The organism is Haloarcula quadrata (assembly GCF_003634715.1).
GTDB lineage: Archaea > Halobacteriota > Halobacteria > Halobacteriales > Haloarculaceae > Haloarcula > Haloarcula marismortui.
The window spans coordinates 2345086-2458228 of sequence record NZ_RBWW01000001.1 but is presented as its reverse complement, the minus strand read 5'-3'; the positions used below and the strand labels follow the sequence as shown (position 1 = coordinate 2458228).

Here is a 113143-nt window from a genome sequence, read left to right as displayed (position 1 = left end):
CGCCAGCTTCGAACGAGATCGGCAGCGTCCTCGAGGTCTTCTACGACCGCGGGTACATCGACGGATTCAGTTTCGTCGACGACGGCAAAGCCGGTGAGTTCGAAGTTGAACTGAAAGGAGCCATCAACGAGTGTGGCCCGGTCAAGCCCCGCTACTCTGCGGGCGCAGACGAGTTCGAGAAATGGGAAAAGCGGTTCCTCCCCGCCCGTGACTACGGGACCCTCGTCGTTACGACCAGCCACGGCATCATGAGCCACTACGAGGCTCGTGAGCAGGGCGTTGGTGGCCAAGTCATCGCGTACGTATACTAACAATGCCACGAGTAGAACTGGAGATTCCGGAGGACGTGGACGCCGAGCAGGACCACCTTGACATCACCGTCGAGGGGGACAACGGCAGCGTCACGCGTCGGCTCTGGTACCCTGACATCGACGTGTCTGTCGACGGCGACACGGTCGTCATCGAATCCGATGAGGACAACGCCAAGACGATGTCGACGATCGGTACCTTCCAGAGCCACATCGAGAATATGTTCCACGGCGTGACTGAGGGCTGGGAGTACGGTATGGAGGTCTTTTACTCTCACTTCCCGATGCAGGTCGACGTCGAGGGTGACGAAGTCGTCATCGAGAATTTCCTGGGCGAGAAGGCCCCCCGCCGCACGACGATCCACGGCGACACGGACGTCGAGATCGACGGCGAAGAGCTGACTGTCAGCGGCCCCGACATCGAAGCTGTCGGCCAGACCGCCGCGGACATCGAGCAGCTCACGCGTATCAACGACAAGGACGTGCGTGTGTTTCAGGACGGGGTGTACATCACCCGCAAACCGAACCGAGGTGACGCCTGATGGCGGACAACGAGGAAGACGTCGAGGCAGAGGAAGAGTACACCGAACTGACCGACATCAGCGGCGTCGGCCCGTCCAAGGCGGAGTCACTCCGCGAGGCCGGCTTCGAGTCGGTCGAGGACGTTCGCGGTGCTGACCAGTCCGCGCTCGCCGATGTCAGCGGTATCGGGAACGCGCTGGCGGCCCGAATCAAGGCCGACGTCGGTGGACTCGAAGTCGAGTCCGAGACCGAAGCCGAAGTTGAAGAGGAAGGCGGCGAGGAAGCGCCCGACGAGGACGTGGAGACGGAACTCCAGGCTCGCGGGCTCACCGAGAAGACGCCGGACCTCTCCGACGAGGACGCGCGGCTCCTGACCCAGCGACACCGGGTCGGCAAGCCGCAGTTCAACCGCCAGGACCACCACAAGAAAAAGCGCGTCTCGACCTCGTGGCGCAAGCCCCGCGGCCAGCTCTCGAAGCAGCGCCGCGGTATCAAGGGCAAGGGCGACACGGTTGAGGCGGGCTTCCGCTCGCCGACCGCGGTTCGCGGCAAGCACCCGTCCGGCTTCGAGGAGGTTCGCGTGCACAACGTGGACGACCTCGAAGGCGTCGACGGCGACACAGAGGCTGTCCGGATCGCCTCGAAGGTCGGTGCTCGCAAGCGCGAGCGAATCGAAGAGGAAGCCGAGGACGCGGGCATCCGCGTGCTCAACCCCACCTACGTCGAAGTCGAGGTGAGTGAGTGATGACTGATCTCTCCGCACAGAAGCGACTCGCGGCTGACGTTCTCGATGTCGGGAAGAACCGCGTCTGGTTCAACCCCGAGCGACAGGGCGACATCGCCGACGCGATTACCCGCGAGGACGTTCGCGAGCTGGTCGATGAGGGCGCCATTCAGGCGAAAGACAAGAAAGGCAACTCCCGTGGACGCGCCCGGGAGCGCCAGAAGAAGCGTGCGTACGGCCACCAGAAGGGAGCCGGTTCCCGGAAAGGGAAGGCAGGCGCACGGCAGAACTCCAAGGAGGACTGGGAGTCACGCATCCGCGCACAGCGGACGAAGCTGCGCGAACTGCGTGACGAGGGAACGCTTTCGAGTTCGCAGTACCGCGACCTGTACGACAAGGCCGGCGGTGGCGAGTTCGACAGCGTTGCCGATCTCGAACGTTACATCGACGCAAACCACGGTGACGCATAATGGCGACAGGACCACGATATAAAGTACCGATGCGGCGACGCCGCGAGGCCAGAACCGATTACCATCAGCGGTTGCGCCTGTTGAAATCCGGTAAGCCACGTCTCGTTGCTCGAAAGAGCAATAAACACGTCAGGGCGCAGCTGGTGACGCTTGGCCCCAACGGCGATGACACCCTCGCGTCCGCTCACTCGAGCGATCTCGCCGAGTACGGCTGGGAGGCCCCGACGGGCAACATGCCCTCGGCATACCTCACCGGTCTGCTCGCCGGGCTTCGCGCGCAGGAAGCGGGCGTCGAGGAGGCAGTGCTTGACATCGGACTCAACAGCCCGACCCCCGGAAGCAAAGTATTCGCAATACAGGAAGGCGCAATCGACGCCGGCCTGGACATTCCGCACAACGACGACGTACTCGCCGACTGGCAGCGCACGCGCGGTGCCCACATCGCCGAGTACGACGAGCAGCTCGAGGAGCCGCTGTACAGCGGCGACTTCGACGCTGCAGACCTCCCGGAGCACTTCGACGAGCTCCGAGAGACCCTACTGGACGGTGACATCGAACTATGAGTGCTAACAACGGATGGGAGCCGCGGACACGCCTCGGCAAGCAGGTTGTCGAGGGCGAAATCGACTCCATGCAGGAGGCGCTGAACTCCGGGCTCCCGCTGAAAGAATCGGAAGTCGTCGACCAGCTCGTTCCCGATCTGGAAGACGAAGTGCTGGACATCAACATGGTCCAGCGGATGACAGACTCCGGCCGCCGCGTGAAGTTCCGCTGCGTGGTCGCCGTTGGCAACCGCGACGGCCTCATCGGCTACGCCGAAGGGCGTGACGACCAGGTCGGCGGTGCCATCCAGAAAGCCATCGACATCGCGAAGCTGAACATCATCGACGTCTCCCGCGGCTGCGGGTCCTGGGAGTGTGGCTGTGGCCGTCCGCACACGGTCGCGCTGCGCACCGAGGGCAAGGCCGGGAGCGTCGAGGTTGAGCTGCAGCCGGCCCCGCGAGGGCTGGGCCTCGCGGGCGGAGAGACCGTCCGCAAGGTGCTCGAACTCGCCGGTATCGAGGATATCTGGACACGCAGTAGCGGGAACACGCGCACGACGGTCAACTTCGCAAAGGCGACGTTCAACGCCCTGCAGAACACGGCCGAGGCGCGCGTCCCCGAACGAACCTTCGAGAAACGAGAGGTGATCGAGTGATGCACGCACTCGTCCAGCTCCGTGGCGAAGTCAATATGCACACTGACATTCAGGACACGCTGGAGATGCTCAACATCCACCACGTGAACCACTGCACGCTCGTCCCTGAGACGGACGCCTACCGCGGCATGGTGGCGAAGGTCAACGACTTCGTCGCCTTTGGTGAGCCGAGCCAGGAGACGCTGGAGACAGTCCTGGCGACGCGCGCTGAGCCGCTCGAAGGCGACGCCGACGTCGACGACGAGTGGGTCGCCGAGCACACGGACTACGACGACATCTCCGGGCTCGCGTTCGCGCTCCTCTCCGAGGAGACGACGCTACGCGAGCAGGGTCTCTCTCCGACGCTCCGTCTGCACCCGCCTCGCGGTGGCCACGACGGCGTCAAACACCCCGTCAAGGAGGGCGGGCAGCTCGGGAAACACGACACCGAGGGTATCGACGAACTCCTGGAGGCGATGCGATAATGACGAGTAAAAAGAAACGACAGCGCGGCTCGCGCACACACGGCGGCGGCTCGCACAAGAACCGACGTGGTGCCGGCCACCGCGGTGGTCGCGGTGCCGCAGGCCGTGACAAGCACGAGTTCCACAACCACGAACCGCTCGGCAAGAGCGGCTTCAAGCGCCCGCAGAAGGTGCAGGAAGAGGCCGCAACTATCGACGTTCGCGAGATCGACGAAAACGTCACGCTGCTGGCCGCAGATGACGTCGCCGAAGTCGAAGACGGTGGCTTCCGCGTCGATGTCCGTGATGTAGTCGAAGAGGCCGACGACGCCGATTACGTGAAAGTACTCGGTGCCGGCCAGGTTCGCCACGAACTCACGCTCATCGCCGACGACTTCTCCGAGGGCGCTCGCGAGAAGGTCGAAGCCGCAGGCGGGAGCGTCGAACTGACCGACCTCGGCGAGGAGCGCCAGGCCGAGGCCGAGACAGACGAAGACGCGGACGCGGACGAGGAATAACGAACGATGAGCTGGAAAGACACCGCCGAACCACTGCTTGTCCGGATGCCCGCAGTCCAGCGGCCGGAAGGACACGTCCCGTTCAAGCGCAAGCTCACCTGGACAGGGGGCGTGCTCTTGCTGTATTTCTTCCTGACGAACGTGAAGCTGTTCGGGCTGGACATCGACGCCAGCCAACAGGTGTTCGGGCGCTTCTCCTCGATTCTGGCCTCCGGCCAGGGGAGCATCTTGCAGCTGGGTATCGGTCCGATCGTTACGGCGTCCATCGTGTTACAGCTCCTCGGTGGGGCGGACCTGCTCGGGCTAAACACCCAGGACGACCCACGTGACCAGATCCTCTATCAGGGGCTCCAGAAGCTGCTGGTACTCGTGATGATCTGTCTCACCGGGCTCCCGATGGTGTTCGCTGGTGGGTTCCTGCCGGCTGACACGGCGGTCGCGAACTCACTGGGTATCGGCACGGCCGGTGTCCAGTGGCTCATCTTCGCCCAGATGTTCGTCGGCGGTGTCCTCATCCTGTTCATGGACGAGGTCATCTCCAAATGGGGCGTTGGCTCCGGTATCGGCCTGTTCATTGTCGCCGGCGTGAGCCAACGGCTTGTCGGTGGCCTCTTGACGGCCCCGTTCCTCGGGAACAGCGAGGGCATCATCTACACCTGGTACCTGTTCATCACCGGCGAGCGCGGCACCGGGCCAGTGTTGGCCGCTGATGGCCTCCAGACCGTGTTGCTCCAAGGCGAACTGCTGGGGCTGTTCACGACGGTCCTCATCTTCGCAGTGGTCGTCTACGCCGAGTCGGTCCGCGTCGAGATCCCGCTGTCGAACGCCCGCGTCAAAGGTGCCCGCGGCCGGTTCCCGGTCAAGCTCATCTATGCGAGCGTCCTGCCGATGATCCTCGTCCGGGCGCTGCAGGCGAACATCCAGTTCCTGGGCCGGATCCTGAACGCCCAGCTGGGTTCGATGCCGGCGTTCCTCGGCACGTACGCCAACGGCCAGCCGACCGGCGGCCTGTTCTACTTCCTTGCCCCAATTCAGAGCCGTGGCGACTGGATGTGGTGGCTCGAAGGCACGGCCCAGCCAGTCTGGCAGATCCTGACCCGAGTCGGCATCGACCTGTTCGTCATGCTGGTCGGTGGCGCAGTCTTCGCTGTGTTCTGGGTCGAAACCACTGACATGGGTCCGGAAGCGACGGCCAAGCAGATCCACAACTCCGGGATGCAGATCCCCGGCTTCCGACAGAACGTCGGCGTCATCGAGAAGGTCCTTGAGCGGTACATCCCGCAAGTGACTGTTATCGGTGGTGCCTTGGTCGGGCTGCTCGCAGTGATGGCCAACATGCTGGGTACCATCGGCGGCGTCTCCGGGACCGGGCTGCTGCTGACGGTCTCCATCACATACAAACTGTACGAGGAGATCGCCGAAGAACAGCTTATGGAGATGCATCCGATGATGCGACAGATGTTCGGATAGTCCCTGAATATCATATTCTTTAATTTCTCAACGACCTCCGAGCCGCTGCTTTGGCCTCAATCTTCCCTGGCCAAGAGGTGGTCCGCTGATAGAGATACGAGCGCATACCCCCGCCTTCCCGTGAGTGACGAGTGTTCCGACGCTCTGTCGGACCGAGGAGCGAACAGGCGGGGGTCGAGCGGACAGCATAGTGTGACACTCCACCGTTTTATTGAGGGCTGGATTTCCCACCGTTTCCGCAAGACATTTGCCATGACAGGACTATAGTGTGTAGCACGGGTGAAGACCACACGGCACGCAACCTACAACCTCAACTACCACATAGTGTGGCTCCCGAAGTCTCGCAGAACCGACGGTTCTGCGGATATCGCGGAACGCAGTTCCGCTCAATACCGCAAGGCGGTACTGACCGGAGAGGTTGCCGACCGTGTGGAATCCATCCTCCACGAAATTGCCGACGAGAAGGGCTTGGACATTCAAAACCTGACTGTTCAGCCCGACCACGTTCATTTGTTCGTCAGTAGCCCGCCCAAACACAGCCCATCACTGCTCGCCAACTGGTTCAAGCGCATTTCCTCACGGAAGTACAATCACCGCCACACCGACCACGACGGCGAGAAAATCCGGTGGGCACGCGGCTACTACGCCGGCACAGCTGGGCACGTCTCCAGCGAAACTGTCGAGAACTACATCGACCGACACAAGGAGGTCCAAGCGTGACCGAACTCACGAAAACGCTCGAACTGAAGCTTGTGGACCCGAACACCCACAAGCGACAGAAGCTTCTTGAGACACAGGACGCGTACCAGCAGGCACTTCAAGCCGCTTTCGCCGCTGGCTGTGACACACAGTCAGCGGCCAACGACGTGGTTGTTGAGTACGACCTGAGCGGCTACGCCAAAAACGCCCTCAAGCAGTACGTCCCACAACTCTGTGGGAACAGCTATGACGCCGACGAGCTTCACGACAACCACCCGGTGCGGTTCACCAATGAGGGATTGCAACTTGACCACCAGCCACAGAACGCCATCGAGTGGTACGTCAAAATCCCGCACCACGAAGATTACCACCTCTGGATTCCAGCACGCACTAATCCCGAACAGCGGGAGTGGCTCGAAGCGTTAGACGCAGACGACGCCGAGATGGGTGAAAGTCGGCTGTTTGAGCGGGACGGAACGTGGTATCTCCACATCACCGTTACCCGCGACGTGGAGGACCAATCTGAGGCGTCCGCCGACGAGCGGACACCGCCAGATGAGTCTGGCGAGCCCTGTCTCGCTGGACTCGACAGGACGCCGATAGGCGTGGACATTGGAGAAGCGAGTCTCGTCACGGTGTGTCACCGCGACGGCTCTGGTTCTCCGGTTCGCCCCCGCCTGTGGGCCGACGACGGTAAAGCCGTTCGTCGGCTCCGCAAAACCTACTTCACCGCCAAGCGACGGCTTCAGCAGCGCGGCAGTGAGCGAATCGCGGAGTCCTACGGCGACTCGCTGTGGGACCAGATTGACGACGTGTTCCACCGTGTAACCCGTGAGGTCGTGGAGTACGCCGAGTCTGTCGAGAACCCAGTGTTGGTGCTGGAAGACCTGACGTACATCCGCGAGAACATGGACTACGGCGAGTACATGAACCGCCGGTTGCACGGATGGGGGTTTGCCAAGCTCCACGCACAGATTCGCTACAAAGCCACAGAGAAGAGGATTCCCGTCGAGACGGTGAATCCCCGGAACACGTCGAAGGCGTGCCATGCCTGCGGTGAACACGGCTCCCGGCCACGACAGGCGACGTTCAGATGCTCGAACGACGACTGCTGGCTCGGTGAGTATCAAGCTGATGTGAACGGGGCGATAAACATTGCAGACCGCTACCGTAGTGGAGAGAGTCACCGCCGAAGCGACCGGAGTTCCCGGCAGAAGGCCGGTGACGATGACTCGGCTACGGATGGGGCCTCTTTGACCGGGCCACAAGACAGCCACGCCGATGCTGGAACCCAGCAGGAGACGCGTGGAACGTATGCGTCTTGAAACCAACAGGTCGCTACACTCGGCCTGAAATCCCGTGGTGGGATTCCTCCGCGTTCACGCGGAGGAAGAGGTCAAATGCGGTATCATCAGCTGCGCTACCCGCGGCGACGAGACGCTCGATACGTCGGTCCACGGCTTTTCGAAACCGGAGTACCGCGGGTACGACTCCGCCAGCGTCGTGCTGGCGAACAGTCATATCGATATGTGCAAGCACTCAGGCAAAATCGCTGACCTGCGCGAGGCGCTCTCCGAGCACACCTCTCTGGCTCGGTCGGCATCGGCCACACCCGCTGTAGCACGCATGGTCCGCCGACCGACGAGAACGCCCACCTGCATTAGGACTGTACCGGCGATGTCGCGGTTGTCCACAACGGGATCATCGAGAAAGACGTCGACACCGTCCAGTAGGGCCCCAAGGAGACCGGCAAGAGCGGCTACGACCACTTCATGCTCAAGGAAATCCACGAGCAACCGCGCGCGCTCCGGCAGTGCCTGCGTGGCCGCGTCGACGAACTCGCCGGGACGGTCGACATCGGCGACCTCGGGGACCTCTCCCCGACCGGCGTCCAGTTCGTCGCCTGTAGGACCTCCTATCACGCCGCCCTGCACGGTGCGCAACTGTTCCGCGAAGCGGGCATCCCCGCCCAGGCGTTCCTCGCCAGCGAGTACGCGACCGCGACGCCGCCTATCGGCGACGCCTTAGTCGTCGGCGTCACCCAGAGCGGCGAAACCGCGGACACGCTCTCGGCACGTCCTCGACCGGCGACGCCAGACAGGTCATCAGCTCGCTCCGTGACCTCCCAGGCCACGTCCAGGAAGTCCTCGACGAATCTGCCGCCCGGGAGATCGCCGAGCTGTACCAGGACGCCAGCGCCTACTTCTTCATCGGCCGCGGCTACCAGGAGCCCATGGCGCTCGAAGGGGCACTGAAGATGAAGGAGATCACCTACAAGCACGTCGAGGGCTTCGCCGCGGGGGAGCTGAAACACGGCCCACTGGCGCTGGTGACCGAGAACACGCCCGTGTTCGCTATCGTGACCGGAAACGACGAGCGCGCCCGCAAGACCATCGGGAACGTCAAAGAGGTCGAAGCGCGGGACGCCCCGGTGGTGGCGATTACGGACGGGCAGAGTGACGTCGAACGATACGCCGACCACGTGCTCGAGATTCCCGAGACGCATCCGCGAGCAGCTGCCGTGTTGGCGAACACGCACCTGCAGTTGGTGTCGTATCATACGGCTGCGTTGCTGGGGCGAAACATCGATAAGCCCCGTAACTTGGCGAAAAGCGTGACGGTGGAGTAACGTAGACCGCTACTTGCGTTCCTCACGATTTTCTGGTAGGTCTGGTAGTTTGAGGAGCCTCATCACCAATTTAGCTATTATCGAATAGATACAGGCCGTGGTATCAACCGCTGATCTCAAACGGAACACTCAGAAAATAACGCAGAGGCATGGATTTATTTACACGTATTCTATCGAAGGATTGCTGTCTGAACCGCAGTAAGTATATCGCCGAGTACTTTCCAGATCTGCCGGATAACTAGCTTCACGTCGAACGAAAAGGACTGTTTGCGAATGTACTTCAAATCGAGGCGGAGTTTTTCGGATGGATTCGTACTCTCGATATTATTCACCTGTGCAAGACCCGTTAGCCCAGGCTTGACGAACCACCGCTGGCGCCACGACTGTGTATCCGCTTCTAATAGGGACTCTTCCGCTGTCCAGACCGCTCGCGGCCCAACAACGCTCATATCGCCAACGAGAATCGACCAGAGTTGTGGAGTCTCGTCGAGATGCGTTCGACGGAGAACTTTCCCGACAGCAGTAATACGGTTGTTTTTCTCATCTTCCACCGGTGTCGCTGACTCCCCACCGGGGGCCATACTCCTGAATTTGTAGATATTGAAAGCTTCACCGAATACCGCGGTTCGTTCCTGCGTGTACAGAATTGGCCCGCCGTCATCCATTTTGATAGCTACTGCAATCCCCACAATCACAGGCGACAGGACGACTAATCCGACCGTCGCAAACACGATGTCAAACGCCCGCTTGAGGATATAGTCCTGTATATCCCAGGGTTCGATTTCCACGTCAACCAGCGTTCCGACCTCATCGCTGGCAGTCAATACGGAGTCCGTATGGTTTCGGTGCACCTTCGCGCCGACACCGTACTCATAACAGGCATCGAGCGCACCGAAGAATTCCGCCCGGTCGGCATGCTCAAACGCCAACACAACAGTATCGATATCGTACTCGACGAGTACGTCTTCGATCCGTGAGAGGCCACCCAGGCGTTCCAACCCATTAGCGCTGAGTCCGCCGTCGGCAATAGCTTCGGTCCGTTCGGTAGTTGTAACGACACTTGTCGGACAGAGGTAGCCCAAAAGCGTCCCATCGACCGCACTGGCGACTTCTTCGATCACCTGAAGGTCATCACCGACAACGAGTATCCGCTCGCCGTTCGACGACGGACGTTTCCGAATCCACACGAACCACGCAGGCAATGCTAGCAGCAACAACGGCGTCACCAGCACGACAGTCAAGCGCGGCAGTCGATACGTATAGTCGAAATACCCGATCGTCGCCAGCACGAGAACTGCTACGAGCACCCGCTTTTGGGCCAACACAACAGTATCGAGAATCCGCCGTGGGCGGGGCTTGTACAGCGGGAGGAACACACTGACAACGACAGCGATTGTGACCAGAAGTTCGAACGTAAACTCCGACCCTGTCGGGGGGTCGGTTGGTAGCCGATCAAATATCGGGATGGTAGTCGCTGTCGATTGGATGGTAGCATTGTTGATGAGTGTGATGGCGACGGCCGTTAGCACGGCCACGCCGGCCACACTTGCAACCCGATACCGCCAGCCACTATCCATTACCAGTGTCATTACCGAGTTCCGGCATAAGTCCTGCGTCCTGGCGCTCAGATACTGAAATTACGGTCTGTTGATACGAGATTGAATTATCCTGAGGCTCTTACATAACTCAGCGAAACACGTTGACGACGAAGCAGTCAAGAAGGCCGTGTAGTGGTGCTCCAGCGAGGTTTAACGTCCGTACGAACCCGTAGGTTCGGACGGACTGCTCCAATCCAGGCTTGGAGAGGCCGCGGAACTTCTGTAGCCATGGATTCACTAGCGACCAGAGGCATTCGACTTGGTTGATGTGGACGCCGTCATCAGTGACAAATTCTTCGGAGTGAACAACGGTCTGCTCGTTCTTGTAGACGAGTGGCGCGTACCCGCGCCACCCGTCGTGCCAGACCTCATCCAGTTTCCCTGAGAGAATCTCTACCTCATCAAGTGCTGGTTTGAGTTCTTCCGGTTGAGCACCTGGCTCGGCGCGAATTACACGAAGTACATCACGACAGGCACCGATCAGCGTCATGGTATCGCCAGGTGCTCCTTCCCACCGTGATCGCCCCCCTTCCCCAGAGCCGCCGCGGGAAAGCCCATCCCGCGGCGGCGTCTGTCCCTTGTAACCAGAGCACTTGTGGCCGGTTTCGTCGATCTGAGTTGGGCCGTCGATAGCGTGTTGGATGCGCTCCCAGACGAGGTAGAAGCCGCGCTGGAAGGCGGCTTCTACCTCTCGAATCGTGGAATGAACCGTGTCGTAGACCGCTTCGAAGAGCTGGGTGATTTGGTGGATGCTGAGAAGTGTGTCGGCATAGAGGACGAACGCAATGACGATTTCGCCAGGAGAGAGAGTGCGGCCTTCGAAGGGCGTGTTGCGGGTGTAGGAGAAGACATAGCGGCAGTTGGTGCACCAGACCCGGGGACTGCCGTCCCCGGACTGGATGGCGGTTTCACCACACTCCGGGCAAGGAGCTTGTTCCCATGCCTGCTTACAGCGCCGCTCGATTTCCTCATCGAGCGGCTCTGGGCGCAACACTATTGACGTGAGCTCAACAATATCCTGTAGCATCCCGCCGAAGGCTGTTTGATTGTACATAGCAACTAGCCTACGGCGGGATGCTGTAATTCTCGGGGTACTGTTTCACTCAGTTCGGTAAGAGCCTGAGAAGAGCTACGAGACATTCCGCGAGGCACGTGCCCTGACAACAACACCATCGACGACAATTCGGCTTTTCTACGTGGGCGTTGGATTCCTGTTGGAGCAGCTGTGGATCGTATTGCAGTGGGCAGTACTCGCCCGACCACGGCGTGGCGGGCGAGTACTCCCGACAGATTTCACGTTCAACGACGCGTTTCTCCATGGAATAGAAGAGGTGCCGGACGATGAACTCGGCTGGAAGGAGGAGCATCAGACGAACGGCGAAGGACTCCCACCAGGATACGAGCACGGACTCGGGTGAGCCGCCTCGCTTCGCGAAGCGAGGCTGGCGAACAGCGACAGCTATCTTTTGACGGCCGTCGAAACAACTGCCACAGCAGACAACAGCCAAGTATTTGAGATTTCTCTAACTCGGTACAGTGTCATGAGTAGGATTCGTCTCGTTTCGACCTCCTCACCGTGTTAAACCGAATTCTTGCCATCGGCGCTATCGGTGGAGTGGACAACTAGCGAGTGTAGTAAGCCGACGCATGATTCTCGATGAGGAGGCGTCTGTGTGCACAGCGGATACCTCCTCATCCCTCTTGAAAAGTAGCCTCGATAAGCCGCCGCTGTCACGTGGTTCTTCTCTTAGCTAAAGACGGATGGCTGAGCAAGTGATACAGGCCTCAATGCGGTTGTAATCGTGAAGATTAAGTCTGTTAGAAGAGAACTGATTTAGAAGCACGCCAACTAACATGGCAAGAATACTTATTCTCTGTTCGCGGATTCCCTATCCTCTAACTGGCGGTGCGAAGCTGAGGATGTTTCACACCGCTAAGCAATTAGCCAAGGAGCACAAGGTGGAGTTAGTAGCAATAGATAGAAACTCCATCAATGGCGATTACAGAGCCGCCTTAAATGACGTTGTCGAAAACTTGGAAGTGTTTTCATACTCAGGATATAGGTTTTATTCTAATGCAGCTGCGGGTATATTATCAACGAAGCCTCTTCAGACGCACTATTTTTACTTTGAGGAAGTAAATGAGTGGCTCAATAATAATGAATCGAGATTTGATCTCATATATAGTAACCACGTAAGAACAGCTGAATATACTCGTTCAAGAAGTGTGCCGAAAATAATCGACTTCGTCGATGCTATTTCTAGAAATTACAAGAATTCAGTGACAGATGCAAGTGGGATATGGAATGTGATATATCCTATTGAATGGAGAAGGTTGATTAAGTATGAACGCTTCGTATTAGAGGAATTTGACAATAGCATTATAACAACAGAAGAAGATAAAATATTTATAACATCTGAAAAATCACCAAGAAGCAATATTTCTGTGATACCGAATGGTGTTAAAAAAGAGATTTTGGAAAATAATAAGCAAGACTACAATATCAGTGGTGATCCGCAAATATCTTTTCTCGGAAAGATGGACTATTCTCCAAATATTGATGCAGTATCATACTTTGTTTCAGAAATACTCCCTATTATAAAGCGGGAATACCCCAATGTAGAATTTAATATAATTGGAACTCAGCCAGACAGAAAAGTTCAAAAGCTCGATAGAGAGGAAAATGTAAATGTCACTGGCTATGTGGAAAATCCCATTGATTACTTAATGAGCTCAGATGTTTTCGTTGCACCAATGCGGCACGGCGCTGGGCTCCAGAATAAAGTACTAGAAGCAATGGGATTAGGACTTCCCGTTATCGCTAGTTCACTTGCTTGCGAAGGTATTGAATCGACCAACGGTGACGACGTCATTATGGCAGACTCTTCACAGGAATTTGCTGAGGCCGTTAGTAAGACCTTGCAAGATCCGATCTATCGCGAAAAGCTTGGGCAAAACGCACGAGCATTAGTCAGATCAGTGTATACATGGGACAGCATTGGCGAAGACTTGCTAGACATTGTGGCCAAAACAATCTAAGACCCGCTATTATGAGTCAAATCCGAAAAAATAGTCGATGGTAATGGTGAGGGATAGCCTGTGGAGAACAGCCTATAAGTTGAATCCATCTGGGAGCATGAAACCGGTAGGTAATTAAGCCGATTACCCCTGACGGAACACTATGAAAGAGGAGTCCAAAGTACATCTGTACCACAATGTTGTTTCTCCCTACCGGCTCCCCTTATTTGAAGCGCTTGCCAGTGAATATGATTTGAAGGTGTTTTTTGCGAAAGAGGAAGAGTCGGGTAGGAAGTGGAATACAGATATAGAGAACGATTTCGATTATGAGTTTTTAAATTCGGTCGATATAGGCCCGATATCAATAACATATACAGCAATACTGGCGATGATAAAGGATAGACCAAATATCCATATCCACACAGAAACGCATCAGACTTTATTTTCGATATTGTGCTCTGTTATTTATACGAAAATATTTGCGGGAAAGATAATATTATGGACTGAGTGGATAAACACGAGATACAGCGATTCCAATTATTCTCACTCTGGCTTTAAATACCTGAGATCCAAGTTAGGGGACATATTATTTGCCATTGTTCGGCCTATAATATACTCAAACTCAGACGTTTTAATAGCTTATTCTGAGAAAAATAAAGAATTCCTTCTAAACAAAGGAGTAGATGAAAATAAGATAATCGTTGGTAGGCAGGTAATGCCAGAAGAATGTCTCAAACAAGCTGATGCTGGATTAGAAGAGAGCCATGTGATTGAAGGCAGCGATACGATATTTCTGTATCTGGGCTATTTAGTTCCCAGAAAGGGTGTAGAAACCATGATTAAAGCTTGGAAGAAAGCGGATCTACAGGATGCTCGCTTGGTAATTGCAGGTGATGGTCCTTGCAAGGATATCGTAAAAGTTGCTTCAGAAGAGGAGGAGTCAGTTAATTGGCTAGGATATGTAAGCGAAGAGGCTAAATCTGAGCTCTATAAGACGGCAGATGTATTTGTATTTCCTACCCATCATGATCCCTGGGGATTGGTCGTTAATGAAGCGGTATATCATCGCACTCCGGTAATTACCACAACGGCTGCGGGCTCTGCTCAGCTTGTGCGTGGTTTAGATGCAGGTGCTATTATTGAACCTGGAAAAGAAAATGAGCTATCTGCAGAAATGATTAGAATGACTGATCATGAATATAGGAGCCAAAAGATGCCTGATGAGGAAGACGGCCGCTATGCAACGAGTGTTCACTCCGGTATCAAAGTTTTCAGAAGAGCAATAGAGAGATGTAACAGATGACCTCAATAGGAATCTACCATCCAGATCTGAATAGAGGAGGGGGCTCTGAGTCAGTCACATATAATATTTATGATGCCCTTTCGAATCAGTACGACGTAGAGTTAATAACAGGCTCCATCCCAGATGAAAATAGGCTAAATAACCTATTTGGACCAAGTTTAAACCTCGAGTTCAGGCTGCTGCCTTGGTATGGAAAGGCGGCTTCGAAAGATATACAAAAGGGGTATAAATTACGCCATGCAATTTCAGCACGTTCTCTAGAACGTATTTCCTCAGAGTACGACTGTATTATAAGTGGATACAATGAGATACCAGATATCGAAAATAAGATTTCTTACATTCACCATCCAATTTACCTTTGTCAAGAGTTTCCTGAGCACAGGAGCGGAAGGCTAAGCAACTGGTATGATAAAGGCTGCAGGATGGTGTCAGGGTACTCAAATTTAAATGAAGAAACTATAGTCACGAACTCACAGTGGTCGTCATCTATATTAGACAATTGTAAAGCTGGAGATATAGACGTAGTTTATCCACCAGTAGACACCTCTAGTCTGTCCAATATAAACTGGGAAAATCAGGAGAATGGTATTGTAGCGGTTGGGCGTGTTAGCAGCGATAAAAGAGTTGACGAAATTATAGATATATATAGTCATCTGAATGAGAGGGGAATGTTAGATAAATGCCATATAATCGGAAGGATACCGTCAAACAGATATGGACAAAAAATATTGGATAGGGCCAAAAAGATTGATTCTTTGAACATTCATGGAGAGGTAGCACAGAGCACCCTATACGAGATTCTCGCTAAGAACAAGTATGGAATACATGCAAGGGAAAACGAGCACTTTGGAATGGCAGTTGCTGAAATGGTCGGCAGTGGTATGTTACCCTTCGTCCACAAATCTGGGGGGCAGGTAGAGATTGTCAATGAGATAGATTATCTGACATATACAGGGAAAACCGATGCAGTAGAAAATATCTCCGAGGTTATATCGGATACCCGGCTGCAGAAGAAACTTCTGGCAGAGCTTCCTGAGTGCGAATCGAATTTTGGAAAAAAGCGGTTTGATGAAAGTATAAAAAACATTGTCGATAATCACTTATGAGAGATATTTTTAACCTCAACATCGGCGATACTATGTCATTTGTTTCCTTTGGAGACGGAGTATCATATGTGCTGAGATTTTGCACAGTAGCATACCTTTCGAGTAATATTTCATTAGAAATTCTTGGAGCCTTTTTTTTGTATCAGGCCATTCTTTCTGGTGGAAGCATTTTAGCAGATCTTGGTATACAGGGTGCAATCATAAAGAGAATGAGCGAAGGGAAAGACGTTGACGAATTTTTTTCTGCTGGCCTGCTAACTATTATAGGACTTTCATTTATTACATCGCTGCTTATACTGTCGGCATCTGGCCTTATCAATTCGTATGTCGGCAGGAGTGTTTCTGTTCTCATAGTTGTATCACTAATACCAAACGAACTCGCGCAGTTCGTGAGGAGCAGTATACAGGGTGAAGTGCGTACTGAGATACTGCCAATATTGTCTTTGGCTAAAAGCATAGTATGGTTATCCGGAGCTGTTCTCGCAACCTGGTCAGACCCGATATTTTTAAGCCTAGTAACGGTATCAATCGCATCAAATATATTTCAGATATTAATTGGTGCGATATTTTTAGAGTCAGGATTTTCTATCCCGAAAAGATTTCATTTCGAAAACTTGGCAAGCTTCGCGAAATATGATGTGTTCTCTTATTTAGAGCAATATATAGTTGATAGGTCTGCAATTTTAATCATAGGACTGTTTTTGTCCAATTCTATGGTTAGTGTTTATGAGATTGCATGGCGTGTTTCAAGCGTATTTCTCTTGGTAAACACATCCATCGTGAAGGTTTCATTTCCAAAAATGAGCTCATGGTCGGCATCAAACGCCTACGGTAAAATAGAAAATCTGATAAAGGATGTTATATTCATCGGAACCTTCTTCGTTATTCCAGGGATATTCGGATCGATAGCTGTGGGGAGTATGATATTTGAATCATTTTTCGACATTACCTTTGAGAATATTAGTATACTGCTCTCTGTCCTTATTCTTTCAAGACTGTTTGAAGGAGTTGGAGATGCTCTGAAGAATTTAGTTTCATCGATAGGGCGGCCCGACTTGAGCGCAAGAAGTGTCATATTAAATGTGATATTGCAACCAACATTATGTTATATCCTGATACCACCATATGGTCTATTTGGAGGTGTTATCTCTGTATGTGCCACTTTATTGTGTGTTTTGATTTATGTATATTATATAGTCCCGGAGAGCATTGAAATTCAGCTTCCAATCTACGAGGCTATTGCCCTATCACTAATATCAGCCATAATGCTGCTTGCCTTGATTAATGCAAATATGATAATGAATGACAATGGTTTATTTAGTACCTCAGTCGTTGTAGTATTGGGGGTAGGAGTGTACATTATCGGTGTAGGGATTGCAAATTCGATTTTTGAATTCATAGACAATTCCAGTATTTTGTTTGAGCAGTATACTAAGATCAGAAACCGAGTTGGGAGTATTCATACTAAATAACCAAACATCTGATTATTTTTAGTAGTATAGAGAATATTTACTCGAACAACTCTATCGCCAAGCATCGGCCAGAAGAGGAGCGCATATCGTTCGGTCTCTGAGGTCAGTTCCAGCTTGAATTGTGCTGAAAATCGTCGTTCAACAGCGCTACGGTGTCGTCGAGGTCGGCGCGCTCATCAACGAGGAGCTCAAGCGACGGTAGTCACCAAACAAAAAGAACATACACCACGTTTTCGGGATGTAGAGCGTCTACAAACGAATAACGGTCGAATCAGACTGAGTTTGAGATGTTTTCACGGCGATACTGTGCATTGGCCGGCGATTAGCGGGAAGTCATGGAGCAAGTGGGAGTGAACAACCGATATCGTGCTCAGACCGAGAGTCCTGCGGCTTGCCGCAGGCGAGTGACACGTGTTGAATCACTCTCTCATCCGGCTTTCCGGAGAGAGTTACCGACCGCCCGGACGAACGTCCTGGCGGTCACGACTGGCGGCGATCTGATTTCTCGTTCCATACCGACTTTCACCAGAAAGTCGGTGAGTCGCCACAGATTGTACAGCAATGCTGCGAACGTGAAGTTGAACAACCGCACTCGGTAGTCTGTTGAGGAGGTCTTTGGAAGGTATGACTGCACCGACTTGTACTGGTTTTCGATATCCCAGCGGCGGCTGTAGCTGTTCATCACGTGAGCGATCTCGTCGGGATTGACGTGATCGCGGTTAGTCACGAACACGGCATACTCACCGTCAGCGTCGTCACTGGTGGCTGGAACGTATAGATATTCTGCGGTATGGTCGACGTCCCCGTCTATTCCGACGGGGACGTCGTGGTTGACAGCGGCGTCTACCCCATGTTTGCTCTTGATGCGCTTGATTGCCTTGTAATCTGACTCGTATTTCCCCACTGGCATCGTGTACAACAGTCCACGACTGTTGATCTCTGCACGGACGTTTCTGGCGTAGAAGCCACGATCCAGTAGCACTTCGTCCAGATCGACGTACTGCTGGGCTCTCGAAAGCAGACGCGTAACGACGTCTGCTTTCGAGTCAGCGGGCGTCTCAGCTGGCTCCCAGTCTGAGTGTTCCTTGACGCCTTCAATCCCCAAAATGATCGGAACATCGTTCCCGACGATTGTGATCGTCGCGAACGTGTAGCCGTGCTTCAATTCACCGTCGTCGACGTACCCGCTTACCATCGGCGGGTACGTCGACTTCGGGATCTGCTCGTCCTTATCGATCCACGGCCAGACGTGGTAGGGGACGTGCGTGAAATCGACGGCCGCCACGAGAGTGGTCAGCGTAACGTTTGCACATCCGGGACAAACTTCTCAATCCAGTTGTTTGGTCGTGTCGCAAAGCGGTCTAGAGTTTGCCTCTGGTACTCTCAATTGAGAGGTCATAGCTCATTGCTGTTTTGGTGGATCGCTGGAGCAGTTCATCAAGGAACGATTGGTAGTACTCCGGATCAGCGTATTTCACCAGCCGAAGTTGGAGTATCGCCTCTAATCCCTCTTTTGTCCAGCGCATCCACTGGTTCTTGCACCGTTTGCTGACTTCGCCCATCAGTCGTTCGATGGGGTTCGAGGTCCACGGCACCTCGAACCCCTCGATGGCCGCCTCAGCGAAGGTTACGATCGACGGCAACCACCGCCGAAGATACCCCGCAGCCTGTCCCGTTTCGAGTTGGGCTCTTACCGAACTGAGTGAAACAGTACCCCGAGAATTACAGCATCCCGCCGTAGGCTAGTTGCTATGTACAATCAAACAGCCTTCGGCGGGATGCTACAGGATATTGTTGAGCTCACGTCAATAGTGTTGCGCCCAGAGCCGCTCGATGAGGAAATCGAGCGGCGCTGTAAGCAGGCATGGGAACAAGCTCCTTGCCCGGAGTGTGGTGAAACCGCCATCCAGTCCGGGGACGGCAGTCCCCGGGTCTGGTGCACCAACTGCCGCTATGTCTTCTCCTACACCCGCAACACGCCCTTCGAAGGCCGCACTCTCTCTCCTGGCGAAATCGTCATTGCGTTCGTCCTCTATGCCGACACACTTCTCAGCATCCACCAAATCACCCAGCTCTTCGAAGCGGTCTACGACACGGTTCATTCCACGATTCGAGAGGTAGAAGCCGCCTTCCAGCGCGGCTTCTACCTCGTCTGGGAGCGCATCCAACACGCTATCGACGGCCCAACTCAGATCGACGAAACCGGCCACAAGTGCTCTGGTTACAAGGGACAGACGCCGCCGCGGGATGGGCTTTCCCGCGGCGGCTCTGGGGAAGGGGGGCGATCACGGTGGGAAGGAGCACCTGGCGATACCATGACGCTGATCGGTGCCTGTCGTGATGTACTTCGTGTAATTCGCGCCGAGCCAGGTGCTCAACCGGAAGAACTCAAACCAGCACTTGATGAGGTAGAGATTCTCTCAGGGAAACTGGATGAGGTCTGGCACGACGGGTGGCGCGGGTACGCGCCACTCGTCTACAAGAACGAGCAGACCGTTGTTCACTCCGAAGAATTTGTCACTGATGACGGCGTCCACATCAACCAAGTCGAATGCCTCTGGTCGCTAGTGAATCCATGGCTACAGAAGTTCCGCGGCCTCTCCAAGCCTGGATTGGAGCAGTCCGTCCGAACCTACGGGTTCGTACGGACGTTAAACCTCGCTGGAGCACCACTACACGGCCTTCTTGACTGCTTCGTCGTCAACGTGTTTCGCTGAGTTATGTAAGAGCCATAATACTAATACTCCCACCGTACTACTCTGCCGATGGCATGTGAATACTGATGCAGGAGGGACCCAAGAGTCGGTCGGAAATCCCCACCCACCTAGGGGAACCCAGAACATAGCGGCCGCCGGCGAACCCAGATTCGAAGCGGTTGCAAGGGACCAACCCGTCTCAACGGCCGATAACAAAACGACTCAACGACGGGTAAAACAGTCAGATAATACCCCATCCCGAGACAACAGATTTTAGAAAAGGATTGAGAATAGTATCATGCCAATGTGCGATGCAGTATCGGTAAAACGCTGGCTCTCCGAAGCGGAGTTAGACCACCAACTGAAAGCGGCCGATAGCGGTAAACGCGCCCGGCGACTGGGATTTATCAAGAATCTGTATCGGGGGGATTCGGTTACAGAAGCGATTGTTCGGGAGGGCCGCTCGGAATCAACCGGGTATCGCTGGCTACACCGGTGGAACGATGGCGGTCTCGACGCCTTGCTCCCTGATTACGGGGGTGGGCGGCCACCAAAACTCTCGGAGTCAGAGCAGGAAGCGTTCCTCGGGCGGATTGCCAGCCAACAGCCGGTCTCGACAGAGACAGTCGAGTCGATTCTTCAAACCGAGTTTGACGTCGAGTACGCGGCTGCATATTTGCCCCGGAAACTCGAAGAAATGGGACTCACGTATCGGCCGCCAGCCCGCGAAAGCGTAGACCAACAGGAAGTCCTCGAAGCAGTTGAATGGGATGAAAAGATCCCAGTAGACAGCACACGGCGGCATCCCTACGACGGGCAGTCGAGTCGGCACAAAGCGGGCTGGGTCATAGCTGAGTAGTCACCACACTGAAGCGTTGTTAACTTAGACCTGGCCTCAGTACGACTCGGTCGAGCCAAGCCATCAAAAACCGACACGGCAAAAATTCCCAACAGTTTTCTCTTGATAACAGTATTCTCGATTGAAAGATAAACTATCAAACAGTTTTCTGCCGATGGCCCAGAGAGGCAACGATTCGGTCACGGGGGTTTGGCCATTGGCATAGCTGAGCCAACACGAGTAACGGAACCGGATGCAAACAGCAGTGTATCTGATGGTCGCAGGAGATGACAGCGAGTCACATGGTAGATCGCTCACGACCGAGATTCGATCGGCGTTGCCAGTCCTTCGATCCGAGTTGGAGACACGAGCGGTGACAGTTGCCCCGCCCCCATCCCTCGCGATCGGAGTCGGTTGAGCCACCCCGACCGCGAGAACAGGACTGGTCGCGAAGCATCCGTTTCCACCGCGACCCAGTGGGACACAGGGTACGCTTCGTTCGTCTCCGGATGGCACGATGGATTTGGAATTGCGTGCACCTGTGTCGGGTCCATCGCTCACTCGCCTTGGGACTGGCGACTACATCGACGCTGCCGAATGGTTCCTTTTTGTGAACGTCTCACACGGTAACTACAGCGGCGATGAACGTGCGCCGAAGCTACTGGCCAGACTGGCCCGTGTCTATCCGAGGGAGGTCGACAGCAGTTTTGGGTTCCGGGCGACAGCGGAGTGGGGACTCATACAGGGAGGAGGGGAGGTGGTGTCAAGTGGAGTGGTAGGTCGGATGTGGGTGGCTCCATTTGCGTGGTGTGACGACTTCCCTGAGAACGGCCTGGATGTCGTCGGGTGCGAATGGCTGCGTTCGTTTGCCGCCGTCGCAACTGCGCTGTCTCTGGTGGGACAGACCTGCACTGCTGTGTTGACCGTCGGTCGACTGGCGCTTGATTGCGATCGGCTAGTTGGGGGCTGATATCGGCTGGTGTCTGCGACCGTTGATAGTGATGTCATCGCTGGGGTGTCTGCTGGGACCGTCTCTATAGCGGAATGCTGTTTTGAAATTGGGGGGAGCGTATCCGTGTCGGGGCCTCCTGGCTGGCGCTGAGATCGGCCCGGTTGTCCTTGCTCTCGGGTCCCCCCTGGGGTGTTTGTGTTAGTCACCCGTGTACCTACCAACGAGACATGCATATTAGTATTATATCAGTCGGTGGTGGGTGCCTTGCAGTCGCTGCCGTCTTGCGATTGTGCCGGTCGGTCCCTCACAGCTCTGTCGGTGCCTTCCACCATGCCACACAGCTGGCTTTTAGTCGCCAGAGAGTCGTCCAGTACCGGTCAAAATATGGTCTGGTTTGACGATCTGGCTCGAGCCAGCGGTCGGTTCATGTCTTCCCGCCCGCGGTAAGCGGCGGTTACACGCCACACCGCCAGATGAGTGTCTCACGAAGCCACCAGCAGACCCATCGTCGTGTCACCAACCACGCGGTGTACTTTCAGCACTGTGCAAGCACACTCTCGAGATGGCTTTGCTACTCTATTGGGGCCTGGTCACAGTTTCATCGAACGGCCAACGCTACTCCACAAGGGACAGCCACACACGCAGCGAAGACTCAACGAAGACTGACTACAGAAACAGCGAAAACTCAACGAAGACTAACTACAGAAACAGCGAAAACTCAACGAGAACTGACTACAGAAACAGCGAAAACTCAACGAGAACTGACTACAGAAACAGCGAAAACTCAACGAAGACTAACTACAGAAACAGCGAAAACTCAACGAGAACTGACTACAGAAACAGCGAAAACTCAACGAGAACTGACTACAGAAACAGCGAAAACTCAACGAAGACTGACTACAGAAACAGCGAAAACTCAACGAAGACTGACTACAGAAACAGCGAAAACTCAACGAAGACTAACTACACAAACAGCGAAGACTCAACGCACAATCAGCATGACTCTCGCAAGCCACGATCACACGCTCTCCAACAATCCAGCATTCCCTACACACCAGCAACACCACAGCAGAACTCACGTGCTCCGCCGCTTCACAAAGGTAGTTCAGCACAGACACTCATGCTAGCAGTATCGAGGACGGACTCAACCATGACAGAGCCAAGCCCAAAGCAACGTGTCCGTGTCCCGACGCCATGATACGTCTATGCGACACGTTCAGTCCCAGCAGACAACAGCCAGCGCGAGACCATCCGCAATCAAGGACAGAAACGGACAGCGCTAGGACACCAGTCAGTTGCGAGCCCAGCCAACGATCGGCTGAGACTGTGCGAAGACTATCGCAAGGTCGTCGGACACACACCGCGATCACGATCATGCGTAGTGGTTGCGACTACACGTCCTGAAGCACCTCAGGGATTGAACTGGGGTAAAGCACCCAAACGTCACCAGTTAGCCAGCAAGGAGCGAGGCACGACCTAAACACACTCAAGCACTCGCTGCAAACGCTGCTACAAACATTCTGTACTCTCCAGGGGGCGCCGCCATGAAAGCAGCGACACTGCAGAGCCGCGTCGAGACACCCACAGATAACTCGCAGTGGATTGCTTGGCGAACACGAAGAGGAGTCTATCGCAAAACCTACCGACGTTCATCCTGAGGACAGTACACGCTTGAGCACAGACAAAACTCGACGAGAAACCCACAGCTTCACAACCGAAACCGGCCGCTGAACCCACAACCCATGGGAAAGACTAGCTTCTGAATCCCTCCTTTCCCACTGAAGAATGCTCGAAGATCTGGTCCAAGAACAGTACAAGAACAGTACGAGAACAGTACAAGAACAGTACAAGAACCCACCGCAGAATGAAAATCCCGCAATCATTGAGTTTTATTACAAACTATAGCAAATGTATTTTTATCATTGTTCGACAGACCACTGACTCTAACAGCGATTTTTACATCCCCTATCGATGGTGTTCGTAGGGGGTCGACCCCACGAAACAATGAGCAAGCACAATACACATTCGGCGATATCGACCGACGTGGCCGACGCCTTAGCGGCAACACCGCGCATTACTCACGTACGGGATGCGCGTACGGACAGCCACTCAGCCGTCCAGTTTCACTGTTATCTTGATGATGAGCCGGCAGATGTGACTGTCATCAACGCGGGGAACAAACCTGAGCCGGCGATACAGGCAGCGTATAACGCCACACAACGCGACAGGGCCCACATAATCGTCACCCCTGACGAAGTGACCGGGACCCGCATCTACCAGTGGCTGCAAGCTCCCGTTAGGGAGTGGACTGGCGACGGCATCCGGTTCTATAACCGGACGCAGGTCCTCAAACACGACGGCGCGGCAGTCGTCACCGCAGCCGACACCACCGCGCCGGCCTGGTGGGTCCGTGGCACTGGCGCTGACACAGATCGTGCTCGCGTCTGCGAGTTACGACACGAAGATGGCATCCTGGCCACCTACGACCTCGAAGAAGACACCGTTACACTCGAAGACAGCGTCTGGACCGACATCCAGCGCCAGGCCGGGGAGCAGGCACATCCAGCCATTACACCGCTCAAAGACCACCAGACGACCCCGCGGCCGACCACCTGGCATCCAGTCGGACTCCCCCTCACCGTCCCGTCGACAGCGCCGCTCACACAGAGTACTGTGTACGCGCTCCCGGACGTGTCCGGCGATGGGGTAACGCCGGTGAAGGAACTGTCGCAAGAAGACGCCCGCGACGACCGAGCTAGATTCCAGCAGGTCACCGCGACCGTCAGCCGAATGCTGGCCCAGCGGACAGTCGAGTCCCCGACAGCAACGATTGGCTACGACGAGTTCACAGCGGTGTGTACTCACCAGCTCCAAGCTGAGAGCGGGTTCAAGCCCTACAAAACGGCGCTAAACAAGGCACTGACTGCTGAAGACAGCGTCACGATCCAGCGCACAGCCGTCGACGGTCAGCGAGAGCTCCGTGGCCGTGCTTGGGCCGTCCCACCGTCGCCGTCAGGCGACTAACGCTGCGCAAGTAGCCACTCAATACTGCCACCTGAGACTCAGCAAGACCAGCGGCTGGCACTGACTGATCACGCCCCATCATAAAGTTCAGTGCCTCTCGCTGAAACGCCAGCCAACGACCAACCAGCCTCGAATCACTGAACCCACCACAATGGCAACGACCCAAACAGAGTCACAGTCGGAGACAGAGTCCGACTCGGAGGGCCAATCACCGTCCTATCATCACAGTATTAGCATCCAACCATCAAAGCATGAAGCGCCCGAGTACGACCGCACAGAAGTCGTGTTCGTCAAAGTACCCGCATCAATGAGTGAGACATTCAATTCCGGTCCAGAGTGCGGTTCGACGGTGCTTTCTGATCTCTTTGATGACGCCGAACTCACCTTTGACGAAGTCGAGGAGTTTGGGTGGCCAGTCGCTGATGGGATGATGTTCGCTTTCAGAGCGTATACACCGTCCCGACAATCGTCGGTTCAGCGCAAAACTACAGATTTCTCGAGCGACATCGACTCACTCCCAGAACCGCTACACACAACATATCAGAAACTGAAGGCCGAACTCCCGGAATCACTTAAGATCCGTACTGGTGTATTGCCGATGGGAGCCTTCGGCTCGTCACCGGCACTCGGAACACGGCTCGTGATGGAAAATCAGAATCAGAAGCCAGCAGGTCGTGAGAAAGTCGCCGATGCGGACGCAAACGCCCTTTTTGAGTCTCTCGCCGGTGAACCGTTCCTCTATCACGCGCTGTATCGCCGGTCAAGCCAGCTCCCGGAGAGCAACGAGTACCAAGTCACCGTTCGGATCTTCCTGTTTAATCCAGAATACAAGATCAGCACCGAGAGTGAGTACGCCGACTGTCTTCGATTCGGCCGAAAGTGTGACCCCGCCGACTCGTTTGCAAACCTCGGAGTCTCATCGAGTCTCGCCGTTATCGATGACGGGTATAACGTCTCGTGGCTTGATCAGGAGGTAGTGATGCCCGCCCGTGACAGCGAACTACCCCATTTCAGTACGGGCCAATCGCTTATTACTGGCAAAGCAGAATTCGATCAGATGCGGCGGGGACAGTATGGGGCCTCAGATGTGCTTGAAAATCGCTGTGCGTACACGAGTCTTCTCGCTCGTGAGATTGATCTCGAACACTACGTCGGACTTGGCACCGTGGATCCGGGCGTTGACCCATGGCAGAAGGCCCCACAAGCGACTGGCCCTGACATCGACGAAGTCGGGATCGACCCCGACGAGGTTCTCCCAGATGAAGTGACGATCAGCGTTGATGCACCGGTCGAAGACACAGCGTTCGATCAGGAGCCAACAACCGCCAATGACGGTACAGAATACCACTGGACAGCGATCAAGAACGTCGCTGTCGCCTTCGAAGCCGAGGGGTACGATGTGGTTATCGTCACGCAAGACACCGGATCGCGTCCGGACCTCTGGGTACGTCGTGACGACGGCGAAATCTTCGCTGTCGAAGTTGAGTATCGAACGCGATCTAAGGCCGGGAGTTTCTACACGAATCTCATCCGCCAGGCGGTCTGGGGCTACAAAACAATTACTGTGATGGTACCCCAAACGGATGAAAACGGCCGTACCGAATCACTCGATACTCTTGGAAACTGGGCACTCAACAGTCTGGCTGTCCCGATGAAGAAGCGAGACCCAATCAAAACACGAGTACATAACTGCACAGGGGAAATCGTCGTCAACGGGAAGACAATGCTGTTGCCCGACGGGGTCGCTGAAGCCAAATGGTGGCTCACCTGTGACAGCGAGTATCTCCTCATCCATGACGGCGAAATCCTTGCACGGGGAGACGCAACGGAGCCCTTCGAGGCGTTCGAGTTCAACGTCCCACGATATTACGAGGATGGCGACCACTACGTTGTCGAGAACAAGTACGGGAAGCCGGTACAGACTTGCAGTGAGGAATCGGGCATCGAGAACACGAAACTACGCCCGTGTCATCGGCCCGTTGATCTGAGCTATATTCAGTTCGTTGAGGCGCTTTACTGCTATGATCCAGAGGCACAAGAACTCGTTCAACAGGACATGACCGCCCACTGGGATGTCGAACAAGCGTCCACACGGAACGAACAGAGCCATCAGCAAGCGTTCGAAACGTTCCTCGTTGAACACGAGAACGACGATCCGATACTCGAACGCGAGTGCCGGCCGTTTATCAAAGACTGGATCGAGCAACTCAGCACGCACGATCACCCTGGAAACCACATCTTCGGGGAGTACAGAAAGGATTACTACGCACGGAAGCGAATTTCAACGGAGTTAGGAATGGAGTATCAGTCGATCACATCGACAGCCGCGTAACCCCGTTTGATGACGGTGAACCAAACCGAACTAGCTGTGGAGCATCTTCGAACCGCTAGTGAGCATGATTTTCGGGATGGACCGTCGCTGTCGGCGGCGGACTGCCGCCGACGCGACAGTGTCACCACTGACGACCGCTGTCCGGACAGATGGACAGCTACCGGAAGAACCGGTCGTCAAGTGGCTGGTTCGCTGGAACAGTCCTGCGGACACCAAGTGCTGTCCAAGCTGCGCGGAGCGTCATTTCGCAAAACTCCGTGAACGACCACTGCAAGAGGCGGCGGCCCCCACGGCGGGGCGCCGCCACGTACCTCCAGTGGAGATATCGCCAACTGTTCTGAAGCAGTAGGCTCACTACAAACATTACCAACCGCAGTCCAGCATCCTGAGAACTAGTGAAAGCGAGGCTCTGCTTGGCTAATCGGTAGCTTGATTCGATGCCGAAGCGCTTGCTGTAGTGCTCTCGTGCATCTCGTGGCGTGTCGATAAAGGGCGCGTCAGCGGCGTAGCCGTGACGCGCCACCCCGTGTTCGTCGTACCGTCCCTGCTGGTACACGCAGTCGATGAACACAGGGAACTCCACCTCGCCAGCGAGATCGTGTTCGATCTCGCGGCTCCAGCCTTCGCTGAGTTTGTTTTGAATCGTCTCACCCCACTTGACGATCGGCATCACATAGGCGTAATTGTGCGCGTACAGCAGCTTGAGACAGGTGCTGTTGTAGAAACCCCGATCAAGGTAGACGGCCTTGACGCCGAGGTCAAGGCCGTCAAGGAGTTCCAGGAACTCGGCGAGGACATCGCTGGTGGTTTCGCCAGCGACGAGCTGGCGAACCGCCAGCGTGTACCGCTTGTTGCGTACGCGCACGTAGAGCGTCGCATAGGCGTGAAACGTCGTTGTTCCACGCTTGGCCTGTGAGGAGTACAGAGCCTCAGTTTCGTCCTCATCACCGTAGTAGGGATCGAGGTGGAGGTCTGCGCAGACCTCCACCGGTCGATCTGGCAGTGTCGCAAGCGCATCTCGTTGTAACAGTGTGTCTCCAACCGCCTCAACCGAATCAAGCTCAAACTGATCGGTAAGATGTCCACGCACGGTATTGGCGTGCGGTGAGTCGTCAGTCGTTTCGCAGACGTGGTTGATTGAGGTCCCGCCGGCGCTGGCGCCGGCGAGGACCTCGCACAATGTCTCTGTCGTGACCTCTACGTTCTCGTCGAGGTCTACCGTGAGCTCCTCTTCGAGACTGTTGACGACAAAATTAAGCAGGTGCTCTTCCTCTATCTCGCTGTCTGCTTGGGTTGACTGCACATCCTCTCCAAGCAGACGCTTACTCTAACCCGATGTGATCGACTGAGTATAGCTATCCCGGTGTTTCATTCCGCTATCCACGCGGGCTCGTCTCCCCGGACCTGCCTGGACTCGACACCAAGCCGGCGTTTCCTGAGGGGTGGAACATTGCTGCTGAAGATGTTCTCCGGGAGCCGCTAATTCATGGGCTTGACGATCGGAGTGAGATTGAATCGGGAGCCAAACCAGAGAATGACGCGTAGCAACGACGTTCAAGCCAATATTTGGGACCGACCACAACCCAATGATTGAGCAAAGCCCCTCCGGAGCACCGACCGCTGAAACGGTTACCATCTCTCAGGACGACGAGCTACGGTTGAATTCAGGTGTTTATCAACCACATTTTACTACAGCTGACTACGTCCGCCTCGGGACGCATCGCGATTTGGATCTCATTTTTGTACGACCGATCGACACTCCTGCTGAGAACTTATCTGGTGAGATTACAGACCGCGCCTACAAGATCGATGACACAGGGTATACCGGTGAAGTGAGTTGTCGACGGTTCCTCCAGCAACACAAGTATCATCACACGACCACGACGCGGTACGTTGCCGAATGGTGGCCCGATGCGGCCGTTCTGTGTGTTGATCTTACCGATCCAGTTGAGCCGACAGCAACTTGCTGACTCAGTGCTGAGTTCTTGAGTCTTCCTGTCCCGAAAATATGTGAATCCCGCCGGCAGCCGAGATGTTGTCATTCAAGGTGTGGCTGCACATCGAAATCCATAGCACGTGAGCCAGTCGAACTCAGAATAGCAGGTCCCCACAGCCTGCCTATGCAGGAGCTAACTCGAGATAGGGGGATTCTTTTGCTGGGATTCTAATATATAACCTGCTGTGTGGTTTGCCACCGGATCTGTTTGTACCCCTCGATGTGGGTGAGAGGGACTCGGTGAAGGGAGTTACCCGCACCGGCCCCTCTCGGAACTATGGCGATGATAACAACCAACCCAACAGGTGTGGCTTCCGCCGGTTCGACCGTCTCACGGTCGATGTGGCGGGCAGTCACAGGTGTGATACGGACAGTCGTATTGACTCGATACAACCAACGTCTGCAACTGGACGGCCAGCCGGAAAGCGGGATCCACCGCTACGGTGCTGGACGGCGAGCTAACCATGGGAGTCCGTCACAATGAGCGATGATGACCTCCGGCAGGCGGTCCGCGATGCATGGGGCGAGGAGTGTCTCATCTGTGGCCGGTCGCCTGAAGGGTGGCGCAACACCACCGAGGGCGAACGACGCCAGAACAAGCTCTCCTTGCACCACATCAACGGCGACGACACCGACGATCGCGTCGCGAACGTGATCCCACTGTGTCAAAGCTGTCATGTCCATGTCCACAAAGTATCAGCCACCCTACCGGCAGTGGCATCGCCAACTCCCGATCGAACACCGCAACGCCTGGAACGCCCACTACAAGGAGTACTACGAGGGTCCACGGCTGACCAGCGCCCAAGCCGAGTACTGCTTCGGTGATGCGGAGGGCACCCCAAAGAGCGTGAAGTATCGTCGCCACGAACCCGAGCCGACGGATGCTGGCGACGAGTCACGCAGTTCCGAGGACGTGTCGACAGCGGCGGACTCCGAGGACGCTGCCGGCGACGAGTCGGACAGTGTGTCAAACGAGAGCGGTGAGGACACAGACACGACGACAGCACGCCGCGGTGTTGACCCGGATCTCGACCCGGAAACAGTAAGCATCGAATATGCCCCAGCCAACGCCGCCCGCCGGCGGATTCGGTTCGTCGACCGCGATGATGGCCCCGGCTGGTGGCGCCTTGAGGAAGAGTGGACCGGCCATCGCTGGCGGCCGGTCGGACGAGCGCCCGTCACCGACGTCGATATCACGACCTACTGAATCGGCCTCCGGTTTTGCGGGGGAGTGAGAGTTTCCCTTTCGTCTGTTCTTGACTTATTAGCGGGTCGAAAATGACTCCGCCACTTTTTGCGGTCGTTCGCACCGAAGTGCTTGTTTGGAGCGCCCCTGTTTCGGTGGAATCGGAACGCGTCTCGATTCACCTGTTTGTCACTGATCGTGCTATCGTCACCATTGTGATTAAGACGGCCCTTGTCTCAAGAGGCGACGCATCGCAGTGCCGATGAGGGGTTACTCCTGTGCCCTCCACAACATCAGTCGGAGAGGGTCTCCAGTTTCTGTAGAATCTTTGTGTAGACAGCAGGCGCACAGTACCACCCCTCGTCGATCATCGCATCGATGATGGTGCGTGCATCGTCGCTGCTAATCGCGCCCTGTTTCGTGCATTTCAGGACGAGAAATGCTGTGCCCCGTGTGGTGATCCCCTCGGCGGCTGCAACGTCTCGCCCGTACGTCTCATCTATTACGGCAACACCATTGTGGTCGTCAGCGCAGGCGAGAACAGCGGCGTCAGCGTCACTAAGATTGCTATTTCCGTGGAGCCGCGAGTAGAGTGGGGTTGCCCCAACCGAGATAACCTCAAACCTGTTGGCTTCGACGCTACGTTCGATCCGACGGGCATCCGGATAACCCGATTCGAGGCCGGTGGTAACGACTTCTTTATAGACGCGTTCGGGGAGGACACATGGTTCCGCAACCTGTTCGACGAGTGAGAGCTGGCTAACTTTCCCGAAATAAATAAGCGGTGTCGCGTCGAAGACCCACATTCACAGTGCCTCGAGATCGGCGTCGAGATGATCGTCTGCGACCCAGGTGATATCGCGCTCCTTGGCGAGTTGAGCAAAGTCCCAGACAGACAGTCCTGCCATTTCAGCCGCCCTGCTGAACGTGATGGACCCGGCTGCAAGCTGGTCGAGGGCCTGTTCGCGACGCCACTCGTCGAGCCCCTCCGAGAGGAGTTTTCGAACGGCTGTACTCCGGTCGAGGTTCTCCTCATCGAGATACGCGTCGAGTTCGGCTTCTAACTCGTCGGGTACTCGTGCAGAGATCGTTCCCATACTGTTTACATTGTTTGCAAGGTATACAAGTGCTTTGGTGCGTCCACTGATGTGGACGAGTTGTGCTAGGCGAAGAAAGCGTGGTGTGAGGAATCTCGCACAGCTGCGAGAGTGTCCTACAGCAGTCAAGACAAGAATAATGTTCCTTAGATTAATATACTTGTATCCATTATGTTACGTATGACCGACGACCCCGCTGAGGTGAACGAGCGCGTCATCGAGGAGTGGAAGGCGGACACGAGTCCCGGCGAGCGGGTTCGAACCGTAATGAAACGGACGTACGACACCCAGTCGGTCGCCACCATCGCTGAGCGCGCGCTGATCTCTGAGACGACCGCACGGAAGCATCTGGAGGCCCTCACCGAGGACGGATTCGTCGAGGCAGTTTCCCCCGCAGACAAGCGCGGAACGTGGTACAAACGTGCCCCCCGATCGGTCGTCCTCGAACGCGCCCAGCAGATACTCGATTCGGTCGACGTCGAGACGCTGTCAGCACGCGTCACGGAACTTCGGGAAACCGTTCGCGAGTTCGAGGACGAGACCGGGGTGGAATCGCCATATGCCGCAGCCATCGCCGACACCGGGCTGGACACGGCGGCGGTGACAGAGTGGCAGACGGCACGTCGGAACCTCAAGCTCGCACGGGCCGCGCTCGCGCTCGCGGACGCGACCGACGCCGTCGGGAAAGACAGTGGCTCTGAGGAGCACGGCGACCCGGCAGGCGTCATGGGCTGACATGATGGAGGACTCGGAAACACACTCGTTGCGGGGCGCTATCGACGCCGGCGCGCTCCACGACTTTCGAACCGAGTTTGAGCGTCTCGAACCCCTCGCGAGTGGATCGCTAGACGATCCGCTGAGTCCAAGCGAACTGCGTCTTCGACTCGATGACGGTATCGGCGAAGCGACGAGTGCGACCATCACTGTCCGGTGGTCGGTACAGAGTGATTACAACGTTCACTACAGCGACGACGTGGGACGGAATCTTCGGTGGGATATCCATCCGCACGAGTACACCGAGCCCGACAGCGACGCCCACTACCACCCGCCGCCACACGCGTCGAGCGATGACGGCGACGTCGGCAAGTCTTGTATCAGCGTGACGGAACTCGTCCTCGTCGCCCGTGCCGTCCATCAGTTGTGGCGGGCTGGCTACGATACCAGGAGTGTCGCCCCGCTCAACAACGCCACTAATCCACCGTAGGTTGGGCCGCTGCTATTTTCCACTATCAAGAAGCGCACGAAGACAACACGTGGCTGTGCCGGTGGGATCGGCATCCGAACGCACGCAACTCGCGGGAGCACTTCCATCCGCCACCTGCCGCCAGCCGCATTGACGCGGAGGACGCCCAGTGGCCGGCCGACCATCGTGATATGTGCCAGCTTGTCCTTGACCGCATTGAGGAGCGCATCAAGGCGCTGTGGGAGTCAGCTACCCACCGATAACTTCCCGTGCCGGCAAAGACTAAAGCCCACTGCAATGTTACTTTACACTATGTCAGAGCAGTTGAATACCGTCGTCTCAGGTGACGAGTCAGAGATTCACGACGAGCCTCACATTCGGGGCCGGCGAATCACCGTGAGCCACATCCACGTGCTGGTCGAAGAGCGCGGTCTCGACGCGCAGACGGTTGCAGACCGCTTTGACCTCACCGCCGCGGACGTCTACCACGCACTGGCGTACTATCACGACCACCCCGAAGAGATGCGGGCGGTCGAAGAACGCCGTCGGGAACTTCACGAAGCCGCAGAAGACGACCCAAGAATCATCACCGGTCCCGAGGATCTGTCGGAATCGTAGTCATGCAGGTGTCGTTTCTGCTTGACGAAAACATCGCGGCTCCGCTGGCTGACAAACTCGACAAAGCAGGTCATGACGTGGAACGTGTAGTCGACGTGAGCGAGTTGGGTGAAGGCGTCGACGACACTATGATTTGCCAGTACGCCGTCGAAGAAAGCCGTCTCATCGTCACCAGCGACGACGACTTCGTCCAACTACCGGCCGATTCACACAGTGGCGTGTTCTATGTCCCCGACCAGTCGCTTCCCCCGCACGAACTCTACAGACGGAGCAGGCCGAGTGCCTCGGGGCTTGACCCCGAGGGTGAAGGCCGTAAGCCCCGCTGAGCGTGTTCCGTTCGCTCGATATACTGTTCAATCGTGTCGGTCGAAACATCGCCTGCCGTCCCAACGTAGTACGATTCCTCCCAAAACCCACCACCCCAAAGGTAGTCTTCCAAGAACGGTTCGTGATGTTCCCACATCTCCCGCGCCGTGATGCTTTTGACCGTCCGTACAATCTCGCTCGGTGAGTGCTTCGGATGGGCTGACAAGAACAGGTGTACGTGGTTGGAAGAGATGTGCAACGACACTATCTCGTAGAAAGTAATTACTACCTCAGTCGAGATAGATAGAGCGATAGTGCGTGGTCACGGTCTCACTCAGTGGTTCTATTCACGGCGTAGATAATCTAAGAGACCTATTTTCAGCACCCACACATAAATGGCGAATCGGGAATCTGAATTTTCGCAGAACAAGAGGAAGAAGCTCTCTACACCTCATTTCCCATCCCTGTTCCCACCTCTGACCTGAATCACTATGGTCAGCCCCCGGCCTGCTCAGTGGGGGTGAGCGACAGCTTTCGTCAGATGCTGTCGAAATCCGGTTGGTACCACCTGTCCAAAGCAGTGGATTGGAACTGTCTCGACCTACACCGCAGTAGCAGCTGAGACTGGCCGTCTAATCATACAGAAAGTGACTGTTTTGTGGCGTTCAGGCAGCACTCTCTCGACTCGTTTGGGAAGTACCGAGTGTGGAAGGTCCTGTAGGATGTGTTTAAAAATGACCCAAGTAAGCATCTTTAGATTCGTAACATTTTCTTACAATATGCAGAACGAATAATTCATTTTTCAACTACACGGTTATAAATCGACAGTAACTCTTTGGCGACTGTATTCCAACTTTGGCTGTGATTTGATGTCGCAATACTATAATCTACGTCATTATTTACGGATAAAGCCTCATTGAGAGCATCTGCTATTTCTCTCTCATTTTCTGGATCCACAAGTATTCCGTTGTCCCCGACGATCTCGGGGACTGATCCTCTATTTGGACCAATAACAGGCGTTCCTGAGGCCAAAGCCTCGATTAGAGGTAGACCATACCCTTCGTACAGTGACGTAGACATGAAGACATCTGCCTTTGCATAAATGCTATGCAGTTCTTCATCCGTTAAAAAAGGCAAAAACCGTATCCGCTCTTTTACGTCAGAATTTTCTACATATCGAACTATCCTATTATCAGCATCTTTTTCGACACCACGAATGAGGAGACTTGTTTTGTTATCGTCATTATCATTTGTATACCGTTCAAATGCCTTTATTGCAGACAGCGTATTTTTGCTTGGTGCTGATCCTCCAAGATGGAATATATATGGCTGCGCAAAGGAGTGTCTTGATGTCAGTTCATTATAGGCTCTAATGTTTGGAGTGGAGAAAAATATGTCATCTATACCAGGATAAATAACCTGGATTGGAGCCTGTAAGTTGAGTTCATTCTCAATGTCCAATCTTGAGTTATTTGATACCGTGATACAATAGTCCACTTTATTTTGAATCAGAGTTGTAATTGAACGCCGGTATATACGCCCTAGAGATTGGTGTAATTCATCAGATTTCGGTATTTCAGAATACGACTTATGGAAGATTACATCATGGAGAGTAAGCACCAGTTTTGCATCACCGAATAACAGTAATGGAGTAGTGTTTGCAGGGCAGTGTAATATATCTAAATCATCCCGATATGCTGCAAGAGGAAGTGAAATCTGTTCGTACAGTGGGTAAACACTGGTGTTAAGCGATCTAATATTAAAATTTCCTGAATTCGGGATCTTGTCTATCTCTCCGTCGCTTGGGGCGTACACATAATACTCATTTTCTTCATCTATATCTGCAAGTCCCTCTAAATATCCCAGTATCACACGACCCATACCCCTTAGGCTACTCGTTGCAAAGTAAGCATCAATTCCTATTTTCATTTTCAACCACCTCTATCATTTCCTTTTCTAATTTTTCTGCAACCCGTGGTATGCTATAGACTTCTTCAACTAGCTTCCTGCCACCTTCACCGATCTCTTTCCCTTTTTCAGGGTTTCTTATCATCTCAACGGTAGCAGAGGCAAATCCATCCGGTTCATCGGCAATCTGAATATTCGTGCCATTTTCGCATTCAATCCCTTGTGCTCCTAGCGAGGTCGAGACCACAGGGAGCCCTAGAGCCATTGCGTTGAGAACTTTAATCCGGACACCACTACCCATTCTTATTGGAGCGACGAAAGCCGAACCAGCTTCGACATAGGGACGAATATCTTCAACAAATCCTGTTATCTCTACAGATTGATTACTTATTTCCTGAATAGATTCGGGAGGATTTTTTCCCACCACGAGAAGGGATACATTTGGTATTTGTTCTTTTATTTTTGGATATATATTTGAGTAGAACCACCGAAAGCCATCTACATTAGGTGGCCAGTCAAGTGAACCCAAAAAAACGATTGTGTTATCATCTACCTTTTCTGTGGTTCGTGAGAAATAGTCAATGTCAATACCAGGTGGGACAACTGAAGAATTCACGTCAGGACACATCTGATGAATCCGAGTTTGATCCTCTTCAGAGATCATTATGGCTTTATTAAACTCAGGTACAGTTTCTGATTCGTATTTCTTCATTTTCCTTGTTTGAATATACAGATATATCTTTTTTGCAAGATTATCTGTGGATTTCATTACATCTCGTAGAATGTCTGTTTCAATATTATGAGATCGGTATACTACTGGTATATTATATTTATCCGACAATAATGTCCCATATTGTGTGGTGTGTAGGCCTTCGATAAGTGCGATATCAATATCGTCAGAATTTATTATTTTTTTAAGTTGTTTCTTGTTCCCATCACTGCTGTATTTTTTTATGGGATACGGTTTTTGAGAGAGTAGATTCTTCAAAGCACCAAAATAGGAGTTTTCAGGCTCGGCTCTTCCAGGAACCCACCTACAATACGATTCTAATTCTGGAATAGAATCACGCCCAGCTGCTGCGGACATGACTGTGACATCATGACCTCGTTGAGCCAGTCCCTTCACAGACGTAAAAACAACTTGTTTTCCACCAGAATCAGGCGGATAGATAGCTTCACCCGAAATCACAAGCACATTCATTTGCTCTTGCGTCGTGACGCGGTCTAATTAGTTGTTCCCTTTTCTGATGGTTGTAATAGAGAGCGTGAATATGAATCTGACTGCAAAATTTCTATTCGAGATCAGTCTAATTTTTGGGAATATACGAGATATGTTATAGAAATTGAAAACCAGAATACTGCTTCAATTCGCCCCACCCAAAGCGTATTCGCTAACCAATGTACCATATACGATATATTCCCTACGAGTCCAGCAATTATTAAATCTCTGTCTCTTTTACCCATGCTAAAAATCATGTTCAATGAATCAAGAATATATACGAGCAGAAGCTGAATGAATAGTCCAAAAGCAACAAAACCCCTGTTCGCCAAGATTTTCAGATACATATTATGGGAGGTAAGCCCCTCCGAATCAGCATGGATAGTGTTGAATACAATACTCTTATAATCTTCATAGACGAATACATAATTTCTTACACCCACACCAGTAAACGGATTTTCCATCGCCATATTTACAGCAGCCGCAAATCGATTGATTCTCTCCTGATTGCTTGAATATTCTAAAGAAAAGTAATATGCCAGTTCATCCAGCCTTATCCCAGCCGCTAAGATTGCCAATGACAGTATTACAGGGGGGAGAACAACCAATGCCCCTAAACCGGGGATCTTCTGCGACAGGTCTCTATCTGATTCCATCCCCCAGAGTATGGCCAGTAACAGTACCGATACGAGAATTGAAACCCAGGCCGCCTTAGAGTACGACAAGAAAGTCGCTAGTAGAAATATGGTTGAGGAGACTTTTAGCAAAGAACCATTTAGAAAAGTCAATTTGGCAGTTGACCGCCACATGACTAGAGAATATATTAGACAATAGCTCATCATCACCCCAAACGTCCCATGTTCGTTGAAAAATGGGGAAGCATGAGCGCCATACAACACGAATCCACTATTCAATTGCTGGAAGATTCCGAGTAGACCGACCCCTACACCAGAAATAATGATAAGCTCGATTGCTCTATATATATAACTCCGATCGGGGAGAAAAGTAATCAAACCTATAAAAACGGCAGCAAAATAAGCCACTTCTCTAAACAAAGCCTTCGTGGCTACAACCGGATTATTTGAAAATCCGATTCCTAAAAAGCTTACCAGAAAGAACAGCAATACAAACGTATAGAAGTGGAATAGCCGAACTTTGGTCACCTCAGATGCAACAAAATGGCATATAACCAACGGTACCATCAGTATCACAATAAACTCTGATGGAAAAACTATAGAAAGCGGCCCAAACTCAATGTTAACCGAGTACATTAAACTCAATAATAGTAAATTTAAAAGTACGAAGTAAAGGTTGAATACTCTACGACTCATAATTAGTATCCTTTATTTTGCTCTCCCAGATTTTCATGTTCTCCACGAGGCATGACATCGAAACAAGCAAGGTATATACAAGCCCATGCCAGCCATCAAAAAAGTACCCTCTGATAATACCTATTGAAACCAATCTCTTGACCGGAGAGACAGTGCATCCAATTAATAATGGAAAACTGCCGTCATACCCTCTTTTTCTTGTATGCTCTCTCGTTAATAAAGACGAATATCGATTCATTTTGGAAATATACTCTTCGACTGAGTTGTGAGAATAATGTTTACATACATTTTCCATTTCTCCTAGTTCCCCTTCGACTGTCAACTCTTCATGTACATTCCCGACAAATTTACTCTGGTCCCGTTTTGCCAATTTTAGGTGAGAAGGAGTTCGTAATGGTGAACGCTTTTCTCCTAACTCTTTACCGAGAAACACATGTTGTCGGCGAATATAGAACCCAGACTGGTCAGTACCCATGATTTTGGACTGTATTTCTTCTGCTAATGGTCGAGGAACTACTTCGTCTGCATCAAGATGAAGCAACCAGGAAGATTCAGCGTTCATTATCCCCTTATTTCGAATTTCAGAGAAGTTATCAGACTCAAATTCATAAATATCTTCTGTATATTCCCTCGCTATGTCTGTAGTATCATCTTGGCTTCCGCCATCAATAATTATTATCTCATCAGCCCAGGTGAGACTTTGGAGACATCGATCTAACTGATCCCCAGAATTAAACGTTGGTATAACAACGCCAACATCGGGCATGGGTGCAATCTCCTCCCGGTAGAAATATATCTTTCTTTATTGTTCCTAAACACCCGTGAAGGAACACGTTCGGTGCTTCCCAACCAGCGTTATCTGTGTAATTGAATCATCGTATTTCCACAAAAAATAATATTGAGCTGTATGTTTTCAACCTACGGCTCTGGTGAATCGCGGGACTGCGTCGGTTTCGACCGTTAGAACTAGTGGAATGAAGCGGGAAATCGCCGATGGTCAATGTCGAAGATTTCCCGCTTCACGAGCAAAGTCGTTCAGTTAGCTAAAAATGCTGTTGGTGAGCGAGGCGAAGTCGCCGCTCCCGAAGGGGGTGGCGGCTTCGCCGAGTATGCGGTGGTGTCGCTGCACTGTCTGCGGGTTTACCTGCAAAAATCCTACCGAGAAGCACTTGATTTGCTGAGTGAGATGCCACAAATACTCGGGGAGATCGGCCTCGACGCGGCCGATCTCCCCGACCACTCGACGCTAGTCAAGTGGTTTGACAGAATCAAGACTGCACTCTGGCGAGTGCTACTGCGCCTGTCGGCGCAGGAGCACGAGCCATCTGGTCACGCCGCTATCGATGCGACATTTTTCGACCGCGAAAACGCTAGCAAACACTACTGCTGCCGGACGAATTACCGGGTTCAGACGCTCAAAGCGACAGCTCTCGTCGACACAGAAAGCCAAGCCATTCTAGACGTGCACTGTACGACTGAGAAACGCCACGACACGCAACTCGGCTGGCAGGTCGCCCGCCGCAACGCGGGCGACCTCGCCAGCCTCGCTGCCGACAAAGGCTACGATTGGATGGATTTACGCGAAAAACTCCGCGAAGAGGGCGTAAGACCCCTGATCAAACACCGTGAGTTCCGGCCCATCGATCACGCGCACAACGCGCGGATCGATGGGCCTCGATACCGCCAACGAGCGATGTGTGAGACCGTCTTCTCCACAATCAAGCGCACGCTCGGCGACGCCGTGCGTGCGCGAACTTGGTACGGTGAGTTTCGTGAACTCGTTCTGATGTGTGTCGTTCACAACATCAAGGAGACTCTGTAGCCGTGGAATCAAGCTATGTCTGGCGATTCACCACGGCCCAACCTACCTAATCCAAAGGAGTACCGTTCGATGTCGGAGGTGACGATGTACACAAGGAGCCATTGCTCCACTCGTCTGAGGTATGCTTCTTTACGCCCATCCAGATAACGCTGTAGACGCGGGCGGTCTTGTGGCGAGTAATCGGTGGGAGCCCCTTCTCAGTGGGGAGTTTATGTGTAGGCCGTCCGTTGCCCGTTGACAGGCGATGGATTCACTAACCTGCTAGTAGTCAAGCCGTCATCAATATGTAATGCCGTGGTAGTAGCGGTGGAAGAACCCACGCCTCATCCCCGGCAACCATCCGTCTTTAGCTAAGAGTAGAACCGCAGTACGTCTGTAGAGTGTGTCGCTCATGACATCAAGCGATTACTGAAACTTGAAATCACGCTACGTCTAGTGGTTTGCCATGACAGCTAGCATCATTCATTCCGGTCTTCCGCCAGATAGAACCTCGAAAATAGGGTATCCCAAGAGCAATGGAAAAAAAGACTTATAGATTAACTTGTACGCTTTACTTCACATGGTCAAGCAGACAAAAGTACTACTCGGTTGTGGTCAGATTGAACGGGAGGGGTGGTATGGAGTTGATATTGTTGACACCCCAGAGTGTGATCAGGTTGTTGATTTAGATACAGAAAAGTGGGATTTGCCAAGTGACCATTTTACTCATATACGCGCTATAAATGTGTTTGAACACTTGGAGAACCCTATCAACTTCGTAGAGGAAGTTCATCGCATTGGAACCGATGGTGCAGTAGTGGAAGTTACTGGCCCACATCGAAGTTCTCAAAATTGGACTGACCCAACTCATAAACGTTTGCTGGGGACTGGTACCTTCTCAAACTATTTTACAGAACAAGGCGATTTTAACTTTTATTCGGACGCGGTTTTCGAAGTTGAAGATGTAAAAGTTATATTTAAAAAACACCCTTATTTCCCTCATAATATTGTGGCTGAAAAAGTATTTAATATATCTACAAACGTGCAAAAACTGTTTGAGTCGACATTTATGTCAAGATTAATTCCCGCTCAGGATATATATTTTCAGCTGCGTGTGAAAAAATCTGCATGAGGCCAAGACATCACCTACGCCGACGACAAGGCCACCTGTTCGCCTACTCCGCCACAACGAAGAGCAGGACGAAGACGACCAAGGCCACGACATCAGTAACATCTCTTCCGTGTGATCGTCGCCGAACTCGAAGAAGCGGTAGGTGTGCCTGCGGACACTTATCTCTTCGACTCGCGGTTCGCTCACGATTCTGACCTTCCTGACCATATCGAATCCTATGGCAAGGAGTGAGTCAGCCCGCTCTGTAACAATCGCAACGTGGCTTACGCCGGTGAGAAAATTCGCTTCAAGATGCTACCAGATCGTATAGACACTACTGACAGTGGCACAGGACAATATACCATATCGGGATAAACAAACTACCCGTCTCTCAGCTTGAGGACGTGAATCCGCTCATCGCCACGGAAGGAGAAGCGAACACGACCAATTACCTCGTCATAAATAAGATTGACACACCGACAGAGCCCGTGATTCTCGCTACGGAATGCGGCGACGCGTCGGGTCGTATTACCCCTTTTCGTTAATGCAACCTATGACGCTAACGTGCAAAGCTGAGCAAGCATTCGTCTTTAGCTAAGACTCACACCTCGGTTGCGTAGCGGTAGCGAGCGTCTCTTGCAGGATCGGTCGTTGCTGGTGGATCTTCTGTGCATCTTCGATCAACCGCTCCAACAGCGGCGGTGGCGAGTAGCTGAGGTACTCACCGAGTTCGTGAAGGATGAGCTGGGCGTGCGACCAGGAGTGATCTGCGCAAAGTATGGGTCGTGTCACAAAGTCCTCTAGAGTTCAGTAGCAACTGGCTCCCGTGAGAAACGGGACGCCTCTGGTGTCCACCCAAGAGGTGTCCCATGCACGCCACAATCGACGTGCGGTTGACGGTTAGCATCGACGACGACAAAATGATACCGCTGGCCACGCTTGCCGAGTTCATCACTGACCAGAACGTTGAATCAGTTCTTCTCGAAGGACTCGTCGAGAGCCTTGACGCGAGCCGCGTCGAGGCGCTCTGTGGCGAGAAACACGCTCACGGCAATGGTGATCAGCGATTCCAACGCGCCGGTACCGACACCCGCACAGCCGTCACAACCGCCGGTGAACACGAATTCAACCTTCACTACGTCGAAGATACCGCCGCTGACCACGACGAACCCAGCTATTTCCGCCCCGTCGAAGATGTTCTCAGCTTCGACGGGCAAAACCGCTATCAGCGGGACATCGCCGCCAAAAGCGTTGATCTCGCCACCTCGCTCAGCTATTGTGACGCTGCTGACCACGGCGACGGCATCTTCGAGAGGATGCCGTCGCCGACCACGATTAACCGTCGTATTAAAGAGTACGGTGGCAAGCTCAAGCAATTCCTCCCCGACTTTGTCGCTGACACAGACGCTGATGCGGTAATTCCTGACGGTACGAAGTGTCACAGCCAAGACGACGACCGTTCGTACCACTCCGTTCAGGCCACACTCGGCGAAGACACCGCCGAGGAGTCACGCTCCCTGCTGGATCTCTCGGTGAACGCTGATTGGAACGAGACAGCAGCCGACCTCTATGACATCGACGCAGTCACTGACGACGCGGAGTGGTCAGTGACGCTGATGACGGCATCGTTACGGCCTTTACCGACGAACACAGCGATCACCAACTTGATTTCGTCCACGTTGGCCGAACGCTGGACTACAACCTCTGGGACGACGGCGGTATTCTCCTTGGATCGACGGAACGAGGTCGTCTCGGAAGTGATCGACGAAGTGTTCCATCTGAAGAATTCGGTCGCCAAGCACCGTCCAAATGAGGAGTTCGCGGCAATCCGCGAACGGATCGCGCGAACAACCGAGCGTATCGAGAAAACAGCGTGGCAGCTGGAGCAGTATGGATCAGAGAAGGCTGCGGCTGTCCCGTTTCGAGTACTTAAAACCGGCTGAAGGCCGGTAGTGACGGCCTGATGTCTGTAGATTCTGATGGTTGTCAGCGGCCGTCGGCAGAGGTAACGAACGGCGAAAATATCAATCCTTGCGAAACTGTCGCTGGTAAATTGTACTCGCTGCTCGACGAAGTCGACAGCGAGTCCATTGCTGAGGAGTTCGGCATTGGCAAACACTCCAAGAAGCACGACTTCGATAACCACCTCAAGATCGGCATCTTCGAAGGAGTCAAACCATCTGACTCGCTCGCTGAACTATCCGAGAAAACAGCAACTCACGAGCAGTTGGACTATATGGCCGGCTCAACATTCTCTCGGCGGACGAACGACCGCGACTACCGCGCGGTCGTTCGTCTCTTCTTCGAACTACTCCATACGCCACAGCTGTATCACCAACGCGCCGTTCAACGCAAGCGTCTTGAGTGGCTCAACCGCCCTATTGTGGCACTTGATGCAACAAACCTCGCACTCACCAGATCTGTCGCTGTAGCTGGTGAACTCGACGAAGAGACGGTTGTTCACGAAATCCAGCCAACCGACGGTGGACTCAAGCTTAATCTTGCCGCGCGCGTGGATGGTGACCACAGCCACCCGCTTGGCATGACTGTCACAGGCGGTGATACTCGTGAACCCACACAGTTCGAACATCTCCAGAGCGATGTCAAGGTCTTTGCAGACCTCGACTCGCTCATTCAGGTCTTTGACCGTGGCTACCTCGATTACGACCGTTTCTGTGCGATGAAGCAGCGAGGTGAGGATTTCGTCACTCTACTGCGGTCCGACGCCCAAGTCGATGTCTTGGAGCCGCTCCAAGACATCGACATCACCGACGGAGCAGGGACAAGAAGCGTGTCTGACCAGCGAATTGAGCTGGCTGAGACCGGCGAACAGTTCCGGCGGATTGTATTTGAGGACGTGGACGGCGAAGAAATGCAGTACATCACGACGTTACCACCGAGCGAATTCGACCCTATCGAGGTGATCAGCATCTACACGCTTCGGACAGTGATTGAGATTTTCTTCCGGGAGCTCAAGCAATATACGAACGTGGAAAACTTTCACTCACAATCGCTCAACGGCGTGCTGTTCGAGTTGTTCTGTACGCTGATTGGATACGTGTTAGTGCAGTGGTTCCGGCAGCGCCACCCACTCCGGGGTGGCGTGCCGGAAGCCATCCGAAAGATTCGGGGCTCTTACATAACTCAGCGAAACACGTTGACGACGAAGCAGTCAAGAAGGCCGTGTAGTGGTGCTCCAGCGAGGTTTAACGTCCGTACGAACCCGTAGGTTCGGACGGACTGCTCCAATCCAGGCTTGGAGAGGCCGCGGAACTTCTGTAGCCATGGATTCACTAGCGACCAGAGGCATTCGACTTGGTTGATGTGGACGCCGTCATCAGTGACAAATTCTTCGGAGTGAACAACGGTCTGCTCGTTCTTGTAGACGAGTGGCGCGTACCCGCGCCACCCGTCGTGCCAGACCTCATCCAGTTTCCCTGAGAGAATCTCTACCTCATCAAGTGCTGGTTTGAGTTCTTCCGGTTGAGCACCTGGCTCGGCGCGAATTACACGAAGTACATCACGACAGGCACCGATCAGCGTCATGGTATCGCCAGGTGCTCCTTCCCACCGTGATCGCCCCCCTTCCCCAGAGCCGCCGCGGGAAAGCCCATCCCGCGGCGGCGTCTGTCCCTTGTAACCAGAGCACTTGTGGCCGGTTTCGTCGATCTGAGTTGGGCCGTCGATAGCGTGTTGGATGCGCTCCCAGACGAGGTAGAAGCCGCGCTGGAAGGCGGCTTCTACCTCTCGAATCGTGGAATGAACCGTGTCGTAGACCGCTTCGAAGAGCTGGGTGATTTGGTGGATGCTGAGAAGTGTGTCGGCATAGAGGACGAACGCAATGACGATTTCGCCAGGAGAGAGAGTGCGGCCTTCGAAGGGCGTGTTGCGGGTGTAGGAGAAGACATAGCGGCAGTTGGTGCACCAGACCCGGGGACTGCCGTCCCCGGACTGGATGGCGGTTTCACCACACTCCGGGCAAGGAGCTTGTTCCCATGCCTGCTTACAGCGCCGCTCGATTTCCTCATCGAGCGGCTCTGGGCGCAACACTATTGACGTGAGCTCAACAATATCCTGTAGCATCCCGCCGAAGGCTGTTTGATTGTACATAGCAACTAGCCTACGGCGGGATGCTGTAATTCTCGGGGTACTGTTTCACTCAGTTCGGTAAGAGCCAGTATTATATCAGTCGGTGGTAGGTGCCTTGCAGCCGCCGCCGTCTTGCGGTTTCTGGCAGTGTTGCTCCACAGTTATTTGGATGCCACACACCGTGGCTCACAGCTGCCCGACACAGGAACTGGATTGGGGGAGTGTCTGTGAGTTTCCACTGGAGATCTCTCGTGAGTTCGCGCATACTCGGCTTATCGAATATGAACAGCGATCGGTCGTCAATGGGTGTATGTCTTATAATTCAGATGACAAATTGATCGGCAGATTATCTGATTAGTAGTGTCCTAACTGGCAGAGAGTACACTATTCAACCTATTGAAGATAAACAAAAAGAGCGGGTAACCATCCCGTCTACTCGCAACACTCGATTGTTTACTTCCTGTTTTCGTCCACGCAGTCGATGGACCCGATTCGTGACTCCCAATCTTCCGTTGCGTAGCAATCGTCGGGTGCGGTGTCGAATAGTTGGGTCACCGCGTCCAGTGACTTCAACCGTCGGGCAAGTGTTTCGGCAGCGTCCTCGTGAATCTGAACTCCGTCAGTAACCCGTCCGATCGCTCCGATAGCTTCGAGGCGGCTCAGCGTGGTCACAACCTTCGATTCTGGACATTCGGTTCTGTCAGCAATTGCTGCTGGTGTCACCGTTGATTCGCGATGGGCACACAGGAAACGGAGGATAGCGTATGTGTCCGTTCCGGGCGTTGTTTGAAGGAGGTTACTGTGACGAAGCATCTCTTCAGGGGTCCACATATCTGCATATATAACTCGTCACAGTGAAGTAGGTTTGCTGGTCACCTCAAACGATGCTCGTCGAGAGCGACCACGTCGATAGGGCCGTTCGTCGCAGTTCGGCGATACACGTCGTTCGCGTTTCCCTAAAGCGCCACACCTGCGACTTCGCCGCCAAACGCCACCTCGTACAGCGTCTCGCCAACGACGACATCCGGTGCGTACAGCACGTCCAGTCCGGCCTCGGCGCGGTCGAAGATCGTGCTTGCCTCCTCTGGGAGACTATCAACCAGATATCGCAGATACCCCATCGAACCGACGACATACTTCGTCACGTATCGGGCGTCTCCTTCGTCCGCCGGTCGTGTATCCGCTGAGTCAGTTCCTGTGCGATTTCTTCGCGCGTGTCCTCATCAGTATCATCGGGCACCAACATTCCGCGTCCGCCGCCGTCAACTGCCTTCGTTAGCATGACGCCATCTTCTGTCTCGACCCACTCCACGCTGTCACCCGGCTCGATACCGTACTTCTCACGGAGATCACGTGGAATCGTCGTTTGCCCCTTCTCCGTGACTTTCGTCGTTTCACCCATAACTGAGTATTACACCCCGTATTATTTGAATTCCCCGTCAGCCAGGTCGTAATGGTTGGCTTGGAGCATCGTCCAGCATCCGAAGTGTCCACTGGACGTCGTAGGTTATCGCGACCCTGTTGACTACTTACCGAATGACTGGGTAGGTCGTTGCGTACACGATCAGGATATTGTGGGGCGGTACGTACTCCGTGCTGCTGGCAATCGCTTTGCGGATCGAAATGAAATCAAAGGGGCCAAAGCACGGATGCTCTGATCGTCCCGATTACGCAGCTGTGACTGGTGTCGTACCACGCTACGTCACTCCTGTGACCGAACATCGATGAACCATAGAACCTCGCAAAGAGCGTGACCGTGGAAAGACTAAGACGACCGCTCTTGCGAAGTAGATTGTTGATAGCGAGAACTGTGGCTGAAAGTCGAAGAGGGCAAGGGCACCGCGCCAGCGGTACCCGATATGTTCCCAATAAGCCGGTTCGTGTCGGAATCGGCTGCAGCGGACCTGTTGCAGCAGGTTCGCTGGCGTGATGGCGTCGAGTGCCCCCGCTGCCGTTCTGACCTGACGGTCAGAAACGGCAGCTATCGGGAGTATCAGCGGTATCTGTGTAAGAATTGCGGCCGGACGTTCAACGACAAGACCGGCACCATCTTTGCTCATTCGAAGCTTTCGCTGAAAGAGTGGTACTTCACGATCTACGTGTTCTTACGGTTCAATACGAGTATTCGGCAGATCGAGGCGGAGCTCGATCTTTCGTACAGAACGGTGAGACGGCGCGTCGAGCGCTTCGCCAGCGCGCTCGACGCGCCTTCGATCACACTGTCTGGACCGGTCGAAATCGACGAAGTGTACGTCTCTGCCGGTCTCAAAGGCCGCGAGCGCGACCAAGAGTCGCGCTCGCGTGGCTTATCCACACGCGGACGAGGGTCGTACAACGGCGACAAACCACCGGTGTTCACGCTGGTCGATCGTAGCTCGGACGAGCGCTACGTCGTGCCAGCGAAATCCGCCGACGAATCGACCATTCGACTCCTGCTTGCTGACCACGACGAGGAGTCGTTGACCGTCTATACGGACGGATTTCGAGCGTACGAACCGCTCGAAAAAGACGACGCATTCACCCGTGAATACGTCGTCCACGGCGACGGAGAATACGTTGACGGCGACGTTCACGTCAACACCTGCGAGAGCCACGCGTCGCTGACGCGACGGTGGCTCTCACCCCACCGAGGAGTGTCAAAAGACAAGCTAACGCCGTATCTCAGAGCGTTTCAGCTCCGTTGTGAACTCTACAGAAAACCAGGTGACGACGCGCTCAAACATGCTATCGACGCCGCCCTCTAAAAATCAACAACGTGCTTCACAAGAGCGAAGACGACTCGTCTTCGGTAGACTCCGAATCATCTACTACGGTGCGTTCTCGTTCCGGAGGCTCCGGTGGCGTCAAGACCGAGACTGCGAGTTTGTAGCCACGTGTCTCAGCAAGTGGGTCGAACACTTCCTCTCTGAGCCATTCGAACACACGCCCTACGACTGATCCCAAGCGAGACTGGTTCCAAGCGTCTCCAACATGTGGAATAAGCGTATCCAGGAGTGCAATGAACGGACCGACAGCGTACGTTTCGCGAAGGTCGATGACGATAACCTCTGGATCGGGCTCCTTGGTGAGCCAGCGATAGCAATACGATTCCCGAACGAACGCACTTACACGAGCGCCAATTGCCCGCCCAGCACTGATGACCTGTGATCCATCGCTAATCGCGCTGATTTTCTTTCCGACAGCACCAATGAGGCTCAGCGACCCGGATTCTTCGGACATCCGATTATATACTGGTTGGAGCGATTCAAGATATCGTTTGTGATGTGGGTCAGAAACCGATACTCACGACCGTCGCTTCGATAGTGATGGTCCCGAGATTGATTACAACTGTCGAGCCCTGCTGGACGGACTCGCCTTTGAACTGGACACCGTCTGTCGTTTCACGGACTCGGAGCTCTGTCGTGATGGTGACATCACGCAGGTACGGATGATCGACAACGTTGACGGAGCCGTTGTCGCCCGTGGTAATAATCACAGACGGTTCAGTGGAGACGCGGCTGACGCGAGCAATTGTTTCGCCGCCACTGGTTTCGGTCATGCCGGGTCTGATCGCATCGGCCATGTCTGCGCGCATGTCTGTCATCCGCAGGGTTACCGTCCGATTGGTGAGCGTTCCACGTGGTTCGAGTGTACCGACGCGTTCGATGGTCTCAGAGAGTTCGTAGCTTTCGGTCGAGACGGTGATATTGTTCCCGCGCTGGACGGCGGTGCCACCGAATTGTTGGCGACCGTTGCTTTCGAGTGTGGCCAGCGAGAGACCAACAAGCGCGCGTTTGCGGTCGGGGTTCTGTGTTGCGTACGTCGTGACCGTTCGCACCTCGGCTGCCTCGTACCCGGCAACGGTGGCGACGTCGCCGGCAGCGATACGATCAGCCGTCTCGGCGTCGACAGTTGTCTCAAGGAGCACATCGGTAGTCGCTGGCTGGAGACCGCTACCCACCTGTTCGATGCGGCCATCGAACGTGTAGTCCTCGGCCGGGAGCGTGACCGCCTGTCCGCGCCGGACCTGTGTGCCGCCGAACCGACGGTCAGATTGCTGTCTATGTGTGTCGAGCTCGGCTTCGACAAAGACGGTCTGTTCGGTCGCGTCCTCGGTCGCGTACGCAGCTACGTCTTCGATGGTCGCAACAGTGCGGCCAGCGAGTCGGATCTCATCACCGGGGGTAACGTCCCGGGCTTCGGCGGTGGCCATAGTGTCCCTGAGAACTACGGTCGTGTCCTCTTGGGCGAGACTGTTGTCACCACCTACAGCGCGTAGTTGACCGCTTACTTCGTATCGACTTGTCGCGATAGTCAGTGACCGGCCGAGGCGAGGGGGTGCATTCGCATATGTGAGACTATCCCCGTCAGGTGGTCCCTGCAGTGAGGCCCGAAGGATGACGCGTGTCTGATCGTCCTGCGGTGTCAGGTGAACGTCTGTGACGGTGAGCTTCGAATCGCCATCGGGACTGTACGTATCGCCTTCAGTGATCTCCGTGACGATGTACGATGGTTGTGTCCCGAGATCGAGGGTGACATTGGTTGTATTCGGTTCCGGTGACTCTGGCTCCGGCTGGAGAACGAGCGCAGCGCCTGCCGCGACGACCGCAACGACGAGTAGGACGGCCAGCGCATCGACGACATTGACGAGACCGAAAAGGTTCCCATTCTCGTCGAGGAGGGCCGACGAACGACTATCTGCCATGCGGTAGTCATTTCTTCCGAGTGGTTTGGGTGTTTCGTTGTCTGACTGTCCCGCGTCGGCGAGAGTCCTCCCTCCGAAGGCCGGTGACCTGCCGATCTTCCGACACCGCAAGGTGAGCAAACGGAGGCGGCTACCCGGCCCACGCCCGGCTATCAGTATAGCATCTCACCTCGCAGACACTATCTGTATAGTGGCAATACCCTTGTGCGCAATTCGTCTGGTGTTCATATGCGCAACACCGGCGACCAGGGGTCAGCAACCGAGGCGGACCAGCCAGTCAATGGCGCTGGCTACGGGCCGGCAAGTCTATCGGAGACGGATGAAACACCACGGGAGAAGAGCCTCGGCGTCGATCTATGCCTGAGTCATCCAGAACTGATTCTGACGGATGCAACCGAGAGCAGTCCAGACATAACAGTCCATCCGGAGCAGATGGTTAACGACGGCACGTCAAATTTTCTGGTGATTGAGGTCGCGGGTGAGAGCCTTGACCAGTTCGAAACAGAACTGGGGAGGGATAACACGGTGTGTGGGTTCCTCGTATTAGACTGGACGGAGACGAACCGCATCTATCGAATCGAGGTGGCCGACAGTGCCGTTCAGGTCACGCCTTCACTCGTCCAGGCTGGTGGCCGGGCGCTCGACATGGAAGGGACGGGTGGGCAGTGGCTAGTGCACGCACAGTTTCGGTCACAAGCGGCGCTGTCGCAGTTCCGATCCGAGTGTTCTGAACGGAACATCACATTTAGACTTGACCGGCTGTACTGGACCTCTGGAGAGGCAAATGCCGACGTATGCGGACTGACCGCAGACCAGCAGGTCGCACTTGAGACGGCACACAGAGAGGGGTACTTCGACGTGCCTCGTGGCATCTCACAGGCTGAGCTGGCGGACAAACTCGGTATTTCACCATCAGCGATGTCACAACGGATTCGGCGCGGTATGGATCAGGTCGTTGGGTCGGAGCTCGGACTGTCCGAAGAGTAAGTAGTCGGGGCGCGCCACAAATTATCGCTGAATTATCAGGTGTGGTCAGAAGTGACAAAGAGGCTATGTGCCAAAAAGGATATTGTCGCGCTGTGACACCCGTACTGTATGAGACACCGAATCGTGAGCGGGATCTGCGCTTTACTCCTCCTCTTGACAGTCGCGTCTGTCTCCGTAGGTGTCGCTACCGCAGCGGACGCCGGGCAGTATGCTGAATACACAGTGGCGGGCAACGAAACGGCGCCAGCGATACAGTCGGTGGAGCCCACACAGGCTGCTGCGGACGGGCCGAACGGAACCGCGTTCGTCTGGGAACAAATAGACGGCGAACGGGTCAGCGGGTATCGGATCGCGGTCACAGTTACGTCGCCGCAAGAAAATCTCACAGTCTGTGCGCGTGCGAACGGGTCAGCGACCTGTACGTCGGTCGGCCCGAACGGAACTGCAGCTCTCACGACCCCCGGAAGGGCGGGACTCGATGATCTCTCTATCTCTCTGCGCAACACGAGTTCTAACGCCACGCTGGATACGCGGTCGGTGCCTTTGCAGCCGATTCAGCGTGCCGGTGATATTGACGATGACGGGCTCAACAACAGCAACGAGGTGGCCCGAGGGACGAACCTCACTGACACCGACACTGACGGTGACGGGCTGTTGGACGGGTCAGAGGTCCACCAGCACGGGACAGACCCAACGGCCACAGACACTGACGAAGATGGTGTCAGTGACAGGGCTGAGATTCAAGAGGGTACCGACCCGCGACAGGGCGACACGGACGGCGACGGGCTCTCGGACGAACGCGAACTGGCACTCGGAACGAATCCGACCGTCGCCGATACTGACGGCGATGGGCTGTCCGACCAGCGAGAGGCGTCTGGCGAGACCGATCCGACCGACGCAGACACGGACGACGACGGCGTCGTCGACGGTCGGGAGCTGGAGATCGGTACGAACCCGGTACAGGCCGACACCGACGCTGATGAGGTCGCTGACGGCAGGGAGCTGGCCCTGGGCACCGACCCGACGGTCGCAGACACTGACGGTGATGGGATAGCAGATGGGACAGAACTTGAGATGGGGACCGAACCCACCGAGAGTGACACAGATAGTGACGGTCTCAGCGACGGAAAGGAACTGGCGGCTGGCACGTCCCCAACCACCGTCGATACGGACGGCGACGGTCTCAACGATGGACAGGAAGTTTCGGACCTTGGAACGGACCCGCTCGCGGTCGATTCGGACGGTGACTTCCTGACCGACCCCCAGGAAGTCGCCTGGGGAACGAACCCAAACAGCGTGCTGACGCCAGCCTGGGTGACGAGTTCGCTTCTTGGGTTCTTGATCGGGATCGGGCTGACAGTCGCGGCGATCAGGCGTGACTGGGTCACGGGACTCTCCGCGGCGGCCAGACTGTTCATCTATCGCCGCCTCGAACTGGACCGGGAGATAATCGAGGTCAATCGTGAAATCGAGGCGACAGACAGGGTGGCCGAACCTGACGGTCCAGACATCGACGTGGGCACCGCAGCTGAAGCCTTCGAGCACGCCGACCGGGAACTCACCCCTGACGCACAACTCGTGAAGCTGATGCTGCAAGTCGAGAATGGCCGTCTGCACCAGACCGACATCGTTGAGGCAACAGACTAGTCGAAAGCGAAGGTTAGCCGTCTCCTTTCGCGGATGGTCGACGAGGACGAAGTCGTCAAGATACGTCTCGGCAGGGAGAACCTCATCTGTCTGGAGCGGGCAACGCCTGCAGCGGCAAACTCGCCCCATGCGGGCGATATTAAGCCGCCAACGCCCGGTGGGTAAGCCGGCTCACAGACCGGGGTAGCTGGGTTGCCAGTGGCATCACTCCACAGTGAGGGGTGAGTCTCCGCCGAACACACCTGTCCGCCGCTGCCACGGTGGTCCGGAATGGGCCTACGACACCGTCCGGCAGATATAAACGTACGCTTCGTTCCCGATTTTAGGCCTTCTAAGCCTGGAAAACAGCAGAACCAGCCTGATTTTAGCACCTAACACATCTCAAATATGTAAAATAGAATGCACTAACTACCGTCGAAACGGTGAAACAATTCAGTATGGTGCGTGAAACAGTAATAGACAGTAACACCTGTGCAGAAATACCGAAATATGGGCTGATAAGGGCTTCAGCGGCCGTTTCAATCGTATCGTTGCCGGGGTAAGTCAGCATTACAGGCCCGCTAAATCTGCTCTGTTGAATAGCGGTGTTGGTCGGGGTAGTCGGAGTTTGAGTTGCTCGTTAGTAGCTGACGCTAGTGGTCTCAAGACCAAGATAGTCTCAGTGTGGCTCAGAGGCCGCTATTCAACAGAGCAGCTAAATCGATGAAACAGTCGCAATCGGCGGAACAGTCGACCCGGTATATGTCGGGTGCTGGATAAGGAGAGCACATGTCGATAGCTGAAACGACTTCCGAACCCACGGCAACCGAGGCTGAGGAGTCCGTGACAGACGAGTCACCGTCTGCGGACTCTCCATCGGACGACGAACTCACCCGCGACGACCTCTTCCACGTTCTCCAGTGTCGCCGTCGCCGTCTGGTCCTCAAGTACCTCCACGAGCACCCCGGCGATGAGCCGGCTGATATGAGCGACATCGCAGAACACATCGCGGCGCTGGAACACGACACGACGGTCGACTCGCTCCGCTCGAAAGAGCGCCAACGCGTCTACATCGCGCTGTACCAGTCCCACCTCCCAAAGATGGACGATGCGGGCGTCATCAACTACAACCAGGACCGGGGACTCGTCGAAGCGACCGCGCTCGCGAACTCCTTCGATAAATATCTCGACGAGGAGCCAACGCTTCTGTCGACGACGGCTGCGGAGTCGACGCCGTCGACCGAGTCAGTCACTGAGCACGCTCGGACAGCTGCTCACACATCGGCCGGTGAGCGGTGGTCCGGTCGGTATCTCGGGACCGCGTGTGCGACACTGATTGCGGTCGGTGGACTCGCACTCAGCGGGACCACAGTGTCAGGCGTCGCAGTCGCGCTCGTCGTGAGTGTGGTGTTTGTAGCACTGGCGGCGAGCCATCGGCTGTCACTGTCAGCACCGCAGTCGCTTGCTGACCGGCTACGTGCCGCTCTCGATGCGGTGCGGTAAGCTACGCACTGGACAGATGTGTGCACACAGCGGTCCATCCGAGGGGGGATAATATATGCGACCGACAGTGGGACTCGACGCTGTCCTTGCGACCGGGAAAACGACGGAGCCGCCAGACCAGACCGGCCTTGATGATGCGACGATGTTCGATATTCTCGGTAACGAGCGCCGCCGCGTATGCTTGCACTGTCTTGCCGAACACGAGACAGCGCTATCCGTCAGTGCACTGGGCCAGCAGGTCGCAAGCATTGTCGCCGATGCAGAAACCGATAGTGACGAGCTCTACGACAGTGTGTACATTTCACTCTGTCAGACACACCTGCCCAAGCTCGACGCTGTCGGACTGGTCGAGTACAAGCAAGATCAAAAGCAGGTCCGTCAGGGCCCCAGATTCGGCGCTATCAGAGATCAGTTCGAAGCGGCCCGCACAACCGAGGAGCAGTCAAGCGACAGCTTCCGACCCGAGACCGTCGTGCGTGTCCTGACGGTGGCGATAGGCGCAGCCGCGGTCGTGAGTCCACCGGCGGCCAGAACGGTACTGCTTCTCGGACTCGTCGCCGTTCACTGCCTCGTCCTCATACTTGCGTCCGCAATTAGTCACTAAGCCTGTCTGTTCGGCCAGAAGTGACACTATACTGATCAGCGATTGGGTAGTAGCCACCTGGTACTGTACTGAGCAGTCCGTCAGACGGCCGCTGCGTGTTAGACAGGGCCGCGACGAAAGACCCGTGTAGCTATTGTGGCACAGTTTTTGACGCTGGTTCCCTGAACTGGCCGGCAGAAGTACGCGTCTACCAGGGAGATAGCGGGCGTAAAGAAGCATATAATCAAACGGTGGGGAGACAGAGAGAGTGTCGTATGACCGACTACGCCAGTATGCGAAAGGCGATCGAAGAGACGAAAGAGTCGTTCGATTCGGTCGAACGGTTCCAACGTCGGTCAGCCCTCTGTCCCTGGTTAGACGTGCCGCTCAGAGATGAGCCGTAAGCGCCTCGAAGGCTACACCTCACCGACGGAGCAGCATCTGTGCCGGGTTTGGTAGCTTGTCTACCCCGGAAGACCGGGCTCGCCGCTCGGATGAAAATACACTTCACGTGTCAGTGGGAAGCTGGTGTATATGTATCAGGCGGAGGCGCAGCCGTGTATATCGTAATCGTTGGTGCGGGCGAGGTCGGTTCGAACATCGCTGAAAGCCTCGCGAAAAGCCACGAAGTCGCCGTCGTAGATATTGACCCTGACCGCGTTGAGGCCTTGATGTACGAGGCTGACGTACTCGGTGTCGAAGGGGACGGTGCGGAACTCGACACGCTCTCGGAGGCCGGTATCGAGAAAGCCGACGTACTCATCGCCAGCACCGACGATGACGAAACGAATATCGTCACCTGTGGGACGGCGATAACGGCCGCTGACCCGTTCACCATTTCCCGCGTCAAGAGTGCGAAGTTCCTCCGGACCTGGGAAAAATCCGGGGGCGCCTTCGGTGTGGACCACATGGTTGCGACAAACCTGCTCACTGCGGAGAATATCGCCCGAGTAATCGGGCTTCCAGGCTCGCGCGACGTGGAAACATTCGTCGACGGACAGGTCCAGATGGGTGAGTTCGAGGTGCGTGAATCCAGCCCGATCGCGGACCAGACCGTCGCGGAGGCCGACCGCTACGAGTCACTAACCTTCGCTGCCGTGCTGCGCGGTGACGAAGTCATTATCCCACGCGGAGAGACCGTTATCAGGGAAGGAGACGACATCATCGTTATCGGTAGTTGTGAAAGCGTTCGTCTGTTTGCGTCTGAAATCACACCGGAGTCAAAGACGACGCAGAACGTCGTTATTGTTGGTGGAAGCGATGTCGGCTATCACACCGCACGACTGCTGCAGGATCGTGGGATCAAACCACGGCTCATCGAGCAAGACCACGACAGGGCGCGTGAGCTTGCGGAGGACCTGCAGGGAACAACCGTGCTAGAGAGTGATGCAACGGATAGCGAGTTCCTCGACCGGGAACACGTCTCAGACGCCGACGCCGTGGTTGCGACGCTCGACAGCGACGAAAAGAACCTCCTGGTGACACTGCTGGCCAAGCGACTCGGTGCGGAGCGAACCGTCGCCGTCGTCAACTCTGGCGAGTACGTCGACCTGTTTGAGGCTGTCGGCGTCGATGTGGCTGTCAATCCCCGTGAGACGACCGCCGAAGAGATCACGCGATTCACCCGGGAGTACGACGCGACAAAGGTCGCCATCATCGAATCCGACCGCGCCGAGGTGCTAGAAATCGAGATAGCCGCCGACAGCGTCCTCGCTGGGCGGCCAATTCAGGAATCAGTACAGGAACTGCCGACCGGCGTAGTCATCGGGGCTATCAGCCGCGACGGCGAACTGGTCATCCCCCGTGGTGATACCGTTATCGAACCTGGCGACCACGTCGTAGTGTTCGTTGATGCCGATTGTCTGGAAGCGGTCAACGACAAATTGTAACCGTTCTGAGTGGGGCTCCCAAGGGACTAAGCTGTCTCCCGCCGTAATTAGTGTATGGCTCCCGTTGCGGACCGTATCGTGCTCTCGTTTGCCCCCAGCGTCGCCGATGGGGACCCGTGGTCCGGCGTCGATACCGCGTGGATCGTTGACGAACTTCGCGGGGACACCTATCAACAGTACCTCCAACGCGCCCACGGCGGCCCGGTGGCCGTCGGCGAGGAGTGGGCCGAGTTCGTGAGCTGTGGCTGTGCAACGCCGCAAGATGTGGTGTTGCGTGTCGAACGCATTGAGGGCGGGACGGCACTCGGCGACGCAACGACGCTTGCCATTCATCCCCGTAACGACGCCGAGACCGCGCCATAATAATCGTTTCTTGCCGTCGAGTGAGCCTGTCCCTGCATAGCACGTCCGCCGCACCGCGACGCCGGCCGGTATCGGGAGATATTGGGAGAAGGGAAAGGCTGATGCATACCACTAGCACATTCCGGACTATGCCACGCGATTCCTATCAGGAGGGGCTGAACTCGCTCCGCGAGGATGTCCTCTATATGTCAGAGATCGTCCTCGAGCGGCTCCGGCTTGGGCTGGATGCGCTCGAACAGAAAGACGAAGCGATGGCCCAGGAGGTCATTGAGGGCGACCACGAGATCAATCAGCTGTATCTCGACCTCGAACAGGACTGTATCGACCTGCTGGCGCTGCAACAGCCAGTCGCGTCCGATCTCCGCTTTATTACCGCGTCGTTCAAGATCATTACCGACCTCGAACGGATCGGTGACCTCGCCACGAACCTCGGCGAGTACTCGCTTGAGGCCGACCGCGATGTGTATCCCGAGGTCGACATACAGGACGTTGCCGATGTGACGATAGAGATGGTCGAGAACGCCATGGACGCTTACGGCAGCGAGGATGCCGACCAGTGCTATACCATCGCCGACATCGACGACGAGGTGGACGAACGGTGTGAAGCCGCCTCCGAGATGGTCGTTCGTGACCTCATCGAGCGCGAAATCGACGCCGACTCCAGCGAAGCCGAAATCGAGCAACTGATGGCCGACGTGTCCCGGCTCCTGCTGACGATTCGTGACATCGAGCGGGTCGGGGACCACGCCGTCAATATCGCCGCGCGGACGCTGTACATGGTCGAGAACGACGACGACCTCATCTACTGAAGTACCTTTTTACTGCAGGGGGTTTCCTCGCGCTTGCGGCGCTGTGGGAACCCCCTTTGCAAAAATCTACGCTAAAAACGACCTCCGAGTCGCGTTCTACGAACGCGCTCGGAGTGAAACCGCGCTCGCTCCGCTCGTGCGGTATGCATCCTGAATCATAGCACCACGAAGCAGCGACAACCACACGCCTCCCCAGCCGACTGCGTTGCTCGGCTCGCTTCGCTCGCCTGTGCGACTCGTCCCTCGCGCTTACGACGCGGCCGTCGCCGCGACGGCGCGCGCCCGAGCCCGGTGTCGAGATTCGAGCGACCTACTGCGGCGTTTCGGGCGTGTCGTCGCCCACGAGTCCCGAGTCGGTGATACGGAACTGGGCCGTGTCGCCGGCCGGTTTGGCGCGGTGTTTCTCCAGCGTGGCGCGACGGTTGCCGCCGCGGAACCGGTCCAGACGGACGATTGCGCCGGACCAGTGGTTCAGGGTGTGGCCGCCAAGCGCCGTCGAGCGGTCGCTGTCCGGGTCGGTGAACACCTGATTGGTGTACAGGACGGCAATGTCGTGCTTGCGGGCCAGCGAGAGCAGGTGAGTAATCTGGCGGGCCACGTCCCGTAGTGTCTCGCCGCCGTCCTCGTCGTCCCGGCGGAGCCGGTAGAACCCGGTCGCGCTGTCCAGTACGATGAGTTCGACTTCGGCGGCGAACTCGGCGGCGTCCTGGACAGCCTCGGTCTGTTCGTCGTAGTCCAGTGCCTCCGTAATGATGAGTCGACCGGCGAGGTCGTCCACAGTCTGAGCCGTCCCACGTGCGCGGCCCCTTGCGACCTGCTCCATCCGGTCTGCGGAGAGGCCTTCGGTGTCGATGTACAGCGCCGCGTCGCCGGCGGCGGCGACTTCCATCACCGCCGAGAGGGCGAAGTTTGTCTTGCCGGCCGCTGGCGGGCCGTACACCTGCGTGACCGCACCGCGCTCCAGCCCACCACCCAGAAGGTCGTCAATCGCGTCACACCCAGTCGAGACGTACTCACTCACGGGCAATGGTTGGGCAGGTTCGGGTAAAAACACTGGTACCTGACGGCACCGCTGTCAGTCGTCCGAAAGCCGCTCGGCCAGCGTCCATTCGGCGAGGGACACGTCGTCGATTTCGGCTGTTGCAAACCGCAGGTCTGCCCCCCATTTGCGGGTGATAACGAGCGATTCGGCGTCGAGGTCGTAGGATTCCAGTTCTTCCCAGGCATAGAACCGTCTGGCGACCGGCAATCTGATTTCAAGGCCGTTCTCGGTCGCAACAGCGGTTCGGGTTCCGCCCGTCGAGAGGAGGACGAACCCGGACGGGAACAGTATCTGGCCGATGTACTGGAGCAGGGCATGGTCGAACACCGCACCGACGGCGAAGCCGACAGTCGCGACGCCAGCGACGGCCCCGCCGACATACAGCCGCCGCCGCTGTGCGGACTCGGGCCAGCTCGCCCGCCAGCGAGTCAACTCCTCCGCCCCTGCGGTGACTGCCGCGGTGTACCGCGTCTGTGACATAACCGCGACAGCCATTCCGAACAAAAAGGCTAGCAGGCCGAAGAAAAACGCCAGCACGCCACTGACACCACTCATCCCCAGCGACGCAAAGCCGACGGCGGCGTACACGGCCGCTATCGCCACCGGAGACCAGCGCGCGCGAGTCGCGCCGAGTGTGACGGCCACTGTTGGTCGACCGGAGAGCACCCACCCCGTTACAGTGGTCACGACAGCGAACGTCCCGACCAGCGCGAGGTATAGCGCCCAGGCTTCGGTGACGCCGACCCGCTCCAGAACCGGTAGCACCGGCGGTGCCAGAAGCAAGCCCAGATAGCCACCGCTGATACCACCGAACAGCGGGTCGGACGCCGTACTCGCTCCGCCAGTGCTGGCCGCCGGACGCATCACTAACAGTTCATTCAGCTGTTATAAAAACCCAGTCAAACGTAATCGGAAGCAGAGAGATCCCTACATAGATGTATCAGCACGCGTCAAGCGATTATCTGCAACAGACACGCGGACCAACGGACTCCCACATCTGTAAGTAATCGGCGACCGAAATCCGGCCGTGATTGTCGTCGCCACAGCGGACTTCGAAGTGTACCACGGTGTCGTCAACGAGCTACGCGACCGTGGCGTGGCGTTCACAACCATCGAACCGGGCGACGAATGGCCCGGGGAGGCAGAGGTCGCGGTCATCGCGGCCGGGGAGTCGGTCGAAATCCCCGACGGTGTCGACCTTGTGCAGGCGGACCCTGACACACCACGTCGAGCCGTCGAAGCTGTTATCTCGACGCTTCGGGGTGGTGACGGCCGCACCGTCATCGGTATCGACCCCGGCGAACGGCCGGGCGTCGCGATTCTCCACGGCGATATGGTCGTCGCGGCGTTTCAGGTGCCCGCAGCGGACATCACCGAAATCGTTCGGGAAGAAGTCGAAGACGCGGTCGACCCGGTCGTTCGCATCGGCGACGGCGCGCGACTCGTCGGTGCGCGTCTCATCGACGAGATCCAGTCTGTGCCGGTGGAGCTGGTCGACGAAACGGGGACAACGCCGTATCTCGGTTCCGGCGCACGCGGAATGGGCGACGTGCTGGCCGCGGTCAACATCGCTCGCCTCGACGGCGAGGAAATCGAGAGCCGGACCATCGAACCCACGGCCGGCGAACTCCAGAAGATCAAAGACCGCTCGCGGGAGGCAAGCGATACGAACCGGGCGATCAGCGAGGAACTCGCCCGGCAGGTCGCGACCGGTGCACTCACCGTCGAGGAGGCACTGGCCAAACACAACAGCGATAGTCCGACCGAGGAGGGTGAACCCGACAGTGGATAGCGTTACTCCCGGACCATCCGCTCGGCCCGGTGCATCACCTCGCGGACGGGGAGTCCGGTCGCGTCCGCGACAGCCGCGGCGTCATCGTATTCCGCGCTCACATCGAACACTGTGCCGTCGGTGTCACTTGCGATCTTGACCGTGACCTCGAACTGCTCGCCGTCAACGGAGAGTACGACTGTCTCGTACTCCCGGTCGGCGACCCAGCGGTGGCCGGCCCCGGATTCGCGCACGCCGAGCGTCCCGGTCGCTTCTGCGAGACGGCGCGCGACCCGTTCAGCGTCTTCCGGTCTGCAGATGACCTTGATGATGTGACCGGGCCGTGACTTCTTCATCGTCGTCGGGACTATCGATACATCGCGGGCACCGATGTCCGGGAGCGAGCGCTGGAGGTCGCCAAGCACCTCGGGCGGAGCGTCGTCGACGTTCGTCTCAAGCACCGTGATTTCGTCGCGGCGGAGTCGCCCCGCGCTGTCGCCGACCATCGCCCGCAAGACGTTGGGGCGGTCGTCAAGATCCCACCCGCCAGCGCCGTACCCCGACGCGTTGATGTCGAGCGGCGGCAGCGACTCAGTTCCCTCGGCGATGTGGGCGAGAATTGCCGCGCCGGTCGGCGTCAGGAGTTCCCTGTCGATGGGGCCACCCTGCAGCGACCAGTCGGCTTGTTCCGCGATTTCGACTACCGCCGGAGTCGGAACCGGGTAGGTACCGTGGCTCATCTCCACGGTGCCGCCCCCCGTCGCCGGCGTCGTCGTCACGACCTGTTCGACGTCGAGATCATCCAGCAGGAGGCAGGTACCGACGATGTCGGCGATGGCGTCGTCAGCCCCGACCTCGTGGAAGTGTGTGTCGTCAAGGTCCGTCCCATGAACCGACGCTTCGGCCTCGCCGAGTATCTCGAAGATCGCCAGCGCGTCCGCCCTGACGGCCGCCGGCAGGTCCATCCCTTCGACGAGTTCGACGACTTCAGCGTACGTTCGGCTCGGGCCGTGGCCCTCGGCGTGGGTGTGCTCGTCGTGGGAGTGAGCATGTGCGTCGTCCTCAGTGTGGCCATGCCCCTCGTCATGGGTGTGAGAATGCGAGTGACCGTCGTGAGCGTGGTCCTGAGACCCATCGCCGTCGCTAGCAGCGTTGGTCAGCAGCACGTCGACACGCGTTGCAGCAATCCCGCGGCGGTCCACCTCGGAGACAGCGTACTCGATATCCAGTGTGTCCTCAACGACCGACAGGGCGTCGCGGTCGGCTCCGGCAGCCAGCAGCGCCCCCAGAAGCATATCACCGGCCGCGCCCATCCGGCCGTCGAAAGCGAGTGTTCGCATACCCGGAGGGTCAGGCCGCGCCAGTAAAAGCCCTCTTGCTACGTCCTCAAGTCCGGCGGACGATGTGGACGTCGTAGTCTTCGCCGTCTGTGACTTCGCCGATAGGGACGACGATGTCCTCGGTGTCGTCGCTGCCGAGGAACACGACGTTGGCGTCAACGTCGCGGGCGGTCTGTCTGATCGTCGTCGACAGTTCGCTGGTGGAGTGAGCGCTTACGTCGTCGTAGCGGAGTTCAGAGTCGTCGGTCGCCTCCTCGATCTTGCGCCGGAGGTCGTCCACAGCGGTTTCGGCGGCGAAGTCCTCGGTCGGGTCGACGCGGCGGCGGCGCTCGGCGTAGTCGGCGCCAGTCGGAATAAACGCGACAGCGACGACGTCCTCGTCAAGCGCTTCAGCGTAGGTGACGGCGCGGTTGAGTGCCGCATCTGCAAGCGGTGACCCATCGAAGGGAACGAGAAATACCATACCGGCGCTATCGCGTCCAGCCTTATGAAACGCGGCGATGGCGGCAGCCTGTGTCACGGCAACCCAGACCGGTGGCTATTACCCCCTACTGTGCGGTGTGCTATTAGGTATCATATAAACCCGTCGCCCTGCGTCTTGGCCGCCGGTAGCATAAAGCATATCTCCGGGGCTACCCGAGTTCATTGTAAGCAGGCTCTACTATGAACGAAGTTCAATTGGAAGTGGCGAAGGCGTACCCGAACGACTCGGGACGCGGTATCGCCAGACTCGACCCCGATACGTTGTTGCATCTCAAGCTCTCCCCCGGAGACATCATCGAGATAGAGGGGAGCGACACGACCGCGGCCAAGGTGTGGCGGGCCGACCGGCAGGACTGGAACACTGACACTGTTCGCATCGACGGCTTCACGCGCCAGAACGCTGACGTGGGTATTGGTGAGCGCGTCACAATCCGGAAGGCCGAGGCCGAGAAGGCCGACAAGCTCGTCCTCGCGCCGCCCGAGGAAGCGTCGGTCCAGTTCGGCTCCGACGCCGCTGGCATGGTTAAGCGGCAGATATTGAAACGGCCGGTCGTCGAGCGCGACATCGTCCCGGTGATGTCCTCGACGAACCACCCGTTCATGCGCTCGCCCGGACAGGCCATCCCGCTCATTGCCGTCGAGACCGAGCCCGAGGGCGTCTGTCTCATCACCGAAGACACCGAGGTGGAACTCCGCGAGGAACCGATCTCCGGCTTCGAGAAGACCGGTGGCGGCATCACCTACGAGGACATCGGCGGGCTGCAAAACGAGATCCAGCGGGTGCGAGAGATGGTCGAGTTGCCGATGAAACACCCCCAGATCTTCAAGAAGCTCGGCATCGAGCCGCCACAGGGGGTTCTGCTCCACGGCCCGCCCGGCACCGGGAAGACGCTGCTTGCGAAGGCTGTCGCCAACGAGACCTCCGCTAGCTTCTTCTCTATTGCCGGCCCCGAGATCATCTCGAAGTACTACGGCGAGTCCGAACAGCAGTTACGCGAGATATTCGAGGACGCAAGCGAGGAATCGCCCTCGATCATCTTCATCGACGAGCTGGACTCCATCGCGCCCAAGCGCGAGGACGTAACCGGCGAGGTCGAGCGCCGTGTCGTCGCCCAGCTGCTGACGATGATGGACGGCCTCGAATCGCGAGGGCAGGTCATCGTCATCGCCGCGACGAACCGCGTCGACAGCGTCGACCCCGCGCTCCGTCGCCCGGGCCGCTTCGACCGCGAGATCGAGATCGGCGTGCCGGACGAGGTCGGTCGCGAGGAAATCCTCCAGATCCACACCCGCGGCATGCCGCTGTCCGACGACGTAAATCTCGCCAAGTTGGCGACGGACACGCACGGCTTCGTCGGAGCCGACATCGAGAGTCTCACGAAGGAGGCCGCGATGAAGGCGCTCCGGCGCTACCTTCCCGAGATCGATCTGGACGAGGAGGACATCCCGCCGAGCCTCATCGACCGGATGATCATCAAGCGGGACGACTTCAAGGGCGCACTCAACGAGGTGAGTCCATCGGCGATGCGGGAGGTGCTGGTCGAACTCCCGAAGATGTCCTGGGACAACGTTGGCGGGCTCAGTGGGCCTAAAGAGCAGGTTCAGGAGGCCGTCGAGTGGCCGATGAACTCCCCGGAGAAGTTCGAGCGCATGGGCGTGACGCCGCCGTCCGGAGTGTTGCTGTACGGCCCACCCGGCACCGGGAAGACGCTCATGGCGAAAGCTGTCGCCAACGAGACCGATGCGAACTTCATCTCGGTCCGTGGCCCGCAACTGCTCTCGAAGTGGGTCGGCGAGAGCGAGAAGGCCATCCGGCAGACGTTCCGGAAGGCCCGCCAGGTCGCCCCGACCATCATCTTCTTCGACGAACTCGACTCGCTGGCACCGGGTCGGGGCGGCGAGATGGGGTCGAACGTCTCCGAGCGCGTCGTCAATCAGCTCCTGACCGAACTCGACGGGCTCGAAGAGATGGAGGACGTGATGGTCATCGGCGCGACCAACCGGCCGGACATGATCGACCCGGCGCTAATCCGTTCGGGCCGGTTCGACCGGCTCGTGATGATCGGCGAGCCCGACATCGAGGGCCGTGAGCAGATCCTGAAGATCCACACGGACGACACGCCGCTGTCGCCCGATGTGAGCCTGCGCGAACTGGCCGAAGTCAGCGATGGGTTCGTCGGCTCGGACCTCGAATCTATCGCTCGGGAGGCTGCCATCGAGGCACTCCGTGAGGACGACGACGCGGAGGAAGTCGAGATGCGTCACTTCCGGCAGGCGATGGACAGCGTGCGCCCGACGATTACCGACGACATCCGCGAGTACTACGAGCAGATGGAAGAGGAGTTCAGAGGCGGTTCCAGCCCGCAGCGCCAGGCCGGAACCGGCGGCCGGATCGGCTTCCAGTAACTCCGGCGACCTCGATTCCTGTCCCTCGCTGCGATTCGAACGCGTTTTTCTGCGTCACCGCTCCTGAGCAGCGATGCGTTTTCGGTGGTTGCACAATATCCGTGTATAATTATTAGATAAACTATACAACCGGTGTTTGTTTCTCCTTTCGAAGCCCCCTTTCGGGTCCCAAGTGTATAGGGGGTGATGTCGAACACTAACCGCGTTTACAGGCTAGCGAAGCGCCCCGAAGGGACCCCCGACCACGATACGTTCGAGCTTTCCGAGGAAGAAATCCCTGAACCGGGGCCCGGCGAGGTGCTCATCAAGACGCTGTACCTCTCTGTCGACCCGTATATGCGCGACCGAATGCGTGACAGCGAATCGTACGAAGAGCCGTGGGACGTAGGCGACGCACTCAAGGGTGCCGTTGTCGGTGAGGTCGTCGAATCCAACGGCGCACGCTTCGACGAAGGCGATGTCGTCACTGGTGAGCTAGAGTGGGCGGAGTACGCCACAGCACCCGGACCGGTACTCACAGAGGTCAACCCCGAACTCGCACCGATTTCGACGGCACTCGGCGTTCTGGGGATGCCGGGCCTGACAGCGTACTTCGGTACCCGGGAAGTCGCACAGCCTGCGGCCGGCGACACGTTCGTCGTCACCGGGGCCGCCGGGGCCGTCGGCTCCGTTGCGGGCCAGCTCGCCAAGCTACAGGGCGCACGCGTCGTTGGCTTCGCCGGCTCCGACGAGAAAGTCTCGTTCCTCGAAGACGATCTGGGCTTCGACGTGGGCATCAACTACAAGACGACCGACGACTACCGGGCCGCACTGGACGAGGCCGCACCGGACGGCGTCGACGCCTACTTCGACAACGTCGGCGGACCGATTACCGACGCGGTGTTCACGCGGCTCAACACCGACGCGCGCGTCGCCGTCTGCGGACAGATCTCGCTGTACAACAGCGAGGAGATACCGATGGGGCCGCGCAAGCTGACACAGGTCATCCAGTCCCGTGCGACCGTCGAAGGTCTCCTCGTCTCCGACTTCGAGCCGCGGTTCGAGGAAGCGACGAAGCAGCTCGGTCAGTGGGTCGCCTCGGGCGACATCTCCTATCGAGAGACCGTCACCGAAGGCATCGAGAACGCGCCCGACGCGTTCCTCGGGCTGTTCGAGGGTGAGAACATCGGCAAGCAGCTCGTGCAGGTCGCCGAACGGTAGAAAAGAGCGATTCCTCGGTTACAGTTCGCCGAGTTTGCGGAGGAGCTGGCCGCGGTACTCCTCGTCGGCCTGGACGCCTTTCAGTTCGAGCACGTTGCGCTCTAGCTTGTCGAGCGCGACGTTGAATGCGGTTTCAGCGCCGTAGCCTTCACCGGAGCCGGCCGCTTGGCCCTTGTTAGTTCGCAGGCGGATCTGGCACTGGATGAGCGGCGTGCCACGGAGCTTCTCCTTGTGCTCGTGGAACCGGACGTGGGCGTGCTGGACCTGCATCGCCCCGTACTTGTCTGCGACTTGCTCGATGTCAGAGCGGATGTCCGCGCGGGAGATGGTGTCCAGCAGTTTGATGTTCGTGATCTGAACGTCCATGTGTTCCTCCTCGGTGTAGGTCAGTGCGCGGAGCACGTCGGTCTTCGTGAGGATGCCGGCGACGTGAGTGTCGTCGTCTTCCGGCGTGACGACGAGCCCGGCAAAGTCGTTTTCGAGCATCCGCGCGACGGCATCCTCGACGGAGTCGCCGAGCTTCGCCGTCTCTACGGGGCTGCTCATCACGTCGTAGACGGGCATGTCGAGCACGCGCTCGATCTCGCCGGAGCGGTCGCCCCGCGTCGTCTTGTTCATGTCACGGACGACGACGTCGACGATGTCGTGGCGCGTGACCATCCCGGTCAGGCCATCGTCGTCACCGAGCACCGGAAGCCGGGAGATGCCGTGTTTCCGGAGGAGATTGACGACTTGCCCGACGTTGGTGTCTTCGGACACCGTGATGACATCTCGCGTGTAGATGTCCTCGACGCTCAGCGCGTCAAGGTTGTCGAGAACCGCATCGAGGATATCGTCCTCAGTGACGATACCCCAGAGCTCGCCCGCCTTGAACACCGGCGCGAGCTTGACACCACCCTCGACGAGGACGCGCGCGACTTCGCGCACGTCGTCGGTGCGCTCAACCTTCGGTGCCGAGCGCGTCATCGCCCCCGCTTTCGCGTTGTCCTCGACATGGGACTGGACCAGCTGTTTCTGCGTGATCACGCCAGTGTAGTCACCGTCTTCCGTGACGATGATACCCTTGGGATTCTCGCGTTCGAAGATAGACCGGACTTTCCCCAAGCGCTTGTTGGCGTCAACCTCGACAAATTCTCTGGTGGCGATATCAGCAATATCCATAGTTCTTCACAATTCGTAGATTCGACGTGTGGGGTTATCAAGGTTGGTTTAGTCCCCGGAAATCGAGAGACGAACTAAGCTTTAGGCCGTTGGATCTAAGGTGGCTGTATGCTACCTGACATCGGTGTCTTCGGCCCCTACACGTATCTGGTCACAGAGGTAGTCTGGGGGACTGTTGCGCTCGCGTTGCTCTGGCGTGCCAACGCCCTCCGGATGGCGGCCAAGACCATCGTCGTGCTTTATCCAATCGCGTACGTCTGGGACTGGTACACACTGACCGTCGGTGTCTTCGCGATCAAACTCCGAACCGGTGTCGACCTCCTCGGGATTCCCATTGAGGAGCATATCTTCATGATTGTCGTTCCCGCGCTCATCCTCGGCATCCACGAGAACCTCCACGGTCTTTCGTCTGGGTCGAACAGCGAATAGTTAGAAATCAGATATTGGTTTCAGCTGTTAACCGCTCCCGAGCCAGCGTTACGACTGGAAGGAGAGGTATGCACTGGAGCGGCTGATTTCACACTCTTCAGGCCCTGATGACACTATCTGCACTATGCAGACATCTCTCACAGTATCTATATGTGTCAGCCGGGAGTGTCGTCCGATAGCTATGAGTGATACTACGCCGACACCTCACATCGAGCTGTATGTCCGGTCGATGCTGCCCGACGGCGCACACGAACGGCAGGAAGCTGTCATCGACCATCTCCAGACACTCGACGAGAACGACCACATCGACGGGTTCAACGTCATCGTCTGGGGCAAACAGATCGCGCCGCAGTCGGCCGCCGCACGGACGGAAGAAGGCAAGTACATTCTGAACCGTGTCGCCGAGTTCAAGCAGTGGGCACTGAGCAACAACGTCTCGCTCGAATCGTTCTATCAGGACACAACCGTTGATTCAGAAGTGGCGGAGTCGGCGTACGACGCCATGGCGCTGCCCGTCATGGGGCTGGCTGAGTACGACGGCAGCGAACTCGTCCATGTCGCACCGTGTACGAAAGACGACGTCGTCCATACGATCATGGACCGTCTCGAACGTCTCGAAGCGGGCCAGCCACCCGCCCTCGATCAGGAGCGCGGCGGCGTGAGCGTCGTCTAACGAGTGGGGCCCGCTATGAGGACCAGACCGCGTCGACGTACGGTTCAAACTCGTCTGTCGCTGACAGCACTTCGAGCACTTCTTCTGGATCTCCGGCCAGTTCGTACCCCGGCCGTCCTTTCCCCGTCGGTGACTGCGTCTGTTCGGTGCGCAACAGCCCCTTGTCGGCGAGTTGGCCCAGCGCCGAGATGACCTTCTGGCGCTCGACGCCGCCGAACGGCTGTCGGTCGACATCCGCGAGATGTGCTTTCGCCGTCTGGGTCACATGATAGGAGTGGACTGGCGTTTCACCGGCCGTTTCGAGTTCTGCAACCGCAAGGAGCACGAACTGTTCGAACGCGTCCGCCGACTCGACCTGATCTCTCATATAGATGACTCTAACGCGGTTGGGGCAAGAAACTATGGGATGCCCCTGTCGGAGCGTCGAGATATGCGCCCTTGCACACGACTCTGCTTACTCCACAGGTCGCTGCCGACTCGCTCCGCTCGGGAGGTAGCGACAGTAGAAATGGGTTCGGGCGGATTTGAACCGCCGGCCTCCTCCATGTCAAGGAGGTGTCATAACCGACCTAGACCACGAACCCTCACTGCGAGGTACACCACATTGTTTCCGGTGGGTATAATTGAAGGTTTCGAATTCCGTATCACCACGTTGTCTGTTGATTGCCCACACATACTCGTCGGCGAGCAGGGGTCCCGATAGGCTTAAGTCAATGTACGGATTTGTACATCACAACACGAAAAAGTCCATTGGTGAATACAATGAAAGAGTATATTGAGCGCGTCACTGACGGTGACGACCTGACACAGGCGGAAGCTCGAGCTGTTGCGACGACTGTTTTCGAGGATGCAACTGAGGCACAAATCGGTGCGCTCCTGACGGCACTGCGGGCAAAGGGGGAGACGGAGGCTGAGATCGCCGGCTTTGCCGAGGGGATGCGCGACGCCGCACGGACCATCCGGCCCGACCGCGAGGGGCTTGTCGACACCTGTGGAACCGGTGGCGACGACTACAACACAATCAACGTCTCGACAACGAGTGCCATTGTCGCCGCCGGGGCTGGCGTCCCCATCGCCAAACACGGCAACTACTCTGTCTCTTCATCTTCGGGGAGCGCCGACGTGCTCGAAGAGGTCGGCGTCGACATCGAGGCCGAACCGCCGGACGTTGAGGAGACGATCGAACGAGACGGCATCGGCTTCATGCTCGCGCCCGTATTCCATCCGGCGATGAAGGCCGTCATCGGCCCGCGACAGGAACTCGGAATGCGGACTGTGTTCAATATTCTCGGCCCGCTGACGAACCCTGCCGACGCGGATGCACAGGTGCTGGGCGTCTACGATCCGGACCTCGTGCCCGTGATGGCTGAGGCACTGGCCCGACTGGACGTTGAGCGGGCGCTGGTCGTCCACGGTGACGGCCTCGACGAGATCGCCATCCACGGCGAGACGGTTGTCGCAGAGGTCACCGACGACCGGATCGCGGAGTACACCATCACCCCAGAGGACATGGGTCTGGAAACCCGCGACATCGAGGCTATCTCCGGAGGATCGCCGGAAGAGAACGCGGCCGACCTTCGCGGCATCGTCACCGGTGACGTCACCGGCGCGAAGCGGGACATCATCCTCGCCAACGCCGGCGCAGCCATCTACGTCGCCGGCGTCGCCGACACGCACGAAGCGGGGGTCGAACAGGCCCGACAGGCCATCGAGTCGGGCGCGGCAGCCGACAAACTCGACGACCTGATCGGGGCATGACGCGCGTGAAGATCTGCGGCGTGACGGACACCGAGGACCGCGATGCTGTCGTTACAGCTGGTGCTGACGCGGTCGGTATCATCCACGGTGTCCCGGTCGATACGCCGCGGGAGGTCGACGAGGGAACGGCTGAAACGATCGCTGATGGCGTCCCGCCGTTCGTGACGAGCGTGCTGGTGATGATGCCGACGACGGTGCAAGAGGCCGTCAGACGTATCGACAGGATCGAGCCCGACGCGGTGCAGGTCCACGACGGCCTCTCGCCGGCGGAACTCGGGGCCCTCAACAACCGAATCACTCAGGACATTGTCGCCGTGGTCGAGGCAGACGCGCCGGCCATCGAGGACTACGCCACCCATGCCGACGCCCTGCTCGTCGATTCGATCGACGCCGACGGCGGTGGCGGCACGGGCGAAACACACGACTGGGAGCGCACGCGCGATCTCGTTGACTCGCTTGACGTGCCTATCGTGCTGGCCGGCGGGCTGACCCCCGAGAACGTGACTGAGGCCGTCGAGACAGTCGAGCCGTTTGCCGTCGACGTGGCGAGCGGCGTGGAGTCCGCTGGCGGCACGAAAGACCACGACGCAGTTGGACGGTTCGTGCGGAACGCAAAGCAAGCGCCGGAGGGCGCAGTATGACTCTCGATATCTCCCGCGAGGAGTTCGTCGAACACGCCAAGGCCGACCGTCCGGTCGTCGTCCGCACCGCTGCGGAACTTGACGTAGACGTGGAGCCACTGACCGCGTACGCGGCCCTGACTGGTCGCACGAGCGACGTGGCCGCCAACGACTACACGTTCCTGCTCGAAAGTGCCGAAAAGGTCGCCTCCAGCGACCCCGACGGCGCGTTCGCGCCGGAGACGGACGACCGCCACGCCCGCTTTTCCTTCGTCGGCTACGACCCGCGCGCCGTCGTCACCGTGACCGGTGACGAGAGCAAGGTCGAGGCGTTCGACGACCGCTACGCCGACCTCGTGACGACCGACGGCGGCGACGTGGTTGATGACCTCCGGGCGGCGATGCCCGATGTGGCACTGCGGAACTTCCCGGCGATGGACCGCCAGCACCTCGAAGGCGGCCTCGTGGGCTTTCTCTCGTACGACGCCGTCTACGACCTCTGGCTCGACGAGGTCGGCCTCGACCGCCCGGACTCGCGGTTCCCGGACGCGCAGTTCGTCCTCACCACGTCGACCGTCCGGTTCGACCACGTCGAGGACACTGTTTCGCTCGTGTTCACGCCTGTTGTCAGGCAAGGCGAGGACGCCGGCGAGCGCTACGACGAACTGGTCGCCGAAGCTGAACGGGTCGAGGCCGTGCTCTCGGACCTGTCACCGCTTGAGACCGGCGGTTTCCGCCGCGAGGACGAAGTCGCCGGCCCCAGAGACGAGTACGAGGACGCCGTCGAACGCGCAAAGGAGTACGTCCTCTCGGGCGACATCTATCAGGGCGTTATCTCCCGAACCCGAGAGCTGTACGGCGACGTTGACCCGCTGGGCTTCTACGAGGCCCTCCGGGCGGTGAACCCCTCACCGTATATGTACCTGCTGGGCTACGATGACCTGACCATCGTCGGCGCGAGTCCGGAGACGCTCGTCTCCGTCGCCGGCGACCACGTCGTCTCGAATCCTATCGCGGGGACGTGCCCGCGCGGGAACTCTCCGGTTGAGGACCGCCGCCTCGCCGGTGAGATGCTCGCCGACGGCAAGGAGCGGGCCGAACACACGATGCTCGTCGACCTCGCGCGCAACGACGTGCGCCGCGTCGCCGAGGCCGGTAGCGTCCGCGTCCCGGAGTTCATGAACGTCCTCAAGTACAGCCACGTCCAGCACATCGAATCCACGGTGACGGGCCGACTCGCCGCGGACAGGGACGCCTTCGACGCCGCCCGCGCGACGTTCCCGGCGGGGACGCTCTCGGGCGCACCGAAGATCCGCGCGATGGAGATCATCGACGAACTCGAACGCTCGCCGCGGGGTCCCTACGGCGGCGGCGTCGGCTACTTCGACTGGGACGGCGACACCGATTTCGCCATCGTCATCCGCTCGGCGACGGTCGAGGACGAGGGTGACCGGGACCGCATCACCGTTCAGGCCGGGGCCGGCATCGTCGCGGATTCGGACCCCGGAAGCGAATACATCGAGACTGAGCAGAAGATGGACGGCGTGTTGACGGCGCTTGAGGAAATCGAAGGGGAACCGGTCGACGTGGCAGAGCGCGCTGTAGGCCACGAGGAGGTGACCCGATGAGCACAGCACAGCCCGCTGGTGCGGACGCCGTCAGGGACGACCTCCGGGTGCTATTCGTCGACAACTTCGACTCGTTCACGTACAACCTCGTCGAGTACGTCTCCGAGCACGCCGAGACTGAAGTCGTCCGGAACACGGCATCGCTCGACGATGTCGAGGCGTTCGACCCCGACGCGATTATCCTTTCGCCGGGCCCGGGCCATCCGAAGAACGAACGCGATGTCGGGGTCACGCTGGATGTCCTCCGTGAGGTCAGTCCTGACGTGCCGACACTCGGTGTCTGTCTCGGCCTCGAATCGGCGGTGTACGCCTACGGCGGCACCATCGGTCGCGCGCCGGAGCCGATTCACGGCAAGGCGTTCCCCATCGACCACGACGGAAAGGGCGTTTTTGCAGGGCTGGAACAGGGGTTCCAGGGCGGACGCTATCACTCACTTATCGCCGACGACGTTCCTGAGGAGTTCGTCGTCAGCGCGACAACAGAGACCGAAGACAGCACGGAACTGGTGATGGGCGTCCGCCATCGTGAGCACCCCATCGAAGCCGTTCAGTTCCATCCGGAGTCGGTCCTGACCGCAGTCGGTCACGACGTGATCCGGAACTTCCTCGCCGGGCTCTAGATGACTTGAAAGCCCAGTATTCCGAGTATCCAGAGGACGGCGACGGCGATGATAGCGATGATGACGAGTCGCCACGCCACCTTCATCACGAGCCGACCGACCAGCAGGACCACGGCGATAGCCAGCAAGCCGACGAGTAACGCTGGCAGTGACGGAAGCGATCCGAACTGGAGGAGTGGCAACATACTATAGAGAGGAATGGCCACGAGGAAATACTTCGTGGCCAGCAAGAGAGACTGTCCCGGCGTGGGGTTGGCGACCCGCTCCGGGTCACACCGCCAAAGATTCAAACGGTCAGCTATGCTACCGACTACCATGAGCGTAGCCGGACTGTGTGAAATCTGTGAGCGCCCCGACGTGGACCACACTTGCGACAGGTGCGGGCGACTCGTCTGTGACCGCCACTGGGACAAGGACATCGGGATGTGCGTCGAGTGCGGTGGGGAGGTCGGCCAGCCGGGCGACCGGAAGTCACCGGAGAACATGCCCGACGGCGTGGACACGTACCGGTTCTAAGCTATCGGAACTTGTTCAGTCGCTGTTTGAGCTGTTTTGCCGACTGTCCGGCAGCTTTGAAGAACGCGTCGCCAGAATCGTCGCGCCGCGTGGCGGCGTCCTCGCCGGCGAAGATGATACCGCGCGAGGAGTTGACCAGACCGACGCCATCGGCGAGGCCGTGCTCGACAGCGGCCTCGGCGTCGCCGCCCTGCGCGCCGACGCCGGGAACGAGAAACGGGATGTCCGGGACCAGTTCGCGGATCTCTTCGAGTTCATCGGGGTTGGTCGCGCCGACGACAAGACCGACGTTCCCGTTGCCGTTCCAGAGGTCCGCGAGGTGGACCACGCGCTCGTACAGTTTCTCACCGGAGGCCAGTTCGAGGTCCTGGAGGTCCTCGCCGCCGGGGTTCGACGTGCGCCCGAGGACGAACACACCCCTGTCCGCGCGCTGGAGGAACGGCTCCAATGAGTCGCGGCCGAGAAAGGGGTTGACCGTGATGGCGTCGGCGGCAGGCCCTTCATCCTCGTCGAGAATCTGGGCGTACTGCCGTGCGGTGTTGCCGATGTCACCCCGCTTGGCGTCCAGCAGGACGGGCACGTTCTTCCCGTGTGCGTAGGCGATTGTTTCTTCGAGGGCGCGCCAGCCGTCGGGGTCCTCGTAGAAGGCGGCGTTTGGCTTGTAGCAGGCGGCGTGTTCGTGGGTCGCGTCGATAATTCGCCGGTTGAACTGCCAGCGCGGGAGGTCGGCGTCCAGCACGCTGTCGGGCAGGCGGGCAGGGTCCGGGTCGAGGCCGACCGACACCACGCTGTCGGCGGTCGCGATGCGGTCCGCGAGACGGTCGAAGAAGTGCATAGATACCGCAGCGGCTGGCAGCGATACAAGCGTTTCCTTCTCGTATCGTGGCCTGCTTCGGTGGAATCAGATTTGATATTTTCTCCCCCTGTCTATTTTACACCGTAGGCAAAAGCCCGCGTATGGATCGCTTCATGGATGTCGGCCACGTGGCCGAGACCCTCCCAGACCTGAGCGAAGCCCTGAACGACCCACGGCTACGGCAGTTCGGGCTCGTTGGTGGTGTCGTGCTCGTAGCCGTTGGCGCGTTTCTGTCGCTTGCGCCAGCGTCCGGGCAGTGGCTGTTCTGGTCGTATGCCGTCGCCGCGACGCTGGTGTTTCTCGGTGTCCCGCTGCTGTGTCTTGGCCTCGCTGCTCCCGACCCGGAGCCCGGGTCGCTGTTCCACCTCGGTATCGAACTGACGACGACACAGCGCCGGGCCGTCGCGCTTGGCTCGCTCTGTATCACCGTGACCCCGATTGTCCTCGCTGTCGGAACGCCGCTCGGTCTCCCGTCACTTGTGCTTGCTATCGCTGCCGCGACGTCCATACTCGGTTCCGTGCTCGTCCTCACCGGCTTCGTGGCGTGGACGTCCGCGGCTATTGCTGAGCCGAGCCGTCACTGATTCTAGGTAGTTCAGCTGGAGTGCAGTCGTGTCCTCACATCAAAAAAAGCCGTGCTACCCCGAGAGAGACCGCTCCAGCATGTCGACTGCAGTTTTTACCGCCGCGCCGCTGTGAACAACAACGGTTGTCCCGTCGACAGTGATATCATCACGCTCTGGCGCAGTCACGGGTGCCTGCTCTAGGACCAGTCGGGCCGTCTCCGGCGTTACCTCGACGACCGCAACCTCGGTGCCGTCGGCTGTCACGCGGTAGGCAAAGGCACCCGCCGGTGTCGGTTCCACGTCCCTGTCGGCATCGACGACAGAAACACCTGAGAGCGGCCCGCGCTGGAGGCCGGTCAGTTCCGAGGCAAGTAACTGCCCGATCCGTCGACCGTCAGAAATGCTGTCTTTGACCATTAGAGCTCCTCCCGGACATCCGCGGCGATGGCTTCGACATCGACGCCCTCACTGCGCGCATACACCACGGCTGCGGCCTCCAGTGTCACACCGATATCAGACTGAAGCGCGTTGATTCCGGCGACGGCGGTCTGTTTCTCGATGCCAGCCTCGATAACAGCGTCGAGTACCCGCTCGAACGTCGACCGTGACTGCAGGATCTCCTCGCCCGGTGTAAACCCGTCCGGAATCGCGGTGTGTGTCGCGTCGAAGGCGACAACGAGGTCGTCGTCGTCCCGCTCGACTAAGCCCTCGCTCACGGCCACGTCGACCAGTGTCTTGGCCTGGTCGGGCGAGAACCAGTTCCGGTCTAGCGAGAGTGCAACGACGAACTCACTTTCCGCCATCCGGTCGGTTCCACGCTGGCGGAACGGCGCGGCGACGGCCGTCTTCAGACTCATCATCAGAGTAACCTGCCGGCGTGGGGGTAACGATTACGATGGCGCGTCGGCATCGAACGGTTCAAGTAGCCGCTGGGTCTTCCTTCCCGTATGAAAGACCAGGGACGCTCCCCTCGCAAGCGGACAGGCGGCCGACGACGACCGAACCACAAGAAGAAGAAACACGAGCTCGGTAAGGACACCGTCGAGACGCAGGTCGGCGAGCAGCGACTGAAGACCGTCGACTCTCGCGGCAACACGCAGAAGGTCCGTGCGGTCAAGACCGACGTTGCGAGCATCGCCGACGGTGCGGAGACCATCGAAGCGACCATCGAAAACGTCGTCGAGAACCCGTCGAACCCGAACTACGCTCGGCGAAACATCATCACCAAAGGCGCAATCCTCGAGACCTCCGAGGGACAGGCCCGCGTGACCTCCCGCCCCGGACAGCACGGTCAGGTCAACGCCGTGCTGGTCGAGTAATCCGGCACGCAATCAGCTTTTTCAGCTGTTCACGAATTTGGAGCGACAGCGTCGGCTATGGCCGTGGGGCGGCCTTCTGGAGGGCGCTTTCGGCGATATTGCCGCCGTAGTCGGCGGTTCGGGACAGCGAGTCGACCACGCGGCCAAGCAACTGTGCGCTCTGTGGGTCTAGCTCTCTGACCTTTCCATCGACCTCGCGGGCGGTTTCGTCGACTTCGGGAATACGAGAGCGAGCCTCGTTTGCCAGTTCGACGGCCTCGTCGTTGTCGTCAGCTAACAGCGCATCCATCGCGGTTTCGGGGACAGCAATGGCCTCAGTCTCCAGTTGATCGAGAAGGTCAGCAGTCTCGCCGGTGATTTCACCGATCTCCTGAGAGAGGCTGGCAATCTTGGTCGCGTGGTCAGCGATACGCTCCAGCTGACGGGCGCTGGACTGGTAATCGAACACTGTCTCACGTGGGAAGCCGATCTCGTTGGCAGCCGTCGGATTGCGAAGGACGGTTCGGAACACTCGGGAGACCATGTACCAGAGGCGGTCCACGTCGTCGTCGCGCTGTATCACGTCCGCCGCAAGGTCATTGTCATCCTCGATGAGCGCCTCGACGGCGTCTGAGAGCATCGTCAACGAGACCAGCCGCATACGTGTAATAGCATTAAGCACGGACAGTTCCGACGAATCGAGCAGGTCCTGCAGGACGACCCGGTCGGCCGTCTCCTCGATCATCTCTAGACCGACCAGTCCCTGTGTCGCATCGCGGATGATACGCCGCTGTTCGGCCGTTATCCGGGCGGCTTCCAGTCGGATGATATCGAAGCCGCTAACGTACATCGTCATCACCGCCCGCGTGAGTTCGTGCCTGTTTTCGAGGCCAGTCACGTCCAGCGTTCCCTCGACGTGGTCGTCGCCGTGCTGTGGTGAGACCAGTAGCAGGTCGTCTTCGGCATAAAACTCGACGACACTGCCGCTTTCGACGCCGTTCTCTGTTGCCCACTCCTTCGGTAACGAGACAGTATACGTGGACCCGCCCGTCAGCTGTACTTTGCGCGTCTCCATAGTACTTTGAATACGCGCTGCAGATTTATAAAATATACTGAAACTATATATCAACGGTCAAAACTCTGACTTGCGCTGTCATGGAATCACGACACGTGATGCGGGCGCTAAGCCAAGTGGTCTGCTAACAACATCATCCCGATGAATTGTTGCCTTGATCGGGGCTCAATCGGCTTTAGACAGCTTTTACGTCGTTTTTGCGGTGTAAGACGGTAGCGCCACATAATAGTATATAGTAATATATAGTGTTTATACCTGAATATAGGGCTAATAGTAGGGTACTTATCCGCTCTTCATCTCCAATCTGATGATGACAGATTCACCGAGCGGTGGTATCTCTCGCCGTCGTTTTTTAACAAGTTCTGGTGCAATCGGGACACTGGCGCTGGCTGGCTGTGTCCAGAATACGAACAGTGGCGACGGCAGTGGCTCCGATGGCAGTGGGTCTGACGGTAGCGGTTCCGACGGGCTCTCGGGGCAGGTCATTATCAAGGGCAGCAGTACCGTGTTCCCCATCTCCGACGCGATGGCCGAGGAGTTCATGGCGGAGCATGGAAACGTCAACGTCACCGTCGACTCCACGGGGAGCGGCGGCGGTTTCGAGAACTGGTTCTGTCCCGGGGACTCCGATATTAACGGGGCCTCCCGTCCTATCACGGACGCCGAGATAGAGCAGTGTTCTGGCAACAATGTCGAGCCAGTTGAGTTCGAGATCGCGGGCGACGCTCTGACTGTCGCGGTCAACAACGATGCCGACTGGGTCGACTGCCTGACCTTCGACGAACTGCGCCAGATATGGAGCGATGAATCGGATGTCACGAACTGGTCAGACGTGCGTGACGAGTGGCCCGACATGGAGATCGAACGCTACGGCCCGGCGTCGACCTCTGGGACGTTTGACTACTTCAACGAGAACGTCGTCGGTGAGGACACCGAACACACGACTGAGTACCAGCCGACCGAGGAGGACGAGACTATTGTCCAGGGAATTCGTGACAACGAGGGCGGCATCGGATACTTCGGGTTCGCGTACTACAACTCAAACTCCGAAGCGGTGAAAGCCGTCGAAGTCAAGGCCGAGGAGGACGGCGAATGCACCGCCCCGAGCCTGGCAAACGCCACGGACGGCTCGTACCCGCTGGCCCGGCCGCTGTTCATCTATGCGTCCGAGTCATCCCTGCAGAACGAGGCGGTCTACGAGTTCATTCGGTTCTACCTCGAACAGGCCGAAACCGATATGATTCAGGAGATCGGGTACGTGCCTTCGAGCGCCGAACAGCGCGATGAAAACCTCGAAAAGCTGGACGAGGTTGCTGGCTAACACAGTATAGAGTCGGCTTACTCACATGAGCACATTATTGGAGACAACACAATGAGCACCGAGACGCCCGGGCCGGATATTACGTCCAGACCGAGCGGACGCGCAGCACGCGAGCGGATGTATCGATACGTCCTGCTCCTGTGTGCTGCCGCGTCGATTCTCGTCACCGTCAGCATCGTCGTGTTGCTCGCACGCGACGCGGTCACGTTCTTTACGCTGGTGAACCCGGTCGACTTCTTCACCGGAACGGAGTTTCTCATCAGTCGGAACGTCTATGGGTTGCTCCCGCTGTTGAGCGGCACACTGCTGGTGACGGTAATCTCTGCCGTCATCGCGCTCCCGACGGGCGTCGCGGCCGCGATCTACCTCAGCGAGTACGCCAGCGACCAGATGCGCTCGGTTCTGAAACCGGGGCTGGAAATCTTGGCTGGTATCCCGACGGTCGTCTACGGTATCTTTGCGCTCGTATACGTGACGCCGTTCCTCCAGACCATCGGGCTCCCGGTCAACACGTTCAATATCCTCAGCGCCTCCATCATGGTCGGCATCATGATTATCCCGATGGTCTCCAGTCTGAGCGAGGACGCGATGAGCGCCGTCCCAGACTCACTACGACAGGCCGGCTACGGGATGGGCGCGACGAAATTCGAGGTGACCACCGGCGTCGTCGTCCCCGCGGCGGCCTCGGGCATCTTCTCCTCGTTCATTCTCGCCCTGTCGCGGGCTATCGGCGAGACGATGATCGTCGTTGTCGCGGCCGGCAGTCGGCCACGGATGCTGAACCTCTCGGACCCACTGGCAAACCTCTTTCAGGGGTACCAGCCGATGACGGCAGCGATGGTCCAGATCAACAGCGCCGACAGCGTCAGTCAACTGGGCTTTACCAGTCTCTTCGCTATCGGCCTGACGCTGTTTGTCATCACGTTCCTGTTGAACCTGTTGAGCAACCGAATCGCGGCGCGCTACCGGGAGGAGTACGAATGAACACTGGGGGACTGAACTGATGGCAACACGAAAACCTGAAACAGGCTGGCACGGGGAGAACAGCGATGTCAACCATCTGCGTGGGCGTGCCTTCGAGGCGACCTGTCTCGCGGCGACCGCGTTCGGACTCGTCTCTGTCCTGATTCTCCTGCTGTTCGTCGCCAACGACGCGTTCCGGCCCTTTTCCGCCGACGCGGGCTGGCTGGCGACCTACGCCGCCACCGTGGTGGTGCCGCTGGCCGCACTGGCTGTCTACTACTATCGACTCGACGAACCGGCCGGCGAGGTTGCCTATGTCACCAGCGGACTCCCGGTCGTTGGACTTCTGCTTACCGGCGGATTTGCGGTGCTGTTCATCGAACTTATTTCCGTGCTTGGGTGGTTCGCCCTTCTCATTTCGCTGGCCGTGGCCGCCGGTCTGATTGTCGCCCACGGCCGACTGCGACCGAAGGCGGCGCTCGAACGGCTTGGTGTCGTGTTCCTCGCTCCGGTCATCACCGTGTTCGGTCTGCCACCTATCTGGTTCAATTCGTTCGTTACCGACGCTGCCGCGGCGCTCGGTCTCGATTTCGGGCTGTACTACCGCGTGATCAGCCTCCGGGAGGCGATCATGATGCTCCCGTTCGTGCCCACAGACTGGGTCATGTTGCTCCTGACGCTCGTGCTTCCAATCGCTGGTGCCGCAGGCTGGTTCGTCGAACAGCGACGCGAGTCGCGGCGTGACGGTCTGGCCGTCGTCGGGATGACGACGGCGGTCGCGGTGTTGGGCCCCGTCGCTGGGCCGCTACTCGGGATCGGGACTGAGGTGTGGCTACTTCTGGTCACCTTCGCCGCGCTCCCGCTTGGGGTCTACGTCGAAGGCGTGATTCGCCGTGGCGAGGGCGTCCGCGGACTCGCCTTCCCGGTCGTCGCCGTGCTGGGTGTGGCCGCTGGGGCCGTCGCCACCAGTGCGCTCGGGTTTGCCGGACCGAACCCATGGCTCGACTGGGGCTTCCTGACGAGCGCGACCTCACGGACCGCTGCTGATGCCGGTATCTACCCTTCGATGGTCGGCTCAGTGATGATGATTATCGTGATTGTGCTCACTACCTTCCCGGTCGGCGTCGGGGCGGCGATCTATCTTGAGGAGTACGCCCCCTCGCAGGGACTGATGGGGAAGTTCGTCACGCTCATCGAGATCAACATCGGAAACCTCGCCGGCGTCCCGTCGGTCGTATACGGCCTGCTCGGACTGGCGCTTTTCATCCGGGTTCTCCAGTGGCCCCAGGGGTCCGTCATCGTCGCCGGCCTCGCAGTCGGCCTGTTGATACTCCCTATCGTGATCATCTCCGCGCAGGAGGCGATCCGGTCTGTCCCCGACTCGTTCCGGCAGGCGTCCTATGGAATGGGTGCCACCCGCTGGCAGACGATCCGACAGGTCGTCCTTCCCGAAGCCCTGCCGGGCATTCTGACCGGAACGATACTGGCGCTGGGTCGGGCTATCGGCGAGACGGCCCCACTGCTGATGATTGGGGCGGCGGCGTCGGTCCGGCTCGCGCCGAACAGCTTCTTCGATGTGGCGAGTATGATGCCCCGCCAGATCTTCTCGTGGTCGTCGGAACTGGACCCGGCGTTCCGCCACGGCGTGCTGGCGGCCGGCGTGATTACACTGCTTGCAGTGTTGCTGGTGATGAACGCGACAGCGATTGTCATCCGGAACCGGTATCAGCGAACAGGATAATTCATGACAGAGAACGAGATGACGAGCAACGACAGTACCGAGCCCACACCGACCACTGAAACGGCCGCGTCGTCACCCGACCCGTCCGGCGACCCTCTCATCGAACAGTCGATCGACGTGGAGGGAACCGACTCGACCGCGGCCGAGACGGGGAAACCAGTCATCGAATCCAGTGACCTGAACGTGTTCTACGGCGAGACGCAAGCGCTCCAGAGCATCGATCTGGCCATCCCTGAAAAACAGGTGACCGCCATGATCGGCCCCTCCGGCTGTGGCAAGTCCACGTTCCTGCGGTGTATCAACCGCATGAACGACCTCATCGACGCGGCACGGGTCGAAGGGGACCTCCACTTCGAGGGGAAAAACGTCTACGACGCTGACGTGGACCCGGTGGCGCTGCGGCGACGCATTGGAATGGTGTTCCAGCACCCGAACCCCTTCCCCAAGAGTATCTACGACAACGTCGCCTACGGCCTCCGGATTCAGGACCAGACGGAGAACATCGACGAGAAAGTCGAGACGGCACTCAAGCGCGCCGCACTGTGGGACGAAGTCAAAGACCAACTGGACAAGAGCGCACTCGACCTCTCAGGTGGTCAGCAACAGCGGCTCTGCATCGCCCGCGCTATTGCCGTCGACCCAGACGTGATTCTGATGGACGAGCCGGCGTCGGCGCTTGACCCGATCGCCACCTCGAAGATCGAGGACCTCATCGAGGAGTTGGCAGAGGAGTTCACGGTCGTCATCGTCACCCACAATATGCAGCAGGCGGCTCGCATCTCCGACAAGACGGCTGTCTTCCTCACTGGCGGCGAACTCGTCGAGTTCGACGATACTGACAAGATTTTCGAGAACCCCGAGAGCCAGCGCGTCGAGGACTACATCACCGGCAAGTTCGGATAACCGCCATCAGTCGCCCTTCGCTGTCGCCACTCACCGCTCCAGCGTCGCTTCGGTGTCAATGCCGTACACCGCCTTCGGTGTCTCGACGTGTGCTGTTCTGACCGCGTCTTCGTCCCCGTTTTCGAGGAGCCAGCGGACGCGCCGCGGCACGGTCTTCGGGCCAAGTACTGCGCCGGGGCGGTCCGGGTCGTCGATGTAATCGGTCTCCATCAGGAACGGGTCGTCGGTCTCGACCGCGATTTCCAGTTCGTCCTTATCTGCAAGTACCGATTTGACCGGGCCGCGGAGTCGGCCCCCGGAGTAGTGTTTGACGACCTGCGTGCGGTCAAGGCCACGGTCTTCGGCCCAGCGAGCGACTGCTTCGAAGTCTTCGCCGCCCTCGGTGTGGAGCTGTATCGCACAGCCCACATCGGCGGCGCGTTCGAACCCGTGGCACATCACTTCGTTCGAAGCCTCCCAGACGGCGTCGTCCACGTCGTAGTGCGGGCGGCCGGACTTCATCGCGAGCGCATCGCCGTTATCGACGTACTCCGCCGCCACGTCGAGGCCGGTCTGCATGATATCTCGCGCTTCCGGCGGCGTGTAGCCGTCGTCGACGAGCTTCGAAATTAGTGCCGGGTGGACGCCGAGGACGGGCCAGGCGCGCCCGTCCAGCACCTCGGTTGCTGTGGCGGCGGCCTCGACAGTCAGGTCGAACACTTCCCGGAAGATCGCCTCGTCAGTGGCCTTCTCGACAAGATGCCAGGACGGCTTGTTGAGCACCAGCAGGTGTGTTCCGCCCTGGGACGCGAACTCCTCGGCTGCCGCGACGTTCCGGCCGTTGACCGGGTCGAGATGGAGGTGGTTATCCAGTACCGGCGTGTCGTCGATGTCCATACGTGCTCAATAGCACTGGCCGAAAAAACAGTTGGCGTCCTGGGCGTCGGAGATTAGAGCGTCACTGCGTCTTCAGCCGCGTTGCGTAACGCATCGGAGCGGCCGTACTCCCCCGGCGCGATGGCGACCGTCTTGACCCCTTCCCGTGCGGCCACTTCCAGCGCCGGCTTGAAATCCGTATCCCGCGAGGCGACGGCCAGCACGTCTATCTGTCCAGCAACGGCGGCGTCTGTCGCGTCAACAGCGAGTCGGACATCAACGTCACCGCTGGTTGTTCGAACCTCGAACCCGCGGGCTTCAGCGGCCTGAATGAGTCCGGGCGAGGCGTTCTGGTCGACGTAGAGACGGGTGACTGCCAGCGGGCCGTACTCAGCTGCGATATCTCGGACCTCGTCTAAATCGACGTCGAATTCAGACCTGAGCACATTTGGGCCATCGACGAACAGTCCGACGCGCTGGGGCGAGTCTTTGTCCTCGAATATCCGACGGAGCAGCTTCATGCGCCTCTTTCCCCGCCCGGCCCGCTTATGCGTGCCGCTTCGATCCGTAAACCGCCTCCCGCTATATAGAATGACACGGCACAAAACTTAGGATGATTCCTCCCACACACTACGGACACATTTGCATGCGGAGTCGGCCAGCAATAAGTGTGTATAAAGTGACACATGAGTAAAGAATCTCTTCACGATCAAGACGTGCTAAACGGGCTTTGTGAGATAATTTCAGACCCGGCTATCGTCCTAGACGCCGACGGCGTCTTTGTCGATGTTATCCACAACGCCCACAACGGGGCATTATTTTTCAAAGATCCGGAAACACTGCTGGGAACAGATCTCTGGGATATTTTCTCTACAGCACAGGCTGACCAGTTCTACGCGATTATCGAGGATGTTCTGGAAACAGGTGAACAGCAGCACTTCGAGTACCAGCTATCGCTTGATCATGGGGATCGACACTTTGAGGCTCGCGTCACGCCGGTCGGCAGTGACAACGTAGGGCGCGTGCTATGGCTGGCGGAGGATATCACACAGCGCAAGCGGCGGCGAGAAAAGCAGGCCCTCATTGAGCGGGTCTTCGAGGTCAGTCCGGTCGGCATCGTCGTCGTAGAACGATCTGGAAGAATTTCGCTGGCTAACGATCGTGCCGAGGAGCTACTCGGTCTTGAACGCGAGAAAATCACTCGAAGACGATACGACCAGCCGGAGTGGAACATATACTACAAAGACGGGACGGAAATCCCCGATTCGGAACACCCGGTTACGCAGGTACTCGAATCGGGTGAACCGGTGTTTGGGTTCGAGCACTGGATAGAACTCGAGGATGGGAGCGAGCGGTGGCTTTCAAGCAATGCCGCGCCGATACTGGGCGACGATGGGACTGTCGAACGCGTCGTCGTTGGGCTGGACGACGCAACGAGATTGAAACAGCGGGAGGAACAACTGGAGTGGCTCGTCGGGACCGAAACCCTGGCCGACGTTGGCGGGTGGGAGCTCGATCTGGAGACGGGTCTGATAGAGGGAACTGCCGGCATGAAGCGCCTCTACGGAACGCCAGAGTACAATCCGACGCTTGAAGAGGCTATCAAACAGTACCATCCCAACGATAGAGCGGCCGTTCGCGACGCTATCGAGACCTGTCGTGAAACCGGCGAACCGATGGAACTAGAGGCGCGCCGTCAGACCGCTGACGAAACCGAGCGCTGGTTCCGACTCCGGGCCGAAAAGACGGTTCGCGACGGGACGCCGAAACTGCGAGGCATCGTTCGCGACATCACGCAGGACAAGGAGCGAGAGCAGCGGCTCATGGTCATGAGTCGGATTCTCCGGCACAACATCCGAAACAAGCTGACCGTGATACGGGGTAATTCAAGACTCCTCAAAGAAGAACTCGGCTCGTCCGATTTCTCTGTTGACGCCGCTAGCGGACACATCGACAGAATCGAAAACGCCTCGAAAGAACTTGATTCGCTGGCCGAGCGAGCACGGACGTTCGACCGGGCCATCGAGCGCGACCTCCGGAATGGGACACTCCACCTCGAGCAGACTCTCGTTGATATCCGGGACGACCTCACAGAACAACATTCCGGGGCAACCATTGAGGTAGCGCCGACTGACGCGGAGGTGTCAGGCGACAGGATGGCTATCGACCTGATACTGGAGATTCTTGTCGAGAACGCGCTGGAATACAGTGATCTGCCCGACCCGACAGTCAAGCTTACGGCCGAAGAGACGCCGATGGGTCAGGTGACAGTCAGCGTCGATACCGATGGGTCCGCTATCCCCGATATGGAACGCAACGTCTTGGATTCGGAGACGGAGGGGCCAGTGGCACACAGCCGTGGGCTCGGATTGTGGGCGGTTACGTGGCTTGTCCGACGCCTTGGCGGGTCTGTAACGATCGACGAAGACCACGACGGCGAAACACGGGTCGAGCTCGTGTTCCCGCTGGCGCAAAGCGAGTAACGAAGGCCGACGGCGTATTTTCGGTCCCAGTCTTGTTGCCCCATCTACCGCAGTAAGCGATTTGATATCGTCGTATATAATTTATGAGACGCCAGCAAGCGGTGGAGGGCCAAACGGTAAGACCACGGGGGACGAGAGGTCCGCGTATGACACTGCGGTCACCACCGCTCTCTGCGATTCACGAGCGAGCAGACGCTTCGTTCACCGATTTCGGCGGGTGGGAGATGCCGGTCGAGTTCGAGTCGATCCGCATAGAACACGAGGCAGTTCGGAGCGAAGCCGGGAAGTTCGACGTTTCGCACATGGGACAGATAACCGTGGCCGGGCCGGACGCGGCGACGCTGACACAGCGGCTGACCACCAACGACGTGACCGTGCTGGACCCGGGCGAGGCCCAGTACGGGGCCATCACAGATGAGGACGGGATTATGCTGGACGACACCGTTGTCTACCGACTGCCGGAAGGCGCGGCCGATGAGTTCCTGTTTATCCCGAACGCCGGGCACGACGGAGAGATGACCGAGCGGTGGCTCTCTGAGCGAGATGAGCGTGGGCTTGACGCGACGGTGACGAACCGGACAGAGGAGTACGCGATGATTGCCGTCCAAGGGCCTGACGCGCCGGACCTGCTGTCGGCCGAGACAGATGTCTCGCTCACTGCCCTGTCTCGGTTCGAGGTGGCTGCCGGGGCTGTCGCCGGCGTGGACTCGCTAATCGCCCGGACGGGCTACACTGGCGAACCGGGCTTTGAAATCCTCTGTCCGCCCGACGACGCCGGGGTGGTCTGGGACGCACTGGAGTGTCAACCCTGTGGGCTCGGCGCGCGCGACACCCTCCGCTTGGAAATGGGCTTTCTGCTCTCCGGCCAGGAGTTCCATCCGGTTGACGAGCCCAGAACGCCCTACGAGGCCGGTATCGGCTGGACAGTTAAGCTCGATACGGAGTTCGTCGGTCGGGACGCACTGGAGGGCGTCGCCGCGGACGGTCCCGAAGAGAAGCTCATCGGCATCGAGCTTGTCGACCGCGGCGTCCCGCGCCATGGGTACGACGTGACAACGCCGGACGGGGAGCCGATCGGCCACATCACCAGCGGAACGATGAGTCCGACACTGGGAGCACCGATTGCCCTCGCCTACGTCCCGTCGGCGTACGCTGAACCGGACAACTCCGTCCGCGTCGTCGTCCGCGGTGAACCGAAGAAAGCACGTACCAGGAGCACGCCATTCCTCGATAGATGAGCTTCGACGTTCCCGACGACCTGCGATATCTGGAGTCACACGAATGGGTACGCGTCGCCGGTGACACCGCCGAGGTCGGCATCACGGCGTTCGCACAGGACGAACTCGGCGACGTGGTGTTCGTCGAACTGCCCGATGAAGGCACGGAGCTGACTGCGGGCGAGGACTTCGGCGTGGTGGAGTCTATCAAGGCTGTGTCCGACGTGTACGCCCCCGTCTCCGGCACCGTCACAGCAGTCAACGACCGACTCCGCGACGAGCCGGAATTGCTGAACGAGGACCCGTTCGGCGACGGCTGGATGCTCATTGTCGAGGTTGACGACAAGAGCGAAACCGACGACCTGCTTTCGCCCGACGCGTACCGCGATCAAATCGAGTAACCCCCGGTAGCAGCGGTCCCTTGCAGGGGGTGAAAGGAGTAACCTAATGTGGACACGGTCGCTAGCTGTCGATATCATGTCACCCCGGCGCTACTGGGTGGTTCTCAAATGAGTAACAGTAACTCACATGCGACAGGCAGTCCGTACGCACCGCAGACGGCCGCAGAAACCGCGGCGATGCTCGATGTTGTCGGAGCCGACGACCTCGAGTCGCTGTTCGACGTTCCCGAGTCCGTGGCCTTCGACGGCGAGTTCGGCATCGACGCCCGGAGCGAGCGGGCGACGCGCCGGGAAGTCGCTGGCCTTCTGAGCCGCAACGCCGACCTGACTGAGTTTCTCGGCCGCGGCCACTATGACCATTACGTCCCGAGCGTCGTTGACGACCTCGCCGGCCGCTCGGAGTTCCTGACCTCCTACACGCAGTACCAGCCCGAGGTCGCACAGGGATTCCTGCAGGCCCTCTTTGAGTTCCAGTCGATGCTGGTGGAACTCACAGGACTGGACGTTGCCAACTGCTCGATGTACGACGACGCGACGGCGCTGGGCGAGGCGGCGACGCTCTCCCAGCGCGTCCGTTCGGTCTCGGGCGACCGGATTCTGGTTCCTGAACACCTCCGGGAGGGCAAACGCGCCGTCCTGTCGAACTATGCCGAGGGACCAGACCTCACGGTCGAGTCCTACCCGATGACCGACGGCGTCGCCGACGTGCCGGCGCTGGCCGACGGGATCGGCGACGACACCGCGATGGTGTACGCCGAGTCGCCGACAGTCCGTGGCGTTATCGAAGAACGGCTCGGCGCAATCGGTGACCTTGCCCACGACCATGACGCGCTGTTCTGTCTCGGCTCGGATCCGATCGCGCTGTCCCTGCTGGAGCGCCCAGCCGATGTCGGAGCCGACGTGGTCGTCGGCGACGCCGCGTCGCTGGGGACTGGTACCGCCTACGGCTTCGGGCTGGGGATGTTCGTCACCCGCGAGGAGTATCTGCGGCAGGTCCCCGGTCGGCTGGTCGGGGCCAGCGAAGACGCAGCCGACCGTCGCGCGTACACGCTGACACTCCAGACGCGGGAGCAGCACATCCGCAAGGAACGGGCCACTTCGAACATCTGTACGAATCAGGCGTGGGTTGCGCTCCGGACCGCGATGCACGCCGCGTGGCTCGGTCCGGACGGGCTGGTCGATCTTGCTGAAGACTGCGTCACCCGCGCTCGTGACTTGGCCGACCGCCTCGACGATATTATCGGGGTGACGGCCCCGATTCACGGCCGCCACCACTTCCGGGAGTTCCTCGCACACACGGACCAGCCCGCAAGCGCCATCGTTGCCGACCTCGCAGCCGATGGCTTCGCGGTCCACGCGGTCGACGACCACCTGGTGCAGGTGTGTGTGACCGAGACCACTACTGATGCCACAGACGAGTTCGTGGCGGCGTTCCGGGAGGTGGCGAAATGACACTCGCCTCGCGCTACTCGGCGAAACACCGTGGGACAAACCACGTCCCGCGAGCTTCACGCTCGACACGGGGGTGTCTCTTCGCCTCGCGCTACTCGGCGAAACACCGTGGGACAAACCGCGTCCCACGAGCTTCACGCTCGACACGGGGGTGTCTCGCGTGAAATACGATCAAGCGCGCTGGACCGACGACAGCGACGACCTGTACGAGCCGCTGCTCTCGGAGAAGACGAGCAAGACAGTTGACATCGAGGATTCGCCGCTGCCAGATGATCTGACGCGGGACAGCCTCTCACTACCGGACCCGGCCGAGCCTGAACTGGCCCGGCACTATACGCGCCTCTCGCACATGAACTACGGCGTCGAGAGCGGGCCGTTCCCGCTCGGCTCGTGTACGATGAAGTACAACCCCTCCTTCACCGAGGACGTGGCTGCACGGGCGGACGCCGCCATCCACCCTGGCCGACCCGATTCGACGGTACAGGGGACGCTGGCGCTGTGTCACCGGCTTCAGGACTATCTGGGCCGCATCGGCGGCATGGACGCCGTAACGCTACAGCCGCCGGCCGGCGCGGCCGGTGAGTTCACCGGCATCCAGATCGCGAAGGCCTACCACGAACACAACGACGACGAGCGCTCGGAGGTCGTCATCCCGGACTCGGCGCACGGCACGAACTTCGCGACGGCGGCGATGGCTGGCTACGAGGTCGTGGAGCTACCGAGCGGTGACGACGGCCGCGTCGACATCGAGGCGCTGGAGGCGGCCGTCGGCGACGACACTGCCGCGCTGATGCTCACGAACCCCAACACGCTTGGGCTGTTCGAGCGCGATATCGAGCACGTCGCCGACATCGTCCACGACGCCGGCGGCCTGCTGTACTACGACGGCGCGAACCTCAACGCCTTGCTTGGGCGCGCTCGCCCCGGCGACATGGGCTTCGACGTGATGCACTACAACGTCCACAAGACGTTCGCGACACCCCACGGCGGCGGTGGCCCCGGTGCCGGCCCGGTCGGCGTCCGCGAGGAACTGGCCCAGTTCCTCCCGAACCCACACGTCAGGGAACGTGGTGGCAACTACGAACACTACGAGCCGGCGAACTCGATCGGGAAGGTGCATGGCTTCTACGGCAACTGGCCGGTATTGCTCAAGACCTTTGCGTACATCGCCAGATTGGGCGACGAAGGCCTCCGAGACGCCAGCGCGAAGGCCGTGCTGAACGCGAACTACCTCGCTGAGCAGATAGAGTACGAGGTGCCATTTGGCCCGTTCCATCACGAGTTCGTCGCCAGCGCGGGCGAGCAGGACGCTGCTGACGCGGCCAAGCGGATGCTCGATTACGGCGTCCATCCGCCGACGACGAAGTGGCCCGAAATCGTCGACGAGGCGTTGATGACCGAGCCCACGGAAGGAGAAACCAAGCGCTCGCTGGACCAGCTCGCGGCCGCGTTCAACGCCGTGGCTGGTGATTCGGACGCCGAACTGGCCGATGCGCCGTCGCGTCCGGCGGCGAAACGCATCGATCAGGTGACCGCGGCCCGGAACCCACAGCTCTCCTGGCAGGCGCTTGACGACACGTAGCCGCTCGTTTCGACATTTGATACTCTCGCCAGAGCGTATATGCCACCCCGTCGTATAGCAATTACAACGGAACGCTATGTCCGATATGCCGAATTTGTTGTACGTATGCCCTGCCGGCGAAGACGCGGACACAGCCATACCTGACGCACTGGTCTCAGTCACGGCAGTCGCCACTGTGACGGACGCGCTGTCGGAACTGGCCGAGCACGGCTACGATGCCGTCGTCTGTGAACAGCACCTGTCAGGGTCAGAAACCGGGCTAGATGTGTTAGCGGCGATACGTGAGCAGTACGACGCGCTCCCGGTCGTTCTCTGTACGGCCGAGCCAGACGGGACGGTCGCCGCTCGCGCGACACGGCTTGATGTAACCGAGTACGTCCCTCGCAGCGAAGTGTCGCTGACAGATCGGGTGTACGACATCGTGACGCAGGGACGCGAACCGACAGGCCGGGACGACGAGAGCGACCCACTGGCTGCTCCCGATGACCGGCCGACGCGGCTCCCGCCGGAACTTGCAGACTCTTTTGATGCCATCGCCGGCAGTATCTCCGACGCCGTCGTCACCATCGACGCCGACAGCGAGGTCGTATACGCAAACGACGAGGCTGTCGAACTGACGGGCTACGACCGCAAGGAACTAGTCGGCGACGACTTCGCGAAAGTCATTCCCGAACATCTGCGAAGCGCTCACTTCGAGGGATTGGATCGATACCTTCGGACTGGCAACCGGAACGTCGACTGGGACTACCTCGAACTGCCGCTCGTGACCGCCGCCGGAGACCAGCTGACCGTCGCGGTGTCGTTCGGCGATTTCGAGCGAAACGGGCAGTGGTTCTGTACGGGCGTTCTCAGGGACATCTCCGACCGAAAAGAGCGCGAACGGGCCCTCGAAGAGACGAACCGGCGACTCGACCTGGCGCTGGACGGAACGGACACCGGCGTCTACGAGTGGAATCTAGAAACTGACGAGATGGTCTGGGACGAGGCGACCGCGGAACTCTTCGGGACGACACCGACGGCCTTCGAAGGCACCGCCTCGGCGTTCTACGAGTATATCCACCCCGACGACCGCCAGTCGCTCGAAGCGGCGTTCGAGCGGGTGTCTGAAAGCGATGAACGAGTCGACGCCGAGTTCCGTACCGACGTCGACGGGGAGACGCGGTGGCTCCGGACGCGCGGAGTCATCGAGGAACGCGACGCACAGGCTCCGCGTCTCGTCGCCATCGCCACGGATATCACAGCACGCAAGGAGCGCGAACGGACGCTGCGTGCCAACAACGACTCGCTACAGGAGCTGACACAGCTTGCTACCGGAAACGGACTCAGCGAGGCAGAGACCGTCGGTCGAGTCATCGAAATCGGGCTGGACCGACTCGACATGGCGTTTGGCTACCTGAGCCGTATCGAGGACGGAGTCCACGAAATCCAGACGGTCACCGGGAACACCCCTCTCGAATCCGGGACAGAGACGCCGCTTGCGGATACCTACTGCCAGCGAGTGCTCGACTCCGGTGACCTCTATGCGATTGCCGATGCCACCACCGAGGGGGGACACGCGGCGGACGTGTACCAGCAAAGCGGCGTCGCGTGCTACGCCGGTGGCCTCATCACGGTCGCCGGCGAGCCCTACGGAACGCTCTGTTTCGGGGACGAACAGGCCCGGTCAGAGTCGTTCTCCGATAGCGAGGAGGCGTTCATGAAACTGCTCGTTGAGTGGGTCAACCACGAACTCGAACGCCGCCACCGTGAGGACGAACTCGAACGGTACGAGAACATCATCGAGGCGGTTGACGACGGCGTGTACGCCCTCGACTCCGAAGGGTACTTCCAGTTCGTCAATCAGGCGATGACCGACCTGACGGGCTACTCCGAGGAAGAGCTGCTTGGCTCGTACACCGGCTTCATCAAGAACGACGGCGTCGTCGAGCGCGCCGAATCTATCGTTCAGGAGATGATATTCGAGGACCGCGACGACGAGGAGACGTTCGAACTGTCGATCCAGCAGGCGTCGGGAGGGTCGTTCCCTGCGCAAGACCACATGACGCTACTGTACGACGACGACGAGCGATTCGCCGGGACCGCAGGCGTTATTCGGGATATCACGGAGCAGAAACGGCGTGACGAGGCGTTGTCCGGACTACTGGACACGACCCGGTCGCTCATGCAGGCACAGACGCCTCAGGAAGTCGCCGAAACGGTCATCGAGGCGACCCGGTCGGACCTCGGGTTCGACCACTCGCTCGTGCGGCTGTACGACGAGGAGACGGACACGCTCCGGCCAGCCGCTGCCAGCGACAAAGTCCCGGACCGGCCGGTATACAACGCCGACGAGGGGTTTCCCGGAGAAGCGTTCGAGCGCGGCGACCCGCTGGTCATCGACGAGTTCGACCGGGTCGACAACTACGACTCCGACGTTCTGTCGGCGACGATGTACCTCCCGATGGGTGACCACGGTGTCGTGAGTGTCGGTGCGCAACAGGGACACGAGTTCACCGAATCGGATGTCTCCGTCGGGAAGATTCTCGCGTCCAATGCAGCCGCCGCGTTCGACCGCGTCGAGCGCGAGCGGAGCCTGTTGCGGTACGAATCAGTGGTCGAAAATGTCCGTGATATGATGTACGTCCTCGACGACGAAGGCCGGTTCCAGCTGGTCACCGAACCGCTCGCCGAATGGCTCGGCTACGAGCGGGCGACGCTTCTGGGCCAGCACCCGCGCATTGTTCTCGATCAGGACGCGATTGATGAGTTTACATGTCGCATCGGTGACCTCTGTCAGCAGGGCGGAACCGGGGCGGTCCAGCTCGAAACGGCGCTGGAAACGGCACACGGAGAGCAGCGCCCGGCAGAGATCGAGGTGTCGCTGATCGACGCGGACCAGTTTCGTGGTACCGTCGGCGTCGTCCGGGACCTGACTGAACTCAAGCAGGCGCGGGCAGAGCTGGAAGACGAACGCGACCGGTTCTCGTACCTGTTTAACACGCTTCCAGACGCCGTCATCGAGACGGAGACAGTTGCGGATGAGTCGGTCGTCAGATCAGTCAACCCCGCGTTTTCCGACGTGTTCGGGTACGGTCAGGACACGGCCGTCGACAGTCCCCTATCCGACCTCCTCCGGCTGCCGGACACTACGAACGACGAACTACCCCAGTTTGACGATGGACAGGCAGACGGCGACCCTTTCCAGACTGAACTCCGACTGATGACCGAGACAGGGTTCCGTGACTTCCTCTTCCGGGGCGTGCCATACAGCCGGGACGGCGACAGCGTCCGCGGGTTCGGTATCTACACGGACATAACCGAACAGCGCGAGCGTGAGCGCCGGCTGAAACTGCTCAACCGGGTCCTGCGGCACAATCTCAGAAACGACCTGACCGTCGTCCTTGGCATGGCTGACGCGCTGGACGAGCGAATCGACGACGAGAATCATCGCTCCATTCTCCACAGGCTCCAGCGAAAGGCCGAAGAGATGGCGTCGCTGAGCGAGCGCGCACGCGACATGGAGCGGTCCGTGCGCCGCGACCAGTTTGGCACGGGCCCGGTCGACGTGTCCGCGACTGTCACGGATATCGTGTCATCGTATCGTGACAAGCACGCCGGCAAAATTGAAACACACCTCCCGGAGACGCCGGTTACGGCGGGTGACGGGCGGCTACATCGTATTCTGGGCGAACTCGTCGAAAACAGCCTCGAACACGGCGGCGATGACCCTTCGGTCCGCGTCGACGTCCAGGTGGACCGACAAACCGTCTCTATCACGGTCGCTGACGACGGGCCGGGGATTCCACAGCACGAACTCGATGTTGTGACGGGCGACGAACCAATAACGCAACTGCGCCACGGAACCGGACTCGGCCTGTGGCTGGTCGTCTGGGTGGCCGAAACCTACGGCGGCACGGTGGACTTCGGTAGCGGTTCGGACGGCGGGGCAGTCGTCACGCTGAAACTGCCCCGGATAGACGTCTAGATAGTGTCGCGGATCCGGTCGGCGAGCACGCTGTACTGCTCCGTGCCCGTCCCTTTCTGGACCACGGCAGTGACGCCGTGCTCTGTGGCGGCATCTGCGACATCGTCGTGCTCACGGGCCGTAAACAGCAGGAACGGGATGTCAACGCCGTTCTCCCGAAGCGCGGCACACAGCTCCATCCCGTCGAGCCGGGGCATCTTGTAGTCACTGACGACTGCGTCGAAATCGCCGTCAGTGGCCAGGTCCAGTGCCGCCTCTGGGTCGGCCTCCGTCGTTATTTCGAATCCGTCTTCCTGTCCCAGAAACGTCCCGACGATTTCTAGAACGTCTACGTCCTCGTCTACCAGTAGGACCTCGATACTCATCGATTCTATGTCTGTGGTTCCCCGATAAAAACTCTCGGTCACCGCATCGCATCTAGGTCGACCACGACTCGCTTGTCCACGGTAATCCACGTCGATAGCTTGGCAATGCCGGAAAGCCCCCGTGGTGACACGGTACAGCGGTCCGGTTCACCGGTGTACTCAACCACGGTCATCGACAGCTCGTGCGGGGCCTGCGCCTGTTCGGTGGTCGCGCTCCCTGCACCATCCGGGTCGAGATTCATCGGTAGTAGATATCTCTCGGGGAGAGTGTAAAACGGCTGCTAAGAGGTCTCTATACCGCTCCGGAGAGCTATGCCGCCTGCCCGGTGTCGACTTCGCCGTTGATACGAACGAACCCGTAGTCACACTCCGGGCAGTGCCACTTGACTTTGGTTCCCAGATGCATCGTCGTGCTCGCGACCTTCCAGAAATCGCGGTACTCTTCGCATTCAGGGCAGTAGTGTTCGAGTTCGAGGCTCATATCGAGTAGTTTCCGCGGGGGTACAGTTGAATTTCCCGGTTCTACTCGGGACGGCGAAGCAGGCAAACCACTCGAACCCCTGTCTTTCAGTATGACTCCGAGTGCGTACGAGCCGACCCATCCAACAGCACTGGCTGCCGATGCGGAGGCACCGCCGCCGTCGGCGACTGCAACGGCGACGTTCGGCATGGGCTGTTTCTGGGGCCCGGACGCGCGGTTCGGCGCGACACCAGGTGTGGTCAGGACCCGGGTCGGCTACGCTGGCGGAACGGAACCGGACCCGAGCTACTATTCGCTGGGCGATCACACCGAGGTCGTTCAGGTCGAGTACAACCCCGACGCGGTGAGTTACGAAGCGCTGCTGGACGTGTTCTGGGCAAACCATTCGCCGTTCTCCGCGCCCCTGAAGCGCCAGTACCGCGGCGTGGTGTTGGCACACGACGACCAGCAGTGCGAGGCCGCCAAGCGGACACGAGACGACCTCGAATCGCGGACAGGGAAGGTCGTTGAGACGGCCATCGAAACACTCGACCAGTTCTATCTGGCGGAAGACTACCATCAGAAGTACGAACTCCGCTCGACGCCAGTAGTCGCCGACGAACTCGAAGACACCTACGGCGACGCGTTCGTCGATTCGACGGTCGCCGCCCGGCTCAACGGCTTCGTCGCCGGCCACGGCGAGGACGACGAACGCGAGGCACTGTTTGCCGAACTGGATATTTCACCGGCTGCGCTCTCGGAGGTCCGCCGCCGACTCTGAACGCGGTGCCGGCGGTCCACAGTCGCCACGAGGCTCGGTCGCCTATGCTTGCCACGGGACTCGGCCGCCCACGCTCCCAAAGGATTCGCCCACGGCTATAAGACGCTGGCAGTGTCAGATTTAGCTATGACTATCTATACCGGCCGCGGCGATCAGGGCCAGACAGACCTCCGGAACATGGAGCGGGTCTCGAAGGACAGCCGCCGCATCGAGGCGTACGGCACCGTCGACGAAGTGAACGCGCTGGTCGGCGTCGTCAGACCGACCGGTCACGACGACATCGACGAGAAGCTCCGCGTCGTCCAGAACCATCTCCACATCGTGCAGGCCGACTTCGCCAACCCCAGCCCAGAGGAGGGCGACCCGCGGATACAGGAGTCCCACGTCGAGACGCTGGAAGAACTCATCGACGAGGCCGACTCAGAGCTGGACCCGCTCGAATCGTTCATCCTCCCATCCGGGTCGGAACCCGGGGCGAAGCTCCACCACGCCCGCGCGGTCTGTCGCCGCGCAGAGCGCCGCTGTGTCTCCTTCGCCGCCGAGGAGGCTGGCGTCAATGAGACGGCTATCATCTACCTGAACCGGCTCTCTGACGCCCTGTTTACGCTTGCCCGCCTCGTCAACAAGCGTGAAGGCATCCGCGAGGAGAACCCCGAGTACTGACGATTACACCACTTTTGTCCGGCAGGTAGGTATCGGTGACTCGACGCCACGCCAGCGCCGGCGGTTCGCAATAGCAAAGTGACCGGCCCGGAAGGGTGAGGTATGAAAGCGACCGCGAAGGCACATCCGATTCAGGGGCTGGTCAAGTACCACGGGATGCGCGACGAGGAACTGCGACTGCCGTACCACGACAGCATCTCCGTCTGTACCGCGCCGAGCCACTCGAAGACGACGGCCGCCTTCGACCCGAACCGCGAGGAGGACGTGTACGTCATCGACGGCGAGGAGGTCACCGGCCGCGGGGCCGAGCGTATCGACGCCGTCGTGGACCACGTCCGCGACCTCGCCGGCATCAACCACGGCGTCCGCTTCGAGTCGGCGAACAACTTCCCGACGAACATCGGCTTTGGCTCGTCCTCATCCGGCTTTGCCGCCGCGGCGATGGCCCTTGTCGAGGCGGCCGGTCTCGACATGACGCGACCGGAAATCTCGACCGTCGCACGCCGCGGCTCCTCCTCGGCCGCCCGCGCAGTGACGGGTGCGTTCTCTCACCTCCGGACCGGCATGAACGACAGGGACTGCCGGAGCGAGCGCATCGAGACGGACCTCGAAGACGACCTGCGAATTGTCGCCGGGATGGTCCCATCCTACAAGGAAACCGAGGAAGCCCACAAGGAGGCCGCCGAGAGCCACATGTTCGAATCCCGGATGGCCCACATTCACAGCCAGATTTCGGACATGCGCGACGCGCTGTACGACGGCGGCTTCGACGCTGTCTTCGACCTCGCCGAGAAAGACTCCCTGTCGCTGGCCGCCGCAACAATGACCGGCCCCGCCGGCTGGGTGTACTGGCAGCCCCGCACCATCGAGATATTCAACGCCGTCAGAGAACTCCGGAACACCGAGGACGTGCCGGTGTACTTCTCCGTCGACACCGGCGCGAGCGTCTACATCAATACGACTGAGGAGTACGTCGGCCGCGTCGAAGAGACGGTCGCCGACTGCGGCGTCGACACCCGCGTCTGGGATGTTGGCGGCCCCGCACAGATTCTCGACGAGGACAAGGCGCTGTTCTGAACTAGTCGACTGGCCGCCGGAGGCGGATCTCGACTTCGGTTCCTCCGAACCGGCTCTCCGACACCGAGATCGACCCATCCGACTCCCGGACGATCCACTGCGTGAGCCACAGCCCCGTGCCCGTGCTGTGCGTGAGCGGTGTCTCCGTTCCAGTTGTGAGAACCGCCTGCTCCGTCTCAGGGAGCCCCGGCCCGTTGTCAGCTACTCGGAGCACGACGCGGTCACCTTCGACCGCCGGTTCGACTACCACGTCGACCTGAGGCGTGTCGGCATCATTGTGTTCCACTGCGTTGTCGAGGACGTTATCAAGCGCGTACGGCAGGAGTTCGTGACCGACGACGTGGCCCTCGACCTGCAAGTCTTGTCGGAGTTCGATGGTCGTGTGCTCGGCTTGCAGGCGGCCGGCCCGGTCACAGAGCAATACACGCGGGTCGAAGGTTGTCTGTTCTGTCTCGTCGCTGTTTTGCAGTTTCTCAATCTGGTGGGCAGCCTCACTCAAACCACGGATATCCTCGATACGGTCCGCAATAATGTCGATATGCTCGCTCTCCCGTTCGTCGCTGAGTAGCTCCAGATGCCCGCGGATGACGGTCACGTCGTTGCGGATGTTATGCCGAAACAGGCGGTTGAGGACCGTGAGTCGCTGCTCGCGTTGTTTTTGCTCCGAGATGTCGTGGACGAACAGCGATGCACCGTCCGTGCTCTCGCCGGTGAGTGGCGCACCCCACAGCCGCACGTCGAGCGATGACCCATTGGCGTGCCGGTGACAGGATTCGACGCCGGTGAGCGATTCACCGTCGACAAGTGACGCCAGCAGCCTATCGAGCGTCTCCGGTGATTCGGCCAGCGTGTCGGCATACGGGCGGCCGACTACCTGACTCTCGTCCCAGCCAAACAGTCGCTCGGCACCGTCGTTCCAGAACTGAATCGACCTGTCAGCGTCCAGCACCACCACTGCGGCAGGTATTGACTGGACCATGGCTGAGAAGCGCTCCGTTAGCGACCCGACCGAATTCGCCAGTATTTCCACCTCCGTCTCGCGGTCGAGCCGAGCGTCCAGCAGCGCCAGTAGCTCAGACAGCAGCGTCCGAGACAGCGCCTCTCGCTCACGGACGGCGCTGTTCTGATACACGTCCAACAGCGCTTCGCGCGTTTCTGTGCGCCCTTCTTCAGCTAGCGATTGAAACAGCTCACCAACAAGTAACTCAGCGCCGTCGTCCATTTTAGGCTAGCCTAATCGGGGGAGTACATGAATATAAATGGAGCGATGGTCGCCGATTCGACTCTCTGCGGAGATAGGTCTATCAGCGTCTAGTTCCAACCGGGCAGTATGCGCGTCGCCGTCCTTGGAGCTGGATACGCCGGACTCACGCTCGCCAGAAAGCTCGAACAGACTCTCCCCGACAGCGTCTCACTGGTCGTCGTCGACGAACAGACGGAGCACCTCGTCCAGCACGAACTCCACCGGGTCGTCAGACGGCCGTCACTGGCCGAGGAAATTACCGTCGACCTCGATGGCGTCCTCGACTGTGAGATTCGACAGGCAACGGTCACCGATGTTGACCCGGATGCCGGCGTGGCGACGCTGGACGGGTCGGAGACGCTGTCCTACGACGTGGGCGCGGTGTGTCTCGGCGCTCGGACGGCATTCTATGGGCTCCCGGGTGTGCGCGAGCACGCGACGCCACTGAAGCGCCTTGACGACGCCCACGTGATCCGCGAGCGGTTCCACGGACTCAGTGACGGCGACCGTGTGGTTGTCGGCGGTGCTGGCCTGTCCGGCGTGCAGGTGGCCGGCGAACTGGCCGAGATGCGCGAGGACAGCGATATCGAGGTCCTCCTGCTCGAACAGGAAGACGCCGTCGCGCCGGCGTTCCCGGCGTCGTTCCAGTCGGCCGTCCACGACGCGCTGGTCGACGCCGGCGTGACAGTCAGGACCGGCACCGGTGTGGCCGAGGCCGATGCCGATGTCATTACGCTCACGGACGGCTCGGACCTGACGATGGACCAGTTCGTCTGGACCGGCGGTATCGAGGGGTCGCCGGCGCTTGACGCCGACCGACCCGTTGTCCGGGCGGACCTCCGACTCGGCGAGTCGACGTTCGCCGTCGGCGACGCCGCTCGGGTCGTCGACAGCGACGGCGAGGCTGTGCCAGCAAGCGCAGCGGCGGCCATCCGCGAGGCCCGCGTCGCCGCCGACAACATCGGAACACTCGTCGAGCGGTTACAGGGTAGCTCCGGCGAGTTCCAGCCCCGACTGACACAGTACCAGTTCAACGTGCCAGGGTGGCTCGTCTCGGTCGGCGACGACGCCGTGGCGAAGGTCGGTCCCTCTGTTCTCACCGGGCGGGCCGCGCTGGCGCTCAAGACAACTGTCGGCGCGGGCTATCTTGGAACGGTGGGTGCTGTCCAGAATGCCGTCGACCTCGTCAGCGAGGAATTGGATCTTACCGGCGAGGTAGAGAACGAGTAGAAATACTGCGACAACTGTCGACCGGCGCGTCAGTCCTCGCCGTCCGCGGTTGCGTTCCCGAGCACGTCGTCGGGTTCGATCCAGATGACGAATTCGTCTTCGCCGTCGCGGTCGACGACACCGTTGATATAATCGCCGTCGACTGGGGCGGTGTTCACTTCGGATTCAGCGACAGGCACGACCTGCCGGACCTCGTCGACGATCCAGCCCATCGCGCCCTGTTCCTCGAACACACCTGCATCAAAGACGACGATGAGGTTCTCCGACCCGTCGCTTTCGATATCCATCATCTCCTTGGGGTTGAGGATCGTCGTAATCTGCCCCCGGAGGTCAACGACACCCTCGACGTAGTCGTCGGTGTTGGGAACGCGGGTGACCGACTCGCGTTTGACAATCTCCTCAACGTAGTCGATGTCGAGACAGTAGTACTCGTCGCCAAGCGCGAATTCGAGTACCCGGACCAGTTCTTCTGTCTGGGTCGCGTCGTCGTCGATAGCCGCGGCGCGAGCACCACCCTCGGTTGTGGCGGTGTTGTCCGACGCCATCGCCTCCTCAATGAGTTCCTGGTCCGGCAACTCGACGCCAGTCGGCCCCTGCATCGGGCTGGCCGACGCCGACAGGTCATCCGTCGGCTGGTCGGCAACACCGGCGTCGACGTTCTCAGGGGTCATCTGTGCGGAGGCCTCTGCCGCTCGCTGTGCGGCGGCCATCGCGTCGGTGTCGCTCTGGTCAGTGGCGGCGCTGTCGGAGTCAGTGTCGGTGTCGCCGTCATTGGCAACCTGTCCATCGGCCGCAGCCGCTTCGTTAGATGCGTCATCGCTGGCGGCGGTCGCCGGTTCCGCGTCGGCGGCCTCGCCCGCCGTCGCCTCGGTTTCGCCCTCATCGTCGGGCTGTTTGCCGGACCCGTCCGCGGAGGCCTCGTCCGACTCCGCGGTGTCGTCGGTAGTTTCTGCCTTGTTCCCCTCGCGCATCTGTCGGATGCGCTCCGCTCTGTCCATGCGTTCGTCGTCACTCATGCTGGTACCTCTGTGTCGGTAAAGCCGAACTGCTCGTCGAGTTCTTCGGCGATGTCCTCAAAGACAGCCGCCATGTCGCACGATTCCTCGGTCGCGAAGATAGACTGGCCGGCGCTGAACGCGCGCTGCAGCGCTACCCGTTTGCGGACCTCCCAGACGGGGCTGTCCGGGAACGCCATGTTGAACCATTCGAGCATCGTCTCGTCTTCGGATGTCGTTTCGACCCGGTTGGCGACGACACCGAGCGTGTTGATCGACGCGTCGGTCTGGCGCTCCATTGCGGCCATCTGGTCCATCAGCAGTTCGATGGCTCGCTCGGAGGTGGCCTCAGTCAGTGCGGGAATGAGGACGTTCTGTGCGGCGTACATGCCGGTGTCGGTCAGCTTCCCGTAGAACGGGGGGCAGTCGATGATAACGTAGTCGTAGTCGGCATCGAGTGTCGACAGCGCCCGGTCGAGCGTGTCGAGCGCGTGTGACCCTGTGATCATCTCCGGCGTGATGTTGATAGCGAACGAAGCCAGCGCGGCCTGGTCGATATCCCCGCCCTGGGTGTTGACCCGGGCGATGAGGTCGGCGATGGTCAGTTCGTGTTCGGCCTGGAGCATATCGATGCTGGAGGGGATCACGTCCATCTCCTCGCCCTCGCAGATTAGCTCACCCAGCGCCGATGGGTCGCCGGTCAGTGCGTCGAACAGCGTCGGCGGGTCGGCGTCGTACGCCTCGACGAGGCCGACGCCTTCCGTGGCGTTGCCCTGCGGGTCGAGGTCGATAAAGAGGACGTCCCGGCCGCGGTCGTTCAGTGCACCGGCTACGTTGATAGCAACTGTCGTCTTTCCGGTCCCGCCTTTCGCGTTGGTCACACAGAAGCGGGCTGGACCGGTTCCTGATTGCCGGTTCATCATCCAAGTATCCACAGGTCGACTCCGAGCCACTATAAAAATGTGGTCCCGATTATCAACGTCGCAACTGGGGGACGGAACGCGGACAAGACGGAAACACCCGCGAGCGTGTGCATGACGGCCGTCTGACGGTGTGCAAGATTTATGATTGTGTAGATTGAAGGGTCAGTATCATGACCATCAACCCGCGCGATTACGACCTCGACGAGTTACGGAAGATGGCTCGTCAGCGGGGCAACGGGATGGGCGACGAGGACGTCCCGGACCCGACGGACCTTGACATGGGGCTTGACGACGCCGATGAAGAGGTGCTTGCAGGGAGTTCGTTCCGCTCCGGGCTGTACCGTGAACTGCTGCCGTTCCTCAGTGGTGACGCACAGGAGAAGCCCTATCTCGAAGCACTGCCCGAGACCTACGCCGCAGAGTTCGTGGTCTTCGAGTGGCTTGAGTTCCTCCTGATGCACTCCGGGTATAAGGGAGCCGACGAAGCGCTCGATTACTATCGCTCGATCGACTGGCTAACCGAGGACGTACAGGACGACCTCTCGGATTACCTGCTTGGTATCGACGAGTCCGCGACCAACGACGACAACGAACTGAGCGTTGACGACCATATGCTAAGTCTCGTCTATATTGCGAAGCTCACTGCGATGACGTAACGTCCGTTTTCAGGACCAATTCTTTCCACCGAATTCCTGTTATTGAGCGGGATTCAGTATCAGCTCCCCGAGGGGACAGCTATCAGTCCTGAATACTAGGGAGAGGATATATATCGGGCGGTCGACAAGGACGACCGTATATGAGTGACGAGGATGCGGACGACGACACCGGGTCCGAATCGGACGCCGGTGTGTCGTCAGACGGCGCTGCCGCTGTTCCGGTCGGGGTCAAGCTCGGGAGCACCCGGACCGTCATTGCCCTGCCGGGCGAACACGGCACGGAGAACCAGATTATCAAGACACTGACGTGCATGGCGACGTACGAGGACGCCCTGACCGGCGAGGAGAAGATCCTCTACGGCGAAGAGGCGGCCCGCGAGTATCCGGACCGCGTCGAGTATATGCTCCGGTCGGGGCTCCCCGAGGACGCTGACCGGGCCGAGATGACCAAAACGTTCTTCGAGGCGATCATCGAGGAACACGACATCCCGGCAAACAGCGGCGTCGTGTACGCCATCCCGACTATCGACAATCCGACCGGACTGGAGAACCTGCAGAACGTCATCGAGAACTCCTCTATCGGGCTGGACCTCGTCGAGAGCTATCCGGAGTCGCTGTGTGGCTCCATCCCGGCCTTTGGCGACGATCTTGAAGCTATCGACGAGATCTTCGTCGCTGTCAACATGGGGTCGACGAACCTCGAAGCCTCCGCGTACCGTCGCGGCGAGCAGCTCTCCCCCTTCACGACGGGCGCGGTGACCGGGAACGAAGTCGACCGGATGATCGCCAACTACGTTGAGGAAGAAACGCAGGGCCGTGTCAACATCGACAACCAGACTGCCCGAGAATACAAGGAAGAACACGCCGACTTCGTCGATTTCGAACCGTTCACCGATATCATCCAGCAGCCCGGCGGCGGCTCACACGAGTTCACTATCGAGCGCTCTGTGATGGACGCGGTCAACGAGTACCTCGACGACGCCGTCGACGAACTGGCGAACACGTTCCTGCCGGAGCTGGCAAACGACTACATGAAAGTGTACCAGCTCGCGCTGGACCGCCCGATCGCCATCACCGGCGGTATGGCCTGCATCCCCGGCATCGTCGACGAGTTCGAAGAACGACTCAGTGCGGAGCTGAACCGCGACATTGATGTCATCGCTGCCGACGAACCGGACATCGCGCCGACCATCGGCGCACAGCGGATCGCGGCGCGTCTCGTCGAGACCAACTAGGGATTCCGCCAGCAGTCCAGCCACCGCTCGATTCTGGGCTCGGACTGTCCCATCTTGTGACCGCGATCGGCCGAGAGCAGTTCGAATACGTCAGTGTCGATTCCGAGGCTGGTCGCGCCGGTCGAGAGACCACCACCCTGCCGCTCCTGCGACGACCCCCCACCGAGTTGGGTACGTGGCATACACTCGGCTACAGGAGCCTGACACCTAAAGCCAAGTCAGACAACCGGCTGACGGACGCGGAACGGGCCCAGCGACTGTGTCTTTCCCCATCCCTGTTCTCGCTAGCCGCTTCGGAGAACCGTCAACTCTCGTTATTAATTGTGGCTGTTTACCACCCCTCATGTGATGTACTGCCACTAAGCGGCTGTTACAGCCTGTCTACCGCCCAGACCGACTATGGTCAGGAGAAAATTTATATCCTTCAGTAGAATATATACAATTATAATGGATTGCACCAACTGTGGCACGCGGATGTCATACAACGACCAGACAACAAAACTCACCGAGTTTGTCTGTCCCAGTTGTCACGAAACCGTTATCGACTGGAAGGCTGAAGCCCGCAACGCCCGCGTCCACTGACCGGTCCCGTCCGCTTTTTGATCGATAGTCCACTGTCAGCCACTGCTCTGGCTATTGACTCTCTTTTCCGAACCGTTCCTGACTTCGACAGCGGCCCGTGCTGGCGCTCCTGCGTCGGCCGGCGATGTGTCGCCGAGCGCTTTGCTGCCCACATCAACGATGGTGCCCACAAGAGTGTGCATATTCGTTCAGAAACAATTGCCGAATCTTTTTATATTTCAGGAGGAGATAACGAGGCAATGGCAGATTCGTCACGCATCGGCTGTCTCTTCGTCGACGCCTGTACGGACGAGCAGGCGACGGCGTACGACTGGTGTCAGGAGGCGGTCGACGGTGCGGAGCGATGTGCACTCTCTTCGGTCGAGCCGACCGAATACGACGTCCTCTGGTGGCATCGGGATGAACTGTTCGACGAGCGCGCGCTGGCTGACGCACCGGCGCTGGCTGCGTACGTTCGCGACGGCGGGACCCTCCTGCTGACGCTGAGTGCGCTCCCGGCTGTCGAACCGCTGGGGTTCGAGGAGGTCGCGCCAGACGCCACCGGCTGGGAAGAGGTTCCGGAGCCGACCGGCCACCTCTGGCAGGCGCTGTACGACGACCACCCGATTCACGCAGACTACGACACCCTTCGCGTTCACACCCGCGGTGCCGGTGTCACGATACCCTACGCGAGATACGAGTCTATCGCGCCCCGGTCAGGGGACGTGCTCGCGAGCACAATCCGGGGCGACACCGATGTAGTCAAACAGATGGCGATACTCTCCTGGGAGCCCGGCGACGGGCAGGTACTGGGCATCGGGTCCTCCGTTGCGTTCGCACAGCCGACCCACGACGTGTGTCAGGGCAACCGCGAGACGCTCATCGAGAACGCACTGGCGTTTCTGGCGGCAGACGAACGGCACCCGCTGACCGGCCGCCCGAAGAATGTTGACACGTTCGGGCAGTTGCGCGAGCGTCTCGACGACGACCCGAGTCGTCCGTCCTATCATGTGACGCCGCCGGCAAATTGGCTCAACGACCCCAACGGGCTCATCCACTGGAACGGTCGCTATCACCTGTTCTACCAGTACAACCCCGCCGGACCGTTTCACAACACGATTCACTGGGGCCACGCCGTCAGCGACGACCTCGTCCACTGGGAGGACCGCCCCGTCGCGCTCACGCCCTCGCCCGACGGGCCGGACCGGGATGGCTGCTGGTCCGGCTGTGCGGTCGACAACGCTGGCGTTCCGACCGTGCTGTACACGGGCGGCCGCGACAAGCGCCAGCTCCCCTGTATCGCCACCGCTGCGGACGACGACCTTACGGCCTGGGACAAGGACCCGGACAACCCCATCATCGAGGAGCTACCGGCCAAACCGGAAGTGCTCCGCACCGAGGACTGGGAGGGAGAGTTCCGGGACCACTGCGTCTGGCGCGAGAACGAAACTTGGTACCAGCTCATCGGAGCCGGTATCGAGGGCGGCGGCGGCGCGGCGCTGCTGTACGAGTCCGCCGACCTCCGGAACTGGGAGTACCAGGGGCCGATCCTTGCTGGCGACCGCGACACCGCCGGGACTGTCTGGGAGTGCCCGGAACTACTCGATTTCGGCGACAGACAGCTCCTCCACATCTCGAACTACGAGGACGTGGTGTACTTTCTCGGCACCTATGAGGACGGCGAGTTCGATGTCGACCGGCGCGACAAGCTCGACCACGGCGACTTCTACGCCCCGCAGTCGATGTGGACCGACGACGGCCGCATCCTGACATGGGGATGGCTTCCTGAAGCCCGCGACGTGAGCGGGCAGTGGGACGCCGGCTGGTCCGGCGCGATGTCGCTGCCCCGGGAGTTGTCGCTGGCCGACGACGGCGGCCTCTGCCAGCGGCCGGCCCCCGAACTCACCGAGCTACGCGGCGACAACACCAGCTACGACGTGGTGCGCCTCGACGCGGGCGACACCGAGCAGTTGTCAGTCGAGAGCCGGTCATTCGAGCTTCGTGCCACGGTTCGACTGGAAGACGCCGAGGCCATCGAGCTGTCCGTCCTCGAATCGCCGGACGGCGAGGAACGGACGCCGATTCGATACTCGTATGAGAGCGAAATCGCCGTCGACCGGTCGGCCTCAAGCACTGACCCGCAGGCAACCGGCGACACCCAGACGATGCGAGTCCGACCGTACGACGCGCCGCTGTCGCTGCGTGTCTTCGTCGACGGGAGCGTTGTTGAGGTGTTCGCCAACGAACGGCACTGCCTGACCAGCCGTGTGTACCCGACCCGACAGGACGCCACCGGCATCTCGCTGTCGGCCGAGGGCGGGCACGCGACTATCGCGTCGCTGGACGTCTGGGAACTGGACTCTGTCTGGTAGACAGTCCCGGCCGAATTCCTGTGAAAAGACCGCTTTGAGACGCTTTACTTCCGCTCAGCCTCGGTTCGCGCGCCGTAGCCACCGGCACTGGTATCGTTGTGTTTCCCGCGCCGAATCAGCTCTCGGTCCGTCAGTGGGAGTGTCTCGCCGTCCAGCGGGATGTGCCAGTGCCCGAGCGACCCGATAATGCGTGTCCGGCTCCCCTCCACCTCAAGCCGGAGCGTCGGGCCGAGTGAGCCGCCGAACCGGCGCATCTGCTCAGACTCGGACAGATGGGCGATTTCGTCCAGCGTCTCGCCGTCGAAGTCGTAGTAGTTGAAGAAGCTCTGGACCAGCACCTCGTCGCCGTGGAGAAACGCCATCCACGAGTAGGACTGGAACGGCGCGTTTTCGGGGTTCGTAGCGACGAGGCCCGACTCGTTTAGCGGGACGTAATCGCCGCGGAGGTCCTCGGCGACGAAGCCGTACAGCGCGTCGAACCCCTCAAGACCCGGCGCAAACGTGTGGAGGTGGCTGGAGATAAAGAGGTAGTAGAGGCCGTCCCGATACACGACGTGGGGTCGTTCGAGTTCCTGATTGACGCCCACAGCGTCCAGCAGTGGGTCTTCGAGCTCCCACGCCAGCGGGTCGCCCGTCGGCGAGCGAGCGATGCCAACGCTCCCGTTAAATTCCTGTAGCGCGTCGTCGCCACCACAGACGTCGCTGCCCTCCGGTACTGGCGTGTTCGCCTCGAACAGGAGCCACGTCTCGCCCGTTTCGGGGTCTTCGAAGAACCACGGGTCGCGGAAGGTGTATATCATCCTGCGGGACTGGTCTTCGCGCTCGTAGCGGTCGCCGTCGGGCTGGAGCAGTTCGTGATGGGTCCACGGACCGCAAAGCTCGAACTCGTCGGCCGTTTCGATGCTGCCGCCGCCCGCGCCGACGATGCGCTGTGTGTAGGTCAGGTCTTCGGCCCCTTCCTCGCCGGCCGCAGTGTAGAACAAATAAACGCTGCCGTCGTCGTCATACAGTGCCGACCCGGCCCACTGGCGCTGGCCCAGCGGCTCCTCGAACACCGGGCCGGCGTTGTGCCAGTTGCGACCGTCGTCGGAGTAGAAACAGCGGATGGTCGCCACATCGTGGCGCTTACCGGGCAACAGGTCCGATGGGGCGGTCAGCGAGAAACAGACTCGGTAGCCATCGACTGTCGCCAGCGTGCCGTCGCGGTTACGGAGGAACCAGGTATCCCAGATATGGACCTCGGGAATCTGTTCGGTTTGGGGCGGGTAGACGATGGGGGCGACGGTGTCGTCAGTCCGCTCGATCCGACTCGCCTGCTCGCGTGTCCACCCGGCGCGCCCCTTCGTTCCGGAACAACCCTCGCCGAGCGCCTCGTTTGTCATACCTCACGTTGGGCCGACCACGGCTATAAATGTTGCCGGGAAGGTACCACGGGTGTTGTATGAAGATTTTCTAATACGTGTGTTCTCGGGGGAGGGCTGGCTGAAAAAACAGACAGTTAGTAGTTCAGAACCGGCAATCAGTGCGTTACTCGCTTGAGTCCTCACTTCCGCTGACACCCTCTGGGCCGGTGATATCGAGCGGCCGGACCCACTCATACCAGATGAAGACGACGCCGAGGCCGTACCCCAGCGCCCAGACAGCGCTCCCGACCCAGGGGTAGCCAAGCGTGCTGAATCCCCAGTTTGCGAGGCCCGGGAGGATGATAGCAGCGAGAACCGTCAGCACTAATATCACTGTGTCCCGGTTGTTCACAGTTGCGTCCTCCCAATCGCTGTGCCGTTCATACCCCAAGATAGGCTCGGACACTCGTGAGTCTGTCGGAACACCGAACCGTGACCGGGACGGAACTGACGCCGTAGCCGTCCCATTTTTATCATCGTATGCCCTACCCCGGATGTCGGGAATGTCTCAGAACCACACAGACCGGTCGTCTTCGGAAGACATCGAGTGGTGCTACGATGCTGTCCATCGTGTGTCGCGGACGTTTAGTCTCACAATTTCGGAACTCAACGAACCGATGGCCCGGGACATCTGTCTGGGCTATCTTCTTTGTCGTGTGGCTGACACGATTGAGGACGCCGGCCATCTCCCTCCAGCGGTACAGACCGAACTCTTGCAGACGTATAGTCGCTCGCTCGAACCATCGAGCGGGACGACCGTGTCATCGTTCCACGACGCCGTCGAAGAGTGGATTCCCACGACGACGAACGCTGACTGGGAAGTCGTCGAGAACGCGGGCCGTATCGTCGACGTGTTTCACACGCTTGACGACCACTCCACGCAGACCATCCGCGGGCCGGTCCGGGAGCTCGTTGATGGGATGGCGATGTTCGTCGACCGCTACGCCGACGCCGGTGGGCTTCGAATCAAAACGCTCGACGAACTCGAAGAGTACTGCTGGTACGCCGCAGGCACTGTGGGCACGCTGGTGACCGGGCTGGTTTCCCATGAAGCCACCGACGAGCAGATCGCCCAGATGGAGGAAAACGCCCGCTCCTTTGCCCTGCTGCTCCAGCTCGTCAACGTCGCCAAGGACGCCGCAACGGACATGGAAGAGGAGAACAACGTCTACCTCCCGCTGGAACTACTCCATGAACAGGGGCTTGATCACAGCGACGTGAGCGACACCGGCAACGTCGATTCGCTGGTGCCCGTCATCGAGCAGGTCACCGAGCGAGCAGAGGGCTATCTCGACGACGCACAGGCGTGGCTCGAAGCCATGCCCGAAACCCGCGGTAACACCCTCTCAGCGTGGGCCATTCCGTTCCTGCTCGCGGTCGGGACGATCCGTGAACTCCGCGAACGACCCGCCGACGTCATCGAGCAGGGCAACGTCAAAATTTCTCGCGAGGAGGTCCACTCCGTGACACAGCAGTTCGGCGGCGACAACGACCCCTCTATCGGGGAACTGCGGGCCAAAATCCGCAAACAGCCGCTCCACCAGTACTGACGACCACCAGAGACATTCCCTTTTGCAGTCGCGTCCGTGGCCCGGCCATCGTTGCACATACACACGGACAGCGCCCCGCCCTATCGGTGACTGCTGGTCTCCGCCTCGCGTGCGTCGTACTTCTGAACGAGTTCGCGGAGCCACCAGAGCTTCAATCCGCCCATCGCAAGCGTTGCGACTGTGGCGCTGACCGGCCGACGACGCCAGGCAGCGTACAGAGCAACGACCGACGCTAGCGCGCCGCCGGTGTTACAGATGTTCGGGTACCTGAGGCCCATGGTCCCGTTGGCCTGTTCCGCGAGCCACCACCGCTCTGCCAGCACAGCACGGGTCATCCAGGCGTCCTCGGTCTCGGGCGGGGCAAACAGGACTGGATTGACCAGTGTCCACAGGAGGGCCGCAGTCAGGAGCCGCCAGTCCCGCTGATACACTGCGTACACGATGACAGCGCCGGTCGGCACGCGCGACCAGCCGCTCTTTGGATTCGCATGGCGGGTCCAGAACCAATCCCGCACGCTGTCCGCTCGCACTGTTGTCATATATCCAACTCAACGTGGTCGAGGGAAAACGCTACTGCCACTCGAAGCCGGGGACAGAACACTCATGTCCGCCCTGTGTGAACGCCGTCTATGGCCACAGCGGCGTCGGGACTCTCCGAGCCACAGGTACTCGCCCGGACGAAAGACCGGCTGTTTGCGGACCGCGAGGACGCCTACGTCGTCGCGGACACGCAGTTCGCACAGCAACGCTGGCTGGACGACACCCCTATCGAGGCGGCCGTGCAGGCGACGCTCGCACCGTTCAACCACGTCCGGGTCGGAACGGGCTATCCCGACCTCGTCGGCGTACAGACGCTCTCGACGGACCTGCTGTCCGTCGACCGACTCGGTGACCGGCCGCCGCTGATCGCCATCGAGGCGAAGGGGTACACCGGCAACGGTGGCGTCGACGCTGAGCGCGGGGTCGTGCAGGCCCACGACCGACTCAACGAGGCCAACGTGGCCTTCCTGACCGCGCCACGGAGTGGCATCTCCACCGCCGCGCGGACGATGGCCCGCGAGCTAAACGTCGGCGTGCTGGGCGTCGACTCCGATGGCTCAGTCTCGGTCCTCGAACGGCCCCGCGTGGTCGGCCACGGGTCGATGGACGCCGCTTCGGCGATCCGGTTCCAGGCCAGCGCTCAGGGCGTTGCCGACCAGAATTTCGGACTCAACCATCCGAAGAACTACATTGCGGTGCCGCTGGCCGTCCACCACGAGGGCGACACGCGGGACCTGCTTGCGTCTCACGTGGTCAGAGCCGTCGACGGTGCTCTCGCCGGGGCGGCGTTTCTGAACCTGATCGACACCGGTCAGGGCACGCTCACGCTGACGCCGCTGGGTCGGGAGGTTGTCCGGTTCGCGCTCCGGACAGTCGGCGACATAGACGCCGCACTCCGCCGGTTCGAGGACTGGCAGCGGTCCCGCAAGCGATTCATCGACATCGCGCCACAGTGGGGCCAGCTCGTCCGCCGTGTCGTCTCCGACTATCCGGCCACGGACCTCCTCGTCGACGGGCTCTACGCCTGCCACCGGGACGGCTACGGCTCCCCGTCGCTCGTCGAATTCGTGGCGTACCTCCACGCGCTGCACCCCGAGTTCACCGTCGAACTGTTCCTCCGCGGCGACGAGACCGTCCGCCAGCGGGTGTTGACCGGCGACGGGGAACTCCGCCGCTCGGAACTCACCGACGGCAGCGTCTATCACTCCCCCACTGTGTTCCAACTGAAGGCGATCTACTACCACGCCGGCATCGTGACTGACCGGGGCGCAGAACCCTCGAATCTCGACCCCGAGACGGACGAGTGGGCGCTGTGTGACCCGCTCGCGTAGCGGCGGACATCCAGGCGCTCCAGTAGCTCTACCGACACATAACGCTGAAGCGTGGGTAGCCCCTACTGTGATACAATGTCTCAGACCCTGGAGCTCCCCAACGGCGATGTCGTTTCGCCCGACGACGTGTTCTGCTACAACGACTACCCCTACCGACTCGTCTGGCTGGATGACGATACCCACGAGTTCGCGCTCTCCCCGCTGTACTGGGGCGACAGCGGCATGGACATCCCGTTCCGCGACCGGGAGGCACTCGTCGACCAGTGGGAAGTCGATTCTCACGGACAGATGACGGCCGAAGAGTGGGCGGACTGGCTCGACGACGCGACAGAGGACCCCCGCTACAGCGACGACGAGGTCACGTCACTCGCGGCCGAGCTACCGACGGAGTGGGACTCCGAAGACGGGAGCTCGGACTCCAGTGGCGGCCTCTTGGACCGCCTCGGATTGTGAGCACGCCCGCTGGACTCTGAAAGGTATTAATCCGTTCGTCCTGCAACCCCTGTCATGGAACCACTCTGGCTCGCCGCTGGCGGGGCCGCTCTCGCCGTGGGCCTCGCGCTGGCGTTTGCGATTACCCGCCGCTCATCCAGCAGTGCGTCGAAACGCGCCCACGAGGCCGCACAGGAGCGAGAACCGCCGGTCGAACTCGGGGAGACCTACGAGTTCGGCATCACCGAATTCAGTGACCACCACTCCAGCGACCGCGTCGCTGTTGGGAAAGTCGAGGGCTTCGTCCTGTTCACCGAAGACGTGCCGTCGTCGGTGTCAGCCGGCGATGTGATCCGAGCGACGGTGCTGTCGTTCAACCGGGGCCACACCTCCGCCGACGCTCGATTCGTCGAACGCGCCTGAGCGAATTGAGCGTCGGCAGTAGCGGAAGCGAACACAGCCTGGCCGACGCCGACTCGCCAGTCCCGATGTGGATGGAGAAACCGATATGTGCCTACCACGATAAAACAGGACATGAGCGAATCGGACGGGCAGAGCACGCCACAGGACACCCGGGAGGTCATTATGGAGGCCACCTTTCGGGCGCTGAGCAAGCACGGCTACAAGGACTTGCGGGTCCGGGACATCGGCGAGGAGATGGAGATGTCTCGGCAGGTGATCCACTATCATTTCGACGGCAAGTACGACCTGATATCTTCGTTTCTGGAGTACATTATCGACCAGTACGAGGGCAGTGTCGAAGTCGATGATGAAACCGACCCCCGTACAGAACTCGATGTCCGCATCGACCGGTGCCTGTTCGGTCCGGAATTCGACGACTTCTCACACTGGGACCGGATGAAGGTGTACCACGAGCTGTATGCCTACGCGCAAAACGACGACGAGCACCGGGCGCTGTTCAACGAGCACTACGACCGACTTCGCAAAAGCATCTCCACAGTCATCGAAGACGGAGTCGAGCAGGGCACGTTTCGCGATGTTGACGCTGAACTGATGGGGCAGCTCATCACGGACGTGATTCACGCGGCCCGCGGCCGGCGGATTGCGCTTGGCCACGAGGACGCACCCGACGAGGCCAAGCGGGCCGTCAACGACTTTATTCTCGACTCGCTGTACCCGCCGCAGTAGATTGGGCTGAAAAGGCAGCGTCAGAGGGGGCTAATACCGACGCTGAGCGCCCATGTTCCAGTTGCCGACGCCGCGACGACGAGCGCCCCGCCTGCAAGCGTCACGTTCTTCAGGAAACTGTTCAGTTCGTCCTGCCGGTCCTCGTCCGGCACGGCCCAGAAGTCGTGCATCGCAACCGCCGAGACGATGAGGAACACGGCGAGGGCGACCGCTGCGACGACTGGGAAGACACCCACGGTCACAC

At 58.8% G+C, this 113143-nt stretch carries 110 protein-coding genes, 1 tRNA gene and 10 pseudogenes (2 of these 121 running past the window's edge); 76 read left to right on the top strand and 45 right to left on the bottom strand.

Going from position 1 to position 113143, the window contains the following annotated elements; genetic code table 11:
* The 12 genes and pseudogenes from BDK61_RS12560 to BDK61_RS12505 form a co-directional block, all read left to right on the top strand.
* On the top strand, positions 1 to 311 hold the 3' portion of the coding sequence (locus tag BDK61_RS12560) for a 30S ribosomal protein S8 (protein ID WP_004516956.1). Its footprint begins 82 nt before the window's first position; 311 of the gene's 393 nt are visible here — the last part of the coding sequence; its start codon lies off the left edge, out of view; it ends in the stop codon at positions 309 to 311.
* 2 nt (positions 312 to 313) lie between these two features.
* A complete protein-coding gene (locus tag BDK61_RS12555; RefSeq protein WP_121303379.1) occupies positions 314 to 850 on the top strand; it encodes a 50S ribosomal protein L6 in 537 nt (178 codons plus the stop codon).
* Positions 850 to 1575 carry a 50S ribosomal protein L32e gene (locus tag BDK61_RS12550; RefSeq protein WP_011223739.1) on the top strand — a complete coding sequence of 242 codons (726 nt, stop codon included), beginning with the start codon at positions 850 to 852 and terminating at the stop codon, positions 1573 to 1575. The genes BDK61_RS12555 and BDK61_RS12550 overlap by 1 nt, the downstream gene beginning before the upstream one ends.
* Positions 1575 to 2024, top strand: coding sequence for a 50S ribosomal protein L19e (locus BDK61_RS12545; protein WP_004516953.1), 450 nt, complete (start codon positions 1575 to 1577; stop codon positions 2022 to 2024). The genes BDK61_RS12550 and BDK61_RS12545 overlap by 1 nt, the downstream gene beginning before the upstream one ends.
* Positions 2024 to 2587, top strand: coding sequence for a 50S ribosomal protein L18 (locus BDK61_RS12540; protein WP_011223738.1), 564 nt, complete (start codon positions 2024 to 2026; stop codon positions 2585 to 2587). Before BDK61_RS12545 ends, BDK61_RS12540 begins: the two co-directional genes overlap by 1 nt.
* Positions 2584 to 3222, top strand: coding sequence for a 30S ribosomal protein S5 (locus tag BDK61_RS12535; RefSeq protein ID WP_004957374.1), 639 nt, complete (start codon positions 2584 to 2586; stop codon positions 3220 to 3222). Before BDK61_RS12540 ends, BDK61_RS12535 begins: the two co-directional genes overlap by 4 nt.
* The gene (rpmD, locus tag BDK61_RS12530; RefSeq protein WP_121303378.1) at positions 3222 to 3686 is read left to right on the top strand and encodes a 50S ribosomal protein L30; all 465 of its coding nucleotides are present in this window, start codon (positions 3222 to 3224) and stop codon (positions 3684 to 3686) included. The genes BDK61_RS12535 and rpmD overlap by 1 nt, the downstream gene beginning before the upstream one ends.
* Positions 3686 to 4183: an uL15m family ribosomal protein gene (locus BDK61_RS12525; RefSeq protein ID WP_121303377.1), complete on the top strand. Its 498-nt coding sequence runs from the start codon at positions 3686 to 3688 to the stop codon at positions 4181 to 4183. The genes rpmD and BDK61_RS12525 overlap by 1 nt, the downstream gene beginning before the upstream one ends.
* Before the next feature lie 6 nt (positions 4184 to 4189).
* Positions 4190 to 5653 (top strand): preprotein translocase subunit SecY, encoded by a 1464-nt coding sequence (secY, locus tag BDK61_RS12520; RefSeq protein ID WP_121303376.1) that lies wholly within the window; start codon positions 4190 to 4192, stop codon positions 5651 to 5653.
* 279 nt (positions 5654 to 5932) lie between these two features.
* Entirely contained in the window at positions 5933 to 6373 is a 441-nt protein-coding gene (tnpA, locus tag BDK61_RS12515) for an IS200/IS605-like element ISHma17 family transposase (protein ID WP_049938896.1), read from the top strand.
* The gene (locus BDK61_RS12510; protein WP_121303375.1) at positions 6370 to 7677 is read left to right on the top strand and encodes an RNA-guided endonuclease InsQ/TnpB family protein; all 1308 of its coding nucleotides are present in this window, start codon (positions 6370 to 6372) and stop codon (positions 7675 to 7677) included. The genes tnpA (BDK61_RS12515) and BDK61_RS12510 overlap by 4 nt, the downstream gene beginning before the upstream one ends.
* Positions 7678 to 7714: 37 nt before the next feature.
* Positions 7715 to 8981 (top strand): annotated as a pseudogene (locus tag BDK61_RS12505) (SIS domain-containing protein).
* Between the two features lie 170 nt (positions 8982 to 9151).
* Here the strand turns inward: BDK61_RS12505 and BDK61_RS12500 are convergent.
* Both BDK61_RS12500 and BDK61_RS12495 read right to left on the bottom strand, forming a co-directional pair.
* Complete coding sequence (locus BDK61_RS12500; protein ID WP_121303374.1) at positions 9152 to 10558, bottom strand: sugar transferase; 1407 nt, start codon at positions 10556 to 10558, stop codon at positions 9152 to 9154.
* A gap of 109 nt (positions 10559 to 10667) precedes the next feature.
* The gene (locus BDK61_RS12495) at positions 10668 to 11633 is read right to left on the bottom strand and encodes an IS1595 family transposase (RefSeq protein ID WP_121302811.1); all 966 of its coding nucleotides are present in this window, start codon (positions 11631 to 11633) and stop codon (positions 10668 to 10670) included.
* Between the two features lie 67 nt (positions 11634 to 11700).
* Here BDK61_RS12495 and BDK61_RS12490 point away from each other — a divergent pair.
* The 5 genes and pseudogenes from BDK61_RS12490 to BDK61_RS12470 all read left to right on the top strand — a co-directional run.
* Positions 11701 to 11997, top strand: a pseudogene (locus tag BDK61_RS12490) (ISH3 family transposase); the annotation flags it as partial.
* A 436-nt stretch (positions 11998 to 12433) separates the two neighbouring features.
* Positions 12434 to 13618, top strand: a complete 1185-nt coding sequence (locus BDK61_RS12485) for a glycosyltransferase (RefSeq protein ID WP_121303373.1) — start codon at positions 12434 to 12436, stop codon at positions 13616 to 13618.
* Positions 13619 to 13760: 142 nt separating this feature from the next.
* A complete protein-coding gene (locus BDK61_RS12480) occupies positions 13761 to 14900 on the top strand; it encodes a glycosyltransferase family 4 protein (RefSeq protein WP_121303372.1) in 1140 nt (379 codons plus the stop codon).
* The gene (locus BDK61_RS12475; RefSeq protein ID WP_121303371.1) at positions 14897 to 16006 is read left to right on the top strand and encodes a glycosyltransferase; all 1110 of its coding nucleotides are present in this window, start codon (positions 14897 to 14899) and stop codon (positions 16004 to 16006) included. Before BDK61_RS12480 ends, BDK61_RS12475 begins: the two co-directional genes overlap by 4 nt.
* Before the next feature lie 32 nt (positions 16007 to 16038).
* A complete protein-coding gene (locus tag BDK61_RS12470) occupies positions 16039 to 17478 on the top strand; it encodes an oligosaccharide flippase family protein (RefSeq protein WP_167467380.1) in 1440 nt (479 codons plus the stop codon).
* Between the two features lie 427 nt (positions 17479 to 17905).
* Here BDK61_RS12470 and BDK61_RS12465 read toward each other — a convergent pair.
* Positions 17906 to 18766: pseudogene (locus tag BDK61_RS12465) on the bottom strand (transposase); the annotation flags it as partial.
* A gap of 73 nt (positions 18767 to 18839) precedes the next feature.
* Positions 18840 to 19148 (bottom strand): annotated as a pseudogene (locus tag BDK61_RS12460) (ISH6 family transposase); the annotation flags it as partial.
* Positions 19149 to 19229: 81 nt separating this feature from the next.
* On the opposite strand from BDK61_RS12460, the gene BDK61_RS12455 reads away from it, so the two are divergent.
* The 4 genes from BDK61_RS12455 (at position 19230) to BDK61_RS12435 (ending at position 27320) form a co-directional block, all read left to right on the top strand.
* The gene (locus BDK61_RS12455) at positions 19230 to 20195 is read left to right on the top strand and encodes an IS1595 family transposase (protein WP_121302811.1); all 966 of its coding nucleotides are present in this window, start codon (positions 19230 to 19232) and stop codon (positions 20193 to 20195) included.
* A 277-nt stretch (positions 20196 to 20472) separates the two neighbouring features.
* Entirely contained in the window at positions 20473 to 21033 is a 561-nt protein-coding gene (locus BDK61_RS12450; protein WP_121303369.1) for a helix-turn-helix domain-containing protein, read from the top strand.
* 2935 nt (positions 21034 to 23968) lie between these two features.
* Positions 23969 to 24988, top strand: coding sequence for a hypothetical protein (locus tag BDK61_RS12440; RefSeq protein ID WP_121303367.1), 1020 nt, complete (start codon positions 23969 to 23971; stop codon positions 24986 to 24988).
* Between the two features lie 598 nt (positions 24989 to 25586).
* Complete coding sequence (locus BDK61_RS12435; protein ID WP_244209785.1) at positions 25587 to 27320, top strand: hypothetical protein; 1734 nt, start codon at positions 25587 to 25589, stop codon at positions 27318 to 27320.
* A 157-nt stretch (positions 27321 to 27477) separates the two neighbouring features.
* On the opposite strand, the gene BDK61_RS12425 is transcribed toward BDK61_RS12435, so the two are convergent.
* A complete protein-coding gene (locus BDK61_RS12425; protein ID WP_121302321.1) occupies positions 27478 to 28623 on the bottom strand; it encodes an ISH3 family transposase in 1146 nt (381 codons plus the stop codon).
* Between the two features lie 283 nt (positions 28624 to 28906).
* Here BDK61_RS12425 and BDK61_RS12420 point away from each other — a divergent pair, with 283 nt between their 5' ends.
* On the top strand, positions 28907 to 29290 hold the full coding sequence (locus tag BDK61_RS12420; RefSeq protein WP_121303366.1) for a hypothetical protein: 384 nt from the start codon (positions 28907 to 28909) through the stop codon (positions 29288 to 29290).
* A gap of 464 nt (positions 29291 to 29754) precedes the next feature.
* Here BDK61_RS12420 and BDK61_RS23855 read toward each other — a convergent pair whose 3' ends face one another.
* On the bottom strand, positions 29755 to 29994 hold the full coding sequence (locus tag BDK61_RS23855) for a hypothetical protein (RefSeq protein ID WP_244209784.1): 240 nt from the start codon (positions 29992 to 29994) through the stop codon (positions 29755 to 29757).
* 4 nt (positions 29995 to 29998) lie between these two features.
* On the opposite strand from BDK61_RS23855, the gene BDK61_RS12415 reads away from it, so the two are divergent.
* A complete protein-coding gene (locus tag BDK61_RS12415) occupies positions 29999 to 30523 on the top strand; it encodes an HNH endonuclease (protein ID WP_244209783.1) in 525 nt (174 codons plus the stop codon).
* 272 nt (positions 30524 to 30795) lie between these two features.
* Here the strand turns inward: BDK61_RS12415 and BDK61_RS12410 are convergent, their stop codons facing one another.
* Both BDK61_RS12410 and BDK61_RS12405 read right to left on the bottom strand, forming a co-directional pair.
* Positions 30796 to 31308 carry a DUF3368 domain-containing protein gene (locus tag BDK61_RS12410; protein WP_121303365.1) on the bottom strand — a complete coding sequence of 171 codons (513 nt, stop codon included), beginning with the start codon at positions 31306 to 31308 and terminating at the stop codon, positions 30796 to 30798.
* Positions 31309 to 31599: a UPF0175 family protein gene (locus BDK61_RS12405; RefSeq protein WP_049938892.1), complete on the bottom strand. Its 291-nt coding sequence runs from the start codon at positions 31597 to 31599 to the stop codon at positions 31309 to 31311.
* A 180-nt stretch (positions 31600 to 31779) separates the two neighbouring features.
* On the opposite strand from BDK61_RS12405, the gene BDK61_RS12400 reads away from it, so the two are divergent.
* From BDK61_RS12400 to BDK61_RS12380, 5 genes and pseudogenes are all read left to right on the top strand, one after another.
* Positions 31780 to 32334 carry a DUF7342 family protein gene (locus BDK61_RS12400; RefSeq protein WP_121303364.1) on the top strand — a complete coding sequence of 185 codons (555 nt, stop codon included), beginning with the start codon at positions 31780 to 31782 and terminating at the stop codon, positions 32332 to 32334.
* Between the two features lies 1 nt (position 32335).
* Entirely contained in the window at positions 32336 to 32803 is a 468-nt protein-coding gene (locus BDK61_RS12395; protein ID WP_244209781.1) for a hypothetical protein, read from the top strand.
* Between the two features lie 17 nt (positions 32804 to 32820).
* Positions 32821 to 33045, top strand: a pseudogene (locus tag BDK61_RS24340) (hypothetical protein); the annotation flags it as partial.
* Positions 33046 to 33094: 49 nt separating this feature from the next.
* Complete coding sequence (locus BDK61_RS12385; RefSeq protein ID WP_121303363.1) at positions 33095 to 33400, top strand: DUF433 domain-containing protein; 306 nt, start codon at positions 33095 to 33097, stop codon at positions 33398 to 33400.
* A gap of 2 nt (positions 33401 to 33402) precedes the next feature.
* Complete coding sequence (locus BDK61_RS12380; protein ID WP_121303362.1) at positions 33403 to 33726, top strand: DUF5615 family PIN-like protein; 324 nt, start codon at positions 33403 to 33405, stop codon at positions 33724 to 33726.
* Between the two features lie 2 nt (positions 33727 to 33728).
* On the opposite strand, the pseudogene tnpA (BDK61_RS12375) reads toward BDK61_RS12380, so the two are convergent.
* From tnpA (BDK61_RS12375) to BDK61_RS12355, 5 genes and pseudogenes are all read right to left on the bottom strand, one after another.
* Positions 33729 to 33980: pseudogene (gene tnpA, locus BDK61_RS12375) on the bottom strand (IS200/IS605 family transposase); the annotation flags it as partial.
* A gap of 521 nt (positions 33981 to 34501) precedes the next feature.
* Positions 34502 to 35635: a glycosyltransferase family 4 protein gene (locus BDK61_RS12370; protein WP_121303361.1), complete on the bottom strand. Its 1134-nt coding sequence runs from the start codon at positions 35633 to 35635 to the stop codon at positions 34502 to 34504.
* Positions 35619 to 36815: a glycosyltransferase gene (locus tag BDK61_RS12365; RefSeq protein WP_121303360.1), complete on the bottom strand. Its 1197-nt coding sequence runs from the start codon at positions 36813 to 36815 to the stop codon at positions 35619 to 35621. The genes BDK61_RS12370 and BDK61_RS12365 overlap by 17 nt, the downstream gene beginning before the upstream one ends.
* 101 nt (positions 36816 to 36916) lie before the next feature.
* On the bottom strand, positions 36917 to 38035 hold the full coding sequence (locus tag BDK61_RS12360; protein ID WP_167467379.1) for an O-antigen ligase family protein: 1119 nt from the start codon (positions 38033 to 38035) through the stop codon (positions 36917 to 36919).
* Between the two features lie 118 nt (positions 38036 to 38153).
* On the bottom strand, positions 38154 to 38930 hold the full coding sequence (locus BDK61_RS12355) for a glycosyltransferase family 2 protein (RefSeq protein WP_121303358.1): 777 nt from the start codon (positions 38928 to 38930) through the stop codon (positions 38154 to 38156).
* Positions 38931 to 39164: 234 nt separating this feature from the next.
* Between BDK61_RS12355 and BDK61_RS12350 the strand changes: the two genes are divergently transcribed.
* Together BDK61_RS12350 and BDK61_RS23020 are read left to right on the top strand one after the other, a co-directional pair.
* On the top strand, positions 39165 to 39986 hold the full coding sequence (locus tag BDK61_RS12350; RefSeq protein WP_121303357.1) for an IS5 family transposase: 822 nt from the start codon (positions 39165 to 39167) through the stop codon (positions 39984 to 39986).
* A 559-nt stretch (positions 39987 to 40545) separates the two neighbouring features.
* A complete protein-coding gene (locus BDK61_RS23020) occupies positions 40546 to 41097 on the top strand; it encodes a class I SAM-dependent methyltransferase (RefSeq protein ID WP_148709135.1) in 552 nt (183 codons plus the stop codon).
* 573 nt (positions 41098 to 41670) lie between these two features.
* Here BDK61_RS23020 and BDK61_RS12345 read toward each other — a convergent pair.
* Positions 41671 to 41832: pseudogene (locus BDK61_RS12345) on the bottom strand (IS4 family transposase); the annotation flags it as partial.
* Positions 41833 to 41945: 113 nt separating this feature from the next.
* Here BDK61_RS12345 and BDK61_RS12340 point away from each other — a divergent pair.
* Positions 41946 to 42986 (top strand): annotated as a pseudogene (locus tag BDK61_RS12340) (ISH6 family transposase); the annotation flags it as partial.
* A 53-nt stretch (positions 42987 to 43039) separates the two neighbouring features.
* Positions 43040 to 44206 (top strand): annotated as a pseudogene (locus BDK61_RS12335) (IS4 family transposase); the annotation flags it as partial.
* A 14-nt stretch (positions 44207 to 44220) separates the two neighbouring features.
* On the opposite strand, the gene BDK61_RS12330 reads toward BDK61_RS12335, so the two are convergent.
* From BDK61_RS12330 to BDK61_RS12315, 4 genes are all read right to left on the bottom strand, one after another.
* Positions 44221 to 45186 carry an IS1595 family transposase gene (locus tag BDK61_RS12330; RefSeq protein ID WP_121302811.1) on the bottom strand — a complete coding sequence of 322 codons (966 nt, stop codon included), beginning with the start codon at positions 45184 to 45186 and terminating at the stop codon, positions 44221 to 44223.
* A 432-nt stretch (positions 45187 to 45618) separates the two neighbouring features.
* Positions 45619 to 45978, bottom strand: a complete 360-nt coding sequence (locus tag BDK61_RS12325; RefSeq protein WP_121303356.1) for a hypothetical protein — start codon at positions 45976 to 45978, stop codon at positions 45619 to 45621.
* A 143-nt stretch (positions 45979 to 46121) separates the two neighbouring features.
* On the bottom strand, positions 46122 to 46310 hold the full coding sequence (locus BDK61_RS12320; protein ID WP_121303355.1) for a hypothetical protein: 189 nt from the start codon (positions 46308 to 46310) through the stop codon (positions 46122 to 46124).
* Entirely contained in the window at positions 46307 to 46567 is a 261-nt protein-coding gene (locus tag BDK61_RS12315) for an AbrB/MazE/SpoVT family DNA-binding domain-containing protein (protein ID WP_011223692.1), read from the bottom strand. Before BDK61_RS12315 ends, BDK61_RS12320 begins: the two co-directional genes overlap by 4 nt.
* A 457-nt stretch (positions 46568 to 47024) precedes the next feature.
* On the opposite strand from BDK61_RS12315, the gene BDK61_RS12310 reads away from it, so the two are divergent.
* Complete coding sequence (locus BDK61_RS12310; RefSeq protein ID WP_121303354.1) at positions 47025 to 47909, top strand: IS1595 family transposase; 885 nt, start codon at positions 47025 to 47027, stop codon at positions 47907 to 47909.
* A gap of 16 nt (positions 47910 to 47925) precedes the next feature.
* On the opposite strand, the gene BDK61_RS12305 is transcribed toward BDK61_RS12310, so the two are convergent.
* Both BDK61_RS12305 and BDK61_RS12300 read right to left on the bottom strand, forming a co-directional pair.
* Entirely contained in the window at positions 47926 to 48384 is a 459-nt protein-coding gene (locus BDK61_RS12305; RefSeq protein WP_121303353.1) for a hypothetical protein, read from the bottom strand.
* A 49-nt stretch (positions 48385 to 48433) separates the two neighbouring features.
* The gene (locus BDK61_RS12300) at positions 48434 to 49849 is read right to left on the bottom strand and encodes a DUF4330 family protein (protein ID WP_121303352.1); all 1416 of its coding nucleotides are present in this window, start codon (positions 49847 to 49849) and stop codon (positions 48434 to 48436) included.
* A gap of 228 nt (positions 49850 to 50077) precedes the next feature.
* Here BDK61_RS12300 and BDK61_RS12295 point away from each other — a divergent pair, with 228 nt between their 5' ends.
* The 8 genes and pseudogenes from BDK61_RS12295 to phoU all read left to right on the top strand — a co-directional run bounded on the left by BDK61_RS12295 (position 50078) and on the right by phoU (position 57609).
* Positions 50078 to 50836, top strand: a complete 759-nt coding sequence (locus BDK61_RS12295) for a helix-turn-helix domain-containing protein (RefSeq protein WP_004957283.1) — start codon at positions 50078 to 50080, stop codon at positions 50834 to 50836.
* Between the two features lie 108 nt (positions 50837 to 50944).
* Positions 50945 to 52648 (top strand): annotated as a pseudogene (locus tag BDK61_RS12290) (DUF7343 domain-containing protein).
* 603 nt (positions 52649 to 53251) lie between these two features.
* On the top strand, positions 53252 to 53965 hold the full coding sequence (locus BDK61_RS12285) for a DUF7344 domain-containing protein (RefSeq protein ID WP_121303351.1): 714 nt from the start codon (positions 53252 to 53254) through the stop codon (positions 53963 to 53965).
* A 55-nt stretch (positions 53966 to 54020) separates the two neighbouring features.
* Positions 54021 to 54569, top strand: coding sequence for a DUF7344 domain-containing protein (locus tag BDK61_RS12280; RefSeq protein WP_011223686.1), 549 nt, complete (start codon positions 54021 to 54023; stop codon positions 54567 to 54569).
* 254 nt (positions 54570 to 54823) lie between these two features.
* Complete coding sequence (locus tag BDK61_RS24190; protein ID WP_004957274.1) at positions 54824 to 54952, top strand: hypothetical protein; 129 nt, start codon at positions 54824 to 54826, stop codon at positions 54950 to 54952.
* Positions 54953 to 55105: 153 nt separating this feature from the next.
* Positions 55106 to 56437 (top strand): Trk system potassium transporter TrkA, encoded by a 1332-nt coding sequence (trkA, locus tag BDK61_RS12275; protein WP_121303350.1) that lies wholly within the window; start codon positions 55106 to 55108, stop codon positions 56435 to 56437.
* A 54-nt stretch (positions 56438 to 56491) separates the two neighbouring features.
* Complete coding sequence (locus BDK61_RS12270; protein ID WP_004957271.1) at positions 56492 to 56800, top strand: hypothetical protein; 309 nt, start codon at positions 56492 to 56494, stop codon at positions 56798 to 56800.
* A 128-nt stretch (positions 56801 to 56928) separates the two neighbouring features.
* Positions 56929 to 57609 (top strand): phosphate signaling complex protein PhoU, encoded by a 681-nt coding sequence (phoU, locus tag BDK61_RS12265; protein ID WP_121303349.1) that lies wholly within the window; start codon positions 56929 to 56931, stop codon positions 57607 to 57609.
* 310 nt (positions 57610 to 57919) lie between these two features.
* On the opposite strand, the gene radB is transcribed toward phoU, so the two are convergent.
* Positions 57920 to 58630 carry a DNA repair and recombination protein RadB gene (gene radB, locus BDK61_RS12260; protein WP_004957268.1) on the bottom strand — a complete coding sequence of 237 codons (711 nt, stop codon included), beginning with the start codon at positions 58628 to 58630 and terminating at the stop codon, positions 57920 to 57922.
* A 54-nt stretch (positions 58631 to 58684) separates the two neighbouring features.
* Positions 58685 to 59515, bottom strand: a complete 831-nt coding sequence (locus BDK61_RS12255) for a hypothetical protein (RefSeq protein WP_121303348.1) — start codon at positions 59513 to 59515, stop codon at positions 58685 to 58687.
* A gap of 163 nt (positions 59516 to 59678) precedes the next feature.
* Between BDK61_RS12255 and BDK61_RS12250 the strand changes: the two genes are divergently transcribed.
* Positions 59679 to 60443 carry a hypothetical protein gene (locus BDK61_RS12250; protein WP_121303347.1) on the top strand — a complete coding sequence of 255 codons (765 nt, stop codon included), beginning with the start codon at positions 59679 to 59681 and terminating at the stop codon, positions 60441 to 60443.
* Between the two features lie 2 nt (positions 60444 to 60445).
* Here BDK61_RS12250 and larC read toward each other — a convergent pair whose 3' ends face one another.
* Positions 60446 to 61762, bottom strand: a complete 1317-nt coding sequence (gene larC / locus BDK61_RS12245) for a nickel pincer cofactor biosynthesis protein LarC (protein WP_121303346.1) — start codon at positions 61760 to 61762, stop codon at positions 60446 to 60448.
* A 46-nt stretch (positions 61763 to 61808) separates the two neighbouring features.
* The gene (locus tag BDK61_RS12240; RefSeq protein WP_121303345.1) at positions 61809 to 62225 is read right to left on the bottom strand and encodes a universal stress protein; all 417 of its coding nucleotides are present in this window, start codon (positions 62223 to 62225) and stop codon (positions 61809 to 61811) included.
* A 200-nt stretch (positions 62226 to 62425) separates the two neighbouring features.
* On the opposite strand from BDK61_RS12240, the gene BDK61_RS12235 reads away from it, so the two are divergent.
* Positions 62426 to 64651, top strand: a complete 2226-nt coding sequence (locus tag BDK61_RS12235; protein ID WP_004518130.1) for a CDC48 family AAA ATPase — start codon at positions 62426 to 62428, stop codon at positions 64649 to 64651.
* Positions 64652 to 64837: 186 nt separating this feature from the next.
* Positions 64838 to 65851: an NADP-dependent oxidoreductase gene (locus BDK61_RS12230; RefSeq protein WP_004957248.1), complete on the top strand. Its 1014-nt coding sequence runs from the start codon at positions 64838 to 64840 to the stop codon at positions 65849 to 65851.
* A gap of 18 nt (positions 65852 to 65869) precedes the next feature.
* Here BDK61_RS12230 and BDK61_RS12225 read toward each other — a convergent pair whose 3' ends face one another.
* Complete coding sequence (locus tag BDK61_RS12225) at positions 65870 to 67012, bottom strand: CBS domain-containing protein (protein ID WP_121303344.1); 1143 nt, start codon at positions 67010 to 67012, stop codon at positions 65870 to 65872.
* 108 nt (positions 67013 to 67120) lie between these two features.
* Here BDK61_RS12225 and BDK61_RS12220 point away from each other — a divergent pair, with 108 nt between their 5' ends.
* Both BDK61_RS12220 and BDK61_RS12215 read left to right on the top strand, forming a co-directional pair.
* The gene (locus tag BDK61_RS12220) at positions 67121 to 67441 is read left to right on the top strand and encodes a lycopene cyclase domain-containing protein (RefSeq protein ID WP_004957242.1); all 321 of its coding nucleotides are present in this window, start codon (positions 67121 to 67123) and stop codon (positions 67439 to 67441) included.
* Between the two features lie 181 nt (positions 67442 to 67622).
* Positions 67623 to 68114: an HTH domain-containing protein gene (locus BDK61_RS12215; RefSeq protein ID WP_004957239.1), complete on the top strand. Its 492-nt coding sequence runs from the start codon at positions 67623 to 67625 to the stop codon at positions 68112 to 68114.
* A 13-nt stretch (positions 68115 to 68127) separates the two neighbouring features.
* Here BDK61_RS12215 and BDK61_RS12210 read toward each other — a convergent pair whose 3' ends face one another.
* Together BDK61_RS12210 and BDK61_RS12205 are read right to left on the bottom strand one after the other, a co-directional pair.
* Positions 68128 to 68481: a Cdc6/Cdc18 family protein gene (locus BDK61_RS12210; RefSeq protein WP_007190763.1), complete on the bottom strand. Its 354-nt coding sequence runs from the start codon at positions 68479 to 68481 to the stop codon at positions 68128 to 68130.
* Between the two features lie 142 nt (positions 68482 to 68623).
* Positions 68624 to 68698, bottom strand: a tRNA-Val gene (locus BDK61_RS12205).
* A 178-nt stretch (positions 68699 to 68876) separates the two neighbouring features.
* Between BDK61_RS12205 and trpD the strand changes: the two genes are divergently transcribed.
* From trpD to trpG, 4 genes are read left to right on the top strand one after another with little or no spacing between them, the layout of a single operon-like run.
* Entirely contained in the window at positions 68877 to 69872 is a 996-nt protein-coding gene (trpD, locus tag BDK61_RS12200; protein ID WP_004957230.1) for an anthranilate phosphoribosyltransferase, read from the top strand.
* Positions 69869 to 70513: a phosphoribosylanthranilate isomerase gene (locus tag BDK61_RS12195; RefSeq protein ID WP_121303343.1), complete on the top strand. Its 645-nt coding sequence runs from the start codon at positions 69869 to 69871 to the stop codon at positions 70511 to 70513. Before trpD ends, BDK61_RS12195 begins: the two co-directional genes overlap by 4 nt.
* Complete coding sequence (gene trpE, locus BDK61_RS12190) at positions 70510 to 72120, top strand: anthranilate synthase component I (RefSeq protein WP_121303342.1); 1611 nt, start codon at positions 70510 to 70512, stop codon at positions 72118 to 72120. Before BDK61_RS12195 ends, trpE begins: the two co-directional genes overlap by 4 nt.
* Positions 72117 to 72740: an anthranilate synthase component II gene (gene trpG / locus BDK61_RS12185; RefSeq protein ID WP_121303341.1), complete on the top strand. Its 624-nt coding sequence runs from the start codon at positions 72117 to 72119 to the stop codon at positions 72738 to 72740. The genes trpE and trpG overlap by 4 nt, the downstream gene beginning before the upstream one ends.
* On the opposite strand, the gene BDK61_RS12180 is transcribed toward trpG, so the two are convergent.
* Complete coding sequence (locus BDK61_RS12180; protein ID WP_121303937.1) at positions 72737 to 72925, bottom strand: hypothetical protein; 189 nt, start codon at positions 72923 to 72925, stop codon at positions 72737 to 72739. The genes trpG and BDK61_RS12180 overlap by 4 nt on opposite strands.
* A 130-nt stretch (positions 72926 to 73055) precedes the next feature.
* Between BDK61_RS12180 and BDK61_RS12175 the strand changes: the two genes are divergently transcribed.
* Positions 73056 to 73256: a hypothetical protein gene (locus BDK61_RS12175; protein WP_049938884.1), complete on the top strand. Its 201-nt coding sequence runs from the start codon at positions 73056 to 73058 to the stop codon at positions 73254 to 73256.
* Position 73257: 1 nt separating this feature from the next.
* Here the strand turns inward: BDK61_RS12175 and pyrF are convergent, their stop codons facing one another.
* Positions 73258 to 74091, bottom strand: coding sequence for an orotidine-5'-phosphate decarboxylase (gene pyrF / locus BDK61_RS12170; RefSeq protein WP_121303340.1), 834 nt, complete (start codon positions 74089 to 74091; stop codon positions 73258 to 73260).
* A 122-nt stretch (positions 74092 to 74213) separates the two neighbouring features.
* On the opposite strand from pyrF, the gene BDK61_RS12165 reads away from it, so the two are divergent.
* The gene (locus BDK61_RS12165; protein WP_121303339.1) at positions 74214 to 74696 is read left to right on the top strand and encodes a hypothetical protein; all 483 of its coding nucleotides are present in this window, start codon (positions 74214 to 74216) and stop codon (positions 74694 to 74696) included.
* 54 nt (positions 74697 to 74750) lie between these two features.
* Here BDK61_RS12165 and BDK61_RS12160 read toward each other — a convergent pair whose 3' ends face one another.
* Together BDK61_RS12160 and BDK61_RS12155 are read right to left on the bottom strand one after the other, a co-directional pair.
* Positions 74751 to 75095 (bottom strand): hypothetical protein, encoded by a 345-nt coding sequence (locus tag BDK61_RS12160; protein ID WP_004957209.1) that lies wholly within the window; start codon positions 75093 to 75095, stop codon positions 74751 to 74753.
* The gene (locus BDK61_RS12155) at positions 75095 to 75535 is read right to left on the bottom strand and encodes a DUF2240 family protein (RefSeq protein WP_121303936.1); all 441 of its coding nucleotides are present in this window, start codon (positions 75533 to 75535) and stop codon (positions 75095 to 75097) included. Before BDK61_RS12155 ends, BDK61_RS12160 begins: the two co-directional genes overlap by 1 nt.
* A gap of 90 nt (positions 75536 to 75625) precedes the next feature.
* On the opposite strand from BDK61_RS12155, the gene BDK61_RS12150 reads away from it, so the two are divergent.
* Positions 75626 to 75997 carry a 30S ribosomal protein S8e gene (locus BDK61_RS12150; RefSeq protein WP_004957203.1) on the top strand — a complete coding sequence of 124 codons (372 nt, stop codon included), beginning with the start codon at positions 75626 to 75628 and terminating at the stop codon, positions 75995 to 75997.
* A gap of 55 nt (positions 75998 to 76052) precedes the next feature.
* Here BDK61_RS12150 and BDK61_RS12145 read toward each other — a convergent pair whose 3' ends face one another.
* Positions 76053 to 77051 carry a phosphate uptake regulator PhoU gene (locus BDK61_RS12145; RefSeq protein ID WP_004957198.1) on the bottom strand — a complete coding sequence of 333 codons (999 nt, stop codon included), beginning with the start codon at positions 77049 to 77051 and terminating at the stop codon, positions 76053 to 76055.
* A 310-nt stretch (positions 77052 to 77361) separates the two neighbouring features.
* Here BDK61_RS12145 and BDK61_RS12140 point away from each other — a divergent pair, with 310 nt between their 5' ends.
* From BDK61_RS12140 to pstB, 4 genes are read left to right on the top strand one after another with little or no spacing between them, the layout of a single operon-like run.
* Positions 77362 to 78372, top strand: a complete 1011-nt coding sequence (locus BDK61_RS12140; protein WP_121303338.1) for a PstS family phosphate ABC transporter substrate-binding protein — start codon at positions 77362 to 77364, stop codon at positions 78370 to 78372.
* Positions 78373 to 78423: 51 nt separating this feature from the next.
* On the top strand, positions 78424 to 79356 hold the full coding sequence (gene pstC / locus BDK61_RS12135; RefSeq protein ID WP_004957192.1) for a phosphate ABC transporter permease subunit PstC: 933 nt from the start codon (positions 78424 to 78426) through the stop codon (positions 79354 to 79356).
* A gap of 19 nt (positions 79357 to 79375) precedes the next feature.
* Entirely contained in the window at positions 79376 to 81076 is a 1701-nt protein-coding gene (gene pstA / locus BDK61_RS12130) for a phosphate ABC transporter permease PstA (protein WP_007190773.1), read from the top strand.
* Positions 81077 to 81079: 3 nt separating this feature from the next.
* Positions 81080 to 81979 (top strand): phosphate ABC transporter ATP-binding protein PstB, encoded by a 900-nt coding sequence (pstB, locus tag BDK61_RS12125; RefSeq protein ID WP_004957189.1) that lies wholly within the window; start codon positions 81080 to 81082, stop codon positions 81977 to 81979.
* Positions 81980 to 82009: 30 nt separating this feature from the next.
* Here pstB and BDK61_RS12120 read toward each other — a convergent pair whose 3' ends face one another.
* A complete protein-coding gene (locus tag BDK61_RS12120; protein WP_004957187.1) occupies positions 82010 to 82855 on the bottom strand; it encodes a TatD family hydrolase in 846 nt (281 codons plus the stop codon).
* A gap of 53 nt (positions 82856 to 82908) precedes the next feature.
* Positions 82909 to 83355 (bottom strand): NYN domain-containing protein, encoded by a 447-nt coding sequence (locus BDK61_RS12115; protein ID WP_004957185.1) that lies wholly within the window; start codon positions 83353 to 83355, stop codon positions 82909 to 82911.
* Between the two features lie 165 nt (positions 83356 to 83520).
* On the opposite strand from BDK61_RS12115, the gene BDK61_RS12110 reads away from it, so the two are divergent.
* The 6 genes from BDK61_RS12110 to BDK61_RS12085 all read left to right on the top strand — a co-directional run bounded on the left by BDK61_RS12110 (position 83521) and on the right by BDK61_RS12085 (position 93933).
* Positions 83521 to 85317, top strand: coding sequence for a sensor histidine kinase (locus BDK61_RS12110; RefSeq protein WP_121303337.1), 1797 nt, complete (start codon positions 83521 to 83523; stop codon positions 85315 to 85317).
* 146 nt (positions 85318 to 85463) lie between these two features.
* Positions 85464 to 86555, top strand: coding sequence for a glycine cleavage system aminomethyltransferase GcvT (gcvT, locus tag BDK61_RS12105; RefSeq protein WP_121303336.1), 1092 nt, complete (start codon positions 85464 to 85466; stop codon positions 86553 to 86555).
* Positions 86552 to 86935 carry a glycine cleavage system protein GcvH gene (gene gcvH, locus BDK61_RS12100; RefSeq protein ID WP_121303335.1) on the top strand — a complete coding sequence of 128 codons (384 nt, stop codon included), beginning with the start codon at positions 86552 to 86554 and terminating at the stop codon, positions 86933 to 86935. Before gcvT ends, gcvH begins: the two co-directional genes overlap by 4 nt.
* A 108-nt stretch (positions 86936 to 87043) precedes the next feature.
* Positions 87044 to 88387, top strand: a complete 1344-nt coding sequence (gcvPA, locus tag BDK61_RS12095; protein WP_121303334.1) for an aminomethyl-transferring glycine dehydrogenase subunit GcvPA — start codon at positions 87044 to 87046, stop codon at positions 88385 to 88387.
* A 160-nt stretch (positions 88388 to 88547) separates the two neighbouring features.
* A complete protein-coding gene (gcvPB, locus tag BDK61_RS12090) occupies positions 88548 to 89969 on the top strand; it encodes an aminomethyl-transferring glycine dehydrogenase subunit GcvPB (protein ID WP_121303935.1) in 1422 nt (473 codons plus the stop codon).
* Between the two features lie 76 nt (positions 89970 to 90045).
* Positions 90046 to 93933: a PAS domain S-box protein gene (locus tag BDK61_RS12085; RefSeq protein WP_121303333.1), complete on the top strand. Its 3888-nt coding sequence runs from the start codon at positions 90046 to 90048 to the stop codon at positions 93931 to 93933.
* Here BDK61_RS12085 and BDK61_RS12080 read toward each other — a convergent pair.
* From BDK61_RS12080 to BDK61_RS23445, 3 genes are all read right to left on the bottom strand, one after another.
* The gene (locus tag BDK61_RS12080; RefSeq protein ID WP_004957169.1) at positions 93930 to 94298 is read right to left on the bottom strand and encodes a response regulator; all 369 of its coding nucleotides are present in this window, start codon (positions 94296 to 94298) and stop codon (positions 93930 to 93932) included. The genes BDK61_RS12085 and BDK61_RS12080 overlap by 4 nt on opposite strands.
* 38 nt (positions 94299 to 94336) lie before the next feature.
* Positions 94337 to 94540: a DUF7511 domain-containing protein gene (locus BDK61_RS12075; protein WP_004957167.1), complete on the bottom strand. Its 204-nt coding sequence runs from the start codon at positions 94538 to 94540 to the stop codon at positions 94337 to 94339.
* Positions 94541 to 94608: 68 nt separating this feature from the next.
* Positions 94609 to 94779: a DUF7838 family putative zinc beta-ribbon protein gene (locus BDK61_RS23445; protein ID WP_004518162.1), complete on the bottom strand. Its 171-nt coding sequence runs from the start codon at positions 94777 to 94779 to the stop codon at positions 94609 to 94611.
* Positions 94780 to 94870: 91 nt separating this feature from the next.
* Between BDK61_RS23445 and msrA the strand changes: the two genes are divergently transcribed.
* The 3 genes from msrA to mvaD all read left to right on the top strand — a co-directional run bounded on the left by msrA (position 94871) and on the right by mvaD (position 97279).
* Positions 94871 to 95539 (top strand): peptide-methionine (S)-S-oxide reductase MsrA, encoded by a 669-nt coding sequence (gene msrA / locus BDK61_RS12070; RefSeq protein ID WP_121303332.1) that lies wholly within the window; start codon positions 94871 to 94873, stop codon positions 95537 to 95539.
* 126 nt (positions 95540 to 95665) lie between these two features.
* Positions 95666 to 96202: a cob(I)yrinic acid a,c-diamide adenosyltransferase gene (locus BDK61_RS12065; protein WP_004957159.1), complete on the top strand. Its 537-nt coding sequence runs from the start codon at positions 95666 to 95668 to the stop codon at positions 96200 to 96202.
* A 102-nt stretch (positions 96203 to 96304) separates the two neighbouring features.
* Positions 96305 to 97279 (top strand): phosphomevalonate decarboxylase MvaD, encoded by a 975-nt coding sequence (mvaD, locus tag BDK61_RS12060; RefSeq protein WP_121303331.1) that lies wholly within the window; start codon positions 96305 to 96307, stop codon positions 97277 to 97279.
* 1 nt (position 97280) lies between these two features.
* Here mvaD and BDK61_RS12055 read toward each other — a convergent pair whose 3' ends face one another.
* Positions 97281 to 98501, bottom strand: coding sequence for a PAS domain-containing protein (locus BDK61_RS12055; RefSeq protein ID WP_121303330.1), 1221 nt, complete (start codon positions 98499 to 98501; stop codon positions 97281 to 97283).
* Between the two features lie 108 nt (positions 98502 to 98609).
* On the opposite strand from BDK61_RS12055, the gene BDK61_RS12050 reads away from it, so the two are divergent.
* Positions 98610 to 99752 carry an NAD(P)/FAD-dependent oxidoreductase gene (locus tag BDK61_RS12050; protein WP_121303329.1) on the top strand — a complete coding sequence of 381 codons (1143 nt, stop codon included), beginning with the start codon at positions 98610 to 98612 and terminating at the stop codon, positions 99750 to 99752.
* A 29-nt stretch (positions 99753 to 99781) separates the two neighbouring features.
* On the opposite strand, the gene BDK61_RS12045 is transcribed toward BDK61_RS12050, so the two are convergent.
* Positions 99782 to 100768, bottom strand: a complete 987-nt coding sequence (locus tag BDK61_RS12045; RefSeq protein WP_004957150.1) for a chemotaxis protein CheW — start codon at positions 100766 to 100768, stop codon at positions 99782 to 99784.
* Entirely contained in the window at positions 100765 to 101670 is a 906-nt protein-coding gene (locus BDK61_RS12040) for a ParA family protein (RefSeq protein WP_121303328.1), read from the bottom strand. The genes BDK61_RS12045 and BDK61_RS12040 overlap by 4 nt, the downstream gene beginning before the upstream one ends.
* Before the next feature lie 170 nt (positions 101671 to 101840).
* On the opposite strand from BDK61_RS12040, the gene BDK61_RS12035 reads away from it, so the two are divergent.
* Together BDK61_RS12035 and BDK61_RS12030 are read left to right on the top strand one after the other, a co-directional pair.
* Positions 101841 to 102326, top strand: a complete 486-nt coding sequence (locus BDK61_RS12035) for a FlaD/FlaE family flagellar protein (protein WP_004957147.1) — start codon at positions 101841 to 101843, stop codon at positions 102324 to 102326.
* 140 nt (positions 102327 to 102466) lie between these two features.
* Positions 102467 to 103561, top strand: coding sequence for a rod shape-determining protein (locus BDK61_RS12030; protein ID WP_004957146.1), 1095 nt, complete (start codon positions 102467 to 102469; stop codon positions 103559 to 103561).
* On the opposite strand, the gene BDK61_RS12025 is transcribed toward BDK61_RS12030, so the two are convergent.
* A complete protein-coding gene (locus BDK61_RS12025) occupies positions 103558 to 103743 on the bottom strand; it encodes a hypothetical protein (protein ID WP_011223653.1) in 186 nt (61 codons plus the stop codon). The two genes, BDK61_RS12030 and BDK61_RS12025, sit on opposite strands and share 4 nt — an antisense overlap.
* Before the next feature lie 265 nt (positions 103744 to 104008).
* On the opposite strand from BDK61_RS12025, the gene BDK61_RS24185 reads away from it, so the two are divergent.
* Together BDK61_RS24185 and BDK61_RS12020 are read left to right on the top strand one after the other, a co-directional pair.
* Entirely contained in the window at positions 104009 to 104143 is a 135-nt protein-coding gene (locus BDK61_RS24185; protein WP_023843340.1) for a hypothetical protein, read from the top strand.
* A 239-nt stretch (positions 104144 to 104382) separates the two neighbouring features.
* A complete protein-coding gene (locus BDK61_RS12020) occupies positions 104383 to 106494 on the top strand; it encodes a GH32 C-terminal domain-containing protein (protein ID WP_121303327.1) in 2112 nt (703 codons plus the stop codon).
* Positions 106495 to 106538: 44 nt separating this feature from the next.
* Here the strand turns inward: BDK61_RS12020 and BDK61_RS12015 are convergent, their stop codons facing one another.
* Together BDK61_RS12015 and BDK61_RS12010 are read right to left on the bottom strand one after the other, a co-directional pair.
* Positions 106539 to 107876, bottom strand: coding sequence for a glycoside hydrolase family 68 protein (locus BDK61_RS12015; RefSeq protein ID WP_121303326.1), 1338 nt, complete (start codon positions 107874 to 107876; stop codon positions 106539 to 106541).
* A 145-nt stretch (positions 107877 to 108021) separates the two neighbouring features.
* Entirely contained in the window at positions 108022 to 108249 is a 228-nt protein-coding gene (locus BDK61_RS12010) for a hypothetical protein (protein WP_244209778.1), read from the bottom strand.
* A gap of 151 nt (positions 108250 to 108400) precedes the next feature.
* Between BDK61_RS12010 and BDK61_RS12005 the strand changes: the two genes are divergently transcribed.
* Entirely contained in the window at positions 108401 to 109447 is a 1047-nt protein-coding gene (locus BDK61_RS12005) for a phytoene/squalene synthase family protein (RefSeq protein ID WP_208644666.1), read from the top strand.
* 80 nt (positions 109448 to 109527) lie between these two features.
* On the opposite strand, the gene BDK61_RS12000 is transcribed toward BDK61_RS12005, so the two are convergent.
* Entirely contained in the window at positions 109528 to 109986 is a 459-nt protein-coding gene (locus tag BDK61_RS12000; protein ID WP_007190790.1) for a DUF6653 family protein, read from the bottom strand.
* 90 nt (positions 109987 to 110076) lie between these two features.
* Between BDK61_RS12000 and BDK61_RS11995 the strand changes: the two genes are divergently transcribed.
* From BDK61_RS11995 to BDK61_RS11980, 4 genes are all read left to right on the top strand, one after another.
* Positions 110077 to 111318 carry a hypothetical protein gene (locus BDK61_RS11995; RefSeq protein ID WP_121303324.1) on the top strand — a complete coding sequence of 414 codons (1242 nt, stop codon included), beginning with the start codon at positions 110077 to 110079 and terminating at the stop codon, positions 111316 to 111318.
* Between the two features lie 75 nt (positions 111319 to 111393).
* On the top strand, positions 111394 to 111771 hold the full coding sequence (locus BDK61_RS11990; RefSeq protein ID WP_121303323.1) for a hypothetical protein: 378 nt from the start codon (positions 111394 to 111396) through the stop codon (positions 111769 to 111771).
* 54 nt (positions 111772 to 111825) lie between these two features.
* Positions 111826 to 112173: a hypothetical protein gene (locus tag BDK61_RS11985; RefSeq protein WP_121303322.1), complete on the top strand. Its 348-nt coding sequence runs from the start codon at positions 111826 to 111828 to the stop codon at positions 112171 to 112173.
* A 111-nt stretch (positions 112174 to 112284) separates the two neighbouring features.
* Positions 112285 to 112899 (top strand): TetR/AcrR family transcriptional regulator, encoded by a 615-nt coding sequence (locus BDK61_RS11980; RefSeq protein WP_004957127.1) that lies wholly within the window; start codon positions 112285 to 112287, stop codon positions 112897 to 112899.
* Positions 112900 to 112919: 20 nt separating this feature from the next.
* Here BDK61_RS11980 and BDK61_RS11975 read toward each other — a convergent pair whose 3' ends face one another.
* Positions 112920 to 113143 carry the 3' portion of a DoxX family membrane protein gene (locus BDK61_RS11975; protein ID WP_007190793.1) on the bottom strand. It continues 190 nt past the right edge of the window, so 224 of the gene's 414 nt are visible here — the last part of the coding sequence; its start codon lies beyond the right edge, outside the window; it ends in the stop codon at positions 112920 to 112922.

Excerpts from the sequence above, each read along its gene's own strand:
- BDK61_RS12285 (WP_121303351.1), top strand. The coding sequence starts at position 53,252 with ATGTCGATAGCTGAAACGACTTCCGAACCCACGGCAACCGAGGCTGAG.
- BDK61_RS11985 (WP_121303322.1), top strand. The coding sequence starts at position 111,826 with ATGGAACCACTCTGGCTCGCCGCTGGCGGGGCCGCTCTCGCCGTGGGC.
- BDK61_RS12015 (WP_121303326.1), bottom strand. The coding sequence starts at position 107,876 with ATGACAAACGAGGCGCTCGGCGAGGGTTGTTCCGGAACGAAGGGGCGC.
- BDK61_RS12035 (WP_004957147.1), top strand. The coding sequence starts at position 101,841 with ATGACCATCAACCCGCGCGATTACGACCTCGACGAGTTACGGAAGATG.
- BDK61_RS12040 (WP_121303328.1), bottom strand. The coding sequence starts at position 101,670 with ATGATGAACCGGCAATCAGGAACCGGTCCAGCCCGCTTCTGTGTGACC.
- BDK61_RS24190 (WP_004957274.1), top strand. The coding sequence starts at position 54,824 with ATGACCGACTACGCCAGTATGCGAAAGGCGATCGAAGAGACGAAAGAG.
- BDK61_RS12355 (WP_121303358.1), bottom strand. The coding sequence starts at position 38,930 with ATGCCCGATGTTGGCGTTGTTATACCAACGTTTAATTCTGGGGATCAG.
- BDK61_RS12550 (WP_011223739.1), top strand. The coding sequence starts at position 850 with ATGGCGGACAACGAGGAAGACGTCGAGGCAGAGGAAGAGTACACCGAA.
- BDK61_RS12405 (WP_049938892.1), bottom strand. The coding sequence starts at position 31,599 with ATGGGAACGATCTCTGCACGAGTACCCGACGAGTTAGAAGCCGAACTC.
- BDK61_RS12235 (WP_004518130.1), top strand. The coding sequence starts at position 62,426 with ATGAACGAAGTTCAATTGGAAGTGGCGAAGGCGTACCCGAACGACTCG.
- msrA (WP_121303332.1), top strand. The coding sequence starts at position 94,871 with ATGACTCCGAGTGCGTACGAGCCGACCCATCCAACAGCACTGGCTGCC.
- BDK61_RS12155 (WP_121303936.1), bottom strand. The coding sequence starts at position 75,535 with ATGAGTCTGAAGACGGCCGTCGCCGCGCCGTTCCGCCAGCGTGGAACC.
- BDK61_RS12365 (WP_121303360.1), bottom strand. The coding sequence starts at position 36,815 with ATGAATGTGCTTGTGATTTCGGGTGAAGCTATCTATCCGCCTGATTCT.
- BDK61_RS12160 (WP_004957209.1), bottom strand. The coding sequence starts at position 75,095 with ATGGTCAAAGACAGCATTTCTGACGGTCGACGGATCGGGCAGTTACTT.
- BDK61_RS12080 (WP_004957169.1), bottom strand. The coding sequence starts at position 94,298 with ATGAGTATCGAGGTCCTACTGGTAGACGAGGACGTAGACGTTCTAGAA.
- BDK61_RS12280 (WP_011223686.1), top strand. The coding sequence starts at position 54,021 with ATGCGACCGACAGTGGGACTCGACGCTGTCCTTGCGACCGGGAAAACG.
- BDK61_RS12110 (WP_121303337.1), top strand. The coding sequence starts at position 83,521 with ATGAGTAAAGAATCTCTTCACGATCAAGACGTGCTAAACGGGCTTTGT.
- BDK61_RS12440 (WP_121303367.1), top strand. The coding sequence starts at position 23,969 with ATGAGCAAGCACAATACACATTCGGCGATATCGACCGACGTGGCCGAC.
- BDK61_RS12385 (WP_121303363.1), top strand. The coding sequence starts at position 33,095 with ATGTCAGAGCAGTTGAATACCGTCGTCTCAGGTGACGAGTCAGAGATT.
- BDK61_RS12270 (WP_004957271.1), top strand. The coding sequence starts at position 56,492 with ATGGCTCCCGTTGCGGACCGTATCGTGCTCTCGTTTGCCCCCAGCGTC.
- BDK61_RS24185 (WP_023843340.1), top strand. The coding sequence starts at position 104,009 with ATGGATTGCACCAACTGTGGCACGCGGATGTCATACAACGACCAGACA.
- BDK61_RS12380 (WP_121303362.1), top strand. The coding sequence starts at position 33,403 with ATGCAGGTGTCGTTTCTGCTTGACGAAAACATCGCGGCTCCGCTGGCT.
- BDK61_RS12225 (WP_121303344.1), bottom strand. The coding sequence starts at position 67,012 with ATGGATATTGCTGATATCGCCACCAGAGAATTTGTCGAGGTTGACGCC.
- BDK61_RS12470 (WP_167467380.1), top strand. The coding sequence starts at position 16,039 with ATGTCATTTGTTTCCTTTGGAGACGGAGTATCATATGTGCTGAGATTT.
- trpD (WP_004957230.1), top strand. The coding sequence starts at position 68,877 with ATGAAAGAGTATATTGAGCGCGTCACTGACGGTGACGACCTGACACAG.
- BDK61_RS12075 (WP_004957167.1), bottom strand. The coding sequence starts at position 94,540 with ATGAATCTCGACCCGGATGGTGCAGGGAGCGCGACCACCGAACAGGCG.
- BDK61_RS12350 (WP_121303357.1), top strand. The coding sequence starts at position 39,165 with ATGTCGAAGATTTCCCGCTTCACGAGCAAAGTCGTTCAGTTAGCTAAA.
- BDK61_RS12495 (WP_121302811.1), bottom strand. The coding sequence starts at position 11,633 with ATGTACAATCAAACAGCCTTCGGCGGGATGCTACAGGATATTGTTGAG.
- trpG (WP_121303341.1), top strand. The coding sequence starts at position 72,117 with ATGAGCACAGCACAGCCCGCTGGTGCGGACGCCGTCAGGGACGACCTC.
- BDK61_RS12535 (WP_004957374.1), top strand. The coding sequence starts at position 2,584 with ATGAGTGCTAACAACGGATGGGAGCCGCGGACACGCCTCGGCAAGCAG.
- BDK61_RS12415 (WP_244209783.1), top strand. The coding sequence starts at position 29,999 with ATGTCCACAAAGTATCAGCCACCCTACCGGCAGTGGCATCGCCAACTC.
- BDK61_RS12140 (WP_121303338.1), top strand. The coding sequence starts at position 77,362 with ATGACAGATTCACCGAGCGGTGGTATCTCTCGCCGTCGTTTTTTAACA.
- BDK61_RS12310 (WP_121303354.1), top strand. The coding sequence starts at position 47,025 with ATGTTCCCAATAAGCCGGTTCGTGTCGGAATCGGCTGCAGCGGACCTG.
- BDK61_RS12145 (WP_004957198.1), bottom strand. The coding sequence starts at position 77,051 with ATGGAGACGCGCAAAGTACAGCTGACGGGCGGGTCCACGTATACTGTC.
- BDK61_RS12455 (WP_121302811.1), top strand. The coding sequence starts at position 19,230 with ATGTACAATCAAACAGCCTTCGGCGGGATGCTACAGGATATTGTTGAG.
- BDK61_RS12400 (WP_121303364.1), top strand. The coding sequence starts at position 31,780 with ATGACCGACGACCCCGCTGAGGTGAACGAGCGCGTCATCGAGGAGTGG.
- BDK61_RS12240 (WP_121303345.1), bottom strand. The coding sequence starts at position 62,225 with ATGGTATTTCTCGTTCCCTTCGATGGGTCACCGCTTGCAGATGCGGCA.
- BDK61_RS23445 (WP_004518162.1), bottom strand. The coding sequence starts at position 94,779 with ATGAGCCTCGAACTCGAACACTACTGCCCTGAATGCGAAGAGTACCGC.
- BDK61_RS12050 (WP_121303329.1), top strand. The coding sequence starts at position 98,610 with ATGCGCGTCGCCGTCCTTGGAGCTGGATACGCCGGACTCACGCTCGCC.
- BDK61_RS12175 (WP_049938884.1), top strand. The coding sequence starts at position 73,056 with ATGAGCGTAGCCGGACTGTGTGAAATCTGTGAGCGCCCCGACGTGGAC.
- BDK61_RS12115 (WP_004957185.1), bottom strand. The coding sequence starts at position 83,355 with ATGAAGCTGCTCCGTCGGATATTCGAGGACAAAGACTCGCCCCAGCGC.
- BDK61_RS12325 (WP_121303356.1), bottom strand. The coding sequence starts at position 45,978 with ATGCTTCGTCACAGTAACCTCCTTCAAACAACGCCCGGAACGGACACA.
- BDK61_RS12525 (WP_121303377.1), top strand. The coding sequence starts at position 3,686 with ATGACGAGTAAAAAGAAACGACAGCGCGGCTCGCGCACACACGGCGGC.
- BDK61_RS12420 (WP_121303366.1), top strand. The coding sequence starts at position 28,907 with ATGATTGAGCAAAGCCCCTCCGGAGCACCGACCGCTGAAACGGTTACC.
- BDK61_RS11990 (WP_121303323.1), top strand. The coding sequence starts at position 111,394 with ATGTCTCAGACCCTGGAGCTCCCCAACGGCGATGTCGTTTCGCCCGAC.
- BDK61_RS12395 (WP_244209781.1), top strand. The coding sequence starts at position 32,336 with ATGATGGAGGACTCGGAAACACACTCGTTGCGGGGCGCTATCGACGCC.
- gcvT (WP_121303336.1), top strand. The coding sequence starts at position 85,464 with ATGACACTGCGGTCACCACCGCTCTCTGCGATTCACGAGCGAGCAGAC.
- gcvPA (WP_121303334.1), top strand. The coding sequence starts at position 87,044 with ATGAGTAACAGTAACTCACATGCGACAGGCAGTCCGTACGCACCGCAG.
- BDK61_RS12370 (WP_121303361.1), bottom strand. The coding sequence starts at position 35,635 with ATGAAAATAGGAATTGATGCTTACTTTGCAACGAGTAGCCTAAGGGGT.
- BDK61_RS12180 (WP_121303937.1), bottom strand. The coding sequence starts at position 72,925 with ATGTTGCCACTCCTCCAGTTCGGATCGCTTCCGTCACTGCCAGCGTTA.
- BDK61_RS12485 (WP_121303373.1), top strand. The coding sequence starts at position 12,434 with ATGGCAAGAATACTTATTCTCTGTTCGCGGATTCCCTATCCTCTAACT.
- phoU (WP_121303349.1), top strand. The coding sequence starts at position 56,929 with ATGCCACGCGATTCCTATCAGGAGGGGCTGAACTCGCTCCGCGAGGAT.
- BDK61_RS11995 (WP_121303324.1), top strand. The coding sequence starts at position 110,077 with ATGGCCACAGCGGCGTCGGGACTCTCCGAGCCACAGGTACTCGCCCGG.
- BDK61_RS12230 (WP_004957248.1), top strand. The coding sequence starts at position 64,838 with ATGTCGAACACTAACCGCGTTTACAGGCTAGCGAAGCGCCCCGAAGGG.
- secY (WP_121303376.1), top strand. The coding sequence starts at position 4,190 with ATGAGCTGGAAAGACACCGCCGAACCACTGCTTGTCCGGATGCCCGCA.
- BDK61_RS12555 (WP_121303379.1), top strand. The coding sequence starts at position 314 with ATGCCACGAGTAGAACTGGAGATTCCGGAGGACGTGGACGCCGAGCAG.
- BDK61_RS12255 (WP_121303348.1), bottom strand. The coding sequence starts at position 59,515 with ATGCGTCCGGCGGCCAGCACTGGCGGAGCGAGTACGGCGTCCGACCCG.
- BDK61_RS12005 (WP_208644666.1), top strand. The coding sequence starts at position 108,401 with ATGTCTCAGAACCACACAGACCGGTCGTCTTCGGAAGACATCGAGTGG.
- trpE (WP_121303342.1), top strand. The coding sequence starts at position 70,510 with ATGACTCTCGATATCTCCCGCGAGGAGTTCGTCGAACACGCCAAGGCC.
- BDK61_RS12435 (WP_244209785.1), top strand. The coding sequence starts at position 25,587 with ATGGGAGCCTTCGGCTCGTCACCGGCACTCGGAACACGGCTCGTGATG.
- mvaD (WP_121303331.1), top strand. The coding sequence starts at position 96,305 with ATGAAAGCGACCGCGAAGGCACATCCGATTCAGGGGCTGGTCAAGTAC.
- BDK61_RS12045 (WP_004957150.1), bottom strand. The coding sequence starts at position 100,768 with ATGAGTGACGACGAACGCATGGACAGAGCGGAGCGCATCCGACAGATG.
- BDK61_RS12315 (WP_011223692.1), bottom strand. The coding sequence starts at position 46,567 with ATGGGTGAAACGACGAAAGTCACGGAGAAGGGGCAAACGACGATTCCA.
- BDK61_RS12500 (WP_121303374.1), bottom strand. The coding sequence starts at position 10,558 with ATGGATAGTGGCTGGCGGTATCGGGTTGCAAGTGTGGCCGGCGTGGCC.
- BDK61_RS12480 (WP_121303372.1), top strand. The coding sequence starts at position 13,761 with ATGAAAGAGGAGTCCAAAGTACATCTGTACCACAATGTTGTTTCTCCC.
- BDK61_RS12025 (WP_011223653.1), bottom strand. The coding sequence starts at position 103,743 with ATGCCACGTACCCAACTCGGTGGGGGGTCGTCGCAGGAGCGGCAGGGT.
- BDK61_RS12410 (WP_121303365.1), bottom strand. The coding sequence starts at position 31,308 with ATGTGGGTCTTCGACGCGACACCGCTTATTTATTTCGGGAAAGTTAGC.
- BDK61_RS11980 (WP_004957127.1), top strand. The coding sequence starts at position 112,285 with ATGAGCGAATCGGACGGGCAGAGCACGCCACAGGACACCCGGGAGGTC.
- BDK61_RS12165 (WP_121303339.1), top strand. The coding sequence starts at position 74,214 with ATGGATCGCTTCATGGATGTCGGCCACGTGGCCGAGACCCTCCCAGAC.
- BDK61_RS12120 (WP_004957187.1), bottom strand. The coding sequence starts at position 82,855 with ATGGACATCGACGACACGCCGGTACTGGATAACCACCTCCATCTCGAC.
- BDK61_RS12475 (WP_121303371.1), top strand. The coding sequence starts at position 14,897 with ATGACCTCAATAGGAATCTACCATCCAGATCTGAATAGAGGAGGGGGC.
- pstB (WP_004957189.1), top strand. The coding sequence starts at position 81,080 with ATGACAGAGAACGAGATGACGAGCAACGACAGTACCGAGCCCACACCG.
- BDK61_RS12210 (WP_007190763.1), bottom strand. The coding sequence starts at position 68,481 with ATGAGAGATCAGGTCGAGTCGGCGGACGCGTTCGAACAGTTCGTGCTC.
- gcvH (WP_121303335.1), top strand. The coding sequence starts at position 86,552 with ATGAGCTTCGACGTTCCCGACGACCTGCGATATCTGGAGTCACACGAA.
- BDK61_RS12300 (WP_121303352.1), bottom strand. The coding sequence starts at position 49,849 with ATGGCAGATAGTCGTTCGTCGGCCCTCCTCGACGAGAATGGGAACCTT.
- rpmD (WP_121303378.1), top strand. The coding sequence starts at position 3,222 with ATGCACGCACTCGTCCAGCTCCGTGGCGAAGTCAATATGCACACTGAC.
- larC (WP_121303346.1), bottom strand. The coding sequence starts at position 61,762 with ATGCGAACACTCGCTTTCGACGGCCGGATGGGCGCGGCCGGTGATATG.
- BDK61_RS12150 (WP_004957203.1), top strand. The coding sequence starts at position 75,626 with ATGAAAGACCAGGGACGCTCCCCTCGCAAGCGGACAGGCGGCCGACGA.
- BDK61_RS12000 (WP_007190790.1), bottom strand. The coding sequence starts at position 109,986 with ATGACAACAGTGCGAGCGGACAGCGTGCGGGATTGGTTCTGGACCCGC.
- BDK61_RS12450 (WP_121303369.1), top strand. The coding sequence starts at position 20,473 with ATGCCAATGTGCGATGCAGTATCGGTAAAACGCTGGCTCTCCGAAGCG.
- BDK61_RS12215 (WP_004957239.1), top strand. The coding sequence starts at position 67,623 with ATGAGTGATACTACGCCGACACCTCACATCGAGCTGTATGTCCGGTCG.
- BDK61_RS12545 (WP_004516953.1), top strand. The coding sequence starts at position 1,575 with ATGACTGATCTCTCCGCACAGAAGCGACTCGCGGCTGACGTTCTCGAT.
- BDK61_RS12330 (WP_121302811.1), bottom strand. The coding sequence starts at position 45,186 with ATGTACAATCAAACAGCCTTCGGCGGGATGCTACAGGATATTGTTGAG.
- pstA (WP_007190773.1), top strand. The coding sequence starts at position 79,376 with ATGGCAACACGAAAACCTGAAACAGGCTGGCACGGGGAGAACAGCGAT.
- BDK61_RS23020 (WP_148709135.1), top strand. The coding sequence starts at position 40,546 with ATGGTCAAGCAGACAAAAGTACTACTCGGTTGTGGTCAGATTGAACGG.
- BDK61_RS12065 (WP_004957159.1), top strand. The coding sequence starts at position 95,666 with ATGACTATCTATACCGGCCGCGGCGATCAGGGCCAGACAGACCTCCGG.
- BDK61_RS12540 (WP_011223738.1), top strand. The coding sequence starts at position 2,024 with ATGGCGACAGGACCACGATATAAAGTACCGATGCGGCGACGCCGCGAG.
- BDK61_RS12195 (WP_121303343.1), top strand. The coding sequence starts at position 69,869 with ATGACGCGCGTGAAGATCTGCGGCGTGACGGACACCGAGGACCGCGAT.
- BDK61_RS12020 (WP_121303327.1), top strand. The coding sequence starts at position 104,383 with ATGGCAGATTCGTCACGCATCGGCTGTCTCTTCGTCGACGCCTGTACG.
- BDK61_RS12220 (WP_004957242.1), top strand. The coding sequence starts at position 67,121 with ATGCTACCTGACATCGGTGTCTTCGGCCCCTACACGTATCTGGTCACA.
- BDK61_RS12295 (WP_004957283.1), top strand. The coding sequence starts at position 50,078 with ATGCGCAACACCGGCGACCAGGGGTCAGCAACCGAGGCGGACCAGCCA.
- BDK61_RS12030 (WP_004957146.1), top strand. The coding sequence starts at position 102,467 with ATGAGTGACGAGGATGCGGACGACGACACCGGGTCCGAATCGGACGCC.
- BDK61_RS12085 (WP_121303333.1), top strand. The coding sequence starts at position 90,046 with ATGTCCGATATGCCGAATTTGTTGTACGTATGCCCTGCCGGCGAAGAC.
- BDK61_RS12305 (WP_121303353.1), bottom strand. The coding sequence starts at position 48,384 with ATGTCCGAAGAATCCGGGTCGCTGAGCCTCATTGGTGCTGTCGGAAAG.
- pstC (WP_004957192.1), top strand. The coding sequence starts at position 78,424 with ATGAGCACCGAGACGCCCGGGCCGGATATTACGTCCAGACCGAGCGGA.
- pyrF (WP_121303340.1), bottom strand. The coding sequence starts at position 74,091 with ATGCACTTCTTCGACCGTCTCGCGGACCGCATCGCGACCGCCGACAGC.
- BDK61_RS12360 (WP_167467379.1), bottom strand. The coding sequence starts at position 38,035 with ATGGTACCGTTGGTTATATGCCATTTTGTTGCATCTGAGGTGACCAAA.
- BDK61_RS12055 (WP_121303330.1), bottom strand. The coding sequence starts at position 98,501 with ATGGACGACGGCGCTGAGTTACTTGTTGGTGAGCTGTTTCAATCGCTA.
- BDK61_RS23855 (WP_244209784.1), bottom strand. The coding sequence starts at position 29,994 with ATGACAGCTTTGACACAGTGGGATCACGTTCGCGACGCGATCGTCGGT.